Annotated in this window: 70 protein-coding genes, 2 tRNA genes and 2 pseudogenes; 34 read left to right on the top strand and 40 right to left on the bottom strand. The window is 52.0% G+C overall.

What is annotated here, in order from left to right; genetic code table 11:
* Positions 1 to 132 precede the first annotated feature (132 nt).
* Positions 133 to 258 carry a hypothetical protein gene (locus NDI45_RS20435; protein ID WP_348248483.1) on the top strand — a complete coding sequence of 42 codons (126 nt, stop codon included), beginning with the start codon at positions 133 to 135 and terminating at the stop codon, positions 256 to 258.
* 172 nt (positions 259 to 430) lie between these two features.
* Here NDI45_RS20435 and NDI45_RS20430 read toward each other — a convergent pair whose 3' ends face one another.
* From NDI45_RS20430 to NDI45_RS20380, 11 genes and pseudogenes are all read right to left on the bottom strand, one after another.
* Complete coding sequence (locus NDI45_RS20430; RefSeq protein WP_348248482.1) at positions 431 to 1687, bottom strand: ABC transporter substrate-binding protein; 1257 nt, start codon at positions 1685 to 1687, stop codon at positions 431 to 433.
* Between the two features lie 268 nt (positions 1688 to 1955).
* Entirely contained in the window at positions 1956 to 3017 is a 1062-nt protein-coding gene (locus NDI45_RS20425; RefSeq protein ID WP_348248481.1) for an ABC transporter ATP-binding protein, read from the bottom strand.
* 53 nt (positions 3018 to 3070) lie between these two features.
* The gene (locus NDI45_RS20420; protein ID WP_348248480.1) at positions 3071 to 3883 is read right to left on the bottom strand and encodes an ABC transporter permease subunit; all 813 of its coding nucleotides are present in this window, start codon (positions 3881 to 3883) and stop codon (positions 3071 to 3073) included.
* Between the two features lie 145 nt (positions 3884 to 4028).
* Positions 4029 to 4922: an ABC transporter permease subunit gene (locus NDI45_RS20415; protein ID WP_348248479.1), complete on the bottom strand. Its 894-nt coding sequence runs from the start codon at positions 4920 to 4922 to the stop codon at positions 4029 to 4031.
* Entirely contained in the window at positions 4912 to 5976 is a 1065-nt protein-coding gene (locus NDI45_RS20410) for a phosphotransferase (protein ID WP_348248478.1), read from the bottom strand. Before NDI45_RS20410 ends, NDI45_RS20415 begins: the two co-directional genes overlap by 11 nt.
* Positions 5977 to 6040: 64 nt before the next feature.
* Positions 6041 to 6589, bottom strand: a complete 549-nt coding sequence (locus NDI45_RS20405; RefSeq protein ID WP_348248477.1) for a GNAT family N-acetyltransferase — start codon at positions 6587 to 6589, stop codon at positions 6041 to 6043.
* Positions 6571 to 6897 carry a hypothetical protein gene (locus NDI45_RS20400; protein ID WP_348248476.1) on the bottom strand — a complete coding sequence of 109 codons (327 nt, stop codon included), beginning with the start codon at positions 6895 to 6897 and terminating at the stop codon, positions 6571 to 6573. Before NDI45_RS20400 ends, NDI45_RS20405 begins: the two co-directional genes overlap by 19 nt.
* A 16-nt stretch (positions 6898 to 6913) precedes the next feature.
* Positions 6914 to 7942: a TauD/TfdA family dioxygenase gene (locus NDI45_RS20395; RefSeq protein WP_190792405.1), complete on the bottom strand. Its 1029-nt coding sequence runs from the start codon at positions 7940 to 7942 to the stop codon at positions 6914 to 6916.
* A gap of 252 nt (positions 7943 to 8194) precedes the next feature.
* Positions 8195 to 10429 (bottom strand): family 1 glycosylhydrolase, encoded by a 2235-nt coding sequence (locus NDI45_RS20390; RefSeq protein WP_348248475.1) that lies wholly within the window; start codon positions 10427 to 10429, stop codon positions 8195 to 8197.
* A 429-nt stretch (positions 10430 to 10858) separates the two neighbouring features.
* Positions 10859 to 11977, bottom strand: a pseudogene (glf, locus tag NDI45_RS20385) (UDP-galactopyranose mutase); the annotation flags it as partial.
* 252 nt (positions 11978 to 12229) lie between these two features.
* Positions 12230 to 13528 (bottom strand): glycosyltransferase family 1 protein, encoded by a 1299-nt coding sequence (locus tag NDI45_RS20380; RefSeq protein WP_190792408.1) that lies wholly within the window; start codon positions 13526 to 13528, stop codon positions 12230 to 12232.
* Positions 13529 to 14643: 1115 nt separating this feature from the next.
* Here NDI45_RS20380 and NDI45_RS20375 point away from each other — a divergent pair.
* The gene (locus tag NDI45_RS20375) at positions 14644 to 15279 is read left to right on the top strand and encodes a late competence development ComFB family protein (RefSeq protein ID WP_348248474.1); all 636 of its coding nucleotides are present in this window, start codon (positions 14644 to 14646) and stop codon (positions 15277 to 15279) included.
* Positions 15280 to 15364: 85 nt separating this feature from the next.
* Here NDI45_RS20375 and NDI45_RS20370 read toward each other — a convergent pair whose 3' ends face one another.
* On the bottom strand, positions 15365 to 18538 hold the full coding sequence (locus tag NDI45_RS20370) for a UPF0182 family protein (RefSeq protein WP_348248473.1): 3174 nt from the start codon (positions 18536 to 18538) through the stop codon (positions 15365 to 15367).
* Positions 18539 to 18596: 58 nt separating this feature from the next.
* Positions 18597 to 20288: a gamma-glutamyltransferase gene (gene ggt / locus NDI45_RS20365; protein ID WP_348248472.1), complete on the bottom strand. Its 1692-nt coding sequence runs from the start codon at positions 20286 to 20288 to the stop codon at positions 18597 to 18599.
* 107 nt (positions 20289 to 20395) lie between these two features.
* Here ggt and NDI45_RS20360 point away from each other — a divergent pair.
* Positions 20396 to 20477 (top strand) — tRNA-Leu (locus NDI45_RS20360).
* A gap of 409 nt (positions 20478 to 20886) precedes the next feature.
* Here NDI45_RS20360 and NDI45_RS20355 read toward each other — a convergent pair.
* Positions 20887 to 22815 carry a S9 family peptidase gene (locus NDI45_RS20355; protein ID WP_190791998.1) on the bottom strand — a complete coding sequence of 643 codons (1929 nt, stop codon included), beginning with the start codon at positions 22813 to 22815 and terminating at the stop codon, positions 20887 to 20889.
* Between the two features lie 65 nt (positions 22816 to 22880).
* Complete coding sequence (locus NDI45_RS20350) at positions 22881 to 24041, bottom strand: glycerol acyltransferase (RefSeq protein ID WP_242067338.1); 1161 nt, start codon at positions 24039 to 24041, stop codon at positions 22881 to 22883.
* A gap of 842 nt (positions 24042 to 24883) precedes the next feature.
* Between NDI45_RS20350 and NDI45_RS20345 the strand changes: the two genes are divergently transcribed.
* On the top strand, positions 24884 to 27367 hold the full coding sequence (locus tag NDI45_RS20345; RefSeq protein ID WP_348248471.1) for a phosphoketolase family protein: 2484 nt from the start codon (positions 24884 to 24886) through the stop codon (positions 27365 to 27367).
* A 54-nt stretch (positions 27368 to 27421) separates the two neighbouring features.
* Here the strand turns inward: NDI45_RS20345 and NDI45_RS20340 are convergent, their stop codons facing one another.
* Both NDI45_RS20340 and NDI45_RS20335 read right to left on the bottom strand, forming a co-directional pair.
* Positions 27422 to 28393: a hypothetical protein gene (locus tag NDI45_RS20340; RefSeq protein ID WP_348248470.1), complete on the bottom strand. Its 972-nt coding sequence runs from the start codon at positions 28391 to 28393 to the stop codon at positions 27422 to 27424.
* A gap of 120 nt (positions 28394 to 28513) precedes the next feature.
* Positions 28514 to 29764, bottom strand: a complete 1251-nt coding sequence (locus NDI45_RS20335; RefSeq protein WP_348248469.1) for an NB-ARC domain-containing protein — start codon at positions 29762 to 29764, stop codon at positions 28514 to 28516.
* A 96-nt stretch (positions 29765 to 29860) separates the two neighbouring features.
* On the opposite strand from NDI45_RS20335, the gene NDI45_RS20330 reads away from it, so the two are divergent.
* The 3 genes from NDI45_RS20330 (at position 29861) to NDI45_RS20320 (ending at position 31562) form a co-directional block, all read left to right on the top strand.
* A complete protein-coding gene (locus tag NDI45_RS20330; protein WP_348248468.1) occupies positions 29861 to 30127 on the top strand; it encodes a hypothetical protein in 267 nt (88 codons plus the stop codon).
* Between the two features lie 445 nt (positions 30128 to 30572).
* Complete coding sequence (locus NDI45_RS20325; RefSeq protein WP_348248467.1) at positions 30573 to 30773, top strand: hypothetical protein; 201 nt, start codon at positions 30573 to 30575, stop codon at positions 30771 to 30773.
* 504 nt (positions 30774 to 31277) lie between these two features.
* The gene (locus NDI45_RS20320; protein ID WP_348248466.1) at positions 31278 to 31562 is read left to right on the top strand and encodes a hypothetical protein; all 285 of its coding nucleotides are present in this window, start codon (positions 31278 to 31280) and stop codon (positions 31560 to 31562) included.
* A gap of 49 nt (positions 31563 to 31611) precedes the next feature.
* Here NDI45_RS20320 and NDI45_RS20315 read toward each other — a convergent pair whose 3' ends face one another.
* The 4 genes from NDI45_RS20315 to NDI45_RS20300 form a co-directional block, all read right to left on the bottom strand.
* A complete protein-coding gene (locus NDI45_RS20315) occupies positions 31612 to 32160 on the bottom strand; it encodes a DoxX family protein (protein ID WP_348248465.1) in 549 nt (182 codons plus the stop codon).
* A gap of 347 nt (positions 32161 to 32507) precedes the next feature.
* On the bottom strand, positions 32508 to 32750 hold the full coding sequence (gene sipA / locus NDI45_RS20310; RefSeq protein ID WP_190791886.1) for a regulatory protein SipA: 243 nt from the start codon (positions 32748 to 32750) through the stop codon (positions 32508 to 32510).
* A 42-nt stretch (positions 32751 to 32792) separates the two neighbouring features.
* Positions 32793 to 33851, bottom strand: a complete 1059-nt coding sequence (locus tag NDI45_RS20305) for a sirohydrochlorin chelatase (protein ID WP_190791889.1) — start codon at positions 33849 to 33851, stop codon at positions 32793 to 32795.
* 307 nt (positions 33852 to 34158) lie between these two features.
* The gene (locus NDI45_RS20300) at positions 34159 to 34428 is read right to left on the bottom strand and encodes a hypothetical protein (RefSeq protein WP_348248464.1); all 270 of its coding nucleotides are present in this window, start codon (positions 34426 to 34428) and stop codon (positions 34159 to 34161) included.
* A gap of 261 nt (positions 34429 to 34689) precedes the next feature.
* On the opposite strand from NDI45_RS20300, the gene NDI45_RS20295 reads away from it, so the two are divergent.
* The 4 genes from NDI45_RS20295 (at position 34690) to NDI45_RS20280 (ending at position 38772) form a co-directional block, all read left to right on the top strand.
* Positions 34690 to 35313: a MarC family protein gene (locus tag NDI45_RS20295; protein ID WP_348248488.1), complete on the top strand. Its 624-nt coding sequence runs from the start codon at positions 34690 to 34692 to the stop codon at positions 35311 to 35313.
* 86 nt (positions 35314 to 35399) lie between these two features.
* Positions 35400 to 36491, top strand: a complete 1092-nt coding sequence (gene ychF / locus NDI45_RS20290) for a redox-regulated ATPase YchF (protein ID WP_348248463.1) — start codon at positions 35400 to 35402, stop codon at positions 36489 to 36491.
* A gap of 67 nt (positions 36492 to 36558) precedes the next feature.
* Entirely contained in the window at positions 36559 to 37836 is a 1278-nt protein-coding gene (serS, locus tag NDI45_RS20285; protein ID WP_348248462.1) for a serine--tRNA ligase, read from the top strand.
* A gap of 198 nt (positions 37837 to 38034) precedes the next feature.
* Positions 38035 to 38772, top strand: a complete 738-nt coding sequence (locus NDI45_RS20280; RefSeq protein ID WP_190792457.1) for a hypothetical protein — start codon at positions 38035 to 38037, stop codon at positions 38770 to 38772.
* A 55-nt stretch (positions 38773 to 38827) separates the two neighbouring features.
* On the opposite strand, the gene NDI45_RS20275 is transcribed toward NDI45_RS20280, so the two are convergent.
* The 3 genes from NDI45_RS20275 to NDI45_RS20265 all read right to left on the bottom strand — a co-directional run bounded on the left by NDI45_RS20275 (position 38828) and on the right by NDI45_RS20265 (position 41390).
* Positions 38828 to 39496, bottom strand: coding sequence for a DUF6391 domain-containing protein (locus tag NDI45_RS20275; protein ID WP_348248461.1), 669 nt, complete (start codon positions 39494 to 39496; stop codon positions 38828 to 38830).
* A gap of 217 nt (positions 39497 to 39713) precedes the next feature.
* Positions 39714 to 40529 carry a hypothetical protein gene (locus NDI45_RS20270; RefSeq protein WP_190792455.1) on the bottom strand — a complete coding sequence of 272 codons (816 nt, stop codon included), beginning with the start codon at positions 40527 to 40529 and terminating at the stop codon, positions 39714 to 39716.
* A 234-nt stretch (positions 40530 to 40763) separates the two neighbouring features.
* A complete protein-coding gene (locus NDI45_RS20265) occupies positions 40764 to 41390 on the bottom strand; it encodes a hypothetical protein (RefSeq protein ID WP_348248460.1) in 627 nt (208 codons plus the stop codon).
* A 357-nt stretch (positions 41391 to 41747) separates the two neighbouring features.
* Between NDI45_RS20265 and NDI45_RS20260 the strand changes: the two genes are divergently transcribed.
* Entirely contained in the window at positions 41748 to 42281 is a 534-nt protein-coding gene (locus NDI45_RS20260; protein ID WP_348248487.1) for a hypothetical protein, read from the top strand.
* Positions 42282 to 42320: 39 nt separating this feature from the next.
* Here the strand turns inward: NDI45_RS20260 and NDI45_RS20255 are convergent, their stop codons facing one another.
* On the bottom strand, positions 42321 to 43091 hold the full coding sequence (locus NDI45_RS20255; protein ID WP_190792453.1) for an SDR family oxidoreductase: 771 nt from the start codon (positions 43089 to 43091) through the stop codon (positions 42321 to 42323).
* A gap of 184 nt (positions 43092 to 43275) precedes the next feature.
* Between NDI45_RS20255 and NDI45_RS20250 the strand changes: the two genes are divergently transcribed.
* The 4 genes from NDI45_RS20250 (at position 43276) to NDI45_RS20235 (ending at position 45937) form a co-directional block, all read left to right on the top strand.
* Positions 43276 to 43359: transfer RNA gene (locus tag NDI45_RS20250), tRNA-Leu, on the top strand.
* Positions 43360 to 43463: 104 nt separating this feature from the next.
* On the top strand, positions 43464 to 43634 hold the full coding sequence (locus tag NDI45_RS20245) for a hypothetical protein (protein ID WP_190792452.1): 171 nt from the start codon (positions 43464 to 43466) through the stop codon (positions 43632 to 43634).
* 120 nt (positions 43635 to 43754) lie between these two features.
* Complete coding sequence (locus NDI45_RS20240) at positions 43755 to 45410, top strand: DUF2079 domain-containing protein (RefSeq protein WP_348248459.1); 1656 nt, start codon at positions 43755 to 43757, stop codon at positions 45408 to 45410.
* A 137-nt stretch (positions 45411 to 45547) separates the two neighbouring features.
* The gene (locus tag NDI45_RS20235) at positions 45548 to 45937 is read left to right on the top strand and encodes a hypothetical protein (RefSeq protein ID WP_190792450.1); all 390 of its coding nucleotides are present in this window, start codon (positions 45548 to 45550) and stop codon (positions 45935 to 45937) included.
* Positions 45938 to 46181: 244 nt separating this feature from the next.
* Here the strand turns inward: NDI45_RS20235 and NDI45_RS20230 are convergent, their stop codons facing one another.
* Positions 46182 to 47186, bottom strand: a complete 1005-nt coding sequence (locus NDI45_RS20230) for a pentapeptide repeat-containing protein (RefSeq protein ID WP_348248458.1) — start codon at positions 47184 to 47186, stop codon at positions 46182 to 46184.
* 372 nt (positions 47187 to 47558) lie between these two features.
* On the opposite strand from NDI45_RS20230, the gene NDI45_RS20225 reads away from it, so the two are divergent.
* The gene (locus NDI45_RS20225; RefSeq protein WP_348248457.1) at positions 47559 to 49094 is read left to right on the top strand and encodes a trypsin-like peptidase domain-containing protein; all 1536 of its coding nucleotides are present in this window, start codon (positions 47559 to 47561) and stop codon (positions 49092 to 49094) included.
* A 185-nt stretch (positions 49095 to 49279) separates the two neighbouring features.
* Here NDI45_RS20225 and NDI45_RS20220 read toward each other — a convergent pair whose 3' ends face one another.
* On the bottom strand, positions 49280 to 49984 hold the full coding sequence (locus tag NDI45_RS20220) for an ROK family protein (RefSeq protein WP_348248456.1): 705 nt from the start codon (positions 49982 to 49984) through the stop codon (positions 49280 to 49282).
* 215 nt (positions 49985 to 50199) lie between these two features.
* Here NDI45_RS20220 and NDI45_RS20215 point away from each other — a divergent pair, with 215 nt between their 5' ends.
* Entirely contained in the window at positions 50200 to 52530 is a 2331-nt protein-coding gene (locus tag NDI45_RS20215; RefSeq protein WP_348248455.1) for an N-6 DNA methylase, read from the top strand.
* Between the two features lie 29 nt (positions 52531 to 52559).
* Here the strand turns inward: NDI45_RS20215 and NDI45_RS20210 are convergent, their stop codons facing one another.
* The 3 genes from NDI45_RS20210 to NDI45_RS20200 form a co-directional block, all read right to left on the bottom strand.
* A complete protein-coding gene (locus NDI45_RS20210; protein WP_190791131.1) occupies positions 52560 to 52670 on the bottom strand; it encodes an NAD synthetase in 111 nt (36 codons plus the stop codon).
* A gap of 80 nt (positions 52671 to 52750) precedes the next feature.
* Positions 52751 to 53608 carry a metal ABC transporter permease gene (locus tag NDI45_RS20205; RefSeq protein WP_190791132.1) on the bottom strand — a complete coding sequence of 286 codons (858 nt, stop codon included), beginning with the start codon at positions 53606 to 53608 and terminating at the stop codon, positions 52751 to 52753.
* Between the two features lie 147 nt (positions 53609 to 53755).
* Entirely contained in the window at positions 53756 to 54502 is a 747-nt protein-coding gene (locus NDI45_RS20200) for a metal ABC transporter ATP-binding protein (protein ID WP_348248454.1), read from the bottom strand.
* A gap of 90 nt (positions 54503 to 54592) precedes the next feature.
* Between NDI45_RS20200 and NDI45_RS20195 the strand changes: the two genes are divergently transcribed.
* On the top strand, positions 54593 to 55702 hold the full coding sequence (locus NDI45_RS20195; RefSeq protein ID WP_348248453.1) for a zinc ABC transporter substrate-binding protein: 1110 nt from the start codon (positions 54593 to 54595) through the stop codon (positions 55700 to 55702).
* A 38-nt stretch (positions 55703 to 55740) separates the two neighbouring features.
* Here NDI45_RS20195 and NDI45_RS20190 read toward each other — a convergent pair whose 3' ends face one another.
* The 4 genes from NDI45_RS20190 to NDI45_RS20175 form a co-directional block, all read right to left on the bottom strand.
* A complete protein-coding gene (locus NDI45_RS20190; RefSeq protein ID WP_348248452.1) occupies positions 55741 to 56976 on the bottom strand; it encodes a DUF790 family protein in 1236 nt (411 codons plus the stop codon).
* 162 nt (positions 56977 to 57138) lie between these two features.
* Positions 57139 to 58833: a DNA mismatch repair endonuclease MutL gene (mutL, locus tag NDI45_RS20185; protein WP_190791524.1), complete on the bottom strand. Its 1695-nt coding sequence runs from the start codon at positions 58831 to 58833 to the stop codon at positions 57139 to 57141.
* A 44-nt stretch (positions 58834 to 58877) separates the two neighbouring features.
* Entirely contained in the window at positions 58878 to 60149 is a 1272-nt protein-coding gene (locus tag NDI45_RS20180) for a glycoside hydrolase family 10 protein (RefSeq protein WP_348248451.1), read from the bottom strand.
* Between the two features lie 169 nt (positions 60150 to 60318).
* On the bottom strand, positions 60319 to 60735 hold the full coding sequence (locus NDI45_RS20175; RefSeq protein WP_348248486.1) for a hypothetical protein: 417 nt from the start codon (positions 60733 to 60735) through the stop codon (positions 60319 to 60321).
* Between the two features lie 635 nt (positions 60736 to 61370).
* On the opposite strand from NDI45_RS20175, the gene NDI45_RS20170 reads away from it, so the two are divergent.
* From NDI45_RS20170 to NDI45_RS20145, 6 genes and pseudogenes are all read left to right on the top strand, one after another.
* Entirely contained in the window at positions 61371 to 62015 is a 645-nt protein-coding gene (locus NDI45_RS20170; protein WP_348248450.1) for a hypothetical protein, read from the top strand.
* 114 nt (positions 62016 to 62129) lie between these two features.
* Positions 62130 to 62945: pseudogene (locus NDI45_RS20165) on the top strand (substrate-binding domain-containing protein); the annotation flags it as partial.
* A gap of 1119 nt (positions 62946 to 64064) precedes the next feature.
* Positions 64065 to 65303: a DUF4912 domain-containing protein gene (locus NDI45_RS20160; protein ID WP_348248485.1), complete on the top strand. Its 1239-nt coding sequence runs from the start codon at positions 64065 to 64067 to the stop codon at positions 65301 to 65303.
* 129 nt (positions 65304 to 65432) lie between these two features.
* The gene (locus tag NDI45_RS20155) at positions 65433 to 65942 is read left to right on the top strand and encodes a CU044_2847 family protein (RefSeq protein ID WP_190791520.1); all 510 of its coding nucleotides are present in this window, start codon (positions 65433 to 65435) and stop codon (positions 65940 to 65942) included.
* Positions 65943 to 66016: 74 nt separating this feature from the next.
* Positions 66017 to 67426 carry an amidase gene (locus NDI45_RS20150; protein WP_348248449.1) on the top strand — a complete coding sequence of 470 codons (1410 nt, stop codon included), beginning with the start codon at positions 66017 to 66019 and terminating at the stop codon, positions 67424 to 67426.
* A gap of 49 nt (positions 67427 to 67475) precedes the next feature.
* Positions 67476 to 68756 (top strand): FGGY-family carbohydrate kinase, encoded by a 1281-nt coding sequence (locus NDI45_RS20145; protein WP_190791518.1) that lies wholly within the window; start codon positions 67476 to 67478, stop codon positions 68754 to 68756.
* A 167-nt stretch (positions 68757 to 68923) separates the two neighbouring features.
* Here the strand turns inward: NDI45_RS20145 and NDI45_RS20140 are convergent, their stop codons facing one another.
* Positions 68924 to 69736: a DUF4114 domain-containing protein gene (locus tag NDI45_RS20140; RefSeq protein ID WP_348248448.1), complete on the bottom strand. Its 813-nt coding sequence runs from the start codon at positions 69734 to 69736 to the stop codon at positions 68924 to 68926.
* A 607-nt stretch (positions 69737 to 70343) separates the two neighbouring features.
* On the opposite strand from NDI45_RS20140, the gene NDI45_RS20135 reads away from it, so the two are divergent.
* Positions 70344 to 71348 (top strand): glycosyltransferase family 2 protein, encoded by a 1005-nt coding sequence (locus NDI45_RS20135; RefSeq protein ID WP_348248447.1) that lies wholly within the window; start codon positions 70344 to 70346, stop codon positions 71346 to 71348.
* A 258-nt stretch (positions 71349 to 71606) separates the two neighbouring features.
* Here the strand turns inward: NDI45_RS20135 and NDI45_RS20130 are convergent, their stop codons facing one another.
* The gene (locus tag NDI45_RS20130) at positions 71607 to 71753 is read right to left on the bottom strand and encodes a hypothetical protein (protein ID WP_190791515.1); all 147 of its coding nucleotides are present in this window, start codon (positions 71751 to 71753) and stop codon (positions 71607 to 71609) included.
* 357 nt (positions 71754 to 72110) lie between these two features.
* On the bottom strand, positions 72111 to 72755 hold the full coding sequence (hisG, locus tag NDI45_RS20125; RefSeq protein WP_348248446.1) for an ATP phosphoribosyltransferase: 645 nt from the start codon (positions 72753 to 72755) through the stop codon (positions 72111 to 72113).
* 303 nt (positions 72756 to 73058) lie between these two features.
* Between hisG and NDI45_RS20120 the strand changes: the two genes are divergently transcribed.
* Positions 73059 to 75653: a tetratricopeptide repeat protein gene (locus NDI45_RS20120; protein ID WP_348248445.1), complete on the top strand. Its 2595-nt coding sequence runs from the start codon at positions 73059 to 73061 to the stop codon at positions 75651 to 75653.
* A gap of 288 nt (positions 75654 to 75941) precedes the next feature.
* Here the strand turns inward: NDI45_RS20120 and NDI45_RS20115 are convergent, their stop codons facing one another.
* Complete coding sequence (locus tag NDI45_RS20115; RefSeq protein WP_190791528.1) at positions 75942 to 77126, bottom strand: NAD(P)H-quinone oxidoreductase subunit H; 1185 nt, start codon at positions 77124 to 77126, stop codon at positions 75942 to 75944.
* Between the two features lie 422 nt (positions 77127 to 77548).
* Between NDI45_RS20115 and NDI45_RS20110 the strand changes: the two genes are divergently transcribed.
* Both NDI45_RS20110 and rsmH read left to right on the top strand, forming a co-directional pair.
* A complete protein-coding gene (locus NDI45_RS20110) occupies positions 77549 to 78106 on the top strand; it encodes a GNAT family N-acetyltransferase (RefSeq protein ID WP_348248444.1) in 558 nt (185 codons plus the stop codon).
* Positions 78107 to 78169: 63 nt separating this feature from the next.
* Positions 78170 to 79075, top strand: coding sequence for a 16S rRNA (cytosine(1402)-N(4))-methyltransferase RsmH (gene rsmH / locus NDI45_RS20105; protein ID WP_348248484.1), 906 nt, complete (start codon positions 78170 to 78172; stop codon positions 79073 to 79075).
* 64 nt (positions 79076 to 79139) lie between these two features.
* On the opposite strand, the gene NDI45_RS20100 is transcribed toward rsmH, so the two are convergent.
* Complete coding sequence (locus NDI45_RS20100) at positions 79140 to 79703, bottom strand: response regulator (protein WP_190791511.1); 564 nt, start codon at positions 79701 to 79703, stop codon at positions 79140 to 79142.
* Positions 79704 to 80090: 387 nt separating this feature from the next.
* Between NDI45_RS20100 and lipA the strand changes: the two genes are divergently transcribed.
* On the top strand, positions 80091 to 81236 hold the full coding sequence (lipA, locus tag NDI45_RS20095; RefSeq protein ID WP_348248443.1) for a lipoyl synthase: 1146 nt from the start codon (positions 80091 to 80093) through the stop codon (positions 81234 to 81236).
* A gap of 43 nt (positions 81237 to 81279) precedes the next feature.
* Here lipA and NDI45_RS20090 read toward each other — a convergent pair whose 3' ends face one another.
* Complete coding sequence (locus NDI45_RS20090) at positions 81280 to 82179, bottom strand: nuclear transport factor 2 family protein (RefSeq protein ID WP_190791510.1); 900 nt, start codon at positions 82177 to 82179, stop codon at positions 81280 to 81282.
* A gap of 162 nt (positions 82180 to 82341) precedes the next feature.
* Between NDI45_RS20090 and murG the strand changes: the two genes are divergently transcribed.
* The 4 genes from murG to lpxD all read left to right on the top strand — a co-directional run bounded on the left by murG (position 82342) and on the right by lpxD (position 86980).
* Positions 82342 to 83448 carry an undecaprenyldiphospho-muramoylpentapeptide beta-N-acetylglucosaminyltransferase gene (murG, locus tag NDI45_RS20085; protein WP_190791509.1) on the top strand — a complete coding sequence of 369 codons (1107 nt, stop codon included), beginning with the start codon at positions 82342 to 82344 and terminating at the stop codon, positions 83446 to 83448.
* A 52-nt stretch (positions 83449 to 83500) separates the two neighbouring features.
* A complete protein-coding gene (hpxZ, locus tag NDI45_RS20080) occupies positions 83501 to 83878 on the top strand; it encodes an oxalurate catabolism protein HpxZ (protein WP_190791508.1) in 378 nt (125 codons plus the stop codon).
* A 179-nt stretch (positions 83879 to 84057) separates the two neighbouring features.
* Entirely contained in the window at positions 84058 to 85287 is a 1230-nt protein-coding gene (locus NDI45_RS20075; RefSeq protein ID WP_190791507.1) for a ferrochelatase, read from the top strand.
* A 637-nt stretch (positions 85288 to 85924) separates the two neighbouring features.
* A complete protein-coding gene (gene lpxD / locus NDI45_RS20070; protein ID WP_348248442.1) occupies positions 85925 to 86980 on the top strand; it encodes a UDP-3-O-(3-hydroxymyristoyl)glucosamine N-acyltransferase in 1056 nt (351 codons plus the stop codon).
* Positions 86981 to 87103 lie beyond the last annotated feature (123 nt).

Here is an 87103-nt window from a genome sequence, read left to right as displayed (position 1 = left end):
GAAGAGTTGACTCAGCAATTGCAGCAGTTGCAACGCCAGACGATTGCGTCTTTAACCGGTTGGGATTACATTCTCAATGCTTTATCTGTAGCAGGTATTTATTGAATTGGTATAAGACGAACAACCAAACTTATGAGCCAAACTCATGCTAAGGAGAAGGATAGCAAGGTCGGCGATCGATTAGACGGGAATGAGTGGCGATCGAATAAAGGCGATTTCAAGAGCCAGCGAGGAGGCAACGTTGACACTGCGAGATAGAAAGAACCCCTGGTAGCAAAACCGCGTCCAGCTCTCCTAAAGGTTTCAAAGTCCTCCGGGATTGGGAAATTGAGGAAGTTGAGGAGGCAACACAGGATCTCTGAGGCTCCTCAAACACCTTCTAATCTGACTCATCTGAAAAGAATTCCTGCCCTTCGCGCTGATTTATTCCCTATCCGGCAATTTCCTGCTCCCATAGTTCTTCCAGCCGAGTTGTATACTCTGCATTCACTACCGGAACCGTATTCCCGGTCAACTCCTTGAGCGGAATCCCGTAGGCTGCCTCTACCTTCGCGAATTCCTGCTGAAGGTTCGACGGCACTTTGGTCGCATCCAGCAATGGCGGATCACCCCAGACTTCCGGCTTGAATTTTTGCAGTTGCCCCTCTGGACTGGAGAGGAGATTTGCGAGGATCATTGCGCCTGCCGGATTGCTGGCATTCACCGGAATCGCAGTAAACGATGGATCATTAAGCGACACTCCCGGAATGGTAAACGCTTTGGTCGTTTTGGGAAGTTGTCCGGTTGCTAAGCCTTCTGCCACGCTGGAGACAAAGACAGGCATCATCCAGATTTCCCCGTTGGCGAAAAGCTCCTGCAAGCGAGTCTGGGTTGGCGGATAGGTTTCGCCCCGTCGCCAGAGGTGAGGCTCCAGTTCTTTCAAATAGCTCGTCACTTTGGGCGAATTCTGGTTCCACAGATCCTCGTTAAACTTTTCGCCCGCATACTGCTGATAGCCCCCCGTGACGCCATAAAGTGCCGTGAGCAAAAAGCGGCTTCCGTCAAAAGCAGGCGGCGCAGCGTAGGCAAACCGTCCCGGATTGGCTTTTGCCCAGTCGAGCAATTCCTGATAGTTGGTGGGAGCACGATCGACTTTTGCGCTATCCATTGCCATCACATAATAGGAACCCGTGTAGGGAGCTTCAAAGCCATCGATCGGCAAGCCAAAATCAGACGTAACCGCTGGATTGTTCAGGTCGTAGTGCTGCATTGCGGGCAATTTCTCGGTGAAGGGTCCGAGCAGCAAATTTCCCTGCTTCATCGTGCGAAAGTTTTCACCGTTGATCCAGATCAGGTCGATGCCGCCGCCTTTGGTTTGTCCTGCCTGCACTTCGCCCGCAACTTTATTCACCGCTTCCACTGTGTCGTTAAGGGGAACGCGATTGAGCGTCAGGCTATATTGGTTCTTGAGCTGATCCGCAACCCAGCGATCGGCAAAGGCGTTGATATTGTCACTGCCCCCCCACATTGCCCAGTTCACCGTGGTTCCTTTTGCAGCGGTGAGGACATCATTCCAGGAAGCCGTTTTGGGATCAAAGCCAGAGGGCGCGGTAGATTGTTGATTTTGAGCGCAGTTGCTCACCAGCGTGGCAAGATAGGCACTGCCCGACAGCAGCAGAAACCGACGACGCGAAAGGGAATCGATCATATTAATCTGATTAATCTGAAAACAACTCAGAGGTTATGCGAATGGGCACAGGGCGATGAATAACGTATGGGAATAAGTCCACAAACAAATATAGCGAATTGTGCAAACCCTGAGGACAAACGAATGATTTATGAAGAGATTCAGTCAGCGATCACACAGGGAAGAAACGAGAAGAACAAAGGAATTCTACAGGTCGCTGAATTCCTGCTGCTTAGAGTTTGGTTTAATTACAGATTGCATTCCCCGAAATACCACCTTATGAAGCAATTTACTGTCCTGCGGTAGATGTTTCTGTCACCGGAAAACACCACACCGCATCGAGCGGCAGCACAGCCCAAACGGTCTGGTCGATGTGCCAATCCTGACCGGGTGTAGTCCAAACTTGCAGCGTTAAATCGCCAGCAGTGAGGGTGAGTCGTCGCTGTGTGCCCATAAATCGATTTGTGGTTACGATCGCTTGAATGCAATTCACGGCATCGATCGGCGCAGGGAAAATTTGAATTTGTTCGGGGCGAATTGTGACCCAGACCCTTCCTTCAGCAGGCTGTTGACTGGTGAGAATTTGACGATTCTCTAAAGTCCATTGCGTTCCCCTTGCCTCCGCCAAAAAGAAATTCACGCCACCCATAAAGCGAGCCGTTCTTTCATCAACAGGCTGACCATAAAGCTGCTCTGGAGGTGCGACCTGCCGTAAACGTCCGTCAAACATGAGCGCGATTCGCTGCGCCATCACCACCGCTTCTGACTGATCATGCGTGACAACCAGCATGGTGATTCCAGTGTCTGCCTGCAAGCGCAAAATTAGCTCCTGCATTTCTTCGCGCAGATTCGCATCGAGGGCAGAGAGGGGTTCATCGAGCAGCAGCAGCTTGGGCTGAATAATCAGCGATCGTGCCAGAGCGACCCGCTGCGCCTGACCGCCAGAGAGTTCAGCAGGTTTTCGGTTGGCAAAGCCTTCCAACTGCACCTGACTGAGGATTAATTTTGCTTTTGACTCGCGATCGACCCGATTCACGCCACGCATTTTTAGCCCAAACGCCACATTCTCGCCCACCGTCAAATGGGGAAACAGCAAGCCGCGCTGAAGCACCAAGGCGATATCTCGATTTTCCGGCGGCACAGCGTTGAGGGTTTTGCCATCCAGGACGATCGATCCCGTATCCGGTCGCAGCATTCCCGCAATCATTTGCAGCGTCGTCGATTTGCCGCAGCCCGATGGACCCAGCAACGCCAAAATTTCGCCTGCATTCACGCTGAGCCATAAATCTTGAACTGCCGTTACGTCCTGAAAACGTTTCGTCAAATTTTGCAGCAGCAAATGTTCCATCATGTTTCCTGGACGTTCTCCTAGACGTTTCCCCAGATGCTTCCCCAGATGTTTCCTTAGACATTCCCCAGCCCACCTAACGCCACATCATTTTGCAGCGATCGACTTGCCAACACTAAGAATACTAAACCGGGAACGATCGAAGTGATGGCAACGGCTGCGGTTAAGCCTTGATTGCCGCCTTGCAGCAGCGTAAACAGCACCATCGGCAGGGTAAACACTCGTCCGCCTCCCACAATAAACGTCAGCAGGAACTCATTCCAGGAAATGAGAAACGCAAACAGCGCACCCACAACCACACCGGGCGCAATCAGCGGTAGCGTCACCTGCAAAAAAGTCTGGATTGGGGAAGCTCCTAGCGATCGTGCCTGAATCTCATAGCCCGTCTCAAAATTAGCAAACACACTCGCCAGCACCAGCGTCATGTAGGGAATTGTCGGCATTAAATGCACCAGCACCACACCTGCTAACGTCCCGCTCAGCCCCAACCGAATCAGCACAAACTGAATTCCCATCAGCGTCGCCAGCGGAGACACAATAATCGGCGTCAGCAAAAACAGCTTCAGAACTGCCTTCCCTGGAAACGTCATCATCCCCAAAGCCCGGCCCGCCGGAAGACCTACCAGCAAGGATAGAACAGTTGTAATCAAGGCGATCGTCAAACTTTGCAGCAGTCCCTCTGCCACTCTCGCCGTGCCAAACAAAACTTCTGTCCAATGCTCCAGCGTCCACTGAACAGGGATAAGCTGCGGAAAAAACCAGCCCTGCGCGAACGACCAAATCAACAGCGGCAGAAACGGTAAGAATAGAACGACGATGATCAGAAAAAGTAAACTATTTCGCATTCTCAAGAATGGTTGAGAGGTCATAAATGTCCTACATTGCCCCCTGAGTTTTCTAACTTTAGGGGACTTTGAGAGCGAGCGAAGAGCCAGGCTTTTCAGGAATGGGCATTTTTCCTAAAGTCTCTCCTGCCAAGCCCAGTACCAGGTTTTCAGGCAAACGGCAGTGCCTTCAAGTTTGACGGCGGGAAGTAATTTGCAAGTAAACCACAATCAGCCCGATCGCAATCACCGCCAGAATCAACCCCAGGGCGATCGCTTCAGGACGACTTGCCAGATCGCTATCGGTAAACGATCGGTAAACGAGAACAGGCAGGGTACGAGGACGAGTTGAACCAAGCAAAAAAGGCACTTCAAAGGACGAAAAGATGTATCCAAAGACAATCAAACTGGACGACAAAATTCCCGGTTTCATCATCGGAAAAGTAACATTCCAGAAGCACTGCCAGGGATTCGCGCCCAACGCACGCGCCTGAGTTTCATATCCAGGATTGATACCGCGCAGAACGGCTAAAAGAATCAGCGTGATAAACGGAATCTCTTTCCAGAGGAAATGCAGAATGACACCGATATTTGCTACATCGTTAACCAGCAGTGGAAAATTCTGATCCGACTGAATCCAGCCCAGCGTAAACGCAATCCGCGACAGCAGACCGCTCGGCGACAGCAGCAGCAGCATTCCCGTTACGCCAACCAGATGGGGAATGGGCAACGTAATCTGACAGGCAAAACTCGCCCATCGTCCCGCCGATCGCAGCAGCAAGGCTAATCCCACGCTGAGAATGGTTGAAAGCCCGGTTGAGACAACCGCAATATAAAAGCTAAGCCACAGCGATCGCCAAACTTCTGAGCTGGCAAAAACCGATTGATAGGCTGCCAGGTTAGGCTGTCCTGAACCAAGAATCGTCAGTAGCCCCAAACTTTGCAGCAGTGCCAGAATCAGTCCACCGCCGAACAAAAGACCAACCACGCTCAGCGCAGGCAGCAACAGCAAATACGCCCGTCCCGTCTGCCCCAGTTCACGCAGGTTGAACCCCCTTTGTCTCCCAGGTTTGCTAATCTGCACCCGATTCCTCCAGCCATTGCATTACTTCCTGCCACAGTTCTGGAAACTGCTGACGGCTTTGCTCCAGTCGTCTCATGCGTTCCTTTGCGCTGAAACTTTCCTCTGAGCCAGCATACCAGCGATTTGCCGTAATCCAATAGCCTGCTGTCCAGCACAGCGATCGAACTGCAGGATACACTCCAAACGCCGCAAAATGCCGAGCAATCCGATTCGCTAAATCCTGATTCTCCAGCGCATCATAATAGCACTGCAAAAAGAAGGCGCGATCGGCTGTGGGTAAGCGGTAATTCTGACAGCGAACGATCGTTACAGGCGATAGAAAATGCCCTAAATCCCCTGCTGGAGAGCCTAGCTCTGCCCATTCCCAATCGATCAGACGGGCCTGACGATCGTTCACCACCCAATTCTCATAGGTGTGATCGCTATGCACCAAACAAAGATGGGGAGATTCTCGCAGCCATTCCTCGCGCCATAAATTTTGCTCTGCTTTTTTCAGTACCGCTTCTATCATCGCCACAATCTCTGGATCGGCATCGGCAGAATCTAGATAGGGCTGAGCATATTGTTTTGCTTCCTGGTAAAACAGCGTTAATGGTTCCTGAATCATCGGTACAGCATTTTTGAGACGATCGATTTCATAGCCTTTCTGAGACGGCAAAGAATGCAGCCGCGCTAAAGTCTCAGCACATTTTTGCAGATGCACTCGACTATAGTTCAGTAAATTTCCTGGAAGATAGCCAGTAATCAAATAAGTATAGGAAAAATCATTCGATCGTTCTAACTGGGCTGCAATAAGCTGATGCCCAATTTCCGTGCCGTTCAGATATTCGAGAATTGATTTTTCAAACCGCGTTACGCGCCGAATATCCCCTTTAAATCGCTGATTCGGTGTGTTGACTGCAACTCGTACAATTTGCCGATCGCCCAATCGAAAAATAACGTTTGCTTCTCCGTGGGCGAATAGCTGAACTGGATCAGTAAGCGATCGATTTTGCTGGAGATGGGATGTTAGCTGCTGCTGAAGTTGGGATAAATCGATCGATTGGGTGGGCATAAGGGCGATCGCAAATAGATTTTATTCTGCCATACATCGCCCATTCCCTAGATCGTGAAATGTCTCAACCCAACCCATACTCATGCCAATCACAAATAGGCTGATAGCCGATCGTCTGATAGATATGATTTGAAGTCGGATTTGCCAGATCAGTAAACAAAAAGCATCGTTTACATCCTTGGTTGAGCAGCCTTTGGCTTAAAGCAGCCACACAAGCCGTCGCGTAGCCTTTGCGTCGGTATTCCAGCGGCGTGTACACAGGACCAATTCTGCCTGCTAAAGGAAGGGCTTTTCTGCCGCTTGCCAGCGAAACAGGCTGACCGTCTTCCCACAAATAAATACTCTGTGCCTTCAGCCCATTGTCAACGCTCCGCGCAACATCCTCCAAGAAGCTTGGAATCGCCTCGCGGGTAAAATCTGTGTACCATTTCAGCAGCAAAGGACGATCGTCTATCGTTCCATGTCGTAATTTTCCTGCGGGAACGACGATTGGCTGCACGGTAGTAAGTCGATGAATTCTCAGCCGCATTGCTAGAGGATAAGTTTGTCCAGTGAGCTGATGCCACGTTTGGATAAAATGCTGGGATTCAGCCACTAATCCACTAACGCGCATGGTAATGCAAATTGCTGTTGTGCCAGCGTTTCCGCAATCAGTGCTAAAGCCGATTCCTGCCGACATTTCGACAGCACTAATTTATGCGGCGGCGTTTGAAACGCGATCGCTAGAATTTCTCCGTTTTCCTCCACGATCGCAATACGCGGTGGCTCAGAAAAGCGATCGGGAGAATCAATCCACCGCAGCAATAACGCCAGCAGCAGATTGTGCTCAGCTTCATGCTCAAGTAGATACGACTGAACCCGATCGCTCAACAATGGAACGGATTGAAACTGCTCGATTCCCTTCAGAAAATGCAGTTGCATGGATTGTTTAACTCAGTTAGAACTTCGTGCGAATCACCCGTTCTCCCAGTTGCCGATCGACTGCCGATTCGCCCAAATCGCGCACCACAAACGATCGTTGTAGCCAGCGATCGAAACCGTCATAACGAGGCACAAACGAAGACCGTCCGTGAACGGTGCGCCGATTGTCGATGCAGAGCAGATCGCCAGAGTTCAGCTTGACTCCCCGATAAACGGACACAACGGCATCTTTAAGAGCTTCTAGCGCTGCTTCTGCTTCGGGCGTGATTGCCGTCATCAAATCCTCGTCGTAGTTGAGGAACGGGTCGTGACGGTTGCCGTACAGCACAGGCAGCACCGGACCGTTGCCCTTCACGGTTTGCAAATTGCCAAAGGAATAATCGATGCCCGTTCGATAAAGCGGCTGAAACAGAAGTTCTCGATGGGCGTCTGACAACAGCGGCAGAGCATGGCTAATACTGGCATAAGTCGTTTCAGCAGCGCGATCGTGATCCGGGCGCAGACAATAAAGCAGCAAATATTCCGGCGCATAGGGATGAAACACCGTTTCGCGATGAAACTGAAGCTGCACCTGAGAACCGCTCGAAGCCTGAATTTTCTCGGTTCCTTTTACTGGAGCAAGATTTTGAAACAGATCGCCGTTTTTCTCTTGAATGTAGGACACCAGATGCCCCAGACGGCTGCCGATCATCGCTAAACAGCGTTCGCTGACGTGGGTTTTCTTTTCCGCCGTTTGCTTCGCAGTTCCCCGGAGGGGTAATCGCTTCGCGTCAGACGGTGTATGAATTTGCGGAAGGTCTGGCTCGATCGGCAACCCTCGCAGCAGCAAAATCCCTTCCGGGTTGGAATGCACTTGAAACTCCAGCAGTGCCCGGCGCAGGAAGCGAGGCATCTCGTCCGCCCGCATTTCACACTCAAACAAAAATTCCTCGGTTTCCTCGTAGGGATCGGCTCCAGGCGTGAGAAACAACGCTAAAGTCTGCTCGTCCAACTCGTAGCGGTCCACCAGATGCAGCGCGTGAGAAGCGACCTTAACGGTTTGCATCACAGCCTCCTTGATCCTTAATGATCCGAAAGATTTATGCACAGGAATGTGCGAAGGGCGATCCTAGCTTATCTTTCTTCTCAAAATTGCTGCCGCGGAGACAATGCAGAGGGATTGATCCAATTGATCCAGAAGTCAGCTTGATCCAGAAGTCGGCAGTAGGCTTCACCAAACCTACGATCGCATTCTCAAAATGCTAATCACTCTGATCAGAACCGCTTTCACCTGGACTCTCACTCCTTGGCTCAAACGCTAACCCCTCACTCCCTCACACTCCTCCAAATACCGCCCGATCGCCCGCTCGAGAGTCGGTAGCAAAATGCCCCGTTCACTGGAAAGTGCACTGTACATTGGACGCGGAGCAGTGAAGCCGAGATCTTCAGTAGGACGGGCTTCAATTTGAGGTGATCGCATTCCTGCCATTTCTGCTGCTTGCCGCGCCAGGTTTGCCCAGGTGATTTCGCCCGGATTTGCCAGATGCCACAAACCGCATTCGCCGTCGATCAGCAGATCCAGCGTGGTATTTACCAGATCAGGGACGTAGGTGGGGGAAACGATCGCATCTTCTGCCGCCACAAACGGTTTCCCAGCCGCCAGGGTTCTGAGGGCGATTGTCACGAAATTGTGCTGATCCCAGGGTCCGAAGAAGGCACTGGTGCGAATCACCAAAGCGCAGGGATGGGCAGATAGCACCCACTGTTCAGCAGTTGCCTTGCTGTGTCCGTAAACGTTAAGTGGCGCGACATCGTGGCTTTCGAGATAGGGCTGGGTTTGGTTGCCGTCAAACACCAAGTCTGAGGAGAAAGTGACATAGCCAACATTGTGCTGCACACAAGACTGCGCCAGAATTGCCGCCCCTTCCGCGTTGATTTGCCGACATGCCTGGGGTTCATGTTCTGCGTCATCGACCCGCACATAGCCCGCCGTGTTAATCACTGCCCAGGGCTTTAGCTCTGCCAAAACGCGATCGACCGATTCCCGCTGAGTAATATCCATTTCCCGGCGAGACAGTAGCCGATAGGGAATTCCCCGAACTTCACAAATGCGAGCAAATGCCCGTCCCAGCGTTCCAGTCGCGCCTGTAATCAGCACCGGGGCAACGGTATCGAGTCGGGCCGAAACCGATGGCTGCACGGCGATACCTCCCTGCTCCTGACAGTTTACGGGCGGATAAAGAAGGCGATCGTCCCGTTTCCACCAGCCCGGAATTTCGAGCAATGGATGCTGATAATCTCGTCCTTCGCCGAAATAGCGCATCATCAGGGCTAACGCAGTCGGACGCGGGGCAGGAGCGCGGAGGTCAAACACGCCAGGTTCGTAAAAGCCCTCATTGCGGGTGAGCAGCGTATTCCAGTCATAAGCCCCCAGCAGTGACCAAACCGTAACCGCCTGAATTAGAATGCCTTCCTGTTGCAACGCCTGAGCATCTTGCCAGACTTCCTGGAGCCAGCGCAATTGCTCTTCGCGAGTGCAGCCCAAATGCACTTCTGTAACGGCGATGCGAGGCGATTCTCCCTGCGGGGTGATCGTTCCTTGGTAGCGATCCCAGACTTCGCGCAGCAAGTCCTTCGGCGTGGGAATGCCTGCGGCACAAACGCGAACCGCTTCCACATCAGCGTATGAGTGCTTGCCGTTGCCACCATGTGTATGGGCAGGATAGCGATCGAGCCGTTCATCCAGAAACCGATCGCTGGTCATGTAGTGGTTAATGCCAAACACATCCGGCGGACAGGGATGCGCCCCAAACCAATCTAGTTCTGCCTCGGTGATGCCTGCCTTCAGCAAATACTTCCACATGGCATGGGTGCGATCGACCCGACCACAAACCAAATCAAATGATAGCCAGCGACGCTCGTTTTCAAATTCTGCCTGATACGCGAGCAGCGGCGTGCTGAACATCTTGCCCAGATCCTCGGTTTGAATCAGCTGAGCGGCAGGATTAATTTCGCGAATCGCCTGCATCGACAGCACCACCGCGCGACATTCGTTCAGCAGACACCGTAAAAACGTAGTATCGTCCCGACCGTGGGGATACCAGAGACCGTATAAGCCGCTAAATCGGGCAGTGGTCAGCGGTTCATTGATCGGCGTGTAGGCATCAATCCAGGGATAGCGCGTTGCGACTGCACGGGCAAACTGAGCTAGCTTTTCGCCAAACTGCGGATCGATCAAACTGGTAGAGGCAGGTCCACTGCCGTGATGCACCAAGCCTGCGATCGGGCGAATGTCCAGCTCCCGCAAACGATTTAGGCGATCGTCTGTCCAGCTCCAGTCGGCGCAATCAATTCCCCCAGGGGCAATGCGCTCCCACACTACCGGATAGCGAATTGCCTTCACACCCAACGCGGCAAACTGCTCCAGATCTTCAGTACGGCTGTAGTGTCCGTTGCGCTCAAGCTGGTCAAAAAATCGATCGCCCACCCGATTTACGGTGCATTCAATGCCAGCCCAAAGTTCCACGATCGGCGTTTGCCCTGCCTGTGTCATGCGGTGTTGCGCTCCAACTGACTGCTAGATTAGCGTTTAACTTTCCGTTTAACTTGCTCAGCTTGCCGAACTTCCCAATTCTGGCTACCGGATTTTGCCTATGTATTCTGGCTACTGGGTGCTCCCAAGTTTCCTGATGGGTGTTCAGAGCGTTTCAGCCCCCTAGATTCCAATTCTGGGCGACTTTGAGCGATCGAGCGGCAGAAACGGTTCGACAGTCCACCTCGATTGGGGGACAAAGGAATCTTGCAGACGAACAGGCTCTTGGAATCAGCGATCGAAATGGATGTACACAGAAGCCTATTCTGAAAAAAACTTCATTGGCCTGCGGATTTCAAAGTCCCCCACCGTAGAGGAATTTAGGAGGCAATGTAGAACCTCAAACACGTCTCAAGTAGCTGAGAAAATCAACAGTTTTCAATTCACGAACTAGCGATTGATCACCACTTCCAGCGATTCCTTGCTGCTGAGCTGCTTGAAGATTGTCAACGCCTGCGCCACAACCTGATCCATGTTGTAATACTTGTAGGTCGCCAGTCGTCCCACAAAATGCACGTCGGGCGTTGCGTCGGCTAAGGCTTTGTACTTTTTGTACAGCTCGGCGTTTTCCGGACGGGGAACCGGATAGTAGGGGTCGCCCTCGGCTCTGGGATATTCGTACACGATGCTGGTTTTGTTGTGTTCCTGCCCAGTGAGATACTTAAACTCGGTGATGCGTGTATAGAGGTGTTCATTGGGATAGTTCACCACGGGCGCATCCTGGAAGACGGGCTTATCGTGGGTTTCGTGCTTGAACTGGAGCGATCGATAAGGCAGCTTCCCATAGCGATAATCAAAAAATTCATCCACCGGACCCGTGTAGATCATTTCCTTGAAAGGAATGACGTTCATAATTTCCCGATAGTCGGTGTTGAGCATGATTCTGATGTTGGGATTAGTCAACATCCGCTCAAACATCCGTGTAAAGCCGTGCAGCGGCATTGCCTGATAAGTATCGGTGAAATAGCGATCGTCCCGGTTTGTGCGGGTGGGAACGCGGGCAGTTACGGAGCGATCGAGTTCAGACGGATCCATATCCCACTGTTTGCGCGTGTAGTTGCGGAAGAACTTTTCGTACAGTTCTCGCCCAACCTTACTCACCACCACATCTTCCGAGGTCAAAATCTGGTCACGCGGTTCTGCAACGGATGCAAAAAACTCTTCGACCTGGAATGAAGTTAACTTTAGCCCGTACAGTTTATTAATCGTATCCAGATTGATCGGAATCGGGACAAGCTGACCGTCTACGCTGGCAAGTACACGGTGTTCATAGCGTCGCCACTCAGTAAACTGCGACAAATACTCAAACACATCCCGCGCATTCGTATGGAAAATATGCGGACCATACCGATGCACTAAAATTCCATTGTCATCGTAGTGATCGTAAGCGTTTCCAGCAATGTGATTGCGGCGATCGACAATCAAAACTTTTTTCTCAAGCTGGCTTGCAAGCCGCTCTGCTAAAACGCTGCCTGCGAAACCTGCACCAACTATTAAATAATCAAACATTTAAGACATCCTCTCAGTGAAGTGTTAGCGAATAATGATGTAAATCGTTTAGTCGAATGAAGGGAACAAGATCAAATGCGCTCTAAAAAATCGAGAAGAAGCCTGTAGCGTGAGCACAACCAATGGAGTCTCAGAAATAGATACGTTAGGAAACCACTAACGCATCGACTGTAAATAGTGAACATTGAACGCTTCAAAATTTGGGATTCGATCGAGAGGAGACTCAGCAGCCTCCCCCGTCGTTTCTGCAGCTTAGATTGCCACTTCTTTGTCAGTTACGGCAGACATCGGTTCTTTCGCTGCGCTCTGCGCTGATCGCTTTACTCCCGCTTGAGCAGATTTTCCGGGCTTCGATGCTCCTGCAACGGGTTGCGTCATCGCTTCGCTAAACTGCTGCTGCTTGCGAGCGATCGTCTTTTGCATCAGGTCGCTCATGGTTGACCAGGTGCGATCCCACGAGGTCTGCGACAGAAAAGCATCCACGCGATCGAGCCATTCAGGATCTTGTCCCTGCTGCATCGCCGTTTCGATCGCTGCCACAAACTCCTCAGCCGTTTCAGCAATTTGCACCAAATTCTGCTCGCCATAGGGGCGTACGACATCCCGAATCGGGGTCGAAACAACGGGCTTTCCGCCTGCTAGATATTCGGGCGTTTTCGTGGGGCTGATAAAGCGAGTCGATTCATTCCGGGCAAACGGCAGCAGTGCAACATCCCAGCCTGCCAGATAGTGCGGCAGCTCCGAATAAGATTTGCCGCCAAGATAGTGAATATTGGCATAGCGCGGCAGGCTGGCGGGATCAATCTTCACCACCGGACCAATCATGACAAACTGCCATTCTGGTTTCGCCTGAGCAATTTGATCGAGCAGCGCAATGTCAAAGCGTTCGTCCAGCACACCATAGAAGCCCATGCGAGGATGGGGAATTCCTGCCTGGTCGGCTGGGTCTGCCGGAGCCTGACGCGCCTGATTGAAATGGGCGGCCTCAATGCTGCTGGGAAACGCATACGCCTGCGGATGGCGATCGCGCTTCGCTTCGTAAAGGCTTTGCCCCCCTGTAAAAACCAGGTCTGCCATATCGAACAACCGCTCTTCGCGCTCACGCAGAGCAGGCGGCGCACCTTTGAACGCAGACAGTTCATCCATACAGTCATACACGACTAGCGACGGGGTGAGATGCTCGGCAAGCGGCAGCATCATGGGCGTGTAATACCAGCAGATGTAGTCGTGAATCTCTTGCTCTGCCATCAAGTCATCAATCAACCCTTGCAGAATGGCGATCGTCACATCCTCGGTCAATCCCTTTGGCAAATGAGGGACAGCAACCCACACTCCACACTCGCGCCTGCTCACCTCAAGCCGCCAGTGATTTTCATCGGTGAACATGGGTTCTTCAATGAAAAAGACTCTGCGTTCTGATGCACAGCGACTCAACAAGTGCTGAGGACGCTGGTAAACAAAATCCCATCGCAAGTGGGACAAACAGATCAGATCAGGCATATCAGATGAATATTTGCCGTTAATCTGTTCATTTAAAGGGTGATTCGACATTCTGACCTCAAAAGTTGAAACGAAGTGAAACAGTTAAAGATAAACCTCAAATTGCTTCAGAAATAAGGAAGATAATTCTCAGATCAACGGTTCGTTCACATAGGAAATTGATATCTTCCCTGAACTGAGGAAGGGAACAGGAAGGCAATTCCTCGATTAAAAACTTATCAGTTCTAATTGCTTCTAAACATCCAACTAAAGGATAGATGATGTACGCCTAAAGGGGGATATGCTCAGCCCTGTAGACTGTAGCTACCTCGCACAGTAGAGTTACAAAGCTACTAAACAAGAAGTACTTCTTGGGGTAGAATCTCTATTCTGGCAATAGATTTTCTCAAAGTGCATTGGAGATTAGCAATTATGTAGCAATTCAATGCGAGCATTTATTTTGCCTACATCCTTGAGTTCTTTATTAGCGTGATTGGCTGTTTAAAAAGCAATCTATCAAAAATTTAGGTGTTGAATAATTTCCCCAACTCTAATCAAAAGTTAGGGTTGCTTTAGGAGAGTATTTGAGAATGTTTGAGGACTTTTGAGATGTTTAAAACGAATCAATTGTCCTGTTTTTTTTCCTAGATTCGCTATAAACAAAAACTTTGAGAACTCGGAAGCGAACGAAGCTTTTCCGAGAATTGAAAAGCCAAAATTGGAAAACCAGAACTAGAAAACCAGAGTTGGAAAATTAGCGAAGCAATTCGGCTTATCAGGATGCGATCGGGTTTGCAGCATCGGCCCAGGCGGGGCAGGATGAGCAGTTGCCCTCGCCGGACAATGACAGTAGTGTCACTGAAAGACGGTAATACCACCGAAAAATGAATAAATGTGAAGGAAAAATAAAGCTGAAGGACATATCAAGACGAACCGCTGCAGTTTGACTAAGGGATAAGCCCTTGGGCGGCGCTCGACTTCAGCTCAAGCCTGCAACGGTCACAAAAGTTCTTTTAGCTGCAGCTAGACCCCGTAATGTCTACAAATTCACAGAAATCTTTTCCTAACTTGATGTAAATTTTTAGAAAATCCCCCATTGCACAATATTACTTTTTAAGCAGTGCTCTTATGCTTGAAGCTATGGGTAAAGTAAAAAATATAAGTATATTTTCTGAGGAAAGCGGCGCATGGGTACTTACAAGAACATCATGGAGCTATTGGTCGAGGAGGAAGTCATTCGTCAGTGCAAAACGCTTTCTGCCCGTGCCTCTGCCTATATCAACTCAGAGGAACTGATTGCCTATGCTCTGAATCAACTGCCGCCACTGTATGCGACCAGCGAGCAGGGTTTGGAATACCAGATTCAAAAAGGCAAAATCAAGTTTTCGCCCCAGATTACGCAGGCAGTCCAGAGGGCGATCGCGGCAGTTCGACGTGACCCTTTGCGGCGATACACCCCCCTGAAGCAGAATCAGGCCGCCCCCCTGAGCGACGTGCTGAAACAGGTGCGCCACTTGCTCAAAGATGATGATATTCAGTGGGAAACACTGCCTTCTGCGGTGGAGCGGGCAATCAAGCGGGCAGCTTTTCGGGCAGCTCAGGGCGGCTCTTCGTGGCACGAGCGCACTTCAGCGGATCGAGGCATGGGTAGCCGATCTGCTCAAACGGCTAGAGCTTCTGCGGCGGTTCGTCCGACTGCTCCTGCCCCGTCGATGCCTGCCCCGCCTGCTTCTGCTCCTGCCCCAATCGCCCCAATTGCATCGATGACCAATGGCAATGATCCCGAATATGGCTGGGATGATCCACTCTATTTTTCACGCTAATTCTCTTTGCCCTAACTGCCTTTGCGCTCATTCTCCTCGCGCTAGTCATTCCCTTTGGGTTAGGTAACGCTCAACTTGCTTCTACCTAATCCACGGGCAACGCTCCATCTTCAACCGATCGCACAATCGGGGCGGCGGCTTCAGGCGGCTGAAAAATTGCCTTGAGTGACTGTTCGAGCGTTTCGGCCATGGCAATCCGGTTGGCAAAGGCAACAATAACACGCACCAGGGTCGGGAGCTGGTTTTGCTCCGCTTCAAGATAAAGCGGCTCCACGTACAGCAGCGATTGCTCGATCGGAATGACTAGCAGATTGCCTTGTGTCGCACGAGAGCGTTGCCGGTTCCAGAGGGTGATTTGCTGCGAAATAACCGGGTCCTGATTAATCCGGGCTTCGATCTGCTCTGGACCAAACACTAACTCCTGCTTGGGAAACACGTAGAGCAGCATTCTGCCGTACTGTTCGCCGTCCGATCGCGCTGCCATCCACGCAATCAAGTTATTGCGCTGAGCCGGGGTAAAGGGATAGAGCAGCACAAATTCTTCACTGGAGGCGATCGGCAGCTTGGTAATCAGGTAATACGGCTCAACGCGCTGGGGCTGATTTCCGTAAATTTCGTTAGGCGCACGCCACAAATCTTCCCGGTTATAAAACACCACCGGATCGATCATGTGATATGTCATCAAATGATTAGACTGCACCTGAAACAGATCCACTGGATAGCGAATGTGCTGCTGCAAGGCTTCGGGCATTGCGCTCAAAGGCTGAAACAGATCGGGAAAGATTTGCTGCCAGGTCTGAATGATCGGATCAGTGGGGTCAGCGACGTAGAAATTGACCGAGCCGTGATAAGCATCAATCAGGATTTTTACCGAATTTCGCACATAGTTAAACTCATTTCCCAGCGGGTCAGAATAAGGAAATCGCTCGCTCGTTGTGTAGGCATCGATCATCCAGTACAAATAGCCTTCCTCTGGCAGCGGCGAAACCTGACGGGCTGCTCCGCGCTGCCATTGCTTATTGCCGACATCAGCGACCACCAGATAAGGGTTGCTGTCAAATCGTAGAAATGGGGCGATCGTCTGAACCCGCTCCTGAATGCGGCGGCGAAACAGCAGGCGAGTTTCGGTTGTCAAATCATTGTTAAACAGCATCCGCCAATCGCGCAGATATTCCGCAAAGAGCAATCGCTGCCACTGTTGACCGATCGCCACACCACCGCGCCCGTCGTACAGGTTATACACATTTTCGCTGCCGCTGGGATAATCCAGTTCGGGAGTGCGAGTCGGGGTCATCACGTAGGATTTCGTCAGCTCACCGAAATAAATACGCGGTTTGCCCACCGGAATGCTGCTGGCAATGCGATCGCTGCTGGGGCTGCCAGGAATGCCCTGAATGTAGTATTCGGGCAGCCCGCCTTCAGCAACCTGATTCACCGGACTGACCGTAAAGCCGTATCCGTGGGTGTAAACCAAATGCTGGTTCACCCAGGTTTTTGCCACTTCTGGAACCGTATCAAAATCCAGTTCGCGGGCAGCAATCAAAACCTGCTGCTGGGTAATTGTCCTGTCTTCGTTGAGCAGCCTGTAGCGATCGATATCTGCCCCCGGAAACTCATAATAGGGGCGAATGCGCTGAAGCTGGCGGTTGGTTTCCAGCAGGGGGCGCGTGTCCCACAGGCGGATGTTATCGATCGTCAGGTCATTTTGCTGAATATCGGCGGCGGCAAGCGTTGGTTCGGGGTTAAACGTCTCAACATCGATTTTGTTCAGGTCAAAGGCTTCGCGGGTAAGGGCAATCGTTCGCTCTAGATAGGGCTGCTCGACCTGAAGCTCGTTGGGCTGCACGACTAGTCGCTGAACGGCAAAAGGTAAAATTTCTCCGCCGATCGCGGCTGCGATACCAAAGGTGATCAGGGCAGTCAGGGGAGTCAGGCGTAATCGCTGAGGTTGTGCTTCGGGCTGAGGCAAGTTAGAGCGGAAGGAACGGGAGCGAGAAACAACGCCAGAAGAATCACGGGAATTGGCGATCGGATAAGCAATATTAGAAAACTGAAATTCGGGGTCTGCCGAAGTTTGCTTTCCCCGTCGAGGAAGCGGTTCACGATCGCGCCGGACTGAAGGAGCCGATTTTGTAGAGATTTGCCTGCCTGTACCGCGTTTTCTAGGGTGCCAGCCGAAACCCAGTATGAAGGAGCCGATCGACAGTAGGAGTGCAAGTAAACTCAACCCCGTATCAACAGGTAATTCGATGCTGAGGTTGGTGAAGCTTGCCCCGTAGGAAGTCCCCAGCGGCGAGAACAGCAGGCGATAGCGATCGAGCCAATGGCTCAGGGCAACCGTCAGCAGCCAAAAGCCGCCCAGCCGATACAAATGATGCCGCTGCGCCTGTGGAAAGCCCCCGAATTCGCCGCGACTAAGGCTGTCGTTCGATCGCAAATAAAGCAGCAGCACCGAACCGAACGTCAGCACAGATAGCCCGACCAGCCAGAACTGCAAAAGCTGCCAGCAGGGCAGGGTAAAAATAAAAAAGCTCAGGTCTCTGCCGAAAACGGGATCGATCTGGTTGAAAGAAGTGGGATGCAAGCCTGCTAGAATCGTCGTCCACTGTTCAGACATCACCAGTCCAAAACCGAGACTTAGCAGCAGGGCGATCGTCCCCAAAACAAACCGAGGTAGCAGCAGCAGCCCGGTCGTGAGTGCCGCCACCCCTGCCCCTCCCCACAGTCCCCCACCTTGCTGCCCCACGATTTTTCCAATCCAATCTGCCACCGCCTGCGGACGAAACGGCTCTGGAACTGATGGCGATCGATAGGCAACGACTTCCCCGATCGCAGAAGCGGCAAAGCGAGGATGCCAGTGCTGCACCATGGCCTGCCCATACTCAACCCCCAGCAGCGCGATCGTCAAACTCAGCAGCAGAATCAGCGGAAATAGCCGCACCATCCCCTTGCGATGAGAAACACCGGGATCAGGCAGTGCTTTGGCATAATGCTGTGCCTGTCGCCACTGAGTGCCCCACACTGCCAGACTCATCCCTACCGTGACAACTGCTAGCATGAGCTGTGCTTGCAAGCGAGTTGTGAAAACGGACAAATAGTCAACTTCCTGGAACCAGAGGCGTTCTGCAAACAGAAAAATCAGCAGATCGACAAAAAACAGGATGCCGACGATCGCCAGTATTCCTTTCTGCCAGAAGCGGGAAGCGTTTTCTCTGGCGGAGGATGGGGCTAAAAGAGATGCGATCGGGGAGCGAAACATAAGGGCACAAAACGGGGGCACAAAACGGGGGCACAAAATGCCTTTCTTTTATTGTGGTTCAGGACGGTTCAAGACGGCTCTCGACAACTCCCACCGCTCCACCTCGTCGGGCATCGCCTGCGCCTGTCATATTGCCCTGGCTAGAGGTGACCGCATGAACCCCGCCAAAAAACATATTCTGCGACTGCCAGCACTCAACCGTCTGATCAAAGGGAAATTGATTAAAGGGAGAACGGTTTGGCAAAGAACCCGCCCGAAACGGTTCCGCTCCCTGAACCGAGAAATGAATTTCGTCGGGGAGCAGTCCTGGCTCCAGGTTAAAAATGCCATTTTCCCAGTGAACTCTTGGCGCAGCCACCGCTTCAGCCACGGGCATCTTAAAATCGAGCAGATTGGAGATCACCTGTAGGATTGCCGTTCGGATTCGGTTAGAGCCGCCCGACCCCAGCACAATCTCAGGCTGTCCGTTCTGCAAAATCATCGTTGGAGCCATCATCGAAGCAATTCGCACATTTTCGCGCCACTGATGAAACCCGATCGGGTGCAGATCGGATTCGCCCAGCATATTGTTCATCATGATGCCCGTCCCCGGAATGACATAGGAAGAGCCTTCGCCGTTTGAGGAGGTCATGCTGGCTGCGTTGCCGTCCTGATCGATCGCGCTCACATGAGTTGTGCTGCCCCACTTGTTTTCCCACGGACTGTTTTCCCACTGAATCGCATTGCCCGAATTCAGCCCAGCACGGCAGGTTCGCAGCTGCTCATACTGCGCCAGATGCTCAGCCGCCAAAAAGCGATCGGCAAAATCAGGCTGATCAAGCTGCTGGTCATAGCCTGCCAAACGCGCCATATTGGTCAACCGCATCGTGTCTGCCAGAATTTGCAGATGGGCGATCGACCCAAACTTGAATCGGGATAGATCCGCCTGCTCTAGCAACCTGAAGGCAAAGGCGATCAGCGTGCCTCCTGCACTGGGTGGCGGATTCGTGATAACCGTATGACCTCGATAATTCGTTTTCAGCGGTTTTCGCTCGATCACGCGATACTGTTCGAGGTCGGTTTGGGTCAGATATCCGCCCTGCGCCTGACAGTCTTTCACAATTTGATGGGCAATGTCTCCCCGATAAAACGAGTCCGCGCCTCCGCTCGCTAGTTCTTCCAGTGTGTTTGCTAGATCAGACAAGACCAATCGATCGCCCGCTCGCACTAGCGTTCCCCCAGGCATATAAAGATGACGCGCGGCGGCTGAGGCAAAAATGATCGGACTGAGAATCTTCAGGTTATACGCCTGAAAGGTCGTAACCTCAACCCCCTGTCGCGCCAGATGAATTGCTGGCTCCAGCACCACCGACCAAGGCAATCGCCCCAACTGCTGCTGCACCCGAAATAGTCCTGCCATCATTCCCGGTGTGGCGATCGACCCCAACCCAATGTGAAACTCCTGCAACACGCCGCCAAAATCGACCAGCACCGGATAAAAATCAACCTCGGCAGGATTGCGCTTCTGGCCAGGCGTTTGGGTAAAAAAATCAAACAAAATATCCTGACCACTCTGAGCGTGCGCCAGCAAAAAACCACCGCCTGCCGGAGAAGTCAGCATTGGCTCTGCGATAAACGAGGCACACACCGCTGCCACCACTGCATCAAACGCATTGCCGCCCAAGCGAAACATCTCCATTCCAGCTTCAACGGTGAGCGGATGTCCTGCGGCGATCGAGCCACGAGTCGCGGGATGAGAAGGGTGAGGCATAAGGCGATCGGGATGGTGATTTTCAAAAGTTTACCGTTTCATGCGATTTCGCGTTCTTCAATTCTTCTAAAAAACACTATGTGCTATGATGATTAAGCAAAAAATTTGCGGATGTGGCGGAATTGGTAGACGCGCTAGATTTAGGTTCTAGTTTCGCAAGAAGTGAAGGTTCAAGTCCTTTCATCCGCATCGCGATCGATTGATATCTATATCAATTTATATTCTGCTCATATCTAGAGCATGTTCAGAGCATGGGCGAATAAGACCCTTACTCACTGCATTAAAGTCGATTGCGCGCAAGCCGATCAATCTTTTGCTGCACAAGCGGGACAACGCTGGCAAAAACTTGCTTACCCCATACTGCTTCCAGGCAAGGCAAAAGACCTAGGACAGATAGCCCCATTGCTTTGGCGATCGATATCGATCCGGAGACAAAATGAAATGGATGGAATGACTGGCTGTGATCAATCACGGATAATTCGCTCTGGGTCACTTGTTCTTTGCGAACACCCAAGATTCAAACCCGAAGGTTCAAACCCGAAGATTCAAACCAATGGCCCGATTGATTCACAGCCGCTTCACTGCCGCAGAATGCAGTTTATTTCATGACGCCCGTTGTTCCAGGAATCTCACCGATCGGCTCACAGCGTCCGCCCAAATATTTTGCCAGAAACTCTTCTGCAACTGCGAAAAAATGCAGGCGGTTTTCGGGGCGAGCAAAGCCGTGTCCTTCATCAGGGTAGAGCACATACTCGACGGGCTTTCCAGCCGATCGCATTGCCTCGGCAATCTGATCGCTTTCTGCTTGCTTAACGCGCGGGTCGTTGGCTCCTTGACCGATCAGCAGTGGTTTTTGAATGCGATCGATAAAGAAGAGGGGCGATCGGGATTTGAGGAAATCCGGTTCCTGGTCTAGATTGCCGACCCGGTGATAAAACTGTGCCTTCAAAGGTTCCCAGTAGGGGGGAATGCTCTGCATTAAGGTAATCAGGCTGCTCGGACCCACAATGTCCACACCTGCCGCAAAAACCTCTGGCGTAAAGGTCAAACCGACCAGCGTTGCATAGCCGCCATACGAGCCACCCATAATCGCGATCTTTTGCGGATCAGCAATGCCTTGATCGCTTAGCCACTTTACCCCATCTAGTAGGTCGTCGTGCATTTTGCCTGCCCATTCCCGGTTGCCCGCATTGAGAAACGCCTTGCCGTAGCCCGTCGATCCTCGAAAGTTGACTTGCAGGACGGCATAGCCGCGATTGGCAAGCCACTGTGCCTCTGGGTCATAACCCCAGGTATCCCGCGCCCAGGGTCCACCGTGAACCAGCAGTACTGCCGGAAGATTTTGCGGTGCATTTTTGGGTAAGGTGAGATAGCCGTGAATGGTGAGACCATCTCTTGCAGTGTAGGAAACGGGCTGCATCGAAGTTAACGGCAGCGTCTCCAGAATTGGTTTATTGCTGAATAAAAGCGTTGCTTGCTTTGTCTCGCGATCGTACACGTAGTAATACACCGGACCATCATCGGTCGTGTAGGAAACGAGCCAGCGATCGTCTGCCAGCGTGCGGCTGCTGATGCCATATTCACTCGATTGCTCCGCAGTTTCCCCATGGGGTAATCGAATTTGCGATAGCGTCTCGAAATCTGCCTGAATTGCATCGTCTAAAATTTGCCACTCCAGCTTGTCTTTGTAGAACGCAACTGCCTGAAGTTTGCGGCTTGTGGGATGGGTAACAATGCCGCCGACATCATACTGCGGGTCTTCGGCTATCACCGTTTCTTGCTTTGTTGCCAGGTCCAGCGCAATGAGACGCTGAGCGTTTGCATTATGGCTACCAACGACGTAAAGCGTTTTGCCGTCCAGCGAAAATTCTGCGGCATATCCTTCGTCCTCAGCTGTCCAGTGGCGCAGCGTCTCCCACTCGCGATCGACCCCTTCGCGATAAATCAACTCTGTGCCGCCATCGGGTGTTGCTGCCAGTGCCGCCAAAATTTGAAACTGAGCGTTTGCCGTCCAGCTCACAATATTGCCGGGATTTTCAGTGTCGAACTCGACCGCACCCGTTTTGAGATTCACTCGATAAACATCAAACTTTTGGGGATCGGTCAGATTGAGTCCCACTAACAAATCATCGGGAAAGTTTGGATCAAGCTCGATCGGCTGTGCTTTGACCCCCTGAAATGGTGTTAAATCGCGTACCAGGTTTGTATGAATATCGACTGAATAGCAGTGAAAGTTTTCATCTCCATCGGCATCCTGCATATAAATCAAATGCGTTCCGTTATACGTCCAGAAATACATCCGAATACCGCGCTTTTGATCTGCAGTAAGCTGTCGCTCATCGTCCTGTCCTACGGTTCGCAGCCACACTTGCAGTACGTTCTTTTCATCCGGCGCAATATAGGCGAGATATTTGCCATCGGGTGAGAGCTGAGGGCGTGTTCGTTCTGGGTTGCCGAATAGCACTTCACGCGGAATCAGGGGGATATCCTGCTGGATTGAAGGAGCAGAAGAGGCGGTTTGGGTCATAAGAGTGGATGGGTGGAAAATAAGGGGGTGATGAAATTAAGAGGGTGAAAGAGTACTTTTTTAAGCTATTTGTTCATAGGCGATTTGTTCGATCGTTTCTCGCTTCGTAGTCGATCGATTTGCTTTTGTAGGTCTAGTCGGAGCTGCTGGGCTTTTTCGTAGGCGATCGATCGCTGCTGAAGGGATTGATCGAGGGGCAGGGGATTTTGCCAGGGCTGCTGGAGGGGTTGGATGACGTATTTCAGGCGAGTACGGTTTGCCCATACACCCATTGAGGGAAACAGTAGGAAGACCAGCAAAAGGGGCGACAAGGGAAAAATGGGCATTCCGAGCCAGCGAGCTGCCTGCTTCAAATTCACCGTCCAGGGATGCAGATACTCATTCCCCATACAAACCACAGGCAATAAAGGCACCTGATAGCGATCGCTCATGCGAATAAAGCTGGGGTCGAACTTCTGAAGCTGATAGCGATATCGCCAGCCCTTTACTAATCCTCGCCAGCCTTCGGGAGCGTAGAGAATGACCCTTTGCAGGGGGTGATCTGAACAATTGCAAAGCTGGGCAACTGCGGTTTCGACGGCTGCTTCTTCGGCTCGAATTCCCCCTAAAAGCTGCGTCCAGCCGGCGGGAAGCCACCAGCGCAGCCACGGGTGATCAAAAAAGATTGGATGTCCCACGGGTTCCGCAATCCAGCCTCTTGCCCCGCTCAGCAGCACACCCAGCCCAATAATGTCCCACGGAAAACACATTCCTGCATGATTAATTAGCACCATTAAATTTCCTTCGGTGGGCAGGTTTTCGACCTGTTGTAGTTCCGCCCGAAAGTGGTGCTTCAAAATGGGCATAAGGATTTCTCGTCGAAATGCCTCCTGATAAGCGGGGTCAATTTCGCGATCGACTTCACGCGGAGCACGACAGCCAAGCCGCAACCATCGCATTAACAATGCTAGATAAAACCCGCCCGGAAGCAAAAACAGCAGATATTCCAGTCCGTTCCACCCTTCGGGATCGGCGTGGTAGTGCTGCCAATGACGGTTGAATAGCACAAGCCAACCGGGGGGATACCACAGGCAAAACCGGTCAAACCAGCGAAAGTGATAGGAGGACGCAGTATCAGGCTGTTCCCGCAGAAACGGTGTTTCATCACTGCCTCCCTGTTCTCTGTCTGCCTGTTCTAAGTCGAGCGAATTCTGGAAGACAGCTTGCGGTGGATACGATGAATCCATTCCAGACCCCTAAAACAGCGACTCTCTATTCTGCACTTCGATCGCGAATACAGCATCTTCCGCCAGATTGAACTTCTTTATCGACGATGCTGCTAGCCTACGCTTAGCCATTTCAGGCTGTAGCGGCTTATGCCGGGTTAAACGTAAGTTCAATGCTTAAATCTAAAGGTTTTCTTTATTAGAGTGACGATCGCTGACGGATTGCATCTTTGAGCCAATTCTATCTGCGTTCTGAAGTTGATCGTGTTTGCTTGATTACGATGGAAGCCTGATTCTCATTTTATAATCCTGGCACAATTGAAGCGATCGACTGTACGGAACCGACTTGAAATTTGCTGATCGAAAATTGCGCTTTGGCTTTGTAGTTACCTACTCTTTGTAGTTGTCTACTCTTTATAGTTACCTATATGTATTTTCCTGTTTGTTCTTTAACCGATTCCTCGATTAATACATTGATTAATACATTGAGCATGATGATTTAGCGTGATTTTTCCTTGCCTATCATGGCTTTGATTGAGTGACATCGAAATCGAGAGTCCCCTAAATCCTCCTTCAGAAAAGGGATTTTGAGCCACTAAACTTTCTTCTTTCAATAGACCCGCTTTAGAGGTTTGGTTTCTTTTAAAGGAGGACTAGGGGAGATTTGTCAGAACCTCAAACAGAACCTCAAACACCAATCCTTTCTTCTACCCAGAACGAGTTCGATCGCTCAAGTTATCACTCCAATTATTGTTCTATGGTTCAGATTTAATGGTTCGGATTTAACGGCTCGAATTTAACGGCCGAATTTAACGGCTCGAATTACTGATCACTATTGCTTTCAATCACAAACACAGAAACTTATGGTTGCAACTCCACCTAAGCCTGCTTCAGATCTTGCTTCAATTAGTGCCTTCGGTCAGGCGCGATCGACTGTTCAGGGCACACCGCTAAGTGCCGAAGAGCTGCGAAAAATAAATGCCTTCTGGTCAGCCTGCAACTATGTCGCGGTGAGCATGATTTATTTGCAGGAGAATCCCCTGCTGCGCGAACCGCTCAAGCCTGAACATATCAAAAATCGTCTGCTGGGTCATTGGGGTTCCAGTCCTGGAATTAGCTTTATCTATACCCATCTAAGCCGGGTGATCAAAAAGCAAAATCTGAACATGATGTACGTGGTGGGTCCGGGGCACGGGGCACCTGGATTTCTTGCCCCCTGTTTTCTGGAAGGCAGTTACTCAGAGGTTTATCCCGACAAAAGCGAAGACGACGAAGGCATCAAAAAATTCTTTAAGCAGTTTTCTTTTCCGGGCGGCATCGGTAGCCACTGCACCCCCGAAACACCCGGCTCGATTCACGAAGGCGGCGAACTGGGCTACAGCCTCTCTCATGCCTACGGAGCTGCCTATGATAACCCCGATCTAATTGTGGTTGCCCTGGTAGGGGATGGCGAGTCTGAAACGGGACCGCTGGCGACCGCATGGCATTCTAACAAGTTCATCAATCCGATCCGGGATGGGGCAGTGCTGCCGATTTTGCACCTCAACGGCTACAAGATCAATAACCCCACGATTCCGGCTCGTATCAGCCACGAAGAACTCGACCAGCTTTTCCGGGGCTATGGCTACACGCCCTACTTTGTGGAAGGCTCTGATCCAGAATCGATGCACCAGGCAATGGCGGCAACGATCGACCACTGCATTGCTGAAATCAAAGCAATCCAGGAAGAAGCCCGCAGCAAGGAAGTCGCAGAACGTCCGCGCTATCCGATGATTGTGTTTCGCAGTCCCAAAGGCTGGACTTGCCCCAGCGAAGTAGACGGGCACAAGGTCGAAGGCTTCTGGCGGGCGCATCAGGTTCCCATGACCGACGTGAAAAAGAACCCCGCCCATCTGCAAATTTTGGAACAGTGGATGCGGAGCTACAAGCCGGAAGAGCGATTCGACGAAAACGGCAGGCTGATCCCTGAACTGAAGGATCTCGTGCCGCATGGCGATCGACGTATCGGCTCGAATCCCCATGCCAACGGCGGCAAACTTCGCAAAGACTTGAGAATGCCGGATTTTCGCGACTATGCGATCGAAGTGAGTCATCCCGGCTATGAGCAGGCAGAAAATACCCGTCCGTTGGGCGTGTTTTTGCGAGACGTGATGAAGCTGAATCCGACCAACTTCCGCGTCTTTGGCCCCGATGAAAACACCTCGAACAAACTCACCGCCATCTACGAAACCAGCAAGAAATTTTGGATCAGCGAATACCTGCCCGAAGACGCTGACGGCAGCGAACTCTCGACCGACGGGCGCGTGATGGAAATGCTGAGCGAACATACGCTCGAGGGCTGGTTTGAGGGCTATTTGCTCACGGGACGGCACGGCTTTTTCTCGACTTATGAAAGCTTTGTTCATGTGATCGATTCGATGGTCAACCAGCACTGCAAATGGCTAGAAATCTGCAATCACATTTCCTGGCGCGAAGATATTTCGTCGCTGAATTTGCTCATTACCTCAACAGTCTGGCGACAGGATCACAACGGCTTTACCCATCAAGATCCCGGCTTTATCGACGTGGTGGCAAATAAGAGTCCGGGCGTGACGCGCATTTATCTACCGCCGGATGTGAACACGCTGCTCTCGGTATCCGACCACTGTTTACGCAGCAAAAACTATGTGAATGTGATTGTCGCTGACAAGCAGTTGCACTTGCAGTATATGACCATGGAGGATGCCATAATTCATTGCACGAAGGGGATCGGCATTTGGGAATGGGCAAGCACCGATCGCGGCTGTGAACCGGATGTCGTCATGGCATCGGCAGGTGACATTCCCACCCTGGAAGCGCTGGCAGCCACCGTTCTGCTGCGGGAAGAATTTCCTGATCTGAAAATTCGCTTTGTCAATGTGGTTGATTTGTTCAAGCTCCAGCCCGACAGCGAACATCCTCACGGCATGAGCGATAAAGACTTTAACAGCATCTTTACGATCGACAAACCGATCATTTTCAATTTCCACGGCTATCCCTGGCTGGTGCATCGCCTTGCCTATCGCCGCCAGAATCATGCGAATCTGCACGTTCGCGGCTACAAGGAAAAAGGCAATATCAACACGCCACTAGAACTGGCAATCAGTAATAATATCGATCGCTTCAGTCTGGCAATGGATGTGATCGATCGCGTCCCGAGGCTGAGAGTTGCCGGAGCACACGCCAAAGAACGGTTTAAGAATATGCAGATCGCCTGCCGCAATTATGCCTATGAACACGGCGTAGACCAGGACGAAATCCTCAACTGGAAATGGCCCGGCGCACCGAAAGGAACGGCTCCTTCTCATGAGGATGCTCCCACGTCTTGAGCTTAAAGCGGCTCACACCGATTGTTTAAGGGAACCACCTGAAGTCGATTAACCCTATCGGGGAACTGCTCCGCATCGCTCTGCCCTCCCTTTTGCCGTAACAGCGTCACCAGAATTCGAGACGTATATTCCTCTCGATCGCGTTTTGCTGCATTGGCGCAACTCCCCGTAGCATATCCACCCCAGGTCAGTGTTTAAGGGCACAGCAACACCGAATGAATAGATTGGTTGTCCAGTAGCTTTGTTGCGTTCACGAACGATCGCGTTTCTCTCATAAATTAGCGGTAGGGGATTTCGGAGTGCCTGGTTTGCGTCGTTTTTTTCCCGATCGTTGGCGGCAGTCGCACGATCCTTGGTAGCAGTTTCACGAATCAACCTAAACTGCTTAGCAGCTTGCCCAAAGTTACCTTTTGCAAACTCAGTCATCCCCGCCTGCATCAGGGCACGATAAGGAGCTTCAAGCTGAAGGGCTGAATCACCATTCTCGATCGACCGTTCTCCGGTACTCATCAGACGATCGGCTGGAAGCACTAGAGGAGGAGAATTGTCAGCAGGAGAATTGCCAACAGGAAACCCACAGGCAACCGGATTCGATCGACAATAAGTCACGCGTCCAATTCCTCCTGTTAAGGCGATCGCGCCCAGCAGCAAAAACATCCAGGGTTTCAACCTGAAGGATTGACCTGAAGAAAGAGCCGCAAAAACTTTAGAGAATAAAAGAGAAAAAATCTTAGGAGAAGCATTAGAAGCAGCAGGAGAACTGGCGGAAATAGCCGGAGGAAGAGTAGGGGAAATAGTCGGGACAACAGCAGAAGGAACGCTCGTTGAATATGACAGCTGACTTAACTGCTCGATCGCCTGAAAAATTTCGGTGTAAGGATGCCCAAAGCTGAGGGGTTTAATGAGCTGATAGTAATGCCTACGGCTCCCCTCGATCGTCAAAGCCGTCCTGCAATATTGACAAAACTGCGCCGAGTTAGGATTTTTACGATCACCGGGACATGAGGGGTTGATGCAGTAGCTCATGGGTGGAGGAGAAAGCGGAAAAAGAGCTGAAATTCCCTCATATTCGCATACAAGCCCAAAATCAGGAAGCGCACGCAACCACAATCATCGCCTGCAATTTATTCTCTGAGCTGCCCTTTCTTAACCGCACCGTCGCTGACAAAATCGACGCACCATCGGCTGAAGCGTATACAGCACTTGAGTGTCTTCCGCAACGCTCACCAGCAGCGATCGTCGTTCGAGTGCCGACTTTGCCGGCAGTAAGCCGCGATTGTTTCCCACCTGCTGCGTTAAGCTCTCGCGCAGTTCATCTAGATGCAGCGGTTCACTGTTTGCCAGACAGCACAAAATTGCACGCTCTTGAGGGTTTAAGCCGTTCCAGTGCTGCTCCAAAATTGCCTCGACCGCATCCGGCAGATACGAGTAGCGCAAAAACTGGGTGATGTCGCCGTGAAAGCTTTGCTGAATGGTTGCCGCCGCTAGCGTTAACGCCATTGGATTGCCGTCATACAGCTCAATTAACTGTCCGGCACTTTGTTCATCGAATGCAAGTTGATGGGTTTCGAGCAGTTTATAGCACGCTTCTTCATCTAAACCACCCAGCGCATACGAGCGCCCTTTGCCCCCTGCTGCCCCAGCCAGAACGGTAAAATCCGGTGGTTTCTCACAGGTGGTAACAACAATGCGACTGCGCTGATTCGTGCTGAGATCCTGCCACACTCTCGAAAATCGCTGATGTGCCTCGCGTCGCTTCTGGGGATTGGTTTCGCTCGATCCAATCTCGTCGAGAATCACCAGTGCCTTTTGCTGGCGTAGGGCTGCGATCAGCTTTTCGGTCAGCGATCGAGCCGACAAACCCACCTGAAAATCAGCAAAACTCAGGCTTCCCGGAGACAGACGATCGAGCAGCTCTTGCAAAATTCGCTCGGTTGAATCGCTATAGGAAAACGTTTGCCAAACCACCTGAGTAAACTGAGATTGCAGGTCTGCTGCTAGCTTTCGCGCCAGAGTGGATTTACCCACGCCGCCCAAACCGTACAAAATCACCAAATAATACTCGTCTTGCAGAAGCCACTGTTTCAACTTTTGCAGTTCTTCCTGCCGACCAAAACAAGGAGCGGCGAGCGGCGCAGAATCAAAATCTTGCACGATCGGCTGCTTTCTCAGCGTGGTCGGGTCTACGACTTCCTGCCAGTCCAAACCCAGAAACTCGCAAAACTGTCGAAAGGTGGCACATCGAATCGGTTTTTCTACGTTATAAAATCGCTTCCAGGTGCGGTAAGAGGCGATCTTAAGGACAACGCTCAAGGTTTCAGTCGAGTTCGGGCTGAAGCCTTTTTGAGACAACGCCTGATAAATCTTTTCCTGTCCGATCGCCGATGCCCTGCACATGGCTGTCTTTCGTCCTCTCCCACTTCACCCTCTCGCCCTCATTGTAACTGACCTGCAAACTGGTAACTGACCTGCAAACTGCCCCAGAAATAGCTTTTGCTTTTGATGATGCAGCTCGATCGCATCGTTTCTATCCTTCACTGCAACATCAAACCCAGCAATATTTTGTTAGGCAATCGATCGTCGCACTCGATCGGAAAAATCTATCGGGTTGACTTCGGCTCTGCCATGACCCACGGTTTGAGCGGAAAAGGAACGGTGGCAGATCGTGGGAACCTTTGGCTACACTCCCCTTGCGATAATCGATCGATGAATTTACAGTACCGTTCACTCAGTGGGGATTTAGCTTTATCAATTTTTTAGCTGTTTCCTGGTTTCTCTATTCTTGTTTCCATTCTTTCTTTTTGCTGACACTATTCTTTTTGGAATCATTTCAATCCTCAATTGGCTATTCTTGCTCTTGTTCCTCGCATCTATTCCAGCTCTGTAAGTGAATCCGATTTATTCCGGGTGAGGTCACGATCGACTCGAAATAACATTGTTGCTAGGAAATTGCTGGGAAATTGCTGAGAAAGCGTGAGGATAGCCCCAAACACTGAGAATCAGCCTGTTAAATCATCGATATATCTATGCTGATAAATTTTTCTATTGTTTTTTAGCAATAAACGTAGAATCATGAGATACAGAAATCATCCCCCTTAAACAGAGCGCAGTGACCTGAAGCCGATCGCTTTCAAAGCAGCAGCAAAGCAATCGCCTGCCTTGTAGCGGCACGAGCACTGTCTCAGTGGAGGGTTATCCTCGTCGCGTGAATCCATCGACGAGCAACGTTAAATTATTCGGTCTTCCTGCTGCGGGTGAAGGCAGCATTGCAACGTACCTGATTGCCTTTTGTCTGATCACCTTTTCCTTGGGCAGTTGGCAGGCGATCGCTCCTACCTCAACGCTGATTTTGTTCCGCTCTACGGGCTACACGAAAAACTACGGCATCGTCTTCATTCGGCGCTAGCGCACTGCTGGAAACGCTCACCGTGGGTCAGATTCACGATGTATTCGCTAGCTATGCATCCTTCTTTTATGTCACGGGATTGCTGTATGTCACGGGATTGCTGGCAGCCGTCTTCGCAACTCCTCAAATCTCCTCTAATTTATACTCTTTAATAGCAAAATATTAAAACAATTATGAATACGATCGAAACTTATCTTTATCAATTTATATTTCGAAAAAACGATCGAACATTGCAAAAAGTGAAGTTAAAAATTAGAAGCTTAATTCGTCAAACTCCCTTGGGGCATAAATTTCAGCCGTTTCTCAAATTATCCTTTTCCACAATCTAGACGTTAAATCTTCTTGCGACCATCCCACGGAAAACAAGAGCTGCACTTCAATAGGAAATATAGCGAGGAGATCGATCGAGAAGCTCAAGTTGTGCAGGTTCTCATCACTAGATTTCTCCTTTGCCACGGATTTTTTCCTAGCTTGCCGTGCGTCTGATATAAGGATTTGAGGACGATGAACCTATACGCTCAATTGACCCAACTCATCTTCAGCTTCTACCGCGAAAATCCCTATCAGCTTGAAGAGATTCGCTGTCTGCAAAGCTGCAAACTGTCAAGACGCTGGGGTGTTCTAAAAATTATTTGCCCAACCTTTGAAGTTGCAGAAGCCCTGGTCTTGGGCATTAACACCTTAAAAGAACCGATCGCCCAACTGCGTCTTGCTCAACAGATCGAAATCAGTGTGAATCGAGCAGTAGTGCAGCACTTCACTGTGCCATCCTCCAGACTCACAGCTTGAGCAAGGTTTTAGGACGATCGGTTTACTGCTGCGCCAAAGCGACTTCTATTTACTTAATGGCTGCTTCCTGAGAAGCAGATTGAGAAACAGATGCAGCCGAGGTAGTGACACCCAGTGCCGGAACTGGAGATGCTGAAGCTGCGCTCAACCAACCCGCCAACAGCGTGTCCACCGAGAATAAACCTGCCCCATTCACTACAAAGAACAGGAAGCAGGCGGCATACAGCATCGACAGTTCCAGGTAAGGAATACTGAAGCCTGCAACCAGAACATGGTGATACATCGCGACCAGCATGGTGGAAAACAGACCCAGTGCCGCTGGACGGGTGAGAAATCCCAGTGCTAGCAGCGGTGCGCCAATCAGTTCTGTGAGGGCTGCCACATAGCTGAAAAAGATCGGGAAGGGTAGCCCAATGACTTGAACGTATGCCTGAGCGAAACTTTCGATATTAGAGAGTTTGTCGATTCCGTTGTGAACCATCACGACACCTGCCACGACCCGCAAAATTGTCCAGGCAGTTTGAGACAGGTAGTTCGGCGTGAAATTGGGCTGAAGAACCGCGATCGTCGTCGCAGTAAGACGTTGTGCGAGATTCATAGCTTATCTAAATGAGGAAGGATGAGTGCAAAAAGAGCGAAGCGAACCATGCAGTGCCAGGGAACCTGGGAGCGAGGCTAGCGATGTGAAGCAGTTTTCCCCTGGAAATCATTCGTTGGGGATTATCGTGAGCCTACACTCACTATTATATTAAGGAATATAACAAAATTTAATGAATAATCAAGAGAATGAGAGCCAAATTTTGCTCCTGCAATCAGGAACAGCGATAAAGGCAACCGCAATAAAACAAAACCCCGTCCACAAGATGCAGACGGAGCAAGGTTATACCCAATTGAGCGCGAAGAATGAAGAGTGAAATGTCGAGGGACGGTTAGAGTCAGATTCGCTTATTTAGACAACAGGCGATCGATGTATTGGCTTTCCATCAAAAAAATTCCCCTGGCAAATTTCACGCCCCAGTAATTGCCGGGACGGCGATCCATCACAACGCCTTCTTCACCAAGCTGGATCAAACTGGGAGGACGCAGCATTGGCATCGGGTCAGCCGTTTTGAGATAAGGCGGCATCACCACGACCTGCACTCGATCGCCCACCGTAAATTCTTTAGTCTCTGGTTTTGCCTCTGACATTGCCCATTCCTCACTCTGCTGTTTTTAGTGTATCGCTCTCAGCTAGGGCACATTCCAGATCCGCTGATGGTATTGTTCCGGCTCCGCATAGGGGTCGATCGCCTCATGAGCATGACCGTGCGAATGTCCGTGATCATGAGAATGTCCATGATCGTGCGAATGTCCGTGCGCGTCTCCCTGACCGACCGCCGCCAGCCGAAATTTGCACATTTCACAGTTCATGTTTACCTGACCAAGCTGGGTTTCGATTTCTCGATCGCGCAGCACATGGAAAAGCTGGGGGTGCAGTCCCATTTCGGGGAGACAGGTCAGCTCAATGTCAGGGTGAAGCTGCTGCTGCTCGTCCACAATGTTGAAAATCTTTTTAACGAGCGCACCCGTAAACAGGAAATAGGGCAGCACTACGATCCGCTTCGGTTCGTACAAACGGGCACGGCGGAAGCCTTCTTCGAGACGGGGATGGGTAATGCCAATAAAGCAAGTTTCGACCGTGTGATAGCCGCTACCTTCCCACATCATCCGCGCCATTTTATAAACGTCACCGTTGGCATCGGGGTCGCTTGAGCCTCGTCCTACAAACAGCAGCACTGTCTCGCTGCGATCGATTCCTTGAGGGTTCCACTGGGGCTGATCCAGCTCTACCAATCGGGTTTGCCATAGATCGAGAATACCTGGCGTGATACCAAAGTGCCTGCCGTAGTGAAACTTGACCTGCGGATGCCGCTGACGGGCGCGATCGAGTTCATTGGTTACGTCAAATTTGTTATGCCGCGCGGCGAATAGCAGAATCGGCAGCACTGAAAGCTCGGTATAGCCCTGCTCGACACAGCGATCGACTCCCTGCTGAATCGTCGGTTCCGTTAACTCCAGAAAACAGGGAACCACCGGACGCGACGAATCGAGAGCCTGATATGCTTCGGCAAAGTCTAGCAAGCCCTGCCGCCCATCGGCATCGCGGCTTCCATGCCCTACCAGCAGCACCGGACGGTGCAACGGCAGCGGCGCAAGCTGAACAGCACTGACAGACTCGCGATCGGCAAGATTAAGCGAATCCTGCGGGGTAATTTCCGCAAAAGAACCAGAAATATCAGAGGAAAGCATCATATCCCAAGAACCCTTTTCCCGTGCAGCGCAGGAAATAGAGTGAAAAACCAGCAAGGCGGCATCCTGGCTTAGACTCAGCGTTGAAACGCACGATCGAGATTCATCGTTAAGATTCACGGCTGAGATTCACAGTTGCGGCACAGCGTCGGACTCACACCGAACTTTCCCACCCTCGCGGCGATTCACGTTTGCCAAGCTATCTTATCCCATTCCGCCAGCAGCCTCTATGGTGGGGTGGGGGATTCGTTCATCCCTAACCTTAGGAAGCCACACTTTAGAGAGCCACACTTTAAGAAACCATACTTTAACGAGGCACGCGGTATCGCAGCAAATCGACCAATTGAGGCTGCACTTCATCCGGCAGCTGGGTGACCCACACTCCTGGTTGCTGACTCAGCGGCTGAGCAGGCAAATCATCACGGGCGAACTCAGAGAGATCAGGCAACATTGCCGCCAGTCGTGCTGTGAGGTGAGGCAGCATCGGCACGGAGCCAAACAAAGCCAAAGTTCCCAGGGATGAGGCTGAAAAAAGGCTGACTGCCAGCAAACGGTCTACCAGCGATCGAGAACGCATAGGCTTAACAGTTCGTTACCTCGACATCTCCATCAGTCTATCGCTGCTACTGCGGTTTGTGTAAATCATCCTGAGCGGGATCTGAATGGGGACGGTCAAATGTGAACTGTCAGCAGACAGGTTGAATTTTTAGTTAGATTTCGAAGGACTGAAGTTTCAAAGCCCTCCCTGACTCAACCGAGGGCAGGATGAAGCGATCGATCCATCAAGCTACGCTAAAAGAGAAATTTTAGGAGCAGTGAGCGGCTGATGGAACTCTCCATCGAAATCTCGATTTTTGTCCGAACGTTTATCGCCGTGTTTGTGCTGGCGGATGCACTGGGAAACGCACCCATTTTTTTGATATTAACCAAAGGGATGGAGCTGCCGGAACGAAACCGGGTGGTCGATCGCGCTAGTTTGATCGCCACGTTGATCATCCTGACCTTTGCCTTTGCCGGAAAATACATTCTCAATTATCTGCATATCAGCATGGCGTCGCTTCAAGTGGCGGGTGGTTTGCTGCTGCTGATGATCGCCCTCGATATGCTCAGAGGTGAACTCGATCAACCGATCGTCGAACAGGGACGCGACGTTGCCATTACTCCCCTGGCTCTGCCCCTGCTTGCCGGACCCGGAACCCTTACCACCGTCATGCTTCTTATGTCGAACGCGCCTTCTGCGGCAGGACACCTCAGCGTGGCGGCTGGAATTGGGGCGGCGATGGCAGTTACGTGGTTTATCTTTCGTCAGGCAACCTGGATTGATAAGTTCATTGGAGCCGAAGGCGCAGTCATTGCAACTCAGCTTCTCGGTTTTCTACTGGCGGCTCTGGCGATCGAGATTGGCAGCTCTGGCATCCGGGAACTGCTGATGACGCAGGCAACCCATTCGGGATGGGGCTAGGTGAAATAGTCGATTCCGCCCAAAACCTGGCACACTGGACAATGAACATTAGATGAACCTGAAAGGGATAGACCTGGGATTAGACCATGCTGAGAGCCGGAATTGTCGGACTGCCCAACGTAGGCAAATCCACGCTGTTTAACGCGCTGGTGGCAAATGCGAAGGCGGAAGCAGCGAACTTTCCCTTTTGTACGATCGAACCGAATGTCGGAGTGGTAGCTGTGCCCGATGAGCGGCTACAAGTGCTGTCAAAGATCTCTGATTCAGTAGAAGTGATTCCGGCACGGGTGGAGTTTGTCGATATCGCTGGACTGGTCGAGGGCGCAAGCAAAGGCGAAGGCTTGGGCAACCAGTTTCTTGCCAACATTCGCGAAGTTGATGCGATCGTGCATGTGGTGCGCTGCTTCGACAACGATGACATTATTCACGTCGCAGGCTCGGTTGACCCGGTGCGTGATATTGAGATTATTAACCTGGAACTGGCCTTGTCTGACCTGGCACAGATCGATCGCCGGATCGATCGCGTCCGCAAGCAAGCCCGCACCAGTAAAGAAGCTCAGGCAGAATTAGCTGTCCTCGAAAAGCTGGTTCCTGTCTTGAACGAAGGCAAACCCGCCCGTCAGGTTGAACTAAACGAAGAAGAAGAATTGCTGATCAAAGTGCTGGGACTGCTAACCCGCAAACCCGTGATTTATGCCGCCAACGTTTCCGAGGATGATCTGGCAAGCGGTAACGAGTGGGTCGATCGCGTCCGGGAGCTGGCAAAGCAAGAAAACGCTCAGGTCGTCGTTGTATCGGCTCAGGTTGAAGCGGAATTGGTGGAACTGCCAGAAGCCGATCGCGCTGAATTTCTCGAATCGCTGGGTGTGCAGGAAGGCGGCTTAAAGTCTCTGATTCGCGCCACCTACGATCTGCTTGGACTTCGCACCTACTTCACGACCGGACCTAAAGAAACCCGTGCCTGGACGATCAAAGCCGGGATGGTGGCTCCTCAAGCGGCAGGCGTCATTCACACCGACTTCGAGCGAGGCTTTATTCGCGCTGAAACCGTGGCTTACAACGATTTGGTTACGACCGGGTCGATGGGGGCTGCCAAGGAAAAAGGCTTGGTACGGAGCGAAGGTAAAGACTACACGGTGCAAGAAGGCGACGTAATGCTGTTCCGCTTTAACGTTTAGGTTCTGCCCAAGACAGGCTATCCTGATTTATTGGCAGTAATTCGGTTGAAATTGTCGAGGAGCCGTTGTGATCGACCTCAAGCAGCTACGGGAAAATCCAGAAGCGTTTCAGGCACAGCTTAGTTTGCGGGGCAAGTTTGATTTGTCTCCCCTGCTTTCGCTCGATCGCCAGCAGCGCGAAATTGAGGTGAAACGATCGCAGCTTCAGGCACGCAGCAACGAAATCGGCAAGCTCGTCGGGCAGAAAATGAAGTCTGGAGCCAAACCGGATGATGCCGAAATTCAAGCCCTGAAAGAAGAGGGCAATCAGCTTAAGGCGCAAATCGGCGAGCTAGAAGCACAGGAGCGCGAGATCAAGGCAGAACTTGAGAAAACTGTTCTCACTATTCCTAACCTGCCTGATCCAAGTACGCCGATCGGCAAAGACGAAGAGGAGAACGTTGAGCTGTACCGCTGGGGTGATGAGTACCTGCCGACGAATTCAGAGATTCTGCCCCATTGGGAAATTGGCGAAAAGCTGGGGATTCTCAACTTTGAGCGATCGACCCGCATTGCTCAGAGCCGCTTTGTGTCGCTGATCGGAGCAGGAGCCGCTCTGGAACGCGCCCTGATTCAGTTGATGCTTAACACCCACATTGCCGCAGGCTATACCGAAGTGCTGCCGCCGTTTCTGGTGAATTCTGAAACGCTGACGGCATCGGGGCAGCTCCCTAAGTTTGCCGAGGAAAGCTTCCAGTGCAAGAACGATGATCTGTGGCTCATTCCTACCGCAGAAGTGCCGATTACCAGCCTGTATCGTGACGAAATTCTGGATTCGACAGAGCTACCCAAACATTTTTGCGCCTACACGCCCTGTTTTCGCCGTGAAGCGGGCAGCTATGGGCGAGATACACGCGGACTGATTCGGCTGCACCAGTTTGACAAAGTAGAAATGTACAAGTTTGTGCTGCCGGAAACGTCGGAGGAAGAACATCAAACGCTGCTGAAAAATGCAGAGGCAATTTTGCAGGCGTTGAAGCTGCCCTATCGAGTTATTCAGCTCTGCACGGGAGATTTAGGATTTTCAGCCACAAAGACCTACGATCTGGAAGTGTGGATGCCCTCGTCCGGCAAGTATCGCGAAATTTCAAGCTGCTCGAATTGCAAAGATTTTCAGGCACGACGTGGCAATATTCGCTTTAAGGAAGCAGGCAAAAAGGGGACGCAGTTTGTTCACACGCTAAACGGCTCTGGTCTGGCGGTGGGTCGCACAATGGCGGCAATTTTGGAAAACTATCAGCAGCCGGACGGTACGGTAAAAGTTCCAGAGGTCTTGCAGTCTTACTTACAGCGCGATGTGCTTTAGGATGTGCTTTAAAGGTCAGTGAGAAGCAAGTTTGAAAGCTGCATTCTCGATCGACGGGTCATTCAACCAGATCCAATATCACTTCAGCTCTGGAAAACCAGGCTCGATCGCTGTAGTTCTATTCAGAGCATTCAGTTCACTCCTTGCATCGGGTGGCTGATTCTTGTTTTGCAAACCTGAAAATTGATCGCTACAGTTATGAAACTTTCTCGCTGGATTGCTGTATTTGGACTGAGTCTGACAACATCGCTAAATTTAATTCCTGCTGCCGCTGCCTCTACCTATCAAAGCAGTAACAAAAAAACCACGATCGTTTTAGAAGAAGCCACACAGACCGGTAACACGACCCGGCGCGGCTTTTATTTCACAGAAAGCGCAGGTCGGCAGTGGATGGGCGACATGAACATCACCAGTACCAGTGCAGGAGCCGGACAAACGGTTTATAGCGGCACGTTTACGGATCGCACCAGCGGCCCCGGAACGAACCTCACCTGTACTGGAAATATTCGCATTTCCCGGCAGCAGCCTGGAGTCGCCAATCGCGTTGGGGCACAGGCAACCTGGCAGGTCACAGGCGGATCGGGCTGTCCCTCAATTGGTCAAACCTTCACACTGAGCCTTCAGGAATCCCTGCCCCGTCCCGATCGCAGCGGTAACTTCACCGCGCAAAATGCCAATACCTGGATGAGCCAGACTAACGGAACCGTGACCTGGCTCCCCTGGCGGGTGGTTTCTTCAGACGGTCAGCTTAACTGTCGCGAGACGCCTAACGGTGCAATTAAGCAGGTTTATCGAGCGAATGACCAGATCCTGGCAGAGACACGCGGAGGCAACGCCTTCACAGTCGCCAACGGCAATCCCTGGATGCTGACGCGCAACGGCTGCTATGTTCGTGCGAATTCTCAGTACATTCAGCCCGTATCGGCAACTTACTAGTCGGCAGCTTATCTAGTCAACAACTTACTAGTCAACACCAACCAGTCATCAGGGCTTACCGATCGATCCACTTTACCCGGACAAAATGCGTCGGATAGCCCTGACGCTCACCGAGAAAATGAATTCCTTCGATCGTCAGATTAAACGGAATTGCGGTCGTTACATACTTTTGTGCCCAGCCGCCCAGTTCTGGGGCAAGCTGCATTGCCGTCATTGTGGCTGCCCCCAGTCCCAATAGTTGACCGATCGGCTCACGCGGCAGCACCAAATGAGTGCCGATCGCTAGCCCTGCGGTGAGCAGCATTCCTACCGACATATTCGTGCCACAGCGAGGATGCACTGCCAAATTCCATTCGCCGCTCACAATCCGCTCAAGTGCTCGTTGGGTCGCGCGACGCAATTGTGTAATATCAAATTTGCCGTAGAGATAAAACCCTTCGCTGGTTGACATTCCGCCGACCTGCTCGGCTTCGGATGGGCTGGGGAAGAAGCTAAAGGGGGCAGACGCGGGGCGAGGCGGCATGGATTCTGTTAAAACCCAGGCGGTAGCGTGTTCTAGCGCATGAACCTGCCGCACCATCAGCAGTTCCTTCAGCCCTGGCAAAAAATCGAGCTGCCGCAGCAATTCTGAATCTTGAGTGAGATGAGGCGCAAACTCAAAGGGAAATTGATGGTTAGATTGTTGATCAGAATGACTGTCAAAAGGCGGTGCAGAAGCAGCCATCACAAAACTCCTGAATCACTGTGAAAGGTCAAAGGTTAAGCCGATGAAGAGACCGCAGAACCAAAATGCTTGAGTCTTTCTACTCTAGCGGAATTCCCCGATCGCCAGGTTAGAAGACTGTATCGCCTGTCACAATATTTAATTCAGGATTTAATCCTGAATCGACTTCAGGATTGGATTCAGGATTGAGTTCAGCAAGGCAATCAATGGCTGGTCGCTAGCCTGCCGACTGTCCTGATGAATTTGGCACGGCTGCCGCTGGAGTTGTACCGGCACCAGGCGCACCGCCCTCACCGATCGATCGCACCACTTCGACACCAAACTGCTCCAGCACGACCACTGGCTCAATGCCCGTATTCATCTCGATGCGTCTGACCAGAACTTGACCGTTTGAAAGGCGTTGCCCTGCCCGCACATAGCGGCTAGTTGGCTCGTTTGGGGCAGTGACGATCGCATAGGGAGTACCACCAATTTGCACGACGCCTGTTACCTGTACGGCTCTTGCCAGTTCGGGCTGGGGTGGAGGTGGGGCGATCGGAGTCGTGGGAGCGCGTCCGGTCAGGTTGGGAATGGGAGCCAGCGTTCCGGGGCGATTAGGGCTGCCTTGCCGTTGGGGAGTTTGTGCGGTTCGCGGAGCTTGACGCGATCGCGGAGTCTGAGCCGTAGGACGATTGGGCTGAGTTACACGCGGGGCAGGTGGAGTCGTTCTGCCCACCGGGACAGGTTGACCGGGTACAGGAGTGGGTCTTTGGATGGTCGGGGTCGTTGGCAGCAGAGCGAAGGGATCGTTGCGGTTGCCCTCGACACGCTGCACTCGCTGATTAGGGTCAGTAGAGCTAATCAGATCGGGTAAAACGATCGGAGCGGGCGGATTTTGGGCGGCTGGAGAGGGACTGGGATTCGGTCTAACCACGGGCGAAGGAGACTGGGTTACAGTTGTTTCGGTGGTTGAGGCTTCTGGAGTGCCAGAATCACAGGCTGTAATCGAGAAAGCCAGAGCCGATGAAGCCAGGATTAAAAAAGCTCGATGCATACCCACTCCCTTGATTTGATCTCTCTTGATCACTGATTTGATTCGTAGTTTGATCGATCGTTGAATTGGTCGTTTAACCGATCATATTTCTTGCCTCAATTGCTTCTACCTTGATTTCTTCTAAAGCAGAGCAAAGCCAATTCCGCGTTATCTCAATCTCATTCTAATTTGTTGACCTAAAGTAGCACAATTGTTTTACAGGTTATTTTCGAGACAAGAGCTTTTTGATTGAGTTTACGGTGACGATGGGGCAGCGGCTCTTGCAGCTTGAGTCGCCCCAGCTCCGACGGCAAAGGGGAAGTTTGCGACTGGATTTTGATCATTCACGGTTCCATTCAGGGTGCGCGTGTTGCCCTGCACTAGCAGCGTCAAGTTAAACGGAATTGCTTCTGAGCCAGAGCCACAGCGCTGATAAAGGTTAACCGCGATCGAGTATTCGCCTTGAGCTGCCTGACCAGGTAACCAAAAAATATTTTCAATCGGAGTTGGGGTAATTTCGCCGCAGCCTGCATTGGCGTCAACGTCAAGCTGCCCACCTGAAGCAACGCGAGGATTGGAATACGTGACCGTATTGCCGCTAGGGTCAGTCACCGCTAAATCTAAGTCGTCAGACGATGCCCAGCGAAGCGTCACCTGAATATCGCCCGTTCCGAGCTGGGGCGTTCCCGTCGTTTGAAAGGGCGTGGCAACCGGACAAAGTTCGCCCAGGTCAATCAAGCGTCCGCCTGCGTTAATCATGTAGCACCCCTGCCTTTCTTGAGCAGCGATCGAAGTTGGGACAAGCGGCAGCAGGAGCGGAGACAGCAGCAAAATCGATGCAAGGCAGTTTCCTTTTCGGAGCGATCGCGACAGAAGCTTCATAAGAAAAAGGGTGCAACAGGAGAATGAGATCGAAAGGAGATTGCCTTTACTATTCCCTGTTTGACAAAGAATGAATCAATTGCACTCACTGTGGATCGATAGAGTTAATCCATTTTCACGTCCGAATCGGTGCCCTCTTATCAGAATGACTGCTGATTGAAGGCTCATGATTGAAGGTTCAACTCCCAGCAGGTTTTTATCGTGGGTTCAGAAATGCTTTTAGCGTGGTTAGTCTAATCCACTCCGCTACAATTGGTGGTTTTTTATCTAGCGTTGCGCTAATGTTGGTGGGATAGCGATATGTGAATTTTGGACAATTAGCCAATTCATGGTCGAATGAGGAGATTTTTGATGAGTATGCAAAATCTTGGACGCACCGCGCTGAGCCTTGGAACTGCTGCCCTAGCGGGACTAGCGATCGGTGCTGGCATTTGTATGACTTCTCAGCCTGCTTCTGCCCAGGCTGCCTACGGAAGCTATATCGGGATTGGCGCATCGGGTGGACTTTCTAGCGGACCTAACGGCGAAAGTAGCTCGGCAGGAGCAGTTATTGCAGTGCGTTACCGATTGCTCGAAGCACCGATCTCGCTTCGTGCTCAGGCTCTCATTTCCGATCGCACTGCGTTTGTGCCGACCGTATCTTACGATATTCCAATCAACTGGGATACTGATGCTTATATTGGGGCGGGCGTTGCGCTTCAGAGCGGTGATGCAGAGAGCAGTTCGCCGCTGGGAGACCAGACCTCGTTTGTGATTCAGCCAGGGATAGACTACAGCTTCCCCGATACGAACCTAGTGCTGTTTGGCAACGCGATTATTGCCTTTGATGCCTATCGAGACAGCAACCAATCTGCCACTTCGATTCAGGGAGGCTTGGGTGTAAGGTTTTAGAAGAATTTAGGCGAAAAACGCTTGAATTTCAAGCCATCCTCACGATCGACGATGCACCATTGTCGGAGTTGCCTGGTCAGTGGGCATGACAAGCACTTCGCTGATATTTACATGGGGCGGGCGGGTTGCACAAAACAAAACAACGTCTGCGATATCTTTGGCAGTAAGTGGAATTGTGTCCTGGTAAACGCGCTTTGCCCTTTCTGCATCGCCTCGAAACCGCACTTCGCTAAACTCAGTTTCGACCATCCCCGGATCGACTGAGCTAATTCGCACAGGTGTTCCCAATAAATCAATCTTTAAAGATTCGGTGAGCGATCGCACAGCGGCTTTGGTCGCGCAGTAGACATTTCCTCCGGGATACACCTGATGTCCGGCAACCGAGCCGATATTGATAACGTGCCCGCGCTGACGCTGCACCATTCCCGGAAGCACAGCACGAGTGATGTATAGCAAGCCTTTAACGTTGGTATCGATCATTTCTTCCCAGTCTTGAATCTCACCCTCCTGGAGTTTACTCAAGCCCCGACTTAAGCCTGCGTTGTTCACCAGGATATCGATCGCCTTCCATGGATCCGGCAGAGCTTGAATCACAGCTTCTACTTGAGGACGATCGCGCACATCCAGCGAGATTAGGTGAGCCTCAGTACCGTACTGTGCCTTTAGGGTTGCCGCGAGGGTTTCCAGGCGATCGACTCGTCGCGCTGTCAGAATCAGTCGGGCGTTCGCAGCCGCGAAGACTTCTGCACAGGCAGCACCAATGCCGCTACTGGCTCCGGTAATCAGAACGATTTGATGGGGAAGGGACATGACCTGGATTCCGATCGTTTCAAAGTTCGTTTCAAATGTTTACAGTACCACGCTTGCCAATCAAGGATTCCAGAGAAGGTCTGTTGCAGAAGGTGAGAAAATCTGCTGGAATCGCAAGAGATCGGATACAATCAAAGGTCTGTAATTTGCTGCTGTTGAATCTACTTTTAACGCAGTAAGCCACGGGGGTGTGGCGGAATGGTAGACGCTGCGGACTTAAAATCCGTTGACCGATAAAGTCGTGAGGGTTCAAGTCCCTCCACCCCCATCAGTTTCTAGCGAGATCTATCTTTGCAGGTAGTCCTGCTGCCAGATGTGATTCACTAGGCAGGGCGGGAAAATCAGGGAGATGTTTCGTCAGGACAAAAAGCGATGGCAGTTCAGCAAGATCCGGTACAGAAGCAACCCGCAGGCGTATTGCATGACAGCGAGCAGCCGCTTGGGAAGAAGCCCTCTTTTCTGTTTTTGGTCAGCACCTCGATCGGGGTATTGACGCTTCTGGCGATCGCAGCCGGCGCATATTACGGAATCATCCGGTTCTAGACATTCTGCCCTGGACTCGATGCGTCAGACATGAGAGGGTAATGACTAGAGCATTGGCAACCTCTCATGTAGATTGGGTTCATGCAGAATTGGTGGCGAAAAAGACTGTCGCAGAGAAAGTTGCAGAAAAAGTCGCAACAAAAGCCGCAGACAAATCTGTGGCAAAAAGAACCCCAGTTGCGGCTGGTTTTGATGATCGCGATCGCTTTCTGGATCGTTTGCTGTGGGTTGGCATTACAGCGATATTTTAATTTTTATCCAACCTACGTTTCATTCGACCAAGGCATCTTTAATCAGGTGTTCTGGAATAACTTACACGGGCGCTGGTTTGAAAGTTCGCTGTCGTCTACCGAGTCGGTTGCCGTGATGCAGGGCGACGTGCCCGACGTAACCTATCGACGATTGGGGCAGCACTTTACGCCCGCGTTGCTGCTGTGGTTGCCCTGGTACGCGCTGTTTCCGTCTCCGGCAGGCCTGTCGGTGCTTCAGGTAACGATGGTGACGCTCGCCGGACTGGTGCTGTATGCGCTGGCACGGCACTATCACCCGCCGCAGCTTTCTGCCTGGATTGCGGGAAGTTACTATGCGGCGATCGCGGTCATTAGCCCTACGGCTGCAAACTTTCACGATATTTGCCAGATTCCGCTCTACAGTTTTGGCTTGTTTTGGGCGTTAGAAAAGCGTCGCTGGTGGCTGATCGCTTTGCTGTCAGTGCTGATTTTGCTGGTGCGGGAAGATAGCGGCATTTTGCTGTTTGGCATTGGGGCTTTTGGGATTGCCAATCGGCGATTTCCCCGAATCGGGATTGTGCTTTGTGTGATGAGCGTGATTTATGTAGTGACGCTCACCAACGTGATCATGCCGATGATCTCGCGGGACATTTCCGATCGCTTTATGATCGAGCAGTTTGGGCAGTTTGTGGGCGATCGGGAAGCCTCAACGCTGCAAGTGCTGTGGGCGATCATTAGCAATCCCTGGCGGCTACTGGTGGAACTGGTAACGCCGATCGATCGAACGCTGCGCTATTTGCTGGGGCAGTGGTTGCCGCTCGCGTTTATTCCGATTCTGTCGCCGAGTGCGTGGTTGCTGGCGGGGCTGCCGATGACCAAAACGCTGCTGCAACGGGAAGACATCACGGCTTTGTCGCTGCATTTACGCTATGCCATGACTCTGGTTCCGGGACTGTTTTATGGCGCAATTTTGTGGTGGACGCAGCACCCGGATTTATTTAGAAAGCTGAGGTTTCGTCGCTTCTGGGCGTTTTGCATTGCGCTGTCGCTGCTGTTTACCGTCACTTCAAACCCGAATCGGGTTCTGTCGTTTCTAATTCCTGATTCGTTTCAGCCATGGGTCTATGTTTCTCCAGTGCGGCAGGCAGAACACAGTCAGGCAATTCGATCGCTTCTAACGCAGATTCCGCCCGATGCCAGCGTAACGGCAACTGACCATATCGTGGCGCATTTGTCGAACCGTCGAGAGGCACAGCGGTTTCCCGGAACTCGGCTGCGGAATGACGATCGCGAGGTGATTCGCGTCCAATATGCTGTGGCGGATCTGTGGTATTTGCAGCAGTATGAGCCTGCCTTTGCTGACTATCGCCAAACCCTTAAAACCACCGCAGACTGGGTTTCAACCTTGCTGGATCGCCGCTATGGAATGATTGATTTTGAGGATGGTGTGGCACTGATGCAGCTTCGTGCCCAGTCCAATCGCGATGCACTGGCGGCATGGACGGCTTATCGGCAGACTCTTGAGCCAATTTTTCAGAAGGGGTAGGGAGAAAGAAAAAATCTACTCTAAATTACCCCAAATGCATATGGCGGCAGAAAAGGGATGAATTAAATTTGATTCATACCTTCCAAAAACTACTCGCCTCATCCGGGTATCAACTTCGCATCTAAGTAATAGGGATCATGATTGGCAAAGTCATCCTGAGCGGAATTGCAGCAGGAATGACAATTTATTTTATGGCGCAGACTGACAATCCCACCTTGCAGCTTGGCGGGGCGATCGTCAGTTCAAGTGCGTTTGGCTTTACAACTACGCGGCTGCTGCTTGACGAAGAGCGAGAGCGCAAAGCCAGGGCTGCGGAGGCAAGGGCTTATGTTTTGATGCTGAGACGGATGAATCAGGAACGCCTGCGCCGACATCCGCCGATGCCCAAAGCCTGTCGCGGCTGTCTTCATTTTCACGGACGTACCTACAACGGCAATTATCTGGTTTGCGGGATGCACCCTTACGGAGTCGAAACCGAGACGTGCAGCGATTGGGAACAGCGATCGGAGGATATGTCTTCTCGCTAAGCTGATTTTTGCGAGGTTAATGATTCGACCTTCTGCATCAATGCTTGCCCTCTCCCTAAATGTCTCGCCCACCCTGAGAGAGAAACCTTAAACTTCACCTGACTCATGCTCGATCGTTTTGCTTTTCTTCGTCCCTGCTGGGAGGAGGGACTGGGGGATGCGGGGAATTTTCGATTCCTGCAAGAGATTTTATGATCGCGATCGCCCCCATCGTTACGAATAAAACGCAATTTTCCCAGCAGGTCTACTGATTGCGAATCGAGCCGTCGGGCATCGTTGTATTTCTAAAGGTTGCACCGTTCAGGTTCGTGCCCGTCAGGTTTGCACCTCGCAGATTTGCCCCAGTCAGATTCGCTCCCTGAAGGCTGGCTCCGCTCAGGTTTGCCTGGCTGAGGTCGGCGTTTTGCAGGTTTGCGCTGCTGAGATTCGCGCCGGTGAGGGTGGCTTGCGGCAGGGTGGCAAACGCGAGATTGGCTTCGCTCAGCTTGGCAGCTCCAAGATTTGCCCGATTAAGGTTGGCATAGGAGAGATTTGCCTGAATCAGGGTTGCGTTGCTGAGTTTAGCGTTGCTTAAATTGCTGAGCGAGACATCTGCAGAAGTCAGATCTGCCCCGCTGAGGTCGGCACTGCTCAAGTTCGAGAAAAACAGGCGGGCGTTGCTCAGGTTGCTGCGAAACAGAGCCGCATTGCTTAAATTGGCAAAGGTCAAATCCGATCGCCCCAAATTTGCCCGAAATAGCTTTGCCCCGCTGAAATTGGTGCGGCTCAGCTTTGCCTCACTCAGATTCGCGCCGCTTAAGTCTACGTTGGGCAGGCTGGAACCCGTTAAATCTGCATTGCTCAGATCTGCGCCCGCCAGCAGAATAATTGCCTCATCGCTGGTAATCAGATTCGACTCCAGCAGAAACCGAATGAGCTGTCCTTTGCGCTGTCCGTCCAGTCGGTTGAGCAGTTCCAGCGTATTTTGAGTTGCCAGGTCGCGAAGTTGGCTGTCAGGAGGGGATTCTTTCAGCTTTTGATCGACGACCATGTCGTGTATTTGGTTCTGATAATTTTCGAGCTGGCTCTCACGATCTGATCCGATCGATCGATTCATCGTCGCCCGTCGAAACGGTTCATGCTCTGACTCATCGGCTCGTGCCAGATTGTTTACTAACAGCAGCCCGATCGTCGTCTGTCCGACCGCCAGCAGCCCAATCGCCAGCTTTAGCCCAGCCCAACCCGAATGACGATATCTGGATGTAGCCATTTTTTATACCGAAGCAAGAAATAATGGATGCAGCGTGAGGAAGGCGTTTCAAACGATATCCGTCGATCGCCACGCTCGCTCAGGATGAAATTTGAATTTGCTCCAGGAAATTGGATGGAGATTGAATTGATTTTGATTCTGGAAAGTTTTGGGAAAGAGGAGGGCGATCGGAAAGTAGGTCTGGGGGTGGGTTTGGGGTGGGGGTAAACCGTTGCAGCCCGCTAAGCCTCAATCATTACCCGCAAATTGCCCCGCTTCCGAGCTATCCGGCAGGCAGTCGTCCCGTTCAATGCATCAACTGAAGGCACTTAATTTAGTCTGATGGCAATTATCTAGGCTTTAAAGGGTGCCTGAATTACCTGAGTCTCGCGTATGCTGGTGATTATGCAAGCAAAGCCGCGCCGTCCTCGCCGTCCTCGCAGACGCAAACCTCAGTCAAATTCCTGGCTGCTGATGGCAGTCGTATGGCTACCCGTTGCTTTGGTGTTGCCCCGGCTGTTGCAAGGCAATTTTTCCGCTTCGCAGAATGAATTAAATCGTCCAACCGCTGACGCGCCTGCTGCTGCCGATTACCCCAGGGGGGGGGCTGCTTCGCCTCGTCTGGCGGGTTTTGAAAATGCCTTTCAAGCTGTTACCGGGTTATCGCAGCAGATTGATCCCAGCAGTCAAACCAGGGAAGGCATTACTCAGGCACAGTACGATCGCTGGAGACAGTCGCAGGGACAGCCGCCGCAGCCGATCGCCAATCTTCAGCCGTCGGAAGTGGAAGCAATTTATCAAACCTATTGGCAGCAGGGAAACTGTGGCAGCTATATCGCGCCGCTCGACATTGCCTGTCTGGACACGATGCTTGCCTTTGGTACAGAAGACGGCAGATCTTTCCTGGCAGCCTTATCGCCTAATCCCCAGCAAGCAGCGATCGAAGTCACTCGACGGCGAATTGCTTATCGCCAACGTCAGCAAACTTCCAGTCTTAGTGGCATCACTCCGTCTGGTATGGAAAACGCAAGTGCGGATCCACAATCGCTGATGGCTGGACTTGGCCGCGATCAGGCACTGCAAGCGTTTCTAATCCGCGATCGAGCAGGAGGCAATCGGCTTGCCACGCAGCCGCCCGGAAGGTCGCTGGCTGAATCCAATTTCTCAGACACTCCCCAAGCAACTTTCCAGCCTAATCCAAATCGTTCTGTCCGAAGTCCTAATCGCCCACCGTCCCCCCATGGCGATTCCGATGCAGGCTCACCGTTTCCAAACTGGTCACAAATTAAGGGATTGCTGCCCAGTTGGCTACGCGGCAAAGATGCTGATCCGCTTGTTGTGCTGGACTCAAGCACCCTTTACGCCAACGCCAAGCCCTTCACCGTCGAACTCTGGATTCACGTAGACAGCGGCTATGCCCCCGCAGCAGGAATTATTTTGCGATCGGATGGCTTAGTGCTAACCAACCATCATGTGACTGCCAATAACCCTACGCCCACCATACATCTGGCAGACGGACGCAAATTTGCGGGACGGGTAATCATCAGCGATCCGGCGATCGATCTGGCTCTGGTGCAAATTGAGGGCGCAAACGGGCTGCCCACCGCAAACCTGGCAGATAGCACCAAAGACGTTCAGACAGGGGATACCGTTTATGCGATCGGCTCACCGATGGGAACCCACTGGAAAATGAGCCAAGCACAGGTGATGCGAACGGATAGTCTCTGCGGCAGTCGTGCCCTCGATCGTCAGTGCATCCGTACCCCAAGCGGCTTTTTGTATCCGGGCAATAGTGGCGGTCCACTGCTTAACAACAAAGGCGAAGTGATCGGCGTGAACCGTGCCATTCAGGAAAGCACCGGACAGGGCGTGAGTATTCCAATCGAAATCGTACAGCAGTTTCTAGCTCGATCGCAGCAGCAGTTATAAAGGGGTTTGAGAAGCTCCAGAAGCTCTAAACTCTAGAAGCTCTAATGTTTTAACTGGGGCGATCGTGTAGACACAAGTTTTCTGATTGGTTTTCAAAACTCTTCAGCCCCCTAAATTCCCCAAAACTGAGGGACTTTGAGCATGAGCGGAGTTAACTCAGTTCTTCCCAGCATCGTGCTCCTGCCCTAGTCCTTCCACAAAGCAATTCCCCCCAGCAGTCCGTTCACATTTGGCACGATCGTCACATTCTCAGGCAGTGTAATCTCGATTTTTTTGGCATTGCCGCCGCCCAGATATAGCCGATCGTAGTTAAACGCATGGCTCAGAGTGGCGATCGCCTTTTGGAGCCGTTCGTTCCAGCGTTTCTTACCAATGTCGTCAAGGGCGGCTCGTCCAAGCTGCTGCTCGTAAGTCTCGCCTTTGCGAAAGGGATGATGTCCGAGTTCCAAATTGGGCACAAGGATACCGTTGATAAACAAAGCAAAGCCGGTTCCAGTTCCCAGCGTCATCATCAGTTCAACGCCCTGCCCTTCGATCGCCCCATATCCCTGCATATCAGCATCATTAATCACGCGCACAGGTTTGCCCAACGCTTCAGACAACGCTTTGCCCAAATTGAAGCCAAGCCAGCCGCTATCCAGATTTGCCGCCGTGTAGCACGTCCCCTGCCGCACGACCCCCGGAAAGCCCACCGACACGCGATCGAATGATTTGTCTTGTGCAAGCTGCCGAATTGCCCGCAAAACCGAGTCAGGCGTTGCGGGTGCAGGCGTGTCTAGCCGATCGCGCTCTGAAAGCGGGTTGCCTGCTGGATCTAAGATCATCACTTTCACCCCACTGCCGCCAATGTCTACCGCCAGAGTGAGCGGCTGTGCAGAAGTAGGAGCCATGTCGGATTGGAATTCCTCCAGCATTTACGATCGTCCTTTTGAATGGTTGCCTGAATTGGGATCTAAATCGGGATCTAATTTTTGCCTGAGTCGTTGCCTGGCTTCACGGGGGCGAAGCGATTTCCCTTAAATTCTATCAACTTGATTATGGAGGCTAATGCGCCGCGCTCAACGAATCTTTGCCATGATTTTAAGAAGCCTCGCCGCCTTTAAAAATGCGCCAAAATCCTCAAATCACTGCTCTACTTAAGCAAATTCGGGCATGGCAAAAAGCCATTTCCACCGAACTTAGCCTTCAATTAGAAAGTCCCGCTCACGCTAAAGCTCCGCGACATCTCATCCTGATTCTGTTTGTGCTACGGCTGCTGGAGCAGCAAAATCAGGGTTCATCAGGCTTCGCTTCAGATCAACGGTTTCATCCGGGCAAGCTATCCCCGCTCAAATCGCAACCCGAATCCCTCGGGCAGTTGCAGCAGGGCGATCGGCTCTATTCCCGTTTGGTAGAACTGTGGCGATCGGTACAGCCCCATTTTGCTAGCTTACCCGTTGCGCTGGAGCTTGAACCCGATCTGCCGTTAACCGATCGACTGCTGCGATCGATCATTGGTCGTCTTCACCAATTAGAGGATTTGTATTCACTTTGTTCCACTCATTTGTTAGGACAGATTTACGAAACCTTATTGAAGGATTCTCCTGTTCGTTCTTCTCAGCGTAAATCTCAAGGCATTTACTACACCCCTGCGCCGATCGTGCAGTTTATCGTGCAGCAGACGATCGATCGATTGCTCGAATCCTCTAAAGCATTGGCTGATGTGCAAACCGTTTGTTCCCTGCCGCGTTTACTTGACCCTGCCTGTGGCGGTGGTGCTTTTCTGCTGGAGGCCTATCAAGTTTTGCTGAATTGGCAGCTTCAACAGGTGGTCAACCATTATCCAACCGGGCATGACCTGCTCAGGCGAAACAAATCAGGTGAATGGCAACTGTCCTGGGCAGCCCGTCAGCAGATTTTGCAGCACTGCATCTATGGCGTAGATCTCGATCCGGAAGCCGTCACAATCACCCAGATTTCGCTGTGGCTGAAACTGCTCGAAGGCGCGATCGGGCTAGACAATACGCCACCTGATCCACTGCCTAACCTAAACGCCAATCTAAAAATTGGTAATGCCTTACTCGATGAAGATGCAATTTCTCTCCAAAAGAGAACTCGTGAAACAGCAAAACTCGATCGTGCAACCCATCCGCTGAACTGGGAAACTGCCTTTCCAGCAGTAATGCGATCGGGAGGATTTGGTGGAGTGATTGGCAATCCGCCCTATCTAGATTCAGAGCAGATGATGCTCTCCTGTCCGACTTGGCGCACCTATTGCGCGACCCACTATCAAACAGCGATCGGCAACTGGGATTTATTTTGCGTCTTTATCGAGAAGGCGTTAATGCTCTGTCGATCGGGGGGTATTACGAGTTTGATTGTGCCCAATAAGCTGGCATCGGCTCCCTACGCGGCACAGGCGCGATCGCTCTTGATGCAACACCGATTGCTGCTGATTCGCGACTATGCTCAGGTTCCGGTCTTTGCAGCATCAGTTTACCCACTGGTGTATATGGTGCAGAAGGAATCACCGCCGAATAAAACCCCGGTGCGCTACGAGGTCATGGCAAATCTGACGCAGGTGCAGCGATCGGGCTGGCTCAACCAGAATGCAGAAAGCCCTGAAGCCTGCTGGCAGTTCGCCGAGTCTGCGGTTCACGCTCGTTTAATGCAGCGATTGCAGCAATTGCCTACCCTGGGATCGATCGCCCAAGTCTACGGAGCCGCTACAGTCGCGGAAGCTTATGCGCTGCAACCCTGGCTACAAAATTGCGCAACGCCTGCCCCAGAGCATTTTCGCTTTGTAAATAGCGGCACGATCGATCGCTACTGCCTACAGTGGGGCAAAAAGCCAACTCGCTATCTGGGACAAATTTATCAGCACCCAATTCTAAGCAGCGATCGACTGCACTATCTCACGGCAAGACGGCAGCAGCAGGCACGCCAACCCAAAATTATCGTTGCTGGGCTCTCACAGCAGCTAGAATGCTTGCTGGATGCGACAGGAACCCTGCTAGCAGGCAAATCAACCTGTATTATTCTGGGAATTCCCCAATCGATCGACTGGCGATATGTGCTGGCATTACTGAACAGCCGTTTACTCACTGCCTATTTGCGCGATCGCGCGAGCGGAAATCAGCTTCAGAGTGGTTATTTGCGAATCGGCACTGCACAGCTTAAATCTCTGCCCATTTATCTCCCCGACCCTACCCAATCGATCGACCGTGAGATCTACGCAGAAATCATCGATTTAGCTCAGACAAGCATCAGTGAACGATTGCAAAATACAGTCGATCGATCCACAAAATCTAATACAAAAATCGATCTCCAGATAGATCAGCGGATTGCACATCTCTATCAATTGACAGATGAAGAAGCGTTGACAATCACGCAAACTCATGTCAACAGGGACAGTTCAGCAAGGACAGTAAACGCTAGCCCCACCAGGGGAGATTGATTCAACCAGAGCAATTTTTTTCCGCGCTCTTACTTGCGGTTCATTGCACCTACACCACCGAACAGCATTGCCAATCCTCCTATCAAAATTACGATCGCCAGACCGCCGATTGTCCAGTCCAGCCAAGCCGTATTTTCCATACCCATTCTGCTGCCTTTTGCTCACAAATCGCGCTTTGATCTTAGCCTGTTTTCGCTTATCTTTTGGGCGAATCCTGGTGTTAGATAGAGCGTTTTGCTGAGGTCGATCGCAGCTTGCGGATCACGATACCCTGCGTGGGGCTAAACAGCAATGCCAGCAAAAATAGCGCGAACACAATCAGCGCGATCGTCGGGCCTGAAGGCAAATCCAGAAAATAGCTGGTGTACATTCCCGAGACGCTGGCAAACACGCCGATCGCCGCTCCAAGAATCATCATCCAGTGCAGCTCTTTCACCAACAAATAAGCGGTCGTTGCCGGACCGACCATCAGCGACACCACCAGAATCACACCAACAATTCTCATTCCTGCAATCAGAGCCAGCGTGATACCTGCCATCATGCCTAGATTAATCCACTGCACAGGCAACCCAGACGCTTCTGCACCCACTCGATCAAACGTAAAAAACAATAGTTCTTTATAAAAAAGTTTGATACAAACGAGAATTACAAGGCTAATGATCGCAGTTCGCCCTACATCGCTCCAAGTGACACTTAAAATATCGCCGAATAGCAGATCAAGCAAATCTAACCGACTCTGAAATAGCGTCAGCAGCGTAATTCCCAAGCCAAAGAAACTGGCGAACGTAATTGCCATCGCCGCGTCAACCGACACCCGCGACTGCGATCGAATCCAGGCAATCACAAAAGCACTCAAAATTCCAAAAATAAACGCACCGATCAGCATCTCAATGCCAATAAATTGAGCGATCGCTAACCCCGGCAAAACCGCATGGGCAATTACGTCTCCTAGCAGTGCCATTCGCTGCACAATCAGATAGGAACCGACGATCGGACAGAGAATGCCGACGAGAACGCTGATGACGATCGCGCAGCGCATGAAGTCGTAGTTTAGCGGTTCGAGCAGCAGGGAAAGCATGGAGAGTGAATGGGGGGTAGCGTTTTATGATGCTTTTAGTGTGAGGGTCTCCTTTTAGATTAATCCGCGATCGCAAAAGCTCTACCACTTCTGACACGGTTTAGGTTTAGCAACGGTTCAGCCGTGATTTAGTCGTGATTCAGCAGTTCAACAGAAAAAGGGAACCTCCGATCGCCGTGACCGATCGCCCTGCAAATTTTCCCCGTAGGCGCGCTGGATATTTTCGAGGGTCATGACTGCCTGGGGCTGGTCGTCTGCCAGAAGTCGCTGGTTGAGCAGCAGGAGGCGATCGTAGCGGTGCAGTGCATCTCCCCATTCGTGGCTGCAAATAAGCAGCATTTTGCCCTGCCGCTTTAGCTCGGTAAACACGCGCAGCATAATTGCCTCTGTTTTTTTGTCAATCCCGGCAAAGGGTTCGTCTAGCAGGAAAATTTCGGCTTGCTGAGCCAGGGCACGCGCCAGAAATACGCGCTGCTGCTGTCCGCCAGAAAGTTCGCCGATCTGCCGATGCTTGAGATGCAGCATATCCACCTGGGCCAGTGCTACCTCGGTCTGCCGCGCTGCCTGAGGAGCCGGACGACGAAACCAGCCTGCCGTTGCCGTATGTGCCATCATCACCACATTCCAGGCAGTAATGGGATAGTCCCAATCAATTTGCGATCGTTGCGGCACGTAAGCAACCTGGTTTCGCTGGCGACGAAGCGGCATTCCGCCCAGCAGCACCCGCCCCGTTTGCAGAGGAACCAGTCCCAGAATCGCTTTGATCAGGGTACTTTTGCCCGCTCCATTGGGACCAATCAACCCCACTAACTCACCGGGAGCGAGCCTCATCGACACATCTTCCAGTGCTCCCGCTCCCCGGTAATTGACAGAAACTCGCTGCACCTCTAGCATGACAAGTAAAAGATTATGAGAATCATTTTCATTCTCACACCTGTCAAACAGAAGATCAACTGTCGTTTAAGGTAAACCGGAGGTTCAGAGATGTCTGCTGATGCCCCACTGACTCAATCTCGATCGAAGATTCCATGCAGGCAAAAGGCGCGATCCGCTCGTGGGCTAATTGCGATGTGCTTCGCGGTCGGCTTTAGTGGATGCACTCCTGCGGCTCAGCAAGCTGAAACAAATCCTGCGGCTACCGCAAACTCTTCCTCGGCAGAGCGTCCCGCTGTGGTTGCCACAAGCAGCCTGCTCTGTGATCTGACTCGTCAAATTGCCCAAGAGACGATCGACCTTACCTGCCTGATGCGGCCCGATCAAGACCCACACGCCTACAAAGCCACACCTTCTGATCGACAGGCGATCGAAACTGCCGATCTGGTGCTGTACGGCGGCTACAGCTATGAGCCAGAGCTAATTCGCCTTGTGCAGGCAACGCAGACACCCGCCTCCAAAGTTGCCGTTTACGAAGCAGCCGTTCCCAATCCGCTGTTGGCAGAGCCGCACGATCACGAAGAAGGTGAAGCGCATGCCGAAGCAGATCATGACCACGAGCAAGGCGAAGCCCAGGCGCAAGCCGGAGAAGCCCAGGCTCCTGACCCTCACGTCTGGCACGATGCAACCAAGGGCATAAAGATTGCTGAAGTTGTGCAAGACCAGCTCACTCAACTAATGCCCGATCGCGCCAATGAGTTTGAGCAGAATACTGCTACGCTCACCGCAGAACTCTTGCAAATCAACGACTGGATCAAGGCTCAGGTCACAACAGTTCCTGATTCTGCTCGTCAGATTGTGACTCCTCACAATGGGTTTCAATACTTCGCAAAAGCGTATGGAATGACAATCAGGGGCGCGCTGGATGGCCTGAGTAGCGAGGAAAAACCTTCGCCTGCAAGATTGGCAGAGCTGGTCGATACAGTAAAGGAAAGCGACGTGAAAACCATTTTCTCTGACACGACGACCAATCCTAATTTAATTCAGTCTGTCGCCCGCAGTGCCGAAGTGCAGGTTGCCGAACAGCCGCTTTTTATTGAGGGTTCTGGTGGTGAAGGAACTGCTGCGCCTACATACCAAGCCATGCTGGTTGAAAATACCTGTACCGTCGTCAATGGGCTGGGGGGACAATGCGATAAATCCGCTTTACCCGATCGCTAAAGCCTTGCATTTGCTCTAGCCGGTCATCCGCGATTCAGTTACTCCGCCGCTTCATTGCGCTCCAGAAGCGACAGAACCGACTTGGGCAACAGCTTGTCCTTAAACCAGATGAGCTGCGCGGGAGTATCGGTAAATTTTACGCCTGCTTTCTCTAGATTCAGCCGCTCGGAAATCGCCAGAATCAAATCATCTCGTCCTGATTGCCGCACTTGGTAAAACTTCTTCCGCAGATATTCCGGTCGCCAGTATCCGACAATTTCCAATAGGAACGATCGCCCGTCGGGGTGAACCAGGCGAAAGTCGGGGATCATGACGCTGCCGGGAATCGGAATTAGATCAACTTCGCGTTCCAGCTTCCATTCAGTCTTGAGCGAATCCCAGCGATCGGCAAAGGAAAATTCCAGCATACTGTCGTAGGGTTTTCCGGCAGGGTAGTGGCTCACCAGCCCGCAGGTATCAGCAAGGGTAAACCGCCGCAGCTTTTCCTGTTTGGAGTAGGGGTCTTTTAGCAGCAGATCTGCCGCCAGATTCCATTTGGTGACGTGCAGCAGCGCAGGGATCAGCTTGGCAATGTCGAGCCCATAGCGGTTACTGGGTTTAAACAAGCTCGTGGGACCGTCGATCGCGATCGTAAACCCATGATCGGCATCGCCTTCGATATAAGTCATCAGCCCAAACAACTTTAGATAGCGAAACAGCAGCTTGTACTCGCCCGGATCATTGCGGTGCGCGTTGATCCGAATCTGGCTGGCTTTGTAAAACACGCCCTGCACCTGAGATAGGTTATAGCGATGCAGCAGGGCTTCGGGTTCGGGTGGCTCAAACTGGGTCAAAATCCGATTTTCGTTCAGGTCGGCATACAAGCCCGATCGCACTTGATCAGTTAGCACTTCATAGCCCAATTCGTGGCTAAGCTGGGTGGCGATCGTGGCTAGCGTCTGGTCAGCAGCCTGAGGCAAAGAAGCCGAGCGCGCTGAGAGGGCAAACACTTTTTGCCGCAATGCCAGGGGATCGAGCGGACTGACAATTTCAAACGTGCTAAACGCCTCTGCCCGCAGCAAATGAGCCAAACCGCGCTTGATTCGATAATCAGTATTCTCGCCTTCGAGTTCCTGAAGCTGGCGATCGAGTTCGCTCTGGGGCTTGCCCTTAGCTTCTCGAAAGACCGTAATTAAATCCGTCGCCATTGCCAGATGCTTTTTGTCGATCGGCAATCGCTTGGGCTGGAGTTCTTCGCCGCTGTGACGGTGGAGCAGGAGATCGGAAGGGAGCATGATTGGGGTTTAATCGAATAATTTCTGAGTCCGATTCTGAGCCATAGCAGTTCAGCCGCATTGCTAACTGGATGAATAACCGTGCAGTACAAACGATCGGTTTTATTACCGTATCATATTCAGATTTTGAGGTTAGGTTGCACAGAGCCTTCTCAAGCAACCTCAAATCCCATGACTCTTGCCAACTACCCAGTGACGGCGGAAAAAGCGAGACAGGCTGGATTCCTCAAGCGGCAGGAAAATCGGGCGACCGTGGGGACAGGTGCGCGGCTGGCGGGTTTGCTGCCACTGGTCAATCAGCTGCTGCATTTCGGGTTCGCTCAGGGGTGTGCCGTTGCGAAGGGCGGCTCGACAGGCAGTTGCCACCAGTGCCGCTTCCAAATTGCCGCCCAAACTCAGTTCGACGATCGCCTCCGCACAGTCCGATCGCGCTGCCAAAATTTCGGGAACGGTTCGCACTGCCCAAAGTCGATCGCCAAAGGGTTCAGTCTCAATGCCAATGCGCTGAAGCTGCTCAAGCTGTGCGGGCGAAAGTCCTTCGAGCACCAGGGGCGGATCGAGCGTTACCATCTGCCAGTGGTTGCACAACTGCTCATAGAGAATTCGCTCGTGGGCGATGTGTTGCTCCACCAGCCAAACCCCAGTCGGATGTTCCACCAGGACATACATTTTGTGAATTTGGGCGATCGCCTTTAAGGGAATCAGGGGAAGTTCGGGTTCGTGGGAGCCAGGAGCCGGTTCGGGTTGGAGATTCCCATAGGAACCGCCTACTTCTGCTGCTTTGATGATTTGTCCCAGTGCCGCCGAGTAGGCTGTATCGGGGAGGGTCGCTTCACTCAGGCGCAGTGCCCGCTCGATCGCCTGCATAATTTGTTTTTGCCAGCGATCGAGATGATGCAAATAAATTTCTGCTTTGGCGGGGTGGCGATTCCAGTCGATCTGCTCTGGGGTTAGCCGCAGATGCACAAAGCACACCGGAAACCGATCGCGGGGCAATGTCCGCCGAAAGCTGGCAAGAACGCTCTGCTCCAGTTCCGGGACGCGCACCGTCCGCCCATTCACCGCAACTTTGATCCAGTCAGGGCGATGGCGATGGCAGCGATCGGGCAAGCCCACAAGCAAATAGAGCGAACCGTTTAGAAAAGCATCTTCCGCTCCATACTTTTCGGGCAGATGCAGCTTGAGATCCTGCAAATCGCCTAACTGCACATCGCGCAAAAACTGCGGCAATATCTGACGAGTCGAAGCTCCGCCGCTAATGGCAAACCAGAGGCGATCGTTTTGTTCAACATGCCAGGTGACATGGGGATGACACAGGGCAAGCTGCTGGATGGTGAGCTGAATCAGGCGCAGCTGCTGAGCCAGAGACGGCAATCCCTGACGACGTGGGAGCCATCTGCCGAATAAATTACTAACGGTGACGATCGTACCGGGCGCAAGGGCGATCGCTTCTGCCTGGAGTGGTTCTCCCTGCGGACTGTAGCTGATTCGCCATCCAGCATCTTCTTCAGGAGAACGGCTGCAAATTTCCAGGTCTGCAAGCTGAGCCAGACTGTGCAACGCCTCGCCCCGAAACCCCAAACTGCTGATTTGCCACAGGTCAAGGCTAGTCTGAATTTTGCTGGTGCTATGGGGCTGAGCTGCCTGCTCCAGATCCGCCAGAGACATTCCGCCCCCGTTATCTGCCACCCGCACCCGCCAGCGCTCCGCCCAGATAGAGATGGTGATTCGGGTTGCGCCTGCATCCAATGCATTTTCTGCCAGTTCGCGCACCACTGCCGCCAGCGAGTCGATTACTTCACCCGCCGCAATCAGATGCACAACGTCATCGGGAAGCAGTTGAATCTTGGAAGTCATGCCCCCCAGTGTAGGACATTGACAGGGGCAGTGTGGGGCAACTCCTACCCTCTTCCTGGTCTTATGGCCGGATTCGGGAAAAGACTCTGAAGCGAGCCATCTCGATCGCCCAACGTTTCATAAAAGAAAAAAGAGACTCCGGCAAACCGTCGATCGCGGGTGACGCGCACCTGATCGATAATGCTCTGGGTCTGGACGGGGCGAATTCTTAAGCCTGTGAGAATGCCGATGCCGACTGGAATTCGCTCACGGACGCGGCGGAGTTCGGGGCGATCGAGTTCGCTCAGGAAGCGATTGAGGTCGGTGCGGTAGACCTGCACGATCAGTTCATCGATGAAGCCGAGTCGCTGCCAGCTATACCAGTCTTGCAAATAGTTCTGATAGGCGAAGTCTCTGGGATTGGGCGACAGAGACACCAGACAGTCGGGCTTGCGGGTTTTGACGGCCGAATAGATTTTGACCATCAGATCAGAAACTTTGCCTGCCCGCCAGCGCATCCACTCAGTGTCGCGGGGGTTGGTGGGCGGCATTTTGCCTGTTTCCTGCTGATAAAGCTGCTTGGTGTAGTTGTCGTAGCCCAGCTCGGTGGGTGTGCCAAAGTGATCGTCAAACTGAATGCCGTCGATGTCGTATTTCTCAACCACTTCTGTGACCAGATCCACTAGCAGCTTTTGCACTTCAGGATGGGCGGGATTCAGCCAGACTGATTGATCTTCGCCGTGCATATTGAAAGTTTGGCTGCCGTCTCGCCGGCTCAAGACCCACTGCGGATGACGCTCTACCAGCTCAGAATCTGCCGGAGCCATCAAGCCAAACTCAAACCAGGGAATCACCGACAAGCCACGATTATGCCCAAGCTCGATCGCCTCTGCCAGCATATCCCGATCTTTGAATGCCGGATCGGGGTCAACTTTGATGCTCGTTGCGGCTTCTACGACTTTGCTGGGGTAAAGCGTGTGCCCACTCTGCCAGACAGTCGGATAAACGGTGTTGAAGTTGAGCCGTTCGAGTCGCTGCATTGCCCGCCGCAGGTTGTCTCGCGAAAACAGCACATCGCTATCTACATTGGTAAGCCAGACGCCCCGGATTTCGGTGGGGGGAGAATTGGTGATTCGGGCAGCCTGAACCGACTGAGCCGCCGCCGCGATCGGAAACTTGAGAATCAGGGCGATCGAAAAGCCGATTCCCAGAAATGTTACCCATCGCAAACGATGTAGCCTGCTTGCTAGCTGAAACGGGCGGTTTAGAAACTGACCCTGTTGAAACTGCCGCTTCAGCCAATAAGCGACTTCTGCGAGACTGACTTGATTTCCCATATCACCCACTCACCCACCTTAAAAAAGCAATCAAAGAAAAGCAACCGCCTCAAGAGGATAGGACATGAGGGGAGGCACTCGTCAACAGGGGAGCGATCGAACCGAGGTGCCTGAGATTACATGGTGGTTTTATCTAGAGGTTTATTTGGGAGTTTATTTGGGGGTTTCTCTAGCGACTGCAAACCCACTTCCAGAGCGGGTGACTCTTCCCCTTGCGCCGGATTCGCAGCACTTGTTTTTCGAGCCGTTTGCGCTCAGCAATGGGCAACTTCCAAAGCACATTGCGGCTTTGCCAGACTAATGTTGAAACCGTCATTCCAAGACAAATCACCAGCCCAAAGGTGGCAAGTCGATTGTAAGCTAGCCCATACCGAACCGCAGTCCAGGTGAAATAATCCCGCCACAGCGCAAACTCCGATCGCAGACTCCAGAGACTCAGAGGGGCGATCGTCAGCCAAAGTAGCCCAACGATCAGCCATCTTGCATAAACGGTGAGCCGATGAAGCCGCTGAACCTGCTGCTCAAACTGCGGATCATGCTTACTGAAGTCTTTCGGTTCTGACCCGGAATCGCCGGATGTTGGCATCAAGTCTTCGTTTCTCGCCATACTGATTTGCGTGCTTTAATTCCGGGTTTTCGACGGTTGTTTCGCTGTTTCCCGAAGGAGTAATTTTTTCGCTGTTTCCCGAAGGAGTAATTTAAGGAGTAATCACTGTTTCTATTTCAGCCCAGGGCTGATAAGACTGCGGGTACTAGCAAGAAAAATTCATTTGAGTTTCCTGAATCACAACCCAGAATCCTTTCAAAATCAGAATCCTTCCAAAACCCAAAATTCGCTCCATACTGCACAAATGAAATCAATTTAATACATTTGTACTAAAATTATTTTTATATCGTTGAATATCCTGCCTCGTACTTCTTAGAACTGGTTTGAATTCGTTTGAACTGGTTTGAAAAGGAGTAGATGCCCTGCATTGCCCCTAAATTTTCCAATGCTGGGGGCTTTTAAAGCCAGAAAAAAGCTCAGTTCCCTCCAGTATTGACTCACCAGGAACGGTTCGAGTTAATTTCACAGAAAACCTGGCTCCTACTAAGGGGTCAAAGTTTCCCAAGTTAGGGATTCAGGGGGCAATGTAGAACCTTTTCACAGGATTCAAACAGCCTCTCACCAACAGGTTCGTTTTGTAATTCAAGCTCATTTTGTAATTTGGGAAACTCCCTATGAGCGTTGACCAAACCTCGCAGCTCATTCAACTTATGCTGAACTCCGTGCTGATGATGGCACTTTGCGGCAGCCTTGCGATCGGTCTCATAATTCGGCAAAGGGCGATTGTCTCTCAACTGCGGCTACTCAAGCCTCTGTACGAAGATGCAGCTACTGGGCTGCGGCTATTTCCCCCAGAGCGGTTTTTGCAGCTCAAAGCCCAGCTTCGCCTGCTGCGCCGTCACTATCGGCTAATTCGCCTTGCCTGCTGGAGCGCAAATAGTGCGCTGGTGCTGTGTGCAGGCAGTACGCTCTTGTTGGCTCTCCGCACCCTGGTTTTGCTAAATCGGCTAATTCCCCTTTCGCTGCTGCTGTTTACGTCCGGTGCTGCCCTGCTGTTGCTCGGTATTGTTCTGGGATGGTTAAGCCTGATGGAGCTGAATTTTTTGGAAGACAAACGAGAGCCTGAACCCAAACCCGAATTTAAACCGGGACGCAGCCGCTCACTTCTGCAAGAACGAGAAACTGCCTCTGCTCGACTTGTGCTTCGCGCAACTCCAAAGGAACCGCTGCCTGCTTCTCTGCCAATGTCAAATATCAGCACTGCCCAACCCGCATCGCGCTCGCGGCCTCGCCATCAGCTAAAGCCACCTAAAGCATGAGCATTTTTTTGCAGCACGTTAACCGATCGCAATCCTTGACAAGGGGCTATATAATCAGCACATCTTTTGCAAAAGTTAACGTAATCATCGGGTTGGCTCACCTTATCTTTATCCATGCTGCAAGGTAAAACTTCCTCGGTTTTCACGCTGTCGCTGCTGTTGACGACCGCTGCCCCCACCTGGCTTCCGGCAGTCCTCTTCACGGATCCTATCCTGGCGCAATCTGCCCCCACCTCGTTTCCTTTGCTGGATTCAGTGCCGCGCGGTACGACGATTCGAGTAGATGGCTCGGACAGCATGGCAGGGATCAACCAGGCACTCAAGCAGAAATTTGAGGCGCAGTATGGTGGCACAGTAGTGAACCTTGCAACCGAGGGAACAGCAGCAGCCCTTAAGGCAGTTTTAGACGGAACGATCGACCTGGCAGCGATCGGGCGACCCTTGACTCAAGCAGAAAAAGCGCAGGGACTTGTCGAAGTACCCATCACCCGCGAAAAAATTGCCATTATTGTCGGATCTAATAATCCGTTCCAGGGCAGTATTACCTTTGAGCAGTTCGCCCGCATCTTTCGCGGAGAAATCACCAATTGGTCACAGCTCGGCGGGGCACCTGGTAGAATCCGCTTCGTAGACCGACCCGACAGCAGCGATACTCGACAGGCATTTCGCAACTACAAAGCGTTTCAGGGCGCACCGTTTAAGACAGGCAGCACTACCACTCAGGTCAGCCAGGATAGCACCGCCGCAGTCATCGCCAGGCTAGGACGTGACGGCATTAGCTATGCGATCGCCAATCAGGTGGCAGATGAGCCAAACGTGCGGATCTTACGGATGCATCGCACACTGCCCAACGACCCCCGCTATCCCTTCTCTCAGCCGCAAAGCTACGTTTATAAAGGAACGCCCAGCGCGGCAGTTCAAAGCTTTCTGGGATTTGCCACAGCTCCGATCGGTCAGACGACGATCGCTCAGGCAAAAACCACCGATCAGGCAAAAACCGCAGAAGCAAAGGCAGTTGCAGCAACAGCCGGGGAAACGGCAACAACGGCAAATCCTGCATCCAGCCTAGCCACTTCTGCAACGGCAATCGCCACCGCTTCGCCAGCCGCAGTCGTTCCTGTTACTGCTTCTTCAGGGGCAACAGGCACAGAGCCAAACACCGCGGCAGGAACCACGGAAGCTGCCTCACCAACCGCAACTAACCCAGACCCAGCCGCAGGAACCACAGGACCTGCCGCAGCCGATCCGGCAATCGCAATCGCGAATCGTACCGGGGGTTTAGGTTGGCTGCTGCTTCCGCTCGCGCTCCTGGCTGGGCTGCTGTTGTGGCGATCGCGCCGCAGACCCTCGGAAGCTTCCGATCGTCCTGCCAATCCGGCGATTCCGCCTGCACCATCCGGGACAAGCACATCGAGCACGGGCACAACGCTGGCACAACGCACGGGTTCCGTCGTCTCTGCCGATCGCCTGGAGCTCATGAATGATGCCCCTGGTGGAGCGGTTGCCCCTCGATCGGGGGAGGTTTCTGCACCTGAGACAGCGTCTTCTGAAGCAGTTATCCTGCCTGCTGATGAACCACCTGCTAAGACAGAAATCACAGCGATCGATCCTGAAATGGTGGAAGAAATTCCTTCAGCAGCGATCGATCCGGCGATTCCGAGTGCGGCGATCGATCCGGCTTTGTTAGGCGGGGCAGCTCTGGTAACAGGAACGGGTGCGCTGTTTGGCTTGCCCGAGCTTCGCGATCAGTCAGAAAATGCCTCGGATGCGATCGAACTCAATCCCCTGGAAACTGAGCCTGCTTTGCCTGAATCCACAGAAACGGCCTTGCCGGCCCAGGAAATGGCAGCCGAACTCGTAGCACTTCCATCACCTGAAGCAGTAGCGCAATTTCCAGAAGCTATCGTTGCCGAAGAGGAAATGGCAGCCGAACTGCTTGCAGAACGAGACGCCACAGAAGGGGCTGAAACAACGATCACCTCCCCGGTGTCGCCCAACCCCGCTGCCCCACCTGATGCAACAATTCCCGTAGCAGCCGCTACCGCCGGAATGTTTGTGGCTCAGTCGCGCCTAGCGATCGAAGAAACCCAGGAAGAAGAATTGCAGTCGACGATCGAGGCAGCCAAGTTCTACATGGGGCAGTCTGACCTGTCGAGCGAAGAACTGGCAACCGTGGACGCAAATTTGCCCGATCTGCCCGGAGGCTATGGCGAAAGTCGGATTGTGCTGCTGCCCCGCGACCCGCAGTGGGCTTACGCCTATTGGGACATTCCGGCAGAGCAAAAGCAGTTGGCTCGACAACAGGGCGGCAGTCGATTTGCCCTTCGGTTCTATGATGTCACCAATATTGATTCCAATCGCCATAATCCCCATAGCCTTCAGCAGTACGAATGCGATGAAATGGCGCGAAACTGGCACATTCCGGTTCCGCTAAGCGATCGAGACTATATCGCTGAAATTGGCTATGTCGCTGAAGACGAACGCTGGATGATGCTGGCGCGATCGCAGCCTATTCGCATCCCACCTGTTTATCCATCGGACTGGTACTCCGAGCAGTTTCTCACGATTGACTGGCAGGCAGACCTGCGCGACAAAGCGTTCCTGGAGCTTGTGCCGCCGGGTGAACGCAAAACTTTTAACAACCCTATCTACGATCGCATCTTTGGCTTGACCGAATCTGCAGAGGCACAGCGCGTCGCCGGATCGCTCTACGGCTCAATGCAGCAGGTTCCTGAGCAGACAATCAGCTCGTTTGCATCGGGAGCCGGACTGTCAGCCCGTAGCGAATCTGGCATTGGCATGATGTCCGGTGTAGGAATGTCCGGCGTGGGGATGTCGGGCGCGGGAATGTCAGGTGTGGGACTGTCAGGAATTGGAATGTCCGGCGCGGGAATGTACACGATGTCGGGCATGGGAGTAATGGGAATGTCGGGCGCGGGAATGTACACGATGTCGGGCATGGGAATGTCAGGCGTAGGCTTTTCTGCCTCTATGCCGCCGATGCGTCCGCGTCAGTTTTGGCTGATTGCCGATGCCGAACTGATTGTGTATGGCGCAACCGAACCCGATGCTACCGTCACGATCGCAGGTCGCCCAGTGCAGCTCAATCCAGACGGCACATTCCGTTTCCAGATGTCTTTCCAGGACGGTGTGATTGATTTTCCGATTTTGGCCGTTGCCGTTGATGGCGAACAAACGCGATCGGTTCACCTTAACTTCGAGCGCAAAACGCCTTCCCGCAATACCAACACTAAGGAAGAGGCGAGAGATGAGTGGTTTCCAGGCTAGATCGGTGATTTCCGGCTTAGTTCGAGCAGGAGAAGCATAGAGGATGCGCCACCCCGCAGGGGTTTTACCCCTGTACACTGCCTTGATCTAAATGGGTATCGCTATAAGAGAACAGCAGGAAGAAATCTCATGGCGCAACTGGTCCCGATTCAGCTCAGCGACGGCACGATGATTTACATTGAGGCGATCGAAGATACGACCGTCTCCAGTGACCCTGGTACATTCGCCGACGAGGAACCCGAAGAACAAACGCGATCGGGCGGCAAAGGCTTGGGAGATGACATTCGGCGATCGACTCGCATCTTTGGCACTCCGTCACTCACGCCCGATCAGCGATTTCAGCAGCTGCAAACCACGATTCGCACCTACACTGCCTATACGCTGAATGCCTTTCGCAATCTGGCAGTTGCAGAGGTGCAAAAAGTATCGCTAGAGTTTGGCGTTAATGTCAGCGGCGTAGGTGGAATTCCCTACATTGCCTCAGGAACCATGGGGTGCAATCTGAAAATTACGGTGGAATGTACCTTCCCCGATCGCGTTAGCGGAACAACTGCCCCTCGCCCGGCTCAGCCCAATCCCAATCAGCCGCCGCTGCCCCCGCCGCCTCCTGGCACACCTCGATCGCCAACCAATCCTTAATCTGGCAGATGATTTGTGGGTGAAGATTGGGTTCACTGCTAAAGTCAGCGTTAACCCCGTTTCAGGCTGGTTGTATGAACTCCGTTGATTTGGCTTTTACGTCCGCGATCGATCAAGCAAGGCTAATTCGCGCCAAGGAAATTTCTCCGCTCGAACTCACCGAGCTTTATCTAGAGCGGATCGAGCGGCTCAATCCCCAGTTAGGCAGTTTCTTTACTGTCACAGTCGATCGCGCCCTCAGCGACGCCAAAGCCAAAACCGCTCAGCTCATGCAAACCGATCGCGCCGAGGAGCTGCCGCCTTTTTTTGGAGTGCCAACGGCGATCAAAGATTTAACGGCAGTTGCAGACGTGCCTTGCAGCTATGGGCTGCGCGTGATTCGCGATCGGATCGAAAAGGAAGACGCTGGGGTAGTGACTCGCATTAAAAACGCCGGATTCATTCTCCTGGGTAAAACGGCAACCTCCCAGCTTGGCTCAACTCCCTACACCGAGCCACCTGGATTTCCCCCAGCCCGCAATCCCTGGAATTTGGACTACACGGCTGGCGGTTCCAGTGGCGGGGCAGCTGCGGCGATCGCGGCAGGTCTTTGTGCAGTAGCTCACGGATCAGATGGCGGCGGATCAATTCGGGGCCCGGCTGCCTGCTGCGGCATTGTCGGTATCAAACCATCTCGCGGTCGCGTATCGCTGGCTCCTGTGGGCGATCGGCTTAGCGGCTTAGCCGTCGATGGACCTCTGGCGCGAACCGTGGCAGATGCGGCGGCAATGCTGGACGTGATGGCAGGCTACACAGTGGGCGATCCTTACTGGCTACCTGATCCCAATCCTTCCTTTTTAGCGGCAGCAAATCGATCGCTCCAATCCTGCAAAATTGCATACATCACAGATTTTCCGCCGATCGGCGAAGCCCATCCCCTTTGCAAACAGGCAGTTTTAGACACCGCTCAACGATTAGAACAGTGGGGACACGCGATCGAACCCGTGACCCTCAACTTTACCGACATCATCGAACCCTTAGTCACCGTTTGGCAGGCAGGCGTTGATGTAGGCGTGCCCTGGCTGGTGCTGAATCGATTCAATCGCTGGCTGCTGCGGCAGGCAAAACGGCGATCGAGTGGGCAATATCTTCAGGCAGTTTCTAAGATGCAAACCGCAGCACGTCGAATTGTGGCAACTTTCAGTCCCTATGATGCGGTCATTGCTCCCGTGTATCTGCATCCCACCATCCGCGTCGGTGAATGGAAATCGCTCAGCTCCACCAAAACCCTCCAGCAAATTATGAACTGGATCGCCCCCTGCCCTCCCATCAATGCCACTGGGCAGCCCGCGATCGCCCTCCCCGCCCTGTTCACCGAATCCGGCTTACCGGTCGGCATTCAGCTCATCGGTCGCCCCGCCGCCGAAGAAACTATCATTTCCCTCGCAGCCCAACTCGAAGCCACCCACCCCTGGCATAGCCCCAAGCCCCCGATCGCCCTATAACCAACCCCAGAACAAACTCACGCCCCACCTCTCCATCCCCTCACACCCCATGCCTCACTCCCTAGGAATCGACTTCGGAACCTCTGGCGCAAGAGCGATCGTCCTTGATCCTGCACTGGAAATTCGATCGTCGGTGAGCTTGCCCTTCCCGGCAATCTGCTCGAACTGGACTGGGCTATGGCAACAGACGCTCTTTGATTTGCTTCAACAGATCCCCCTGGAACTCAGGCACACGATCGCCTCGATCGCCATTAACGGCACATCTTCCACCGTTTTAATTAGCGATGCTACCGGAAATCCACTTAGGGCGCCTCTGCTCTATAACGACGATCGCGGGTCAGTCGTGCTGGAGCAAGTGAAGTCGATCGCGCCGCCCAACCATACGGTGATCAGTGCTACATCGAGCCTGGCAAAGCTGTTCTGGTTCAATTACGCCGAAGGGGAAACTGCTTCGCATCGCCAGCTTCGGAATACTTCAGGACGTTACTTTTTACATCAGGCAGATTGGCTTGCCTTTTGGCTACACGGGCAGATCGGCATCAGCGACTATCACAACGCGCTCAAGCTCGGCTATGACGTGGAAAATCTGCGTTATCCAGACTGGCTGCAAACTCCAGCTATGCCGTTTGAGCTGCCCAAAGTTTTGCCTCCCGGCACGCCGATTGCCCCAGTCACAGCTGCACTATGCGATCGATTTCAGTTTCCGCCCCATTGCCAGGTTTGCGCCGGAACTACCGACAGCATCGCAGCAGTTCTGGCAAGCGGTGTCCAGGCAACAGGAGAAGCTGTCACTTCCCTCGGTTCAACGCTGGTTCTGAAACTGCTCAGCAATACCCGAATTGAAGATGCCCGATACGGAATCTACAGTCATCGATTGGGCGAACGATGGCTGGTGGGAGGTGCATCAAATACGGGCGGAGCAGTGCTAAAGCAATTTTTTAGCTCAGAGGAGCTGGTGCAACTGAGCCAGGAGATCGACCCTTCCCAGGAAAGCCCACTGGACTACTATCCGCTGCTAAAACCGGGCGAACGATTTCCCATGAACGACCCTCAGCTAGCTCCCCGCCTGGAACCCAGGCCCGATCGCCCCAGTGAATTTTTGCACGGGCTGTTGGAGAGCATTGCCCGGATTGAAGCAAAAGGCTATCGCTTACTTCAGGAGCTGGGAGCCACCCCACTTCGGTATGTTCACAGCGCAGGCGGCGGCGCAGCAAATCAAGTCTGGCTCCAAATTCGATCGCGCCAATTGCAGGTTCCGGTGTTTGCAGCCGCTCGAACTGAAGCCGCTTATGGCACAGCCCGGTTAGCAATGCAGGGCATCGTGAATTAACAGGCTGTAGGAAATGCTGAAGGGCTACAAAAACATAGAACGGACGATCGGGATGCGAATGAAATGAAAAAAGCACTGCCTCTCCACTTTTTTAGGAGAAAGAGAAACAGTGCTCTAATTTAAGAGAAACAGTGCTCTAAACAGAAGGCTCAGGAATCAGGGAGATGTTACTCCTGCGGAGCTGATTGAGGAACAGAGTCACCCTTCTGGCGGCGGAGTCCCAGTGCTCCCGCAGCACTCAAGCCCAGTAGACCGAGCAGCATCGAGGGTTCAGGAACGCTGGTGAGATCCTTCACGTTCGCTTCGCCGATGTCTACAACAAAGACCACATCGTTGAAGTCACGATCCGAGTTTTGGTTTTTGCCACCCTTTGCCCACAGGTCACCGTACAGGTCTTCAAAACCCAGCATCAGATATTTGCCAAACGCATAGGCAACAACGTGCTGAAGTCCGTCTGGGTTAGATCGGGTTTGCGTTCCAAAAATGTTGGCGTTTTCGCGCAGATCTCGTCCATCTGCCCGCAGCCAGAAATCAAGCTGAGTGCCCCCCAAGATCTTGCCGATCTGCACCCCGTCGCCGAGCTTCAGGGGACCGCTATTTTCCCGCATGATAGCCTCTGGCGAGGCAATATCTCTGAACACTAAGCCTGATTGGTTAGTGGCACCCGTTGCTTCATAGGCGAGCTGGTTGCGAAAGCTTGCACCCTCGTTAATAAAGTACACCGAAACATCGTGGTCATACTTCAGCTTCAGCTTGGTAGGGTCAAGCAAAAATTGACCGCTATTCGGGATTGCAATTCGTTCCTGCTGCACGAACTGCTGAAAAGGCGCGTCGTTGAACCCGGTCTGACTCTTTCCCTGAATAGAGGGCTGAGTCCAAGAATTATTCCAGGCAAAAGCAGTTGCCGGAGCAGTGGCACTCACCACGCCCGCAAGGGTAGTAGCAGCCGCAAAAAGACTAGAAAGAAGCGTTGTTTTCATATCTAAAGTGAGTGGAGTGAATAGATGAGACGACTAACTTCAGAAAACAGCACGCAAAAAAGCGTCTGCTCAAACATGACCCATCAGGCATAACTCATCAGGTGATAATTGTCTCCGCGTAACATCCGTTACTATCACCACTTTGCCTTAGTCTTAGGAGAATTTGTTTCCCCTTTGTCAACTCTTCAATCAGAACGGTTTAGGCCAGCATTTTTACGGAATTCGTCTTTTATTAAGGCAGGTTTTATCCTGAAGTCAATACTAGTAGGATTGCTGATCCAAACGTATCAACTGTTTCTCAATAAATCTATTTTTTCAAAGACGAGCTGCTGCGAGAATTCCTGCAGGTGGCGATTTGACGAAATTCAGGACAAAACCGAAAGCAAAGTGCAGCTTCGCATAATTCTGCCTGAGCAATGGCAGCAAACCGCTGATTTGATGACGCAATATGACATTATCAATGCTAGCCCTACTGCCAAACAGCCCTTTGATCTGAGGCTCTGGTTTGCCAATTCCTGGATAACGACTGTCTTAAGGAATTCTGGGGAACTTGACCGCAGGGACAGGGATCTCTAGTGTGGGAAAGTGCCTGACGGGAGCAATGCCCATGACCAAGCTGATCATTCAAATTCCCTGCTACAACGAGGAGCGCACACTGGGTATGACCCTGTCTGAGTTGCCGCGCCAGCTTCCGGGAATTGACCAAATTGAATGGCTAGTAATTAATGATGGCAGCACCGATCGCACTGTAGAAGTGGCAAAAGCCTGCGGTGTGGATCACATTGTCAGCTTTCCTATCAATCAGGGCTTAGCAAAAGGGTTTATGGCAGGCCTGGAAGCCAGCCTCCGCGCAGGAGCTGATATTATTGTCAACACTGACGCAGACAATCAGTACTGCGCGGCAGATATTCCCAAGCTGATTCAGCCGATTCTGCTGGGGCAGGCAGATATGGTGGTCGGAGCCAGACCGATCTGGAAAACTCAGCATTTCTCCTTCATTAAAAAGCTGCTGCAAAATCTAGGTAGCCATATGGTGCGCCTTGCCAGCAATACTAGGGTTCCCGATGCGCCGAGCGGATTTCGCGCCTTTAGTCGAGAAGCGGCAATGCAGCTCAACGTCTTCAATAGCTATACCTATACCCTAGAGACGATTATTCAGGCAGGACAAAAAGGAATGGCGATCGTGTCTGTTCCCATTCGCACGAATCCAAATCTGCGGCGATCGCGGCTGGTCAGAAGCATTCCGTCCTATGTCATGCGATCGTCTTTTACGATCCTGCGGATTTTTATGCTGTACAAGCCGCTGCGCTTCTTCCTGCTGCTAGGAAGTGTACCGTTTAGCTTGGGCTTGCTGCTGGGCTTGCGCTGGCTGCTGCTGTTTTGGCTGGTGGATCCCACTCGATCGCGTGCCCCCAGCCTGATTTTGGCAGCAATGCTAATTTTGATTGGGTTTCAGCTTTGGATGTTTGGCTTAGTCGCAGATCTGCTAGCGGCAAATCGTCGTCTGATGGAAGAAACCCGACTCCGCATGCGGCGGCTCGACCTGGAGCAGAATGGCGATTTTCCCCCCGAAGAGAGACGATCGCAACGATTCAACCAGGACGAAAGTTAGGTCAATCGCTGGGTCAAATTCTGCGTCGCTGAAGTCGCTTTCGTCAATTCCGTTTACAACGGCATCACAAACAACGTTTAGATATTCTTTTAGATATTCCTTCCCGGCTTCATTGAAGCTGATGCCCTGCTCCTTCGAGCCCTCAAAGAACGGATTGCACAGCAGTTCCGAGTTATGCTCTAGTGTTGCCATTTCCTCATCAGGCATTTCTGCTGCGATCGCCTGTCTGACTGCTCAATTCTCTAATCAGCTCTCTAATCAGTTCTCTAGCTGCTGCGAGTTGATTTCGATCGTTGAGTAGGTTGCGCTGGAGGTTAGCAGAAAATAGGTCAGCGTGACGACCGAACCCACGGTTAAAAACGTCAGCACTGCCGCGAATAGCCTCTCACCCCTCGAAGTTTGCATAATTGTTACCTACTAACTTCAATCCTAATATCGCTGTCTCTATCGCAGTGAGGACAAAGGCTGGGGAGCAGGAACCCAATTTAGGGTAAGACTCCTGCATTCCGTCCTTGGCTGACTAGCGGTAGATACTATTAATAGATAAAGGATTTCTTCAGTTTGAAACTGTCAATTTTCGGACAAACCAGAGAAACTACGGAGATTTCTGCCTGAAGGGTAAAAAGCTTAACATTTTGTCGTATCTCGCAACACAAGCCCAACGGCAGTAGAAAGGGCGCCCAGTTTAATGGACGATCGTCAATCTCCAGCGTTCCTTGAAAGCGAGTTCACTCATTCCGCAAACAGCTCGTGCGATCGAACTCAGGAAGACGGAACGGCAGCAGACCGGATGCGATCAATCCATTGCCCCAGATTATCTTGATTCAAGCGATAGCTGAGCGGATGGGCAATCAAACGAGCAGTGCTTTCAAAGAGCTGATCAATTTCAATCAGGTTGTTTTCTTGCAGCGTGCGCCCGGTAGCAACCAGATCGACGATCGCCTCCGACATTCCCGTGATCGGTCCCAGTTCCACCGACCCATAAAGCGGCACGACATCGACCGGAAGATCCAAACTGTTGAAATATTCGCTGGCACACTGAACAAACTTGGAGGCAACCCGACAGTGCGGCGGCAGCTCTAAGGCAGAACGATAGGAGCTAGACGCTTTCACGGCCACCGACATCCGGCAGCGACCAAACCCTAGATCAACCAGATGAGCCACCTGAGGACGCTTTTCGCGCAGCACATCATACCCGACGATGCCAAGCTGCGCCTGTCCGTATTCCACATACACAGGCACATCGTAATTTCGCACCAGCAGGGCCTTCGCAATCTGATTGCTGTCCCAAATCTCAAGCTGACGATTACCCGGATCGAGAAACGCGCTGAAATCTAAGCCGATCGACTGAAGCAGCCGAATACTGTCTTTGAGCAATCCGCCCTTGGGCAGTGCAACCGTAATCATGAATTCATCTCCCGAAAGCCGCAACGAACCATTATCCCGCAAGTTATGGGTTATTAGGCACAGGTTATGCGTTCGATCAATGCCTGTTCCACCCATGCCTGTTCCACCTATGGCTGTTTTACCTATGCCTGTTCCAGTCTTGATCTCTATCGATCGGCTCAGTTTCACGAATTCTTCATGAGGAAATGTCCTGATTTTGGTGAGCTAACTAGAAAAAAGTCGAATAAGCACCCCCTTAGACTTCACAAGATCCATTTATATCTCCTTGCCTGGTGTCAAACTCAACTCTAGCGGCTAGCTGCAATGAAAAAGCGTCCTTTTTTAGATGTTTTAGAGAATGCTTCACTGGTAGGCTTAGGGGTCGGCTCGGTTGCATCTCTGGTGTCCCAGCAGGCGTTTTATGCCACCGCTCCGCTCTCGCTGCTCGTGGTTTTGGGCTTACTGAACCGAAGGCAGTTTGAACAACAAACGGAGCAGGAGACTAAAAATACGCTGAATCAGGCCGATCGCCGTCTGACCCAGCAAATCGACGGATTAACGCAGCGAGTTGAGCAGATGCCGACTCCAGAAACCATTCAGCAGATTAAAAAAGGCGTTTTGCTTAAGAATCGTGAGCTGGCACAGCATTTTTCCACCCAAATCCTCTCTCTTCAGGAAACGCTAGACCAGCGGCTCACTCCTCTGGAACATCAAAATCTGCCCCTGATTCGACAAGAGCTGCAAAGCCTGGGCGATCGCTATCAACAGCTTTTAGAAGGACTCTCGCTGCTAAATACCGATATTGGGCAGCTTCAGGACAAAGACGATCGCCAAACCAGGCAACTGGAATACACCGTTTCCTCACTACAGGCGGAAATGATTGATTTGCGGGGGGAACTCGACAGCCTGGCGCATCATACCAAAGCAAATTCAACAGATCTACAAGAGCGGCTCAACCGAATCGATCGTCAGTTAAGCAAGCTGCCGCCTCCGGTGGATGTGAGCGTGATGCGGCAAGAATTGGCAGAAATGGTAAGGATCATTGGGGATCTGGTTTCAAAGCGCGACTTAGCGACGATCGTCGGAGAAGTGCAAGCCCTGCATCAAGATCAAGATGACCTTAAGCGATCAGTGCAGGCGATCGAAGCAGCGGCAATTAACTTGAAGCGCAGTTTTGGATTGTCCTTCAGCAAGGGAGAGAAAACCAAAATCGAATCTGAGTTTGCTGCTTTCTTATCGCAACAGCTTGGTGAGACTGCGGCATCGCTGAGCGAAACATCTCTGGTTCCGGCAAGCATCTACCCCGAACTACAAGCTTTGGCAGCGGGGTATTTAAAGAATTTGCGATCGCAGCTTGTCACAATCCAGGAGTTTACCGAACAGCTTGACCAGCAGCAGCAACAGCTCCAGGAACAGATTTATCGGCTGCCCAAGTCGCTCGATATCGTCGCACTCCAGCGGCAGCTCAAAGACTTGGCACGTCGAATTCCCATCGCAGAAAGTACGTTTGATGCCTTTCAAGCCAGAATCCAGGAGGTGCTGCAACAAGAGCTACAGGCGATCAACGAACAGCTTCAGGCACTCCCTGCAACGCCTCAGCACGAGTTGGTGTTTGACTTCAAGGCCGAAACTGCCGTATCGGGTACTGCCGGACATCGGGCACTGCTCGAAGCAGCCCTGGAGCAAACTCAGGAGCGGCTGATTTTAATTTGGCTCTGGTCAGACGAGTGCGAACTCGACGATGAACTGCTGCAAAAGCTAGAATCCTTTCTCAGCCAGAAGCGACAGTTAGATTTGGGCTGGTGTCATCTCGCCGACTACTCTCCAGGCGAAACGGTTTCATACCGCCAGCAGGAACGCTTGCTGAGCAAAATTCGGCGGGGCTGGAGCAATCAACCAGAGCAAACCGCTCTTCAGCAAACCCTGCAAAAGCTGCTGCAATTGAAACGGGCTTATCCAGAATATTTTCAGTTCAAGATCCTGGGAACCAGCGAGAATTTTTTGGTGTCCGATCGCGCCTTTGCCGTGCTGGGCATTGCCGACCCACTTAAAACCACGGCTGCCTCTACTGATCTGCACCTCAAACTCCGCACCACTGATCCAGAAGTGATCCAGCGGCTGATCGATCGCTTCGATAGCCCAACCCTTGACCCCGATGACCTCACCGCTTATTGGAATCGCGCCGTTACTCGCTACGACCTGAGCGACAAAGCCGGGGCGATCGAAGACTTTTATCACATTCTTTCCCGCCAGCCCGATGATGCGGTGACGCTAAACTCGCGAGGCATTGTCCTGTATGACGTGGGAGATTGGGAAGCTGCGCTGCTCGACTTTACCCAGGCGATCGCAGTGAATCCGCGCCAGAGTGCTGCCTATCTGAATCGAGGCTTTATTCGATCAGAGCAGGGCGATTTATGGGGCGCGATCAACGACTATACGTTAGCAATTCAGGTGAACCCAGACCACGCGCTGGCATACTTCTATCGCGGCATGGCGTGGCAAAAGCAAGAAGAACACCGGGAAGCAATCGCCGACTTCAGCAGCGCGATTCGACTGGCTCCCAATTCAGCCGTTGCCTGTTACTATCGGGGGCTGGTGTGGCAAAAGCTGGGACAGCTCCAGGAAGCGATCGCCGACCTGCAAAAAGCCGCAGAACATTTCAGCGCAAGAGGCAGCAAAACCAACGCCGAAAAAGCTCTGAAACATCTGGCAAAACTTCAGCAGGAAATCGAACAGCAGGCACAAATTCCTCTGATTGAGGAGTCCGAACTAACAGACGGAACCACTGGAGCGATCGAACTCTTCCAACCCGCTAGAGAAGGGGATCTCGGGCATCATCACTATCGAGGCAACAAATCTCAGAACGGGTATCGGGTCGCGGTCGTGGTGGCAGGAGACGATCGGCTAGAGAGGGAATAGGAGACAGAAGGTAGCGAAAGCGAATCATTTGGGGAAAACTCACTCTCCTCCACAGTTTAAAATCCCCCAGTCAAAGTCCCCCAGAATTACGAACTTTAGGGGGCTACAAAGCCTGCAACACTGACAGAAAAGACTGGCGAACCTCCAGTAGCGCTGTAGGGGAGCGGACTGAGGGTGAGGGCTGCACCACCGAGATACTCACCAGGCAAAAATCACAAAAAAGGGCAGGCATTCAACCTACCCCAGACAGTGAGTATTCAAAACCAGATTTAATCTGAGATTCGCAGATTAGCGATCGACTGAACCCATAATGATGTCGATACTGCCTAAAATCGGCATGATATCTGCAACCTTCACACCCTTCAACAGGTGCGGCAGGATTTGCAAATTCACGAAGTCTGCGGCGCGAATCTTCCATCGCCAGGGGAATACGGTGTCATCACCAATCAGGTAAATGCCCAGTTCGCCCTTGCCGCTCTCAACACGGAAGTAGTGTTCGCCCTTGGGAATCTTGAACGTCGGCGCAATTTTCTTGCCAAGGAACTGGTAGTCAAACTCGTTCCACTGCGACTTCGGACCTTCCTGCATCCGCTTGGCTTCCAGGTTTTCGTAGGGACCACCGGGCAGCCCATCGATTGCCTGACGAATAATTTTGACCGACTCGCGCATTTCATCAATGCGAACCCGATAGCGCGCCAAACAGTCGCCCTCGGTTGCAACCGCCACGTTCCAATCAAAGTCGTCGTAGCATTCGTAGTGATCTACTCTTCGCAGATCCCAGTTCACTCCTGAAGCCCGCAGCATTGGACCGGACAAACCCCAGTTGATTGCCTCTTCGCGGGTAACCGTGCCTACGCCTTCAACCCGCCGCCGGAAGATGGGGTTGTTGGTGATGAGCTTTTCGTACTCGTCTACCTTATCAACGAAGTAGTCGCAAAAATCGCGGCACTTATCGACCCAGCCATAGGGCAAATCAACTGCCACGCCGCCAATGCGGAAGTAGTTATTGTTGACCATGCGGTAACCTGTTGCCGCTTCCCACAGATCGTAGATCATCTCCCTTTCTCGGAAGATATAGAAGAAAGGCGTTTGCGCGCCAATATCCGCCATAAAGGGGCCAAGCCAGAGCAGGTGATTTGCAATCCGGTTTAGCTCCAGCATGATGACGCGAATGTAGCTGGCGCGTTTGGGAACCGGAATTCCTGCCAAAATTTCTGGCGCGTTTACCGTGACCGCTTCGTTAAACATTCCTTCTGCATAGTCCCAACGGCTGACGTAGGGCACATACATGATGTTGGTGCGGTTTTCAGCAATCTTCTCCATGCCGCGATGCAGATAGCCAATTACAGGCTCGCAGTCGATCACATCTTCACCGTCGAGGGTGACAATGAGCCGCAGCACGCCGTGCATTGACGGGTGATGAGGACCCATGTTCAACACCATCGGTTCGGTTTTTGTTTCGATCATTGACATAAATAATGCCGTCTCCCGATTACAAGTCCCGATACAAAACGCCTGATACAGACACGCCCGAATACAAAACGCCTGATGCAGTACGCCCGAATATAATACGCTCGAATACAAAACGCTCGAATACAAAACACCCAAATCCGACACGCCCGACGCTAAACGCTGACCGATCGCCTCAACCTCAGAAGATTTGAATGGGCTGGAGATCAATCGGACTGGATTCAGCCGGACAAGATTTCGTTTTGTTGCGCCTTCCCTCCCTCATTATACGGAGGAATCGGACGTTCTATAGGCGACGCGATCGATCGCACCGCAGGAATTTTCTATCTGTAAGTAAGGCTTGAACTTATAGGAAGTTACTGGAAGTTATCAGAATGGATAATCATGAGAATAAAAGCAGGTAAACGGTCAACTGGAGAATCCCCATGAGAACTTTTGAGACCGACCGTCTGCGGTTGCGTCCCTGGAATCCAGAAACAGAAGCAGAGCAAGCGTTTGAGATCTACAGCGATCCAGAAGTCGTGCGCTTTATCGGTTCCCCTGATGTTAGCGTTGAAGCTCGATGCGAGAAAATTCGGCAGCGTAACCAGAAGTACCTGGAGGTCAATGACGGCAGCGGCTATTGGGCGATCGTTGAAAAAGCAACTGCAACCCCTGTCGGAACCGCCATTTTTCAACGAATTCCCGATGGAGCAGGGCAGTTAACCAAGGATTGGGAAGTGGGCTGGCATTTGAAGCGCTTGGTCTGGGGCAGAGGGTATGCCACTGAAGCAGGACGGGCTTTACTGAATTATGGATTGACAGAGCTAAAGCTGCCTGTGATTTGTGCTGTTGCCAAGCCAGAAAATTCCGCATCGATTCGAGTAATGGAGCGGCTGGGCATGAGCCCAAAGGGACGCACGCAGAAATACTATGGCGCAGAACTCGTCCTATTTGAGCTGCAAGCGGGCAACCATCCAATTTCTGAAAAGGCTGTCCTCTAAAATGAATGAGATACAGCAGGAACGAAAACATTGATTGAACCTGAACAGATTGAGCCTGAACCAATTAAAGCTCAACCCAACAATTTAGAACGCTCTGCAACACAGTCTGACTTTTTGCACATTCCCGTTCTGGCAAAGGAAGTCATCGATGGGTTAGCCGTGCGATCGGGCAAACAGTATCTTGATGCGACGGTGGGCGGCGGTGGACATAGCTTGCTGATTCTGCAGGCGGCGGAAAATGTGCAGCTTATCGCGATCGATCAAGACAAAAATGCGATTCAGGCTGCCAAAACCAAACTTGCTGAGTTTGAGGAACAGGTGACATTTCGCCACACGAATTTTGCTGAGTTTGCTCCAGGGGAATCCCAATTTGACGGCATTCTGGCGGATTTGGGCGTGAGTTCTCCCCAGTTTGATACGCCCGATCGCGGCTTTAGCTTTCGTCATGCTGCCCCACTCGATATGCGAATGGATCAAACGCAGGACGAAACCGCAGCCACAGTCATCAACACCTGGGATGAGGCAGAACTGGCGCGAATTTTTTACACCTATGGCGAAGAGCGGCTGTCTCGCAAAATTGCCCGCCGCATTGTAGAGAAACGCCCGTTTGAAACAACCACTGAGCTGGCGGAAGCGATTTTCTATTCCGTGCCGCCGTCCTACCGCTATGGCAGAATCCATCCGGCAACGCGGGTGTTTCAGGCACTCCGAATTGTAGTGAACCGCGAGCTGGAGGTTTTAGAAACCCTGCTGCAAAAGGCTCCCTGCTGGCTGAAACCGGGTGGACGACTTGCGATTATCAGCTTTCACAGCCTGGAAGACCGGATGGTGAAACACGCTTTTAAGGACTCTGAGCTGCTGCGACCCATTACTAAAAAGCCGATCCTCGCTAGTGAAGCTGAAACTGAGCAAAATCCGCGATCGCGCTCTGCCAAACTCAGGGTCGCAGAACGAATCGTTGAAGCCTAGAGGATGTTTTAGCAGTATGAAAGTATGTTGCCTTTGCTCCCAAGCCTTTTTTGCTTTCTGATGTCTATTTCAGCTTTTGCCTGATAAAGGTCAGGAGCTGAGTCATTTGCTTCTTGAGCGTATCGATTTCTGACTGCATTTTCTCGATCTTCTGATTCAGGGCAGCAATTTCGGCAGCGTCAGCAGTAGAAGCGGCGGCGGGTGTGGCGTTAGTGGGAGCGATCGTCGGGGCAACCGTTCGGGGGCGGGGCAGTCTGGCTTTTGCCATTGCAGCCTTGATTGCCTCGATTAGCTCCTTTTGCTCAAACGGTTTCTCGATAAATTCAAAAAACTCAAACGGCTCCGAAATCTTTTCGGTGACTTCTTCCCGCCGACCCGACATCAGCACCAGCGGAATCGATTGCAGTTCGGCACTCGCCTGCACCTGCTGAAACACTTCCCAGCCACTCATCCGGGGCAGCAGAAAATCCAACATGATCAGGTTGGGGCGTTCTTGCCGGATGCAGTCGAGTCCTTCTACGCCGTCCTTTGCTTCGAGAACCTGAAAATTGCCTTTAGGCAACATATCTCTAACCATGTTGCGGATGACTCGGCTGTCATCAATCACCAGAATTTTATGACTTGCCACAACAGACTCCTTTGCAATGAACGATGAACAGGAAGGGTAGAAAGGAAACAGCGAGTTGCCAGAATGACGGCTGAAGACCGGTAACTGGGAACAGATCCTCGAAACGCTTGCGGAGATCAGGAACTTGAACCCGACGATCGCTGCTGGAGATGCACAAACTGGAAAAGAAGCTGCATGAGACAGAGAGCTTAAGCAGAATTAACCTGAAAAGCGACTGAGCGACTGTTGGCTAGGATATAACGATCGCACCAGGATAAGCGACCCCTTACCGAAGTTCGATCTTTAACACCTCTCTGTCAGCATTCCCAAAATTAGCGCAAACCATAACAGTCGAGAACTTCGGACAACCGCAAAATCCAGGGGAAATTCTGAGGCAAGGGAGACAGAATGAATCGCAGGCGTTCTGAGAATTTCCTGCTAGAGTGCGTAGAGGAAGGTAATGTCAGTCTTAGATGGTCAATCTACAGTAAGCCCACAGCCTACAGTAAGCTTACAGTCAGTCCACAATCACTCCACGGTCAGTTCATAGTAGAGGGTATGTCTCCAGAGTCGATGCAGATGCAAGAAACCGAGGCTGAAGCAGGGCGGCTCGTGCAGAGCGTAGTCCCGGAAGCGTCACAGTCCGCCAATCTATCTGGTAATTCGTCTGGCAAGCGGGAGTCGCCTTGGGTAAACCTCCCCGAATGGCTGCGTCGTCCGATCGGTAGAGCTAGCGACATTTCGACGGTGCAGCAAATTATCAAACAGCGGCAGATTCACACTATCTGCGAAGAAGGACGCTGCCCGAACCGGGGCGAATGCTATGCCCAGAAGACGGCAACTTTTCTGCTGATGGGTCCGACTTGCACTCGTGCCTGTGCCTTTTGCCAGGTGGATAAAGGTCATGCGCCCATGCCCCTCGACCCCCAGGAGCCGCAAAAAGTTGCAGAAGCGGTGAGCCTGCTGAGATTGCGCTATGTGGTGCTGACTTCGGTAGCACGGGACGATTTGCCTGATGGAGGCGCGAACTGGTTTGTGCAGACGATGACCGCCATTCGCCAGCACAATTCCGAAACTCAGATTGAGGTTCTTACCCCCGACTTTTGGGGCGGACAGGGCAGCCAGGAACTCCAGAAACAGCGCGTGGGCACGATTGCCTTAGCCCGGCCAGCCTGCTATAACCACAACCTCGAAACGGTGAAACGGCTTCAGGGTCCGGTACGACGCGGCGCGAAATACGATCGCTCTCTGCGGGTTCTGAGCTTGGTGAAGGAATTTAACCCTGCGATTTCCACAAAGTCGGGCTTGATGCTGGGGCTAGGCGAAACCGAAGCCGAGATTCTGGAAACATTGCGCGATTTGCGATCGGTTCAGTGCGATCGGCTGACGCTGGGGCAGTATATGCGTCCGTCGCTGGATCATCTGCCAGTGCAGAAATATTGGACACCCGAAGAGTTTGATCGCCTGGGTGCCATTGCCCGCGAGCTGGGGTTTGCTCATGTGCGATCGGGTCCGCTGGTGCGAAGCTCCTACCATGCGGGGGAAGAAGGCTAAATCCCAGAAGCCTTACATCCCAGAATCCTTACATCCCAGAATCCTAGGGACGAACGACGCGCATTCGTCGGGAAACCGTGGTAATACCATCATCCCGCACGATAATGCCGGAAATCCATCGATCACCCGGAACGGCAGCAGCACGTCCCTGTTTAAACAAACCGCCTGCGGACAGCACTTCATATTCAACAGGTAAGGTTTGCAAATAGCCGCTGGCCTCAGTTGGCTCATCCTGGACTGCCCCCAGTAAAATGCGATTTTCGAGCGGTTCTTCAACGATCGCATCAAAATCAAACGCCTGTCCGATCGTGACTTGCTCTGGCAGCATGACTTCAACGGTGGGGGGGGTTGTGCCGCTGGCAGTCTGGCTGGTTTCCGATAAAATTTCCTGCTGCACGATCTGGTTGCCCTCAATGCGCTGGCGCGATCGGATTGTGGAAGTCAGATTAGTGGGGCGGTTTGCCTCGGTTTGGCTGCCCGTGATCGTGGTGGTGGTTTCAACGATATCGGCATTGCCTTCGCGCTTGTAGGAGTCGATCGTCGTTTGGTAGGTGAGCGTGGGATAGCGTTCCCAGAGTGCCTGCAAGGTCGATTGCAGCGTTTGATAGGTGAATCCGTCGGAGTGAGTGAACTGTGGGCTATAAAAGCTTATCACTGCCTCAAAGTCGCGCTGATTTGCGGCTGCGTCGATTTGGGCAATTGTCTGTGCGACTGCTGGCGGAAGATCTGCTGGAGCGGGAGTTGAAGGGGCTGGAGGGGTCGAGGGAGAGGGATTTGGCTGAGCGAGTGCGCGATTTGACCAGCCGATCGCCACACTTAGCAGCAGTGCCAAAACCAGCGATGCAAAGCAGTTGCCCCTGTGGTTGCCCCTCTGGGGGAATCGACAAGCAAGATCAAAGATTGGAGAAACCGCAGCGGGGCGGGCAGTGAACAAGCGGCGCATAGCGAGTCTGGGTAAGGAACAGAAGAGCTAAATCAATTTATCGTACTCTCGATCGAAAAATCCGGCGATCGACGGTGATTAACAGGTGATTATAGGCTAACCTGATTGAGCCACCGAGCGCATACCCTCCGGTGAATCCTTAGCAAATCAGGGAGATCCATCGTGGTTAAGGCAGGTCAAACCGCTTCTCAGCGATCGACACAAAAAGCGACAAAGAAACTTTTAATTGCAGCAAGCGGTACAGGCGGACACCTGTTTCCGGCAATTGCCACGGCAGCCGCCCTACCCGACTATCAGATCGAATGGCTGGGCGTGCCCGATCGCCTCGAACGTCAGCTTGTGCCAGAGCAGTATCCGATGCACACGATCGCTGTCGAAGGATTTCAGCAAAAGTTAAGTCTTAAAACGATCAAGATCGCGTTGGGACTGGGGCTGTCGATTCTTAAGGTGAGAAAGCTGCTGCGTCAGGGGCGGTTTAATGCGGTGTTTACTACGGGGGGCTATATTGCGGCACCGGCGGTTGTCGCAGCTCGATCGCTGGGTATGCCCGTCGTTTTACACGAGTCGAACGCGCTTCCCGGAAAAGTGACGCGTTTCTTAAGTCGCTGGTGTGACGTAGTCGGGTTAGGGTTTGCAGAAGCTACCGCCTATTTGCCCAGAGTCCGCACGATGCAGGTGGGTACGCCCGTTCGCCCTCAGTTTCTTGCTGCAGAAAAGGCTGATGCCCTACCCGGTTTAGCGATTCCGCCGGACGTGCCGCTGATTGTGGTGGTAGGCGGTAGCCAGGGAGCGGTGGCAGTGAATCGGCTCGTGCGGCAGTGTGCCCCGGCATGGCTGGAGACAGGTGTGTGGATCGTGCATCTTACAGGCGAAAATGACCCGGACGCACAAAGCCTGAGCCATCCCCATTATTTTGCACTGCCCTTTTATAAGGAAATGGCGACGCTCTTTCAACGATCGACCCTTGCCATTAGCCGATCGGGAGCCGGAACCCTGACCGAACTGGCAGTCACCCATACGCCATCGATCCTAATTCCTTATCCGTTTGCCGCAGAAGATCACCAGACTTACAACGCCAGAATCTTTGCCAACGCCGGAGCTGCTCAGCTTTATGCTCAGTCAGACCTCACCCCCGAACTGCTGACCAGCAAAGTGTTGCACCTGCTTCGATCGGATTCTCTACAGACAATGGCAGACGCCGCCGGAAAGCTGGCAATTCTCGATAGTGCCGATCGCATGGCGAAGGTAATTCAGCAGTTAACCGATTGATTGGAATGCGATTAACTGGGATACAGATTAATTGTGATACAGACTAATTGTGATGCAAATTAACCTCCCTGATGTCGTTGCTGAAGTGAAAGCAGCATTCGATCGCTACGAGCAAGCTCTGGTCAATAACAATGTTGTCGTGCTGGATGAGCTGTTTTGGAACAGTCCCCACACCATTCGCTATGGCGTAACCGAGAATCTTTACGGCTATGAGTCGATCGCCCAATTTCGCAGCAGTCGCCCGACAGTGGATTTACAGCGCGATCTGAGCAATACCGTGATTACAACCTACGGCAGAGACTTCGCGACGGTTAATACCGAATTTCATCGCCAATCATCGGGCAAAACGGGGCGGCAAAGTCAAACCTGGATCAGAACAGCGGATGGCTGGCGGGTAGCAAGTGCCCATGTATCGCTGCTGTCGAGCTGATCTTCATTCTTTCTCCAGGTAGATTTACAAATCGATCGATCCTATCCCCCTAGAGGGGATGCTACCCTGAAGAAGGTGTCAGCCTTAGAGCAGGCATCCAGTATTGAGGTGCAAAATCGCATCAAACTCGTTTTCTCAGCCCGGTTTCATTACAAATTTCATTACAAGAGGTGTGCAGCGTGGTTGCAACTCCAGAAAAAATTCAACAGCCAACCTTTGATGCGCCTGCCCAGGACGATCGCGTGGCGGTTCTGCTGATGGGCTACGGCGAAGTCGAAAGCTACGAAGACTTTGCCAACTATAACGAACAGGCTCTAAACCTCCTCACTGCCAAATTCGCGCCCGTCCCAACCTGGATTTATCCGCCGTTGGCGAAACTGCTAGCTGTGTTTGACCTGCACGAGTGGAGCCACCAGCACGATCACTTTATTTCGCCTCACAACGCCATCTTCGAGCAGCAGCGTGTCGGAATCGAGCAGGCACTTCAGCAAAAGTGGGGCAATCGGGTGCAGGTTTTCAAGGCATTTAACTTTTGTGCGCCGTTTCTGCCAGAGCAGGTGTTAGCCGAAATTCGATCACAGGGCTTCGACAAAATTCTGATTTATCCCTTGCTGGTCGTCGATTCGATCTTTACCAGCGGAATTGCGATCGAGCAGGTAAACAAAGCCCTGGCAAACATGGCAGAAGGAACCGAACATTGGGTGAAAGGACAGCGATATATTCCCTCGTTCTACAGCGAGCCGGAATATGTTGACCTACTGGCAAACATGGTCGAAGAGCAAATTCGCAAGCACCTGATTGAGGCTTATTTGCCCTCGCAGATCGGGATTGTGCTGATGAACCACGGCTGCCCCCACAAAGCAAAAGGCTTTACATCTGGTATTGATGAAAGTCAGACACTTTATGAGCTGGTGCGAGCAAAGCTGATCGATCGCTATCCGCTGGTTTCGATCGGCTGGCTCAATCACCAAACACCCCTAATCGAATGGACTCAGCCCAACGTTGATCTCGCGGCTCGCAATCTGATCGCTCAAGGTGCATCTGCGCTAATGTTTATGCCGATCGGCTTTGCCACCGAAAACCACGAAACCCTGCTGGATGTGGAGCATATCATTCTCAGTTTGCGGCGTAAGCATTCCGACATTACCTACGTGCAAATGCCTTGTGTCAACGACCATCCGGCATTTTTGCAAATGGTGGCAGAGTGGGCAAATCCACAGATTGAAGCCCTCCTGTCTGAGCAGGCTCTTGCTGTGAATCCAACTTTGGCAGTCGATCGGGCTAAGGAGCTACTGCGTCCCAACTTTACCTATGGACATCATCATGGGCATGATCACGGGCATGATCATGGGCATCACGACCACCATGACCACGGGCATCATCACCCTGATCACGGGCATCACCACTAGTTAGATTTCAGAATCTCTGAATAAGCCGCCCTTCCTAAACGCGATCGAATAGCTCCTGATTTTGCTGCTATCGATTCTACGGGAAGGGTCTTTTTTTATAGGAAAAGTTTTCTATGAGAGAGTTAATAACTAATCTTGCAGTACACAAATATCTCTTCAGTAGAACTAAAGGTATAATCTAGCCACTATGCAGCTTTAACAGATATGCAGCTTTAACAGAATATAAGGATGGCTACCCGACAGCAGAAAATTAATGAAAATGGTTTCAATCTTCACAAGATGCCTCCTCAGTTACAGTGTCAGCGGAGGGCACTTCACACTTTTTCTAATCACAAGGTTTAATCACAAGAAGTTTGCCGTCCATTTCCATTTAAAGCACTGCTACCATCGCTGGCTAATCAACTACAATGCTTCTTCTAAGATTCGAAAAAATTTTACTTTTGCCTACGTCCAGGCATGAAAAACGCAGTACGGGATGAATAATTATCTATTTCTTTCTTCTCGATATGCAAACACTATGCAAAAAAAAGGCAGCAGAAGGCAAAGAGTTAATTATTACCGATTATCAGGTTGACTTGAAGCCAAATCATCAACAGCTTGCAACTTTTTAGACTGTCAACTTCGATCGATTCTTCCTATGAAACTCAGCGAACTCAACCAAAAACTAGGTGCAGAGCAAACTAGCCTTCTGACCCATTCCGATCGCGATCCAGACATTAGCGACGTGACGGCGATCGAGGCTGCCCAGCCTCAGACTATCAGCTACGTTGAGGGTGACAAGTTTGCTGCTCTGATTGACACGACCGCAGCCAGTGCTCTCATTTTGCCCTTAAATGAAGCTCTGCAAGCCAAAGCAACCGACCGCGGCATTGCCTGGATTGCAACCCGCGAACCGCGCCTGATGTTTGCCCGAACGATCGCCCTGTTTTATCAACCGTTTCGTCCGGCAGCAGGCATTCATCCGAGTGCAGTTATTGATGAGTCGGTGCAGCTCGGCGAGGAAGTTTCGATCGGTGCAAATGTAGTAATCTATCCCAACGTGACGATCGGCAATGGGACGGTAATTTTTCCAAATGTGGTGATTTATCCTGACGTGGCAATCGGCGATCGAACCCTACTCCATGCGAACTGTGTGATTCACGAACGGGCACAAATCGGCTCAGATTGCGTGATTCATAGTGGGGCGGCGATCGGCTCTGAGGGGTTTGGCTTTGTGCCTGTGCCGCAGGGCTGGGTCAAGATGGAGCAGTCTGGCTCTGTGGTGCTGGAAGATGGCGTTGAAGTAGGGTGTAATTCGACGATCGATCGTCCGGCGGTGGGCGAAACGCGACTTGGACGTAACACGAAGCTGGATAATCTGGTGCATATCGGGCATGGTTCGCAGGTGGGCGAAAACTGTGCAATGGCGGCACAGGTCGGCTTGTCGGGTGCAGCCCAGTTAGGGAATCGCGTCATTTTAGGTGGACAGGTGGGCGTGGCAAATCAGGCGAAAGTGGGCGACGGCGTGCAGGCAGGGGCAAAGGCTGGAATTCACAGCAGCGTGGAACCGGGAACCGTTGTGCTAGGAACTCCTGCCATTCCCTACAAGCTGTTTCTCAAAGTTGCAGCTCTCTGGAATCGCTTGCCGGAAATGAATCAGACATTGAAGCAGCTTCAGAAGCAGATGGAGCAATATAATACGAAATCCGGCTAAGCAGTAACATTATAAAATAGGAGCATGGCACGTACACTGACACTGGAAAAACATCTCAGTAGTGAGGAACTCAAAACTCGCTATCAAACCAGCACTGACCCAATTGAATCACGGCGTTGGCAC

Source organism: Leptolyngbya sp. GB1-A1 (assembly GCF_039962475.1).
In the GTDB taxonomy this organism is placed as follows: Bacteria; Cyanobacteriota; Cyanobacteriia; order Elainellales; family Elainellaceae; genus Leptolyngbya_A.
This window is presented reverse-complemented; position numbering and strand designations above follow the sequence as displayed.

Excerpts from the sequence above, each read along its gene's own strand:
- NDI45_RS20150 (WP_348248449.1), top strand. The coding sequence starts at position 66,017 with ATGAACTCCGTTGATTTGGCTTTTACGTCCGCGATCGATCAAGCAAGG.
- NDI45_RS20420 (WP_348248480.1), bottom strand. The coding sequence starts at position 3,883 with ATGACCTCTCAACCATTCTTGAGAATGCGAAATAGTTTACTTTTTCTG.
- NDI45_RS20235 (WP_190792450.1), top strand. The coding sequence starts at position 45,548 with ATGATTGGCAAAGTCATCCTGAGCGGAATTGCAGCAGGAATGACAATT.
- NDI45_RS20180 (WP_348248451.1), bottom strand. The coding sequence starts at position 60,149 with ATGGGAAATCAAGTCAGTCTCGCAGAAGTCGCTTATTGGCTGAAGCGG.
- NDI45_RS20370 (WP_348248473.1), bottom strand. The coding sequence starts at position 18,538 with ATGTTTCGCTCCCCGATCGCATCTCTTTTAGCCCCATCCTCCGCCAGA.
- hisG (WP_348248446.1), bottom strand. The coding sequence starts at position 72,755 with ATGATTACGGTTGCACTGCCCAAGGGCGGATTGCTCAAAGACAGTATT.
- sipA (WP_190791886.1), bottom strand. The coding sequence starts at position 32,750 with ATGTCAGAGGCAAAACCAGAGACTAAAGAATTTACGGTGGGCGATCGA.
- NDI45_RS20265 (WP_348248460.1), bottom strand. The coding sequence starts at position 41,390 with ATGAAGCTTCTGTCGCGATCGCTCCGAAAAGGAAACTGCCTTGCATCG.
- NDI45_RS20090 (WP_190791510.1), bottom strand. The coding sequence starts at position 82,179 with ATGCGCCGCTTGTTCACTGCCCGCCCCGCTGCGGTTTCTCCAATCTTT.
- NDI45_RS20115 (WP_190791528.1), bottom strand. The coding sequence starts at position 77,126 with ATGTCAATGATCGAAACAAAAACCGAACCGATGGTGTTGAACATGGGT.
- NDI45_RS20435 (WP_348248483.1), top strand. The coding sequence starts at position 133 with ATGAGCCAAACTCATGCTAAGGAGAAGGATAGCAAGGTCGGCGATCGA.
- NDI45_RS20175 (WP_348248486.1), bottom strand. The coding sequence starts at position 60,735 with ATGCCAACATCCGGCGATTCCGGGTCAGAACCGAAAGACTTCAGTAAG.
- NDI45_RS20350 (WP_242067338.1), bottom strand. The coding sequence starts at position 24,041 with ATGGATTCATCGTATCCACCGCAAGCTGTCTTCCAGAATTCGCTCGAC.
- NDI45_RS20145 (WP_190791518.1), top strand. The coding sequence starts at position 67,476 with ATGCCTCACTCCCTAGGAATCGACTTCGGAACCTCTGGCGCAAGAGCG.
- NDI45_RS20270 (WP_190792455.1), bottom strand. The coding sequence starts at position 40,529 with ATGCATCGAGCTTTTTTAATCCTGGCTTCATCGGCTCTGGCTTTCTCG.
- NDI45_RS20315 (WP_348248465.1), bottom strand. The coding sequence starts at position 32,160 with ATGAATCTCGCACAACGTCTTACTGCGACGACGATCGCGGTTCTTCAG.
- lpxD (WP_348248442.1), top strand. The coding sequence starts at position 85,925 with ATGAAACTCAGCGAACTCAACCAAAAACTAGGTGCAGAGCAAACTAGC.
- NDI45_RS20300 (WP_348248464.1), bottom strand. The coding sequence starts at position 34,428 with ATGCGTTCTCGATCGCTGGTAGACCGTTTGCTGGCAGTCAGCCTTTTT.
- ggt (WP_348248472.1), bottom strand. The coding sequence starts at position 20,288 with ATGCCTCACCCTTCTCATCCCGCGACTCGTGGCTCGATCGCCGCAGGA.
- mutL (WP_190791524.1), bottom strand. The coding sequence starts at position 58,833 with ATGACTTCCAAGATTCAACTGCTTCCCGATGACGTTGTGCATCTGATT.
- hpxZ (WP_190791508.1), top strand. The coding sequence starts at position 83,501 with ATGCAAATTAACCTCCCTGATGTCGTTGCTGAAGTGAAAGCAGCATTC.
- ychF (WP_348248463.1), top strand. The coding sequence starts at position 35,400 with ATGCTGAGAGCCGGAATTGTCGGACTGCCCAACGTAGGCAAATCCACG.
- NDI45_RS20220 (WP_348248456.1), bottom strand. The coding sequence starts at position 49,984 with ATGGCTCCTACTTCTGCACAGCCGCTCACTCTGGCGGTAGACATTGGC.
- NDI45_RS20355 (WP_190791998.1), bottom strand. The coding sequence starts at position 22,815 with ATGACCCAAACCGCCTCTTCTGCTCCTTCAATCCAGCAGGATATCCCC.
- NDI45_RS20425 (WP_348248481.1), bottom strand. The coding sequence starts at position 3,017 with ATGATGGAACATTTGCTGCTGCAAAATTTGACGAAACGTTTTCAGGAC.
- NDI45_RS20110 (WP_348248444.1), top strand. The coding sequence starts at position 77,549 with ATGAGAACTTTTGAGACCGACCGTCTGCGGTTGCGTCCCTGGAATCCA.
- NDI45_RS20305 (WP_190791889.1), bottom strand. The coding sequence starts at position 33,851 with ATGCTTTCCTCTGATATTTCTGGTTCTTTTGCGGAAATTACCCCGCAG.
- NDI45_RS20135 (WP_348248447.1), top strand. The coding sequence starts at position 70,344 with ATGACCAAGCTGATCATTCAAATTCCCTGCTACAACGAGGAGCGCACA.
- NDI45_RS20410 (WP_348248478.1), bottom strand. The coding sequence starts at position 5,976 with ATGCCCACCCAATCGATCGATTTATCCCAACTTCAGCAGCAGCTAACA.
- NDI45_RS20120 (WP_348248445.1), top strand. The coding sequence starts at position 73,059 with ATGAAAAAGCGTCCTTTTTTAGATGTTTTAGAGAATGCTTCACTGGTA.
- NDI45_RS20335 (WP_348248469.1), bottom strand. The coding sequence starts at position 29,764 with ATGTGCAGGGCATCGGCGATCGGACAGGAAAAGATTTATCAGGCGTTG.
- NDI45_RS20230 (WP_348248458.1), bottom strand. The coding sequence starts at position 47,186 with ATGGCTACATCCAGATATCGTCATTCGGGTTGGGCTGGGCTAAAGCTG.
- NDI45_RS20430 (WP_348248482.1), bottom strand. The coding sequence starts at position 1,687 with ATGATCGATTCCCTTTCGCGTCGTCGGTTTCTGCTGCTGTCGGGCAGT.
- NDI45_RS20140 (WP_348248448.1), bottom strand. The coding sequence starts at position 69,736 with ATGAAAACAACGCTTCTTTCTAGTCTTTTTGCGGCTGCTACTACCCTT.
- NDI45_RS20320 (WP_348248466.1), top strand. The coding sequence starts at position 31,278 with ATGAACCTATACGCTCAATTGACCCAACTCATCTTCAGCTTCTACCGC.
- NDI45_RS20195 (WP_348248453.1), top strand. The coding sequence starts at position 54,593 with ATGTCTGCTGATGCCCCACTGACTCAATCTCGATCGAAGATTCCATGC.
- NDI45_RS20245 (WP_190792452.1), top strand. The coding sequence starts at position 43,464 with ATGGCAGTTCAGCAAGATCCGGTACAGAAGCAACCCGCAGGCGTATTG.
- NDI45_RS20130 (WP_190791515.1), bottom strand. The coding sequence starts at position 71,753 with ATGCAAACTTCGAGGGGTGAGAGGCTATTCGCGGCAGTGCTGACGTTT.
- NDI45_RS20400 (WP_348248476.1), bottom strand. The coding sequence starts at position 6,897 with ATGCAACTGCATTTTCTGAAGGGAATCGAGCAGTTTCAATCCGTTCCA.
- NDI45_RS20155 (WP_190791520.1), top strand. The coding sequence starts at position 65,433 with ATGGCGCAACTGGTCCCGATTCAGCTCAGCGACGGCACGATGATTTAC.
- NDI45_RS20210 (WP_190791131.1), bottom strand. The coding sequence starts at position 52,670 with ATGGAAAATACGGCTTGGCTGGACTGGACAATCGGCGGTCTGGCGATC.
- NDI45_RS20390 (WP_348248475.1), bottom strand. The coding sequence starts at position 10,429 with ATGACACAGGCAGGGCAAACGCCGATCGTGGAACTTTGGGCTGGCATT.
- NDI45_RS20160 (WP_348248485.1), top strand. The coding sequence starts at position 64,065 with ATGTTTGTGGCTCAGTCGCGCCTAGCGATCGAAGAAACCCAGGAAGAA.
- NDI45_RS20225 (WP_348248457.1), top strand. The coding sequence starts at position 47,559 with ATGCTGGTGATTATGCAAGCAAAGCCGCGCCGTCCTCGCCGTCCTCGC.
- lipA (WP_348248443.1), top strand. The coding sequence starts at position 80,091 with ATGAATCGCAGGCGTTCTGAGAATTTCCTGCTAGAGTGCGTAGAGGAA.
- NDI45_RS20190 (WP_348248452.1), bottom strand. The coding sequence starts at position 56,976 with ATGCTCCCTTCCGATCTCCTGCTCCACCGTCACAGCGGCGAAGAACTC.
- NDI45_RS20345 (WP_348248471.1), top strand. The coding sequence starts at position 24,884 with ATGGTTGCAACTCCACCTAAGCCTGCTTCAGATCTTGCTTCAATTAGT.
- NDI45_RS20205 (WP_190791132.1), bottom strand. The coding sequence starts at position 53,608 with ATGCTTTCCCTGCTGCTCGAACCGCTAAACTACGACTTCATGCGCTGC.
- NDI45_RS20375 (WP_348248474.1), top strand. The coding sequence starts at position 14,644 with ATGGGTACTTACAAGAACATCATGGAGCTATTGGTCGAGGAGGAAGTC.
- NDI45_RS20215 (WP_348248455.1), top strand. The coding sequence starts at position 50,200 with ATGCGCCAAAATCCTCAAATCACTGCTCTACTTAAGCAAATTCGGGCA.
- NDI45_RS20200 (WP_348248454.1), bottom strand. The coding sequence starts at position 54,502 with ATGCTAGAGGTGCAGCGAGTTTCTGTCAATTACCGGGGAGCGGGAGCA.
- NDI45_RS20380 (WP_190792408.1), bottom strand. The coding sequence starts at position 13,528 with ATGTCGAATCACCCTTTAAATGAACAGATTAACGGCAAATATTCATCT.
- NDI45_RS20280 (WP_190792457.1), top strand. The coding sequence starts at position 38,035 with ATGAAACTTTCTCGCTGGATTGCTGTATTTGGACTGAGTCTGACAACA.
- NDI45_RS20340 (WP_348248470.1), bottom strand. The coding sequence starts at position 28,393 with ATGAGCTACTGCATCAACCCCTCATGTCCCGGTGATCGTAAAAATCCT.
- NDI45_RS20405 (WP_348248477.1), bottom strand. The coding sequence starts at position 6,589 with ATGCGCGTTAGTGGATTAGTGGCTGAATCCCAGCATTTTATCCAAACG.
- NDI45_RS20260 (WP_348248487.1), top strand. The coding sequence starts at position 41,748 with ATGCAAAATCTTGGACGCACCGCGCTGAGCCTTGGAACTGCTGCCCTA.
- NDI45_RS20395 (WP_190792405.1), bottom strand. The coding sequence starts at position 7,942 with ATGCAAACCGTTAAGGTCGCTTCTCACGCGCTGCATCTGGTGGACCGC.
- NDI45_RS20170 (WP_348248450.1), top strand. The coding sequence starts at position 61,371 with ATGAGCGTTGACCAAACCTCGCAGCTCATTCAACTTATGCTGAACTCC.
- NDI45_RS20255 (WP_190792453.1), bottom strand. The coding sequence starts at position 43,091 with ATGTCCCTTCCCCATCAAATCGTTCTGATTACCGGAGCCAGTAGCGGC.
- NDI45_RS20275 (WP_348248461.1), bottom strand. The coding sequence starts at position 39,496 with ATGGCTGCTTCTGCACCGCCTTTTGACAGTCATTCTGATCAACAATCT.